96 protein-coding genes (1 of these 96 running past the window's edge) are annotated in these 115343 nt (G+C 68.5%); 46 read left to right on the top strand and 50 right to left on the bottom strand.

The features are described from left to right. From ABZS29_RS23745 to ABZS29_RS23695, 11 genes are all read right to left on the bottom strand, one after another. Nucleotides 1-919 carry the 5' portion of an ROK family transcriptional regulator gene (locus ABZS29_RS23745; protein WP_355464614.1) on the bottom strand. Its footprint begins 266 nt before the window's first position, so 919 of the gene's 1185 nt are visible here — the first part of the coding sequence; its start codon is at nucleotides 917-919; the stop codon falls past the left edge of the window. Between the two features lie 427 nt (nucleotides 920-1346). Beyond that, complete coding sequence (locus tag ABZS29_RS23740) at nucleotides 1347-2333, bottom strand: hypothetical protein (protein ID WP_355464612.1); 987 nt, start codon at nucleotides 2331-2333, stop codon at nucleotides 1347-1349. Between the two features lie 115 nt (nucleotides 2334-2448). Beyond that, the gene (locus ABZS29_RS23735; protein WP_355464610.1) at nucleotides 2449-3288 is read right to left on the bottom strand and encodes an adenosylcobinamide-GDP ribazoletransferase; all 840 of its coding nucleotides are present in this window, start codon (nucleotides 3286-3288) and stop codon (nucleotides 2449-2451) included. Continuing rightward, nucleotides 3285-3812: a bifunctional adenosylcobinamide kinase/adenosylcobinamide-phosphate guanylyltransferase gene (locus ABZS29_RS23730; protein WP_355464608.1), complete on the bottom strand. Its 528-nt coding sequence runs from the start codon at nucleotides 3810-3812 to the stop codon at nucleotides 3285-3287. The genes ABZS29_RS23735 and ABZS29_RS23730 overlap by 4 nt, the downstream gene beginning before the upstream one ends. After that, nucleotides 3805-4614: an ECF transporter S component gene (locus ABZS29_RS23725; RefSeq protein WP_355464607.1), complete on the bottom strand. Its 810-nt coding sequence runs from the start codon at nucleotides 4612-4614 to the stop codon at nucleotides 3805-3807. Before ABZS29_RS23725 ends, ABZS29_RS23730 begins: the two co-directional genes overlap by 8 nt. Next, the gene (locus ABZS29_RS23720) at nucleotides 4611-6221 is read right to left on the bottom strand and encodes an ATP-binding cassette domain-containing protein (protein ID WP_355464605.1); all 1611 of its coding nucleotides are present in this window, start codon (nucleotides 6219-6221) and stop codon (nucleotides 4611-4613) included. Before ABZS29_RS23720 ends, ABZS29_RS23725 begins: the two co-directional genes overlap by 4 nt. After that, the gene (locus ABZS29_RS23715; protein ID WP_355464603.1) at nucleotides 6218-7306 is read right to left on the bottom strand and encodes an energy-coupling factor transporter transmembrane component T; all 1089 of its coding nucleotides are present in this window, start codon (nucleotides 7304-7306) and stop codon (nucleotides 6218-6220) included. The genes ABZS29_RS23720 and ABZS29_RS23715 overlap by 4 nt, the downstream gene beginning before the upstream one ends. Then, nucleotides 7306-8013 carry an SCO2322 family protein gene (locus tag ABZS29_RS23710; RefSeq protein WP_355464601.1) on the bottom strand — a complete coding sequence of 236 codons (708 nt, stop codon included), beginning with the start codon at nucleotides 8011-8013 and terminating at the stop codon, nucleotides 7306-7308. Before ABZS29_RS23710 ends, ABZS29_RS23715 begins: the two co-directional genes overlap by 1 nt. Before the next feature lie 26 nt (nucleotides 8014-8039). After that, nucleotides 8040-8249, bottom strand: coding sequence for a hypothetical protein (locus tag ABZS29_RS23705; protein ID WP_355464599.1), 210 nt, complete (start codon nucleotides 8247-8249; stop codon nucleotides 8040-8042). After that, nucleotides 8246-9256 (bottom strand): aldo/keto reductase family protein, encoded by a 1011-nt coding sequence (locus ABZS29_RS23700; protein ID WP_355464598.1) that lies wholly within the window; start codon nucleotides 9254-9256, stop codon nucleotides 8246-8248. Before ABZS29_RS23700 ends, ABZS29_RS23705 begins: the two co-directional genes overlap by 4 nt. Nucleotides 9257-9284: 28 nt before the next feature. Beyond that, nucleotides 9285-9875, bottom strand: a complete 591-nt coding sequence (locus ABZS29_RS23695) for a DUF3043 domain-containing protein (protein WP_355464596.1) — start codon at nucleotides 9873-9875, stop codon at nucleotides 9285-9287. Between the two features lie 166 nt (nucleotides 9876-10041). On the opposite strand from ABZS29_RS23695, the gene ABZS29_RS23690 reads away from it, so the two are divergent. The 4 genes from ABZS29_RS23690 to ABZS29_RS23675 all read left to right on the top strand — a co-directional run bounded on the left by ABZS29_RS23690 (nucleotide 10042) and on the right by ABZS29_RS23675 (nucleotide 13534). After that, a complete protein-coding gene (locus ABZS29_RS23690) occupies nucleotides 10042-10848 on the top strand; it encodes a PspA/IM30 family protein (protein WP_355464594.1) in 807 nt (268 codons plus the stop codon). Then, nucleotides 10845-11120 (top strand): hypothetical protein, encoded by a 276-nt coding sequence (locus ABZS29_RS23685; protein WP_355464592.1) that lies wholly within the window; start codon nucleotides 10845-10847, stop codon nucleotides 11118-11120. Before ABZS29_RS23690 ends, ABZS29_RS23685 begins: the two co-directional genes overlap by 4 nt. Nucleotides 11121-11380: 260 nt before the next feature. Then, nucleotides 11381-12892 carry a sugar transferase gene (locus ABZS29_RS23680; RefSeq protein ID WP_355464590.1) on the top strand — a complete coding sequence of 504 codons (1512 nt, stop codon included), beginning with the start codon at nucleotides 11381-11383 and terminating at the stop codon, nucleotides 12890-12892. Between the two features lie 45 nt (nucleotides 12893-12937). Beyond that, on the top strand, nucleotides 12938-13534 hold the full coding sequence (locus ABZS29_RS23675; RefSeq protein ID WP_355464589.1) for a sigma-70 family RNA polymerase sigma factor: 597 nt from the start codon (nucleotides 12938-12940) through the stop codon (nucleotides 13532-13534). 46 nt (nucleotides 13535-13580) lie between these two features. On the opposite strand, the gene ABZS29_RS23670 is transcribed toward ABZS29_RS23675, so the two are convergent. From ABZS29_RS23670 to ABZS29_RS23620, 11 genes are all read right to left on the bottom strand, one after another. Then, the gene (locus ABZS29_RS23670) at nucleotides 13581-13946 is read right to left on the bottom strand and encodes a hypothetical protein (RefSeq protein ID WP_355464587.1); all 366 of its coding nucleotides are present in this window, start codon (nucleotides 13944-13946) and stop codon (nucleotides 13581-13583) included. Between the two features lie 7 nt (nucleotides 13947-13953). After that, nucleotides 13954-15540: a right-handed parallel beta-helix repeat-containing protein gene (locus tag ABZS29_RS23665; RefSeq protein WP_355464585.1), complete on the bottom strand. Its 1587-nt coding sequence runs from the start codon at nucleotides 15538-15540 to the stop codon at nucleotides 13954-13956. Between the two features lie 18 nt (nucleotides 15541-15558). Beyond that, nucleotides 15559-16758, bottom strand: a complete 1200-nt coding sequence (locus ABZS29_RS23660) for a glycosyltransferase (protein ID WP_355464583.1) — start codon at nucleotides 16756-16758, stop codon at nucleotides 15559-15561. Next, nucleotides 16758-17987 carry a hypothetical protein gene (locus ABZS29_RS23655; RefSeq protein WP_355464581.1) on the bottom strand — a complete coding sequence of 410 codons (1230 nt, stop codon included), beginning with the start codon at nucleotides 17985-17987 and terminating at the stop codon, nucleotides 16758-16760. Before ABZS29_RS23655 ends, ABZS29_RS23660 begins: the two co-directional genes overlap by 1 nt. After that, the gene (locus ABZS29_RS23650; protein ID WP_355464579.1) at nucleotides 17984-19609 is read right to left on the bottom strand and encodes a hypothetical protein; all 1626 of its coding nucleotides are present in this window, start codon (nucleotides 19607-19609) and stop codon (nucleotides 17984-17986) included. Before ABZS29_RS23650 ends, ABZS29_RS23655 begins: the two co-directional genes overlap by 4 nt. After that, complete coding sequence (locus ABZS29_RS23645; protein ID WP_355464577.1) at nucleotides 19606-20820, bottom strand: Wzz/FepE/Etk N-terminal domain-containing protein; 1215 nt, start codon at nucleotides 20818-20820, stop codon at nucleotides 19606-19608. Before ABZS29_RS23645 ends, ABZS29_RS23650 begins: the two co-directional genes overlap by 4 nt. A gap of 75 nt (nucleotides 20821-20895) precedes the next feature. Next, nucleotides 20896-22848: an alginate lyase family protein gene (locus ABZS29_RS23640; RefSeq protein ID WP_355464575.1), complete on the bottom strand. Its 1953-nt coding sequence runs from the start codon at nucleotides 22846-22848 to the stop codon at nucleotides 20896-20898. Beyond that, entirely contained in the window at nucleotides 22845-24995 is a 2151-nt protein-coding gene (locus ABZS29_RS23635; RefSeq protein WP_355464573.1) for a bi-domain-containing oxidoreductase, read from the bottom strand. Before ABZS29_RS23635 ends, ABZS29_RS23640 begins: the two co-directional genes overlap by 4 nt. Nucleotides 24996-25007: 12 nt before the next feature. Then, a complete protein-coding gene (gene asnB / locus ABZS29_RS23630; RefSeq protein WP_355464571.1) occupies nucleotides 25008-26924 on the bottom strand; it encodes an asparagine synthase (glutamine-hydrolyzing) in 1917 nt (638 codons plus the stop codon). 1 nt (nucleotide 26925) lies between these two features. Next, on the bottom strand, nucleotides 26926-28164 hold the full coding sequence (locus ABZS29_RS23625; RefSeq protein ID WP_355464569.1) for a glycosyltransferase family 4 protein: 1239 nt from the start codon (nucleotides 28162-28164) through the stop codon (nucleotides 26926-26928). Then, complete coding sequence (locus ABZS29_RS23620) at nucleotides 28161-29498, bottom strand: nucleotide sugar dehydrogenase (RefSeq protein WP_355464567.1); 1338 nt, start codon at nucleotides 29496-29498, stop codon at nucleotides 28161-28163. Before ABZS29_RS23620 ends, ABZS29_RS23625 begins: the two co-directional genes overlap by 4 nt. Before the next feature lie 156 nt (nucleotides 29499-29654). Between ABZS29_RS23620 and ABZS29_RS23615 the strand changes: the two genes are divergently transcribed. The 17 genes from ABZS29_RS23615 to ABZS29_RS23535 all read left to right on the top strand — a co-directional run bounded on the left by ABZS29_RS23615 (nucleotide 29655) and on the right by ABZS29_RS23535 (nucleotide 47688). After that, the gene (locus ABZS29_RS23615) at nucleotides 29655-30734 is read left to right on the top strand and encodes an SDR family oxidoreductase (RefSeq protein ID WP_355464565.1); all 1080 of its coding nucleotides are present in this window, start codon (nucleotides 29655-29657) and stop codon (nucleotides 30732-30734) included. Further along, nucleotides 30734-31963, top strand: coding sequence for a class I SAM-dependent methyltransferase (locus ABZS29_RS23610; protein ID WP_355464563.1), 1230 nt, complete (start codon nucleotides 30734-30736; stop codon nucleotides 31961-31963). Before ABZS29_RS23615 ends, ABZS29_RS23610 begins: the two co-directional genes overlap by 1 nt. Before the next feature lie 28 nt (nucleotides 31964-31991). Next, on the top strand, nucleotides 31992-32825 hold the full coding sequence (locus ABZS29_RS23605; protein ID WP_355464561.1) for a glucose-1-phosphate cytidylyltransferase: 834 nt from the start codon (nucleotides 31992-31994) through the stop codon (nucleotides 32823-32825). Further along, nucleotides 32825-33475, top strand: coding sequence for a PIG-L family deacetylase (locus tag ABZS29_RS23600; RefSeq protein ID WP_355464559.1), 651 nt, complete (start codon nucleotides 32825-32827; stop codon nucleotides 33473-33475). The genes ABZS29_RS23605 and ABZS29_RS23600 overlap by 1 nt, the downstream gene beginning before the upstream one ends. Further along, nucleotides 33472-34593 (top strand): methyltransferase C-terminal domain-containing protein, encoded by a 1122-nt coding sequence (locus ABZS29_RS23595; RefSeq protein ID WP_355464558.1) that lies wholly within the window; start codon nucleotides 33472-33474, stop codon nucleotides 34591-34593. The genes ABZS29_RS23600 and ABZS29_RS23595 overlap by 4 nt, the downstream gene beginning before the upstream one ends. 2 nt (nucleotides 34594-34595) lie before the next feature. Next, nucleotides 34596-35144: a dTDP-4-dehydrorhamnose 3,5-epimerase gene (gene rfbC, locus ABZS29_RS23590; protein WP_355465560.1), complete on the top strand. Its 549-nt coding sequence runs from the start codon at nucleotides 34596-34598 to the stop codon at nucleotides 35142-35144. Further along, the gene (locus ABZS29_RS23585; RefSeq protein WP_355464556.1) at nucleotides 35141-36457 is read left to right on the top strand and encodes a glutamate-1-semialdehyde 2,1-aminomutase; all 1317 of its coding nucleotides are present in this window, start codon (nucleotides 35141-35143) and stop codon (nucleotides 36455-36457) included. The genes rfbC and ABZS29_RS23585 overlap by 4 nt, the downstream gene beginning before the upstream one ends. Before the next feature lie 11 nt (nucleotides 36458-36468). Further along, nucleotides 36469-37113, top strand: a complete 645-nt coding sequence (locus ABZS29_RS23580; protein WP_355464554.1) for a phosphatase PAP2 family protein — start codon at nucleotides 36469-36471, stop codon at nucleotides 37111-37113. Further along, entirely contained in the window at nucleotides 37110-38075 is a 966-nt protein-coding gene (locus ABZS29_RS23575) for a glycosyltransferase family 2 protein (protein WP_355464552.1), read from the top strand. Before ABZS29_RS23580 ends, ABZS29_RS23575 begins: the two co-directional genes overlap by 4 nt. A 1-nt stretch (nucleotide 38076) precedes the next feature. After that, nucleotides 38077-39261, top strand: coding sequence for a polysaccharide pyruvyl transferase family protein (locus ABZS29_RS23570; protein WP_355464550.1), 1185 nt, complete (start codon nucleotides 38077-38079; stop codon nucleotides 39259-39261). Continuing rightward, nucleotides 39258-40535, top strand: coding sequence for a hypothetical protein (locus ABZS29_RS23565; protein WP_355464548.1), 1278 nt, complete (start codon nucleotides 39258-39260; stop codon nucleotides 40533-40535). The genes ABZS29_RS23570 and ABZS29_RS23565 overlap by 4 nt, the downstream gene beginning before the upstream one ends. Next, nucleotides 40532-41686: a glycosyltransferase family 4 protein gene (locus ABZS29_RS23560; RefSeq protein ID WP_355464546.1), complete on the top strand. Its 1155-nt coding sequence runs from the start codon at nucleotides 40532-40534 to the stop codon at nucleotides 41684-41686. Before ABZS29_RS23565 ends, ABZS29_RS23560 begins: the two co-directional genes overlap by 4 nt. A gap of 545 nt (nucleotides 41687-42231) precedes the next feature. Continuing rightward, nucleotides 42232-43722 carry a sugar transferase gene (locus ABZS29_RS23555; protein WP_355464544.1) on the top strand — a complete coding sequence of 497 codons (1491 nt, stop codon included), beginning with the start codon at nucleotides 42232-42234 and terminating at the stop codon, nucleotides 43720-43722. Continuing rightward, nucleotides 43722-44651, top strand: coding sequence for a GDP-L-fucose synthase (locus tag ABZS29_RS23550; protein WP_355464542.1), 930 nt, complete (start codon nucleotides 43722-43724; stop codon nucleotides 44649-44651). Before ABZS29_RS23555 ends, ABZS29_RS23550 begins: the two co-directional genes overlap by 1 nt. Next, on the top strand, nucleotides 44648-45637 hold the full coding sequence (gene gmd, locus ABZS29_RS23545) for a GDP-mannose 4,6-dehydratase (RefSeq protein ID WP_355464540.1): 990 nt from the start codon (nucleotides 44648-44650) through the stop codon (nucleotides 45635-45637). Before ABZS29_RS23550 ends, gmd begins: the two co-directional genes overlap by 4 nt. Beyond that, nucleotides 45634-46410 (top strand): WecB/TagA/CpsF family glycosyltransferase, encoded by a 777-nt coding sequence (locus tag ABZS29_RS23540; protein ID WP_355464538.1) that lies wholly within the window; start codon nucleotides 45634-45636, stop codon nucleotides 46408-46410. The genes gmd and ABZS29_RS23540 overlap by 4 nt, the downstream gene beginning before the upstream one ends. Before the next feature lie 9 nt (nucleotides 46411-46419). After that, complete coding sequence (locus ABZS29_RS23535) at nucleotides 46420-47688, top strand: hypothetical protein (RefSeq protein WP_355464537.1); 1269 nt, start codon at nucleotides 46420-46422, stop codon at nucleotides 47686-47688. 348 nt (nucleotides 47689-48036) lie between these two features. Here the strand turns inward: ABZS29_RS23535 and ABZS29_RS23530 are convergent, their stop codons facing one another. The 3 genes from ABZS29_RS23530 to ABZS29_RS23520 form a co-directional block, all read right to left on the bottom strand. Further along, nucleotides 48037-49560: a delta-60 repeat domain-containing protein gene (locus ABZS29_RS23530; RefSeq protein ID WP_355464535.1), complete on the bottom strand. Its 1524-nt coding sequence runs from the start codon at nucleotides 49558-49560 to the stop codon at nucleotides 48037-48039. A gap of 99 nt (nucleotides 49561-49659) precedes the next feature. Further along, nucleotides 49660-51180: a fibronectin type III domain-containing protein gene (locus ABZS29_RS23525; protein WP_355464533.1), complete on the bottom strand. Its 1521-nt coding sequence runs from the start codon at nucleotides 51178-51180 to the stop codon at nucleotides 49660-49662. Nucleotides 51181-51326: 146 nt separating this feature from the next. After that, nucleotides 51327-53528 carry a LamG-like jellyroll fold domain-containing protein gene (locus tag ABZS29_RS23520; protein WP_355464531.1) on the bottom strand — a complete coding sequence of 734 codons (2202 nt, stop codon included), beginning with the start codon at nucleotides 53526-53528 and terminating at the stop codon, nucleotides 51327-51329. Nucleotides 53529-53671: 143 nt separating this feature from the next. Between ABZS29_RS23520 and ABZS29_RS23515 the strand changes: the two genes are divergently transcribed. Together ABZS29_RS23515 and ABZS29_RS23510 are read left to right on the top strand one after the other, a co-directional pair. Continuing rightward, nucleotides 53672-55297: a Wzz/FepE/Etk N-terminal domain-containing protein gene (locus tag ABZS29_RS23515; protein WP_355464529.1), complete on the top strand. Its 1626-nt coding sequence runs from the start codon at nucleotides 53672-53674 to the stop codon at nucleotides 55295-55297. 7 nt (nucleotides 55298-55304) lie between these two features. Then, nucleotides 55305-56648, top strand: a complete 1344-nt coding sequence (locus ABZS29_RS23510; RefSeq protein ID WP_355464527.1) for a hypothetical protein — start codon at nucleotides 55305-55307, stop codon at nucleotides 56646-56648. Nucleotides 56649-56669: 21 nt separating this feature from the next. On the opposite strand, the gene ABZS29_RS23505 is transcribed toward ABZS29_RS23510, so the two are convergent. Together ABZS29_RS23505 and uxaC are read right to left on the bottom strand one after the other, a co-directional pair. Beyond that, complete coding sequence (locus ABZS29_RS23505; RefSeq protein ID WP_355464525.1) at nucleotides 56670-58217, bottom strand: right-handed parallel beta-helix repeat-containing protein; 1548 nt, start codon at nucleotides 58215-58217, stop codon at nucleotides 56670-56672. A gap of 46 nt (nucleotides 58218-58263) precedes the next feature. Beyond that, nucleotides 58264-59676 (bottom strand): glucuronate isomerase, encoded by a 1413-nt coding sequence (gene uxaC, locus ABZS29_RS23500; protein WP_355464523.1) that lies wholly within the window; start codon nucleotides 59674-59676, stop codon nucleotides 58264-58266. A gap of 149 nt (nucleotides 59677-59825) precedes the next feature. Here uxaC and ABZS29_RS23495 point away from each other — a divergent pair, with 149 nt between their 5' ends. Both ABZS29_RS23495 and ABZS29_RS23490 read left to right on the top strand, forming a co-directional pair. Further along, nucleotides 59826-60827: a LacI family DNA-binding transcriptional regulator gene (locus tag ABZS29_RS23495; protein ID WP_355464521.1), complete on the top strand. Its 1002-nt coding sequence runs from the start codon at nucleotides 59826-59828 to the stop codon at nucleotides 60825-60827. A gap of 14 nt (nucleotides 60828-60841) precedes the next feature. Then, nucleotides 60842-62221 carry a mannitol dehydrogenase family protein gene (locus ABZS29_RS23490; RefSeq protein WP_355464520.1) on the top strand — a complete coding sequence of 460 codons (1380 nt, stop codon included), beginning with the start codon at nucleotides 60842-60844 and terminating at the stop codon, nucleotides 62219-62221. Nucleotides 62222-62256: 35 nt separating this feature from the next. On the opposite strand, the gene ABZS29_RS23485 is transcribed toward ABZS29_RS23490, so the two are convergent. Then, nucleotides 62257-64521 (bottom strand): right-handed parallel beta-helix repeat-containing protein, encoded by a 2265-nt coding sequence (locus tag ABZS29_RS23485; protein WP_355464518.1) that lies wholly within the window; start codon nucleotides 64519-64521, stop codon nucleotides 62257-62259. A gap of 124 nt (nucleotides 64522-64645) precedes the next feature. Continuing rightward, on the bottom strand, nucleotides 64646-66349 hold the full coding sequence (locus ABZS29_RS23480; protein ID WP_355464516.1) for a right-handed parallel beta-helix repeat-containing protein: 1704 nt from the start codon (nucleotides 66347-66349) through the stop codon (nucleotides 64646-64648). Nucleotides 66350-66426: 77 nt separating this feature from the next. Between ABZS29_RS23480 and ABZS29_RS23475 the strand changes: the two genes are divergently transcribed. The 8 genes from ABZS29_RS23475 to ABZS29_RS23440 all read left to right on the top strand — a co-directional run bounded on the left by ABZS29_RS23475 (nucleotide 66427) and on the right by ABZS29_RS23440 (nucleotide 73372). Further along, nucleotides 66427-67608 (top strand): glycosyltransferase family 4 protein, encoded by a 1182-nt coding sequence (locus ABZS29_RS23475; protein WP_355464514.1) that lies wholly within the window; start codon nucleotides 66427-66429, stop codon nucleotides 67606-67608. Between the two features lie 116 nt (nucleotides 67609-67724). After that, complete coding sequence (locus tag ABZS29_RS23470; protein ID WP_355464512.1) at nucleotides 67725-68129, top strand: adenylyltransferase/cytidyltransferase family protein; 405 nt, start codon at nucleotides 67725-67727, stop codon at nucleotides 68127-68129. Next, nucleotides 68126-68860 carry a CDP-alcohol phosphatidyltransferase family protein gene (locus tag ABZS29_RS23465; RefSeq protein WP_355464511.1) on the top strand — a complete coding sequence of 245 codons (735 nt, stop codon included), beginning with the start codon at nucleotides 68126-68128 and terminating at the stop codon, nucleotides 68858-68860. Before ABZS29_RS23470 ends, ABZS29_RS23465 begins: the two co-directional genes overlap by 4 nt. Next, on the top strand, nucleotides 68860-69291 hold the full coding sequence (locus ABZS29_RS23460) for an adenylyltransferase/cytidyltransferase family protein (RefSeq protein ID WP_238176730.1): 432 nt from the start codon (nucleotides 68860-68862) through the stop codon (nucleotides 69289-69291). Before ABZS29_RS23465 ends, ABZS29_RS23460 begins: the two co-directional genes overlap by 1 nt. Next, nucleotides 69291-70478: a glycosyltransferase family 4 protein gene (locus tag ABZS29_RS23455; RefSeq protein ID WP_355464508.1), complete on the top strand. Its 1188-nt coding sequence runs from the start codon at nucleotides 69291-69293 to the stop codon at nucleotides 70476-70478. The genes ABZS29_RS23460 and ABZS29_RS23455 overlap by 1 nt, the downstream gene beginning before the upstream one ends. Before the next feature lie 57 nt (nucleotides 70479-70535). Then, a complete protein-coding gene (gene nadA, locus ABZS29_RS23450) occupies nucleotides 70536-71726 on the top strand; it encodes a quinolinate synthase NadA (RefSeq protein WP_355464506.1) in 1191 nt (396 codons plus the stop codon). An 88-nt stretch (nucleotides 71727-71814) separates the two neighbouring features. Continuing rightward, complete coding sequence (locus ABZS29_RS23445) at nucleotides 71815-72909, top strand: glycerate kinase (RefSeq protein WP_355464504.1); 1095 nt, start codon at nucleotides 71815-71817, stop codon at nucleotides 72907-72909. 106 nt (nucleotides 72910-73015) lie between these two features. Next, the gene (locus tag ABZS29_RS23440) at nucleotides 73016-73372 is read left to right on the top strand and encodes an iron-sulfur cluster assembly accessory protein (RefSeq protein WP_132406182.1); all 357 of its coding nucleotides are present in this window, start codon (nucleotides 73016-73018) and stop codon (nucleotides 73370-73372) included. A gap of 49 nt (nucleotides 73373-73421) precedes the next feature. Here the strand turns inward: ABZS29_RS23440 and ABZS29_RS23435 are convergent, their stop codons facing one another. Together ABZS29_RS23435 and ABZS29_RS23430 are read right to left on the bottom strand one after the other, a co-directional pair. Then, nucleotides 73422-73895, bottom strand: a complete 474-nt coding sequence (locus ABZS29_RS23435) for a hypothetical protein (RefSeq protein WP_355464502.1) — start codon at nucleotides 73893-73895, stop codon at nucleotides 73422-73424. Beyond that, entirely contained in the window at nucleotides 73892-74437 is a 546-nt protein-coding gene (locus ABZS29_RS23430) for a hypothetical protein (RefSeq protein WP_355464500.1), read from the bottom strand. Before ABZS29_RS23430 ends, ABZS29_RS23435 begins: the two co-directional genes overlap by 4 nt. Nucleotides 74438-74579: 142 nt before the next feature. On the opposite strand from ABZS29_RS23430, the gene ABZS29_RS23425 reads away from it, so the two are divergent. After that, complete coding sequence (locus ABZS29_RS23425) at nucleotides 74580-75104, top strand: SigE family RNA polymerase sigma factor (protein WP_355464498.1); 525 nt, start codon at nucleotides 74580-74582, stop codon at nucleotides 75102-75104. After that, nucleotides 75101-75721, top strand: coding sequence for a hypothetical protein (locus ABZS29_RS23420; RefSeq protein WP_355464496.1), 621 nt, complete (start codon nucleotides 75101-75103; stop codon nucleotides 75719-75721). Before ABZS29_RS23425 ends, ABZS29_RS23420 begins: the two co-directional genes overlap by 4 nt. Here ABZS29_RS23420 and ABZS29_RS23415 read toward each other — a convergent pair. Further along, entirely contained in the window at nucleotides 75718-77157 is a 1440-nt protein-coding gene (locus ABZS29_RS23415) for a DHA2 family efflux MFS transporter permease subunit (RefSeq protein WP_355464495.1), read from the bottom strand. The two genes, ABZS29_RS23420 and ABZS29_RS23415, sit on opposite strands and share 4 nt — an antisense overlap. A gap of 93 nt (nucleotides 77158-77250) precedes the next feature. On the opposite strand from ABZS29_RS23415, the gene ABZS29_RS23410 reads away from it, so the two are divergent. Beyond that, on the top strand, nucleotides 77251-77958 hold the full coding sequence (locus tag ABZS29_RS23410) for a TetR/AcrR family transcriptional regulator (protein ID WP_355464493.1): 708 nt from the start codon (nucleotides 77251-77253) through the stop codon (nucleotides 77956-77958). A 17-nt stretch (nucleotides 77959-77975) separates the two neighbouring features. Here the strand turns inward: ABZS29_RS23410 and ABZS29_RS23405 are convergent, their stop codons facing one another. Next, on the bottom strand, nucleotides 77976-79151 hold the full coding sequence (locus ABZS29_RS23405) for a M20 family metallopeptidase (RefSeq protein ID WP_355464491.1): 1176 nt from the start codon (nucleotides 79149-79151) through the stop codon (nucleotides 77976-77978). Continuing rightward, nucleotides 79148-80491 (bottom strand): serine hydrolase, encoded by a 1344-nt coding sequence (locus ABZS29_RS23400; RefSeq protein WP_355464489.1) that lies wholly within the window; start codon nucleotides 80489-80491, stop codon nucleotides 79148-79150. The genes ABZS29_RS23405 and ABZS29_RS23400 overlap by 4 nt, the downstream gene beginning before the upstream one ends. A 36-nt stretch (nucleotides 80492-80527) precedes the next feature. Here ABZS29_RS23400 and ABZS29_RS23395 point away from each other — a divergent pair, with 36 nt between their 5' ends. Beyond that, nucleotides 80528-81427 (top strand): diacylglycerol kinase family protein, encoded by a 900-nt coding sequence (locus tag ABZS29_RS23395; RefSeq protein ID WP_355464488.1) that lies wholly within the window; start codon nucleotides 80528-80530, stop codon nucleotides 81425-81427. On the opposite strand, the gene pulA is transcribed toward ABZS29_RS23395, so the two are convergent. Further along, the gene (gene pulA / locus ABZS29_RS23390) at nucleotides 81420-87062 is read right to left on the bottom strand and encodes a pullulanase-type alpha-1,6-glucosidase (RefSeq protein ID WP_355464486.1); all 5643 of its coding nucleotides are present in this window, start codon (nucleotides 87060-87062) and stop codon (nucleotides 81420-81422) included. The two genes, ABZS29_RS23395 and pulA, sit on opposite strands and share 8 nt — an antisense overlap. A gap of 164 nt (nucleotides 87063-87226) precedes the next feature. Between pulA and ABZS29_RS23385 the strand changes: the two genes are divergently transcribed. Beyond that, complete coding sequence (locus ABZS29_RS23385) at nucleotides 87227-90784, top strand: glycoside hydrolase domain-containing protein (protein ID WP_355464484.1); 3558 nt, start codon at nucleotides 87227-87229, stop codon at nucleotides 90782-90784. Further along, on the top strand, nucleotides 90781-93516 hold the full coding sequence (locus ABZS29_RS23380) for a beta-N-acetylglucosaminidase domain-containing protein (RefSeq protein WP_355464482.1): 2736 nt from the start codon (nucleotides 90781-90783) through the stop codon (nucleotides 93514-93516). The genes ABZS29_RS23385 and ABZS29_RS23380 overlap by 4 nt, the downstream gene beginning before the upstream one ends. Here the strand turns inward: ABZS29_RS23380 and ABZS29_RS23375 are convergent. From ABZS29_RS23375 to ABZS29_RS23360, 4 genes are read right to left on the bottom strand one after another with little or no spacing between them, the layout of a single operon-like run. Next, on the bottom strand, nucleotides 93509-94225 hold the full coding sequence (locus ABZS29_RS23375) for a Sir2 family NAD-dependent protein deacetylase (RefSeq protein ID WP_355464480.1): 717 nt from the start codon (nucleotides 94223-94225) through the stop codon (nucleotides 93509-93511). The two genes, ABZS29_RS23380 and ABZS29_RS23375, sit on opposite strands and share 8 nt — an antisense overlap. Further along, nucleotides 94222-94776, bottom strand: coding sequence for a GNAT family protein (locus tag ABZS29_RS23370; RefSeq protein WP_355464478.1), 555 nt, complete (start codon nucleotides 94774-94776; stop codon nucleotides 94222-94224). Before ABZS29_RS23370 ends, ABZS29_RS23375 begins: the two co-directional genes overlap by 4 nt. 13 nt (nucleotides 94777-94789) lie before the next feature. Further along, entirely contained in the window at nucleotides 94790-95002 is a 213-nt protein-coding gene (locus ABZS29_RS23365; RefSeq protein ID WP_355464477.1) for a sulfurtransferase TusA family protein, read from the bottom strand. Beyond that, complete coding sequence (locus ABZS29_RS23360; RefSeq protein WP_355464475.1) at nucleotides 94999-96123, bottom strand: aminotransferase class V-fold PLP-dependent enzyme; 1125 nt, start codon at nucleotides 96121-96123, stop codon at nucleotides 94999-95001. The genes ABZS29_RS23365 and ABZS29_RS23360 overlap by 4 nt, the downstream gene beginning before the upstream one ends. A gap of 132 nt (nucleotides 96124-96255) precedes the next feature. Here ABZS29_RS23360 and coxB point away from each other — a divergent pair, with 132 nt between their 5' ends. The 4 genes from coxB to ABZS29_RS23340 all read left to right on the top strand — a co-directional run bounded on the left by coxB (nucleotide 96256) and on the right by ABZS29_RS23340 (nucleotide 100618). Then, the gene (gene coxB / locus ABZS29_RS23355) at nucleotides 96256-97113 is read left to right on the top strand and encodes a cytochrome c oxidase subunit II (RefSeq protein ID WP_355464473.1); all 858 of its coding nucleotides are present in this window, start codon (nucleotides 96256-96258) and stop codon (nucleotides 97111-97113) included. Beyond that, entirely contained in the window at nucleotides 97110-98879 is a 1770-nt protein-coding gene (gene ctaD, locus ABZS29_RS23350) for a cytochrome c oxidase subunit I (protein WP_355464472.1), read from the top strand. The genes coxB and ctaD overlap by 4 nt, the downstream gene beginning before the upstream one ends. Beyond that, nucleotides 98876-99271 carry a cytochrome c oxidase subunit 4 gene (locus ABZS29_RS23345; protein ID WP_355464470.1) on the top strand — a complete coding sequence of 132 codons (396 nt, stop codon included), beginning with the start codon at nucleotides 98876-98878 and terminating at the stop codon, nucleotides 99269-99271. The genes ctaD and ABZS29_RS23345 overlap by 4 nt, the downstream gene beginning before the upstream one ends. Nucleotides 99272-99385: 114 nt before the next feature. Then, nucleotides 99386-100618: an Ig-like domain-containing protein gene (locus ABZS29_RS23340; RefSeq protein ID WP_355464468.1), complete on the top strand. Its 1233-nt coding sequence runs from the start codon at nucleotides 99386-99388 to the stop codon at nucleotides 100616-100618. 8 nt (nucleotides 100619-100626) lie between these two features. Here the strand turns inward: ABZS29_RS23340 and ABZS29_RS23335 are convergent, their stop codons facing one another. The 6 genes from ABZS29_RS23335 to ABZS29_RS23310 form a co-directional block, all read right to left on the bottom strand. After that, nucleotides 100627-100947: a hypothetical protein gene (locus ABZS29_RS23335; RefSeq protein WP_355464466.1), complete on the bottom strand. Its 321-nt coding sequence runs from the start codon at nucleotides 100945-100947 to the stop codon at nucleotides 100627-100629. Continuing rightward, nucleotides 100919-101089 (bottom strand): hypothetical protein, encoded by a 171-nt coding sequence (locus tag ABZS29_RS23330; protein WP_355464464.1) that lies wholly within the window; start codon nucleotides 101087-101089, stop codon nucleotides 100919-100921. Before ABZS29_RS23330 ends, ABZS29_RS23335 begins: the two co-directional genes overlap by 29 nt. A gap of 516 nt (nucleotides 101090-101605) precedes the next feature. Further along, the gene (locus ABZS29_RS23325; protein WP_355464463.1) at nucleotides 101606-103285 is read right to left on the bottom strand and encodes a cytochrome bc complex cytochrome b subunit; all 1680 of its coding nucleotides are present in this window, start codon (nucleotides 103283-103285) and stop codon (nucleotides 101606-101608) included. 5 nt (nucleotides 103286-103290) lie between these two features. After that, nucleotides 103291-104340: a Rieske 2Fe-2S domain-containing protein gene (locus tag ABZS29_RS23320; RefSeq protein WP_355464461.1), complete on the bottom strand. Its 1050-nt coding sequence runs from the start codon at nucleotides 104338-104340 to the stop codon at nucleotides 103291-103293. Beyond that, nucleotides 104337-105239, bottom strand: a complete 903-nt coding sequence (locus ABZS29_RS23315) for a cytochrome c (protein ID WP_355464459.1) — start codon at nucleotides 105237-105239, stop codon at nucleotides 104337-104339. The genes ABZS29_RS23320 and ABZS29_RS23315 overlap by 4 nt, the downstream gene beginning before the upstream one ends. Then, complete coding sequence (locus tag ABZS29_RS23310) at nucleotides 105236-105901, bottom strand: heme-copper oxidase subunit III (protein ID WP_355464457.1); 666 nt, start codon at nucleotides 105899-105901, stop codon at nucleotides 105236-105238. The genes ABZS29_RS23315 and ABZS29_RS23310 overlap by 4 nt, the downstream gene beginning before the upstream one ends. An 81-nt stretch (nucleotides 105902-105982) precedes the next feature. Here ABZS29_RS23310 and ABZS29_RS23305 point away from each other — a divergent pair, with 81 nt between their 5' ends. The 3 genes from ABZS29_RS23305 to trpD are packed head-to-tail and all read left to right on the top strand — an operon-like array spanning nucleotide 105983 to nucleotide 108425. Next, a complete protein-coding gene (locus ABZS29_RS23305) occupies nucleotides 105983-106900 on the top strand; it encodes a cytochrome c oxidase assembly protein (RefSeq protein ID WP_355464455.1) in 918 nt (305 codons plus the stop codon). Between the two features lie 44 nt (nucleotides 106901-106944). Then, nucleotides 106945-107361, top strand: coding sequence for a hypothetical protein (locus tag ABZS29_RS23300; protein WP_355464453.1), 417 nt, complete (start codon nucleotides 106945-106947; stop codon nucleotides 107359-107361). Nucleotides 107362-107369: 8 nt separating this feature from the next. Then, nucleotides 107370-108425: an anthranilate phosphoribosyltransferase gene (gene trpD / locus ABZS29_RS23295; RefSeq protein WP_355464451.1), complete on the top strand. Its 1056-nt coding sequence runs from the start codon at nucleotides 107370-107372 to the stop codon at nucleotides 108423-108425. A 67-nt stretch (nucleotides 108426-108492) separates the two neighbouring features. On the opposite strand, the gene ABZS29_RS23290 is transcribed toward trpD, so the two are convergent. The 5 genes from ABZS29_RS23290 to ABZS29_RS23270 all read right to left on the bottom strand — a co-directional run bounded on the left by ABZS29_RS23290 (nucleotide 108493) and on the right by ABZS29_RS23270 (nucleotide 115172). After that, on the bottom strand, nucleotides 108493-109227 hold the full coding sequence (locus ABZS29_RS23290) for a hypothetical protein (RefSeq protein WP_355464450.1): 735 nt from the start codon (nucleotides 109225-109227) through the stop codon (nucleotides 108493-108495). Between the two features lie 1910 nt (nucleotides 109228-111137). Beyond that, nucleotides 111138-111284, bottom strand: coding sequence for a hypothetical protein (locus ABZS29_RS23285; RefSeq protein WP_355464448.1), 147 nt, complete (start codon nucleotides 111282-111284; stop codon nucleotides 111138-111140). Nucleotides 111285-111551: 267 nt separating this feature from the next. Further along, nucleotides 111552-111740 carry a hypothetical protein gene (locus tag ABZS29_RS23280; protein WP_355464446.1) on the bottom strand — a complete coding sequence of 63 codons (189 nt, stop codon included), beginning with the start codon at nucleotides 111738-111740 and terminating at the stop codon, nucleotides 111552-111554. A 110-nt stretch (nucleotides 111741-111850) separates the two neighbouring features. Continuing rightward, the gene (locus tag ABZS29_RS23275) at nucleotides 111851-114835 is read right to left on the bottom strand and encodes a hypothetical protein (protein ID WP_355464444.1); all 2985 of its coding nucleotides are present in this window, start codon (nucleotides 114833-114835) and stop codon (nucleotides 111851-111853) included. A 49-nt stretch (nucleotides 114836-114884) separates the two neighbouring features. Then, nucleotides 114885-115172, bottom strand: coding sequence for an Lrp/AsnC ligand binding domain-containing protein (locus tag ABZS29_RS23270; protein WP_355464442.1), 288 nt, complete (start codon nucleotides 115170-115172; stop codon nucleotides 114885-114887). Between the last annotated feature and the right edge of the window lie 171 nt (nucleotides 115173-115343).

Genomic DNA, 115343 nt, shown 5'->3' with positions numbered 1-115343 from the left:
CGTCTTCGATCACGCGGCGGCAGCCCAGGTCGTCGGCCAGTGCGCGCTGCACGATGTCCTTGAGTCTCAGTGGTCCGTGCGAAGCGGAGAGGCTGCTGATCAGCGCTCGCGATCCGACGAACGTGTCCAGGCAGCCGCGGTTACCGCACCGGCAGATCGGGCCGTTCTCGTCGATCGTGACGTGTCCGATCTCGCCCGCCGTACCGGCTGAGCCGCGGAACACGTCGCCGTTGAGGACGATGCCGGCGCCGACGCCGTACGAGAATTTGAGGTAGCAGCCGTTCTGGACGCCTTGGAGCGCACCGCTGCGCAGCTCGCCAAGCGCTGCGAGGTTGGCCGTGTTGTCGAGGGCCACCGGTGCGCGGAGATAGCCGGTCATCGCCTCGGCGACGTTCACCCCGCGCCATCCCGGCAGTACGGCGTCGGAACCGGCCTGGTGACTGACCGAATCGACCGGCGTGGGCAGCCCGAACCCGATCGCGGCGATCTCTTCGACTCCTGAACTCACCGTCTCGGCCAGGTCGGCGAGCAGCCGCGCCACCCGCTCCATCCCGTCGTCGGCCGCGTGATCCGCCTGCAACGGCATCAGCTGCTGGGCGAGGATCTCGCGCGACGCGTCCGCGATCGCGACCCGGACATCTCGCTCCCCGAACGCCACCCCGGCCAGCAATCCGCCGCCGGACGCCAAGCTGACCAGCACGGCGCGCCGCCCGTTGCGGATGCTCCGCGACAGCCCGACCATGCCGGCTTGATCCAGCTCACGCACCATGTTCGACACGGTCGCGGCCGACAGCCCGGACGCGGCAGCGATCTCGACCTGCGTCAACGGGCCGTGCTGCCGAACCACCCCCAGAACGCGCGCACGGTTGGCTTCGCGCAGCGAAGTCTGCGAGCCAGGCGCGGAGCGGCTTGCGTTCATTACATAAACATAACGGATCGCGGCGTGGATGTATCCACACACCACCCGACAACCGCCGACATCGTCCTCCGCCTCACCTCAGCCCCCACAACCCCACCCCGAGACCCTAATGCACCCCACCGCTCCGCCCGCGCATCCCACCTTGAGCACCCATCAGTCGTCGCAAGGCCCAACTGATGGTCGACCGGTGCTCAAGGTGTGACCCCGCCACGACCTTGAGCACGGTTCAGTCATCCGCGGGGGCGGGACGTGGTTGATGGGTGCTCAAGGCGGGCCTGCGGGGGTGTCGGGCACCTTGTGCACCGATCAGTCACGGGGGTCGTGGATGTGTGGTTGGTGGGTGCTCAAGGTGGTGGGGGCGGCACTTTGGGCGCGGCTCGACCACTTTGGGGCGGTGAGCGTGGGTGGTGGGTGCTCAAGGTGTGGGTTAGGCGGTGGCGGTGGTGGGGAGGGCGGTGGGGGCTACTCGCCAGATTGGGGGGTCTCCGGGGCGGGACTGGCCGCGGTGGGCGGCGGAGCGGAGGCGAGCGATCAGGTCCGAGTGCGGTTGTACGACGTCCTCCCAGCCGAAGTGGACGAGTTCGATTCCGCGATCGCTGAGCCGCTGGTCACGGCGGTAGCTGCTGCGGATCCGGCGCCGGCGGTCCTCCGGCGTCGGGCCGTCGTACTTGAACAGGCCGTCCGCCTCGGCGACCAGCCGGAATCTCGGCCACCAGAAGTCGACGCGCTCGGGCATCCACTGGTATCCGTCGAAGAACTGCGCCTGAAGCACCGGGGGAGGGAATCCGGCGACCGCGCAGAACACCCGGCCGATCGACTCCAGCGCGGACTCCGACAAGGGATTCCCGAAGTTGATGGCGGTTCTTGCCTGCCTCGCACCCGGCCAGCGTTCCTGGCGGTCGAGAATCGTCAGTAGTTCAGTCCTGGTGGCGCCGGACCGCAGTACGTCGTCGACGGTCACGACGGCTTCGCGCAGCGGCAGCTCCCTGGCGAGGTCCACCGCGGTCCTCGCCGCCGAGGTTGTCAGCAGCCACTCGTGGAGTGCCAGATCGCCGGCGGCCAGCCCAGCACGTCGTACGACGATGTCCGGACGCAACTGATTGCGCCCCGCGGTGGGAGGGCGAGTCAGCCAGGTCGCGTCGTACGGCGGGGCCGGCCGGCGTGTTCGGTCGACCCAGGTACTGAGTCCGGCCAAGTGCGCAGCGCTGAAATGGCTAACGACAGAGCCCGGATAGGCGGCTTGCGCACAAGCGATGACTGCTTGATCGCGGACGACACTTCCGTCGAGGTAGTGCCCGTGATGGTGCTGAAGCACACCGCGCCGGACACACCTTCGGATGTCGGCGTCGCTCAACCCGAGGGCGATCAGAATCGCCCGCCGCCGCGGCCGCCGTACCAGCTCGAGGGGAACCATCGCAGCACCATCGCCCACGCAGCACGCCGACCGCCACCCGCATTCCCTGACCTGTGGATAACCACCTTGGGCACCGTTCGGCCGGATTTCGGTCAGTTCAGTGGGCGAGGGGTGCTCAAGGTGTGGCTAGGGCGAGGGTCAGCAAAGTCAGGGGGAGGGCTAGTTCGATGGCTGTGCCGAGGACGTCGCCGGTGGTGCCGCCTAGGGCGGTGCGGGCTCGGCGGGTGGTGGCCAGGGCGGTGAGGACGGCAACGAGTACGGCGAGCGCGGTTGCTGGCGTCAGCCCGGTCGTGAGCGAGGTCAGGGCGGTGACTCCGGCTGTGAGCCACGCTAGGGCGGTGGCGGCGGCCAGTACGGCGGTTGTGGTGAGGAAGGCGGTGAGGGGGGAGACGGTGGCGGCTACCACGGCGCCTAGGCCGTCGGGGCGGGCGGAGGGGATCGTGGTGCGGCAGGTCCACGGGAGGGTGAGGCGGCTGGCGGTGGTGGCGATCAGGATGGCTTGCCAGCCGTGGCCGTGCTGGATGCAGGTGGTGAGGGCGGCGACGTCGACGAGGAGGACGGCGACGATGCTGATGACGCCGAAGGGGCCGATGTCGCTCTGCTTCATGATGCGGAGCATGGTTTCGCGGTCGCGGCGGCTGCCGAGGGCGTCGGCGAAGTCGGCGAGGCCGTCGAGGTGCAGGGCGCCGGACAGACCGGCCACGACCAGTACGCCGAGTACGGCGGCGAGCAGGGCGGCGTCCGGGCGCAGCAGTTGCACGAGGGCGACCACGGCGGCCGCGATTCCGCCGAGGACTGCGCCCACCAGCGGGGCCAGGATCATGGCTCGCCGTCCCACCACCCGATCGACGCGGGAAGGCGTCCCCGCCGGGAGGACGCTGAGCAGCCCGAAGGCGAGGCGGACAGCATCCAGCCGCGAGGGGCAGGCCGCCGGCTGCCCGTTGGCGTCGATCATGTCAGCGGGAGCGTTCGGCCGGCGATCGTGTAGAAGGCCTGGTCGGAGGCCAATGAGATCGTGGTGTTGAGGCGGCCCATCAGGTCGCGGAAGAGCCGGGTGCCGGGATCGGCCGGGACCACGCCGGAGCCGATGTCGTTGCTGACGGCAACCACGCGACGCGAGGTCGCGGACCACGCGGCCGCGAGCGCAGCGATCCGGTCCTCAACCAGCGTTGCTCGCCGAAGGTCCGACCAGACCTCAACAGCGTCCATGGTGCGGGAGAGCCAGAGCGTCAGGCAGTCGATGAGCAACGGCGGTCCGGGCGACTCGAGGAGCGGGACGAGGTCGATCGTCTCGACCAGCCCCCACGACGCCGGTCGCCGGGCCTGGTGTTTCGCGACCCGCTCCGCCCATTCGGAGCTGCCCGAGTCGTCTCCGCCAGTGGCGACGTACAGGACATCCGGTACGTCGGCCAGCAGCCGCTCGGCCGCGACGGACTTGCCGGAGCGGGCGCCGCCGAGGATGAGAGTGCGGTCAGGCATGCGGACTCCTTGGCTCGAACAGGACCGGGGTGTCGAACGCCGCCTTGCGAGCCGTACGGCGGAACGCGTTCAGCACCGGCCGTCCGAGCACAAGCACCAGTACGGCGCACAGAATGCCCCGAGGGATGTCCCAACCGAGCGACGTCGCCACGACGAACAGCAGGTACCGGTGCAGGTTGTCGACCAGCGCATCACCGGGGATGAACGAGAAGTCACTCCCGAAGGTCGCGTACGGCCAGAACCACAGGTTCATCACCACGCCGTACAAGACACCAGCAACGAGCGAGTACGCCGCCAGCAGCAGCAGCTCGAGTCGCCCACCCAGCCGGGGGAGCAGGCCGGCCAGACAGCCCACCCACGCACACGCGAACATCTGGAACGGCATCCACGGCCCAACGCCACCACTGATCAGCGCACCGCCCAGCAGCGACACCGATCCCAGCACAAACCCGAAGCCGGCGCCGAACGCCCGCCCGGCGAGCACCAGCAGGAAGAACCCGGGCTCCAGACCAGCCGTCCCCGGCCCCAGCGCTCGCAACGCAGCCCCGACCGCCGCCAGCATCCCCAGCAGCGAGATCACCTTCGCGTCGATGCCGGACTCCGACAGCTCAGCCAGTACGACGGCCACCAGCAACGGAAGCAGCAGAACAAACAGCCACGGCGCATCGGTGGTGTGACCGATCGCAGACTGCCCTGCCTGGTCGGTCTGCCAGAACAGCGGCCATGCGAACGCCACCACCCCGATCAGCGACGCCAGCAGCAGAGTGCCCGCGCTGCGCGGCCGGAACCGGATCAGGTTCACGACGCGCGTCCCAAAGCCGTTGCGACCTCTCCAACGGTCAGAAACGGCAAGGGTGCCAGAATCTTCGCCACCTGCGGCGCAAAGGCAGGGGAGTCGGCCACGACCGTCGCAGTCTCGCCCTCACTCACCAGCTCACCATCAGCGAGCACCATCACCCGCGTGGCGACCTCGGCCACCATCTCGACGTCATGAGTGGACAGCACGACCGCATGCCCAGCTGCAGCCAGCTCACGCAGGATCTCCACCAGCCGCCGCTTGGCGCCGTAGTCCAGACCCCGAGTGGGCTCGTCAAGCAGCAACAGCGGCGGCGCACCGCACAGTACGACGGCCAGCGCCAAGCACAGCCGTTGTCCCTCGGACAGGTCCCGCGGATGCAGTTGGTCGTCCACATCTGGCGCCAGCCGCTCCAGCACCGCCCGGCAAGTCCCAGCAGGCACGCGGAAGTCGGAGTCCGCGCTGGCGCACTCCTCCGCGACTGTTGCCGCGTACAACAGATCAGCCGGCTCCTGCGGCACCAGTCCGACCGCCTTGACCAGCTTCGCCGGCCGAGTACGGCGTGGGTCCGCTCCAGCGGCAGCCACCGTGCCAGAGCGCGGCGGGACGATGCCGACCAGCGTGTTGAGCAGGGTGGACTTGCCAGCGCCGTTCCGGCCCATCAGTGCGACGATCTCACCAGCGCGGATGCTGACCGACACACCACGTAGGGCGGTCACAGCGCCATAGCCCACGATCAGATCGCTGCACCGCGCCAGCTCAGCACCAGTCTCAGTGGCTCGCCGCAGCGGCTGCACATCAGCCAGCTGCGTCCGCAACGCCACCGCGGCACGCCGCGCGTCCCGCACCGACAGGGGCAGGGGAGACCAGCCAGCCAGTCGACCAAGCTCCACCACCGGCGGTGCGACGGGTGCCGTCACCATCTGGTCAGCCGGCAGCCCAGTCGACACCGGCCCGATGCCACCCGGTACCTCGATCACGCGATCGGCGTACTGGACCACGCGCTCCAACCGGTGCTCAGCCATCACCACAGTGACACCCAGGTCGTGCACCAGCCGCTGCAACGCGGCCAGCACCTCCTCGGCCGCTTGTGGGTCGAGTGCGGAGGTCGGCTCGTCCAGCACGAGCACAGCGGGGTGTGAGGTCAGTGCCGCGCCAATGGCGGTTCGTTGCCGTTGGCCACCAGACAGTGAGGTCAGTGCGCGATCCCGTACGTCGGCCAGCCCCAGCAGGTCCAGTGTCTCCTCGACGCGGCGCCGCATCACGTCCGGCGCCGTACCGAGGGACTCCATGCTGTACGCGAGCTCGTCCTCGACGGTGTCGGTGACGAACCCGGTCATCGGGTCCTGCCCGACAAACCCGACCACATCGGCCAGATCACGCGGCCGGTACTCCCGAGTGTCTCGCCCGTTCACCAGCACCCGCCCCGCCAGCGTGCCGCCGGTGAAGTGCGGTACCAGTCCGTTGATCGCCCGCAGCAACGTCGACTTGCCGGAACCGGTCCGCCCGATCACCAGCGCCAACTCACCCTCGGGCACAGTGAAGCTCACATCCCGTACGGCGGGCGCCGCAGCGCCGTCGTACGTGACGGTGACGCGGTCAAACTCGATCACGCGGCAGCCCCCTGCCTAACAGGCGGTGCAGCCAGTGCCGGTGCCAGTCCGATCAGTACGCCGACCACCGGCAGCACCGGGATCGGAGGTACGACGAGTGGTCCCGCCAACAGCAGCCCGTGCACCCCACGCACCGCAGCGACCACCATGGAGGCTCCGGCGACCGCACCGGCCGCAGTCACCAGCCACTCGGGCAACGCCCACGGATCAGGCCGGTACCGCGTCCGTGTCACTCGCTGCCGACCGATGCCCAGCGCACCGACCGCCAGCAACAGCCCAACCGCCAACGCGCCCAGAGCGAACGGAAACGCCAGTGAATCCGTCAGGAGCGCGTAGACGCCGAGCAGAATGCCCAGCGGCCCCAGAAGCACACACAGCCCAGTGATCCGCCGTTGCCGCCGCGGGACCTGCGCAGTGCGCCCGTAGCCGCGGGAGTCCATCGCCGCGGCCAGTTCGACAGAGCGATCCAGTGCACCCTCCAGCACCGGCATCGCCGTAGTGCGGAAGGAGCCGCGAGTCCGGCCGCGGAGCCGCCGGGCCGCCCGGATCCGGCGCGCGTCGGTCACCAGCTGCGGTGCGAACGTCAGAGCGACCACACAGGCCACACCCATCTCGTAGAGGGCCCCCGGCAACGACTTCAGCAGTCGGCGCGGGCTGGCCAGCGCATTGGCCGCACCGATACAGCACAGCATCACCGCGAGCTGGCCACCGTCGTACAGGGCAGTGATGACGGCCTCCAAAGTCACCTGCCCACCCAGCTTCACCCCGGTAGCCCAGTCCGGCAAGGGGATCTGCGGCAGCGTGAACAGCACGGTGTTGCCCTGTGACCGGGTCGACAGCAGCGCCTGCAGGACGATCCGGATCCCGATCACCATCAGGCCGAGTTTGAGGAACGCCGTGAAGCTGTGCGCCCACGGTGCATCGGTACGGCGTGCGGCCACCACGAACCCGGTCACCGCGAGGATCAGCACCAGCAGCACCGGATTACGGGTCCGGCTCGCCGCGACCGCCATCCCGAGTGCCCAAAGCCACCAGGCCCCCGGATGCAGCGCCCGGGGGAGTGTCAGGCGGTGGACGGCACGCACTACGCTCTCGAGCGGCGGCGTACGAGCAGCACGCCACCCGCGATCAGACCAGCGATGATCACCACGACCACGACGTACGGCGTCCAGTTGGTGTCTTCCTCGACCTTGGTCGGGCCCTGGTAGTCGCCCGAGACCTGAGGCTTCGGCGCCGACGAGCCGACCGGGTCCTTGATCACCAGGAGCTTCGACGGGTCGCCGCCGTCCGGGAGCTTGATGTCCTTGACCGCGCCACCGCAGCCCGTGGCCGGGTAGCCGTTGATCCCGCAGGTCAGGCCCTTCTCGACCCGGGTCGGGCCGATCGCCGCCAGCACCTGCGCGCCGGTCGACTCCGGTTGCGTCACCACACACGTCCCGTAGGGCTCGGCGGGCTGGGCGCCGGCCGGCCCGTCGTCGGGCGTTCCCTGGTCGACCACGATCGCGACCCGCTTCTTGCCGGTCTCGGCCGGGACGTCACCGCAGATCGCCTCGAAGTCACCCTTGGCGCGCGGCGGCCGCGGCTTGACGCCGCCAACGGCGTACCGCCAGCCCTCCACCGAACCATCCGCCGGTACGACGGCGTCCGGGCCCTTCTGCGCGAAGGTCCACTGAGACGAAGACCATTGGTAGTAGCCCCAGAACCGGAACCCGTCCTCGGCATGTGCCTGAGTGGTGGCGGTCCCCGCGAGCAGGAGACCGGCCACCAGGCTGAGAAGCAGTCGCTTAATCACGCAGGCAGCGTAACGCCTGGCAACCCTTACTCCTGCGCCTCCAGGCTCATCGGGCCGTACACCTCACGTCCGTCCTCGAGCAGGAACACCTGCCCGACACCCTTCTCGACGAGCTCGCGCCAGATCTCGCCCAGCCAGCTCTCGGCGTCACCCTGGGCGGAGAACTCGGTCCCGCCGACCTCGCTCGGGTCGACGACGGCGCCGGTCGCGGTCTCGAACCGCCACACCCAGCTCATGAGCCCGGCCGGGTCTGCGGGGAGTTCTGCGCGGTCTTGGCCGGGTCGCGCTCGACGATCCCGCCGAGGACCTCGTCGATCCGCTTCAGCAGGCTCTCCTCGAGCTTCACCCCGGAGGCCTTGACGTTCTCGACGACCTGCTCGGGCCGGGAGGCCCCGACGATCGCGGACGAGACGTTGGGGTTCTGCAGCACCCAGGCGACGGCCAGCTGGCCGAGCGAGAGTCCGGCCTCGTCGGCGATCGGCTTCAGCTCCTGGACGCGGGTCAGGACGTCGTCGTTCAGGAACCGCTTGATCATGTTCGCGCCGTTGGCGTCGGTGGCCCGCGAACCCTCCGGCGGCTGCTGGCCCGGCAGGTACTTGCCGGTGAGCACGCCCTGCGCGATCGGCGAGAAGACGATCTGGCCGATCCCGAGCTCCTCCGAGGCCGGGATCACCTCGGCCTCGATGGTGCGCCAGAGCATGCTGTACTGCGGCTGGTTCGAGACGAACGGGATGCGCAGCTCGCGGGCCAGCCGGTGGCCTTCCTGCAGCTGCTCCGCGGTCCACTCGGAGACGCCGATGTAGAGCGCCTTGCCCTGCCGGACCACGTCGGCGAAGGCCTCCATGGTCTCCTCGAGCGGCGTCTCGGTGTCGAACCGGTGGGCCTGGTAGAGGTCGACGTAGTCGGTCTGCAGCCGCTTCAGCGACGCGTTCACCGACTCGTGGATGTGCTTGCGGGACAGACCGACGTCGTTCGGTCCACCCGGTCCGGTCGGCCAGTAGACCTTGGTGAAGATCTCCAGCGACTCACGCCGCTCACCTGCGAGCGCCTCGCCGAGGACCACCTCGGCCTTGGTGTTCGCGTAGGTGTCGGCCGTGTCGAACGTGGTGATGCCGGCGTCCAGCGCCGCCCGCACACACGCCTTGGCCTGATCGTTCTCCACCTGGGAACCGTGTGTGAGCCAGTTCCCGTACGAGATCTCGCTGACCTTCAAACCACTGTTGCCGAGATAGCGGAAGTCCATACCGAGACCCTACGTCAACGCGGAGAGATCAGGCGGGCTTCTCGCCGCGCTTGACCATCGGCTTCGGCAGCCGCCAGCGGCGCATCTGCATCGTCCGCCGGACCGCGTAGAACCCGAGACCCTTGACCGGCTCGTTCGGGAACTTCACCCCGACCGCCTTCTTCAGTCCCGCCGAGAGCAGGAACCAGTCGCCGGCGATGACGAGGACCATCACCAGGAAGAAGATGTTCACCAGCCCGGCCAGCCAGAGGAACTGCCGCGAGAACACGACGCCGATCAGCGAGACCACGAGCAGGATCGGCAGTGCGAACTCCATCACCGAGTAGCGCGCGTCCACGTAGTCGCGGGCGAACCGGCGGACCGGGCCCTTGTCCGCGGCCGGCAGGTAGCGGTCGTCGCCGGTCTGCATCGCCGACTGCATCTTGGCGCGCTCGGTGCGCATCTTCTCCCGGCGCAGCGCCGACGCCTCCTTGCGGTTGCGTGGCTTCTTGTACGCCGCCTTCCGGGCCGCCTCGGCCTCTTTGCGCGACGGGGTCGGGCGTCCCTTGCCGCCCGGCTTGGCCTGGGGCTCAGCGGGTACGGTGGCTGTAGTTGTATCGGACTTGGTACGACGGAACACGGGGTCTGAACCTCATTCGGCAGGACTGTCGCGACTCGGGGTGGTCCCCGGACCTGGATACCACTTTATCGGGGCCTGTCCTGATGGTGTGGTGACCCGTAGGGACATAGGGTGGTTGACACGCACGCCGGGTCGACGCTCCGGCACAGAAGGGGTACGGATATCGATGAGCATCTTCAAGCGGATGTCGACGATCTTCAAGGCCAAGGCGAACACCGCCCTGGACAAGGCCGAGGATCCTCGCGAAACCCTTGACTACTCGTACCAGAAGCAGCTCGAGCTGCTCCAGAAGGTACGCCGGGGAGTGGCCGACGTCGCCACCAGCCGGAAGCGGGTGGAGCTGCAGGCCTCGCAGCTGCAGGCGCAGTCGGCCAAGCTGCAGGACCAGGCGCAGAAGGCGCTCTCGATGGGCCGTGAGGACCTGGCCCGCGAGGCCCTGACCCGCAAGTCCGGGCTGCAGGGACAGATCGACGACCTGACCACCCAGCACGCCCAGCTGCAGGGTGAGGAGGAGAAGCTCACGCTCGCCTCCCAGCGGCTGCAGGCCAAGGTCGAGTCGTTCCGGACCCGCAAGGAGACGATCAAGGCCACCTACACCGCGGCCGAGGCGCAGACCCGGATCAACGAGGCCTTCTCCGGCATCTCCGAGGAGATGAGCGACGTCGGTCTGGCCGTGCAGCGGGCCGAGGACAAGACCCAGCAGATGCAGGCCCGGGCCGGTGCGATCGACGAGCTGCTGGCCTCCGGCGCGCTCGACGACGCCAGCGGCACGCAGAAGGACAGCATCACCCTCGAGCTGGAGCGGATGTCGTCCACCTCCGGTGTCGAGGACGAGCTGGCCGCGATGAAGGCCCAGCTCTCCGGGGGCAGCGCCCCCAAGCAGCTCTCCGGTGACAACACCCCCGGTGCAGCACAGCCGGCACAGCAGCCGGTGGCAGAGCCGGCACGACCACAGGACGGGGACGTTCGATGATCGTTCGCATCATGGGTGAGGGCCAGTGGCAGCTCGCCGACGACAAGCTCGACCAGCTGAACGCGGTCGACACCGACCTCGAGAAGGCCGTCGCGGCCGGTGACGAGGACGGTTTCCGGACCGCGTTCGGCGCGCTGCTGGACTTCGTCCGCTCCGGCGAGAAGGTGCCGGACGGCGACCTGCACGACTCCGACGCGATCCTGCCGCCGAGCGACAGCTCGCTGGCCGAGATGCGCGAGCTGATCAGCGGCGACGGCCTGATCGCGGGCTGACGAAGCACCCCCGCCGGACCCAGCGTCGGCAAGGCTCCCGGGCGACCGAGTTTTCGGTCCCCGGGAGTCTTCTTTTCCGAGGTTGATTGCGCACGGGTAAACACTCGCGGTCAATACTGTTCGGAGTCGCCGCGACGTAGTACTGTCTGGCTCACGCCGTTGTGGGGGCGGCGTTGGACGACTGTCCGTGACGGGGTGTGGGTTGGTCACGGGGGTCGCTGTTCACCTGTGGGGGGTGACTGTGCGTGACTGAGTTTGTCATGTCTGAAGGGTTGGCCGAGCCGGCCGATCTTCGGCCGGCGGCTTCGGGGGAACGTCGTCGGCCGGTGTGGGTTGTTCCGGACGAGGTGCAGGCGACTGTGCCGCGATCGGCGCGGTACACCGAGGCGCGCTGGGTGGCCAAGTACCGGCGGGCCGCGCTCGCCGGGGACCTGGCCGCGGCGCTGATCGGTGTCTCGTTCGCGCTGCTCGGCCGGTTCGGGGCGCAGATCAACCTGAGCTACCTGGTGATCGGGGCCGTGATCCCGGTCGCCTGGCTGGCCTGCGTGGCGTTGACCCGTGGCTACGAGAGCCGGTACTTCGGCACCGGGCCGGACGAGTTCCGGTCCATCATCAGGGCCGCGGTGGGACTGACCGCCGCGGTCGCGATCACGTCGTACGCGACCAAGAGCGAGGTCGCTCGTGGTTTCGTGCTGCTCGCGGTGCCGATGACGTGTCTGGCGGCCATGGTCGGCCGCTGGGTGCTGCACCGGCAGATCTCCTGGCGCCGGTTCGCCGGCCGGTGCATGCGCCGGGTGCTGGTGGTCGGCCGCAACGACCAGGTGGTCACACTGCACCGGCATCTGGAGGAGCGGCCCGCCGACGGGTACGTCGTCGTGGCCAGCTGCCTGCCGCGCGGTGACGCGTTCGAGGAGCCCGTGTCGGACCGGCTCGGCCGGACCGAGATGGACATCCTCGCGGCCGTCGACCAGTACGACGTCGACGTCGTGGCGGTGGCCTCCGATCCGGAACTGGCCGGGCACTCGCTGCGCAAGCTGTCGTGGGCGCTCGAACAGCGTGGCGTGGAGTTGATCGTCTCGCCGGGCATCGTCGAGGTCGCCGGTCCGCGGATCTCGATCCGGCCGGTGGCCGGACTGTCGCTGCTGCACCTGGAGCGGCCGTCGGTCAGTGGCGGTCCGCACCTGATGAAGGCGGTTTTCGACCGCGTCGTCGGGGTGCTGATGCTGCTCGCGGTGTCGCCGGTCCTGCTGGTCGCGGCGGTGCTGGTGAAGCTCACCAGCAAGGGCCCGGTGCTGTTCAAGCAGGTTCGGGTGGGCCGCGGCGGCGAGCAGTTCCCGATGTTCAAGTTCCGCACGATGGTTGTCGACGCGGAGGCGCGCAAGGCCGAGCTGGTCGCCCTGAACGAGGGCAACGGCATCTTGTTCAAGATGCGGGACGACCCGCGCATCACCAAGGTCGGCAAGTACCTGCGCCGCTTCTCGATCGACGAACTGCCGCAGCTGGTGAACGTTCTCCGGGGGGAGATGTCACTGGTGGGCCCGCGGCCACCGTTGCCGGCCGAGGTCGCGCTGTACGCGATCGACGACTCGCGCCGGATGCTCGTCAAGCCCGGACTGACCGGGTTGTGGCAGGTCAGCGGACGCAGCGATCTGACCTGGGAAGAGTCGATGCGGCTCGACCTGCGGTATGCCGACAACTGGTCGATCGCCCTCGATCTGCTGATTCTCTGGAAGACCGCCCGCGCCGTACTGGGGAGTGACGGCGCCTACTGATCCGCAGGACAACAAAAGAGCGGTGCATTCCCGAGGGGGGAATTCATGGTGCAACAACTCAGTGCCGAATCCGGTGCTGATTCCGCAACGACCGACGTACCGGTTCGGTCCGAGGCCGCGACCCTGGTGATCCAGGCCGCGTCCGGGGACCAGGGGTCGTGGAGCCGGCTGGTCGACCACTATGCGCGGCTCGTCTGGGCCGTGACCCGCAGTTTCCGGCTCAGTGACAGCGATGCCGCGGATGTTTCGCAGATGGTGTGGATGCGGTTGCTCGAGCACATCCACCGCGTCGACCCCGAGCGGGTCGGTGCCTGGCTGGTCGTCACCACCCGCCGCGAATGCCTGCGGGTGCTGGCTTTTCGCAAGCGCGTGCTGCTGACGTACGAGTCGACGGCGTTCGAGGAGCAGCCGGGCGACCAGCCCGAGCTCGACGCCGACCTGATCGCGCTGGAGCGGGCTGCCGATGTCCGCGAGGCGCTCGAGACGCTGCCGGATCGCTGGCAGCAGCTGCTCGGCATGCTGATGGCCGATCCGCCCGCGCCGTACGCGGAGATCTCGGCGAAGATCGGGATTCCGATCGGCAGCATCGGCCCGATCCGCGGCCGGTGCCTGGACAAACTCAGACTGCTGCTTGCCTCCTGAAACAGCAGTGAGTTAGCGACGGCGTCCGGTTCCGCAGCCGCCAGGATCAGAGCATGATCCAGGCGGTGCGGACCGGGCGCTGTGTGCTGTTCGGCCACTGCAGCAGGAAGCTCACCAGCCGGGTGTCGCCCGGGCCCTCGGCGCCCCGCGACTCGACCTGCACCGGCCCGTACGGCGTCACCCGCAGCTCGACCGACAGCTCCGCCCGACCCCGGACGTCGACGTCCAGCGTGATCCCGTGCCCGGCGAACCGCAGTCGCCGGCACTCGTCGTTGCCCGGAGCATCGACCAGGCTGTCGAAGACCACGTCGAGCACGTCCAGGTCCCGCTCGTGCCGCCCGAACGCGGCGTAACCCACAGAGCGCACCAGGGCGATCTGCGTGCACGCACGCTCGGGGGGCGGAAGTGTCATCGTGATCTCAGCGCTCCCCGGAGACCTTGATCACGGAGTCCTCGTCCTGACCGTACGGCGCGCCCTGCCAGGCCGCCCAGTTCACCGAGCTGCCCTGCTCGTGGACGATGAAGTTCCACGGGCCGCTGTAGGTGTTGGCGTAGAACTTGTTGGCCTGCTTGAAGGTGATCGCGTCCTCGATCGTCCGCGCCTGGTACGGCGACCAGTCCGGGAACGTGCCCCAGTTGGAGAAGATGCCGTTGTACCCGCAGCCGGAGTTCGAGGCGCACTTGGGCCCGAGCTTGCTGGGGTCGAGGTTGAAGGTGTTCTCGTGCACGCGGACGTTCTGGGTCTTCCAGCGGCAGTCGCCCAGGTAGGGCTGCTTGGCGATGTTCTGCGCGTTGCAGGTCTTGATCGTGGCAACCTTCGGGTTCACCAGCGTGCCCGAACCGGTGCTGGTGTTGGCCGGCGAGCCCGCGAACCGGTCGGCGTTCTCCCAGAGGATCACGCCGGACCAGTTGTCGGTGAAGACGTTGCCGGTGACCTCGAAGACCTCACCGAACTGCCCAGGCACCCGCTTGTCGGCGCCGGACTCGGAGATGTACAGCGCCGGTGCCGGGAAGCCCTCGTTGTCGGGGCCCTTGCCGAGCCCGTTGCGGATGAAGCTGTTCCGCCGGATCAGCGCGTTGTAGCTGGTCTCGTAGATCACGCCCTCGGCGAAGTTGCCCGAGATGTAGTTGTCCTCGATCGTGAAGGCCGTGTTGTTCGTGTCGGCCCAGAGCCCCGGCCCGTGGTTGTCGTGGATCCAGTTGCCGCGCACCCCGGCGCCGGTCACCGTCCAGAACTTGCCGCCACCGGTGCAGCCGCAGGCCGGGCGGAGGTTCTCCCAGTCGTCGGTGTTGTTGCCGGTGATCTCGTTGCGTTCGACGGTGATCCCGTTGACGCCGTCCTGGTGGTAGGCGTTGAAGCCGTACTGGCCGTTGTCGCGCAGGCAGTTGCCGCGAACGACGTTGCGGCTGCCGATCATCAGGCCGGCGCCCGCGTTGTTCGTGATCGTGTTGGCCTCGATGGTCCAGCCGGTGGCGGAGTTGTGGTTCACCACGCCTTCGTCGTTGTTGCTCTTGGCCGCGCCGAAGTTCTGGATCGTGAGATGGCTGATCTGTACGTTCGCTGCGTACCCGGTGAAGGCGTAGCGGTTCGACTTCCCGCCGTCCAGGATCGCGCCGGGAGCACCGATGTACCGGTTGCCGTCCTTCGGGATCACCTGCAGGAACTCCCCGCCGGCCAGGCGATGCGTGCCCGCGGCGAGATAGAACGTCGTACCGGCGGGGTGCTGGGCGGTCAGGTCCTGCAGGTTCTGGGTGATGCTGACCGGCACCGCTCCGCTCGGCGCGGTGGCCGGGCCGTTCAGGGCCTTGGCGTTGCCGCAGATGGCGACCGGCGGTTTGCCCGGTGCGGTCAGCGACTTGGCTGGTGCGGTCGCCGCACCGTCGCGGTCGCCGCGCCCGTTACCGCTCAGCAGGACGGCAGCAGACACCAGCCCGACCAGCGCCACCGCACTGCTCGCGACGACAAGCCGCCGCGACGTGTACCACGTGGTTCCGCGCTGTTTCATGACTCTTCCTTCGGGGGGCTAACGGCTCGGCACCGGGTTGGCGATCGCGAACTGGTACACGTCGAGCAACTGCTGGAGATTCGCCTGGGGGTCGTGGATGGTCTCGTACGTCGTCCGTGCGTTGCGGCCGAGATCGACGTACCGGTCGGGGCAGGCGTCCGCGTCGAGCAGGAGTTTGGCCAGCTCGTCCGGACGGGTCGGATCGAACAACGCCCCGTCGACACCGTCGGTTACGAGTTCGCGGAAGGAGCCGTGCCCGGAGGCGAGCAGCGGGACACCGACGGCCATCGCCTCGACCACCACCAGACCGAAGGTCTCCTCCCATTCCGAGGGCAGAACGACGGCCCGCGACTCGCTGATCAGGCGGAAGATGTCCGGCTTGGCGAGCATTCCGCGCAGCTGTACCGACGGCCGGTCGGCGGCCCATGCGGTCACCTCGTCGAGCATCGGGCCACCGCCCGCGATCGCCAGCTGCAACGCGTCGTCCCCCGCGACCGCGCGGTACGCGTCCCAGCCCTTCATCAGCAGCGGCGCGCCCTTGGCCGCGTCCAGCCGGCCGACGTACGTGACCTGTCGCTGCGGCGATCGAGCGGTGGGGCCGTCGTACGGGACGTAGTTGTAGCGGACGAAGCTCCGGTCGGCGTCGAAGTCCATCCCGGCCAGGAGTGTGCGCTGTGACTCGGAGATGAACAGGTACGCCGAGACCAGGTTGCGCCAGGTGCGTCGATGAGACCGGGTGTTGAGAACCGTGGTCGCCGTGGCCAGCTTCGAACCGCGGTAGCAGCTGTTGCGGACCGCCGGCAGCGGATTGCCGCCGGCGCAGTCGTGGCAGACCGAGCCCTCGCGGTAGAAGTCACCACTTGCGCAGAGCAACTTGTAGTTGTGCAAGGTGATCACAACCGGTACGCCGGCATCGCGGCAGGCGTAGAGGACCGACGGGCTGAGCACCGGGAACGTGTTGTGCACATGCACCACATCCGGCCGGAACTCCTGCAGCTCGGCCGCGAGATCGCGCTTGCTCTCCGGGTTCCAGATCACGCGCGCCGGCAGGGTGGCCTTCTTCCAGGCCGGCCAGTCCTCGATCTCGTCGCTCTGGCGCTCGAAGAGCCGGACGTCGTGGCCGAGGTCTGCGAGCGCCTCGCACTCCTGGTCGACGACTCTGTTCTCGCCGCTGGGCGCGGTCGACCGGTACCGGTTGTGGACCAGCAGGATCTTCATCAGATGCCTTCCCGGGACGGTCTCGGATACACCAGCGACGCGGCCAGCGTGAGCTCGAGGAAGTACGGCGACGCCTCGCTCAGTCCGGTCTCGGTGAACGACGCGACGACGCAGTACGCGACGATGAACAAGGCGATCGCCCGCCGGGGGCCCTGTGGTGTGAACCAGGCGGCGATGAAGACGAAGAGCAGCATCGCGATGTTGATCGCGGCGCCGAGCAGACCGACGTCGTAGTACGTGCCGAGCCAGTTGCTGTCGATCGGCAACCCGGTGAACGACTTGTTCGACAGGCCGAAACCGAACAGCGTCTCGAACGTCGAGCGCGGTTGCGCCAGGATCGCGTCCCACACCAGCTTGCGCCCGGTCAGGGCGGCGACCTGCTCGGTGTCCTGACCACGGGCCAGCCAGGTCGTCACAGCGGACCCTGCGGTCAGTGCGCCGACCGAGAACACGCCGATGGCGATCGCGAACGTGCGCCGCGCCCGCGACCGGGCCGTGAACAGACTGAGCCCGGCGACGATTCCCCCGACCAGCAACGCGATCAGCGCGGTCCGGGTGTGCGTGAGCAGGAGCACCGGAACCATGACCAGCACGCTGACCAGCGCGACCTCTCGGCGCAGTAGCCCCGCCATCCAGAGTACGGCGGTGAGGCCGGTCGCCATCGCCGCATAGTGACCGACCTGGGTGGCGGGGATCGGCCACAGGATTCCGGACAGCCGGTCGTCGATGAACGCGCCACCGGGGGAGGCGAGCAGCCCGGCGACAACGGTGCCGATGACGGCCCACAACATCATCAGATGAGTCCGGACGAGCAGCAGGTCGCGCCGCGTCCACCACGGCGACAGCAGCCACAGCACGACCACGAAGATCATCAGCCGGCTGGAGCGGTAGAGCGCACCGACCAGGAACTCCGCGCGGAGGCTGGAGATGACTGCCTCGGTGACCAGCAGCGTGGCGAGGAAGATGAAGACGCTCGGACGCAGCCGGAGCGGGCGGTTGACCGTCAGCACCAGCAGCAGGGCGAGCACCAGCGAACCCTGAGCGATCAGCCGGCCGAGCGCGCTCGGGATCGGCACCAGCAACCGTGACTCGGGGAAGAACGTGAGCACGTTCATCACCATCAGCACCCAGACCAGCTGGACGCGCCGGCGGCGGCGCCGCTCGGGTGGTACCGGTCGGAAGCCGGGCTTCGGCGTCAGCCGCGACCCGAGCGTGGCCAGAGCGCTCATCGCGAGAACATCTCGACGTTCGCCGAGACGGCAGCCGCCTCCGCCTCCGCCACGCCGACGCCTTCATCGGTCTTGTCGGCGTTCAGCACGATCGCCGAATCGATCTCGAGACCGGCCAGCCGCAACATGTCGCCGGTGGCCTTCAGCTTGGTCGCGGACGACCGTCCGGCGGTCACCACGACGGCGGCCCGGGACGCCCAGCTGCCGAGGTGATCGGCGCCGAGAGCCGGTGACAGCGTCGCCAGCACCAGCACCACGTCGGCGATCTCCCACGCCGCATCCAGCTGTACGTCGCCGTCGCCGGCCGGGCGGGTCGTGTCGCCGATCCGCAGATAGCAGCCCTCCGGCAGCAGCGCGTCCTTGTCCGGCAGGTGCACGGAGATCCGGCGCTCCGGACCGTTGAAGCTCGAGTCCTGCGTACCGGGCGTGGTGACACCCAGCTTGGCGGCCAAGGTCTGGTGCCCCGTCAGGTCGGCGACCAGAACGTGCTTGCCGTCGTCGGCCAGCGCCACCGCCAGCGATGCCACCGCCAGCGCACACGCCGGTACGTCGTCCACGCTGACCACGGCCAGCGCCGGCGCCGGACGCTCGGCCCAGCTGATCCGGCCGGCGAGGTGCTGTGACAGCAGCCGGATCCCACGGTGCTTCGACTGCCGTGGGCGCAGGAGTCGGCCGAGGGGGAGCAGCCGCCGCGGCGGCCGGCCAGTGCTCAGCCGCACCCGCGCGCCGACGGCGTGCGAGATGTCCTGCCGCTTCCACACCCGGTCCGAGATCAGCGCGCGGACGACGACGAAGCCGAGGCCGAGGAACAGCCCGGCGATCAGGCCGGTGCCGATCTTGAGCGCGAGCATCCGCTTCTGGGAGGTGAGCACCGGGGCCGGTGCGTCGAGCAGCCGGCTGCTGTTCATCTTCGAGGCGATCGTGGTCGAGTCGAGCAACTGCTGCTGGACGAACTTGACCTTGTCCTGCGCAGAGTTCAGCCGCGTCATCTCCGGACTGTTCGGGCGCTTGGGATCGGCCGGATCGTCACCGGCCGCCACCACTGCCTGCCGCGCCAGCGCCGCCTCGTTCTGCGCGGTCGTGAGATCGCGGCGCAACGGCGCGTCCTGCAAAGCGATCTGCTCGCGCCGGAACTTCAGGAAGGTCTGGGCGACGGTCGTGGCCAGGTTGGTCGCCTCGACGTCGGACTTCGCGCTGGCGTTGACCTCCAGCACCCGGCTGGTGATCGGCGCCACGGTGTAGCTGTCCAGCAGCTCGTCCGGCGTCATGGTGAGGTGCAGCGAGTCGATCACCCGGTTGGCCACCGTCCTGGTGGTGGCCAGGCTGACCTCGGTCGCCATCGCCTTCGCCGGGTCCTCGCCCTCGCGGGTCGTGACCAGGATCCGGGCCGTCGCGGTGTGCGGCGACGGCAGCACGACGTTCGACGCCAGACCGCCTGCGAGCCCGACCAGCGCGAGCAGCAGCCAGAGCCGGCGGTGCCGCACGATCGCGTCCCGCAGGAAGCGGAACGTGACCAGGCTGTCCGGCGGGTAGCCCGTCGAGCGCTCGGCGTCGAACAGGCCGTCCTGGTCGTCCCACGAGCCGGCCGACCTGGTCGGCTCGGAGAACTGCTGGTTCGTCATCGGGTCCGCCTTGCCGTACCGGTGAGCAGCGTCGGGAGCCGGGAACCGGACCGCCGCTGCGACTGCGCGACCCGGCCGATCGTCCGGTCGAACGGATCGGGATCGGTGACCACGATGCCGTCGATGGTGCGGTCGTCCCCGGTGATCGCGACGGCCAGCCGGGCCAGCTCCTCGGCGGTCACGGTGCCGGCCGAGAGCGCGATGATCGTGCGGGTGGTCCGCTCGCCCTCGAGCTGCGGGTCGGCGCGGTCGACCAGGGTCAGATAGATGTCCAGGGCAACGGATCCGCGCGGTTCCTCGTGGTGCTGGTCGATCACCAGCGAGCTCGTCACGCCGAACGTCGACGCGAACGCCGCCAGTTGCGGGCCGAGCGAACGGGCCTTCTCGTCGTCGGCGAACGAGATGACGGTCAGCGAGGTCGCCGGGCCGCCCTTCACGTCCAGCTCGAGATGGTGCAGGGTCTTGCGCAGACTCCACGCGTCGACCGCGGTCGGGTGGTAGTTCTGCAGCAGCTCGGCCCAGTCGGACGGATCCTGCGCCGGGTACGACGACACCGAGGCCAGCACCGGAAGACCGACCGCGTCGGCGATCTCGTCGCGCATCCGGAGCCGGCGGTCACCGCGGGCGCGGGCCAGCACGATGATCGCTGCGGCGATCGCGCCGAGCAGTCCGAAGAGGCCGCCGTACGTGCCGGCGTGCAGAAGCTTGCTGCCGCCGTGGGCCTCGGCCGCACCTTCCAGCAGCCGGGCGCCGGTGCGCTTGCCGAGGTCACCCGGCAGTTGCTTGTCGGTGGTGACGAAGACGAGGTAGACCTGCGCGACCGAGTTGGCGAGCTTGACCGCCTGGCGCGCCGACGTGCCCTTGGCCTCGATCCGGATCACGTCGTCGGTCACCGCCGAGGCCTTCACCCGTTCGCGCACCACCTCGGTGGACAGCGGCGGCTCCAGGTTCTGGCCGGCGCTGTGCAGGACCGGGCCGCTCTCGGCGATGTACCGCTGGGTGTCGATGCTCTGCGAGCCGGCCGTCGAGCCGCCGGCCACCACGGGCGGCGGCGGAAGTACCACCAGTGCGGCGGCCGAGTACATCGGCGGCCGCACGAAAGCGAAGGCCACACCGAGCAGCAGTCCCACGACCGCCCCGATGACGACCAGTAACCGGTGCCGCCGAATAGCCTGCCACGACTTCTTCACGTCGAGCTGCTGTGCGCTCACGCCCTGCCCCCTCCGAGCGAACGACTTGCGTGGTTCGCAGTAATAGAGGCGCTAGGACGTGACCTGATACACCCGTCAGCGGAAACGGAAGGTGCTGACCGCCGGCGCGTCCGGGCTGATCCGTCCGGCGCCGATCAGTGTGGTGATCGGGACCTTACGGCCGAATCGCGGTGAGTACCAACCAAGTAGCGGATCGTCACCACCGCGGTGCGCTGTCCACGTCAATCCCGCCGGCAGGTCGGCGACCGCCGTACCGTCTGGCCAGTGCAGGCGGGCGCTGGAGCCTTCGAGTTCCGCGGTCACGTCCGGGCCGAGGTGCCATGCGATCCGTACGTCGGCCGCCGTGTCGAGGTGGTCCTCGACACGCAGCGTCCCGCCGTCCAGTACGGCGTTGCGCCGGTGCGTGACCGGGCTGTCGCCGGCTCGGTAGCCATCGTGTTCGGCATCCCAGCGGCCGGTGGCGCCGTCGTACTGGCGGACCTGGCCGGTGGCGCCGCGCAGCCAGAGGAACGCGCCACCCCACAGCGACTGCTCGGCGCCGTTCACCTCGACGGTGTTGTGGCCGATCGTGGAGCGGAAGTAGTTCCGCCACTCCTCTTCACCGTGGTAGCAGTACGTGCCGGGGTCGGCGAGGATATCGACGCCGGCGGCCCGGACCTCGAGCGACAGCGCGTCGCAGTGCGCGTGCGCCGCGATGGACAGGAAGCCGTGCGGTCCGGCGTCGCCGCGGACCCAAATCTCCGGGCCATCGTCGGTACTGCGCAGGATCGTGACACCGGCGTCGTTGAAGTGGCCGGGGCGTTCAGATGGTCGGTCTGCTTGGGTGCCCTTAATCAGTGCGCCTACCAGTGTGGAGGTCGCGGTTGCCGGGACCTTCGGCCACCAGTCGGCGGATCCGACCGCAGCTGCGCTCAGGGCGACGTAGGCGGACCAGCTGTGGATGTTGGGTGGATCGAGGACCAGGACCATGCCTTCGTCGTCGTCACCTTGGCGCGGCGGACGCAGCGTGCTGTCCACGATCGCTGCGGAGACATCCGCCGTACGCGTGAGGAGAGCCCAGGTGGACGCACTCAACGGGTGTCCGGCCAAGTCTGCTTCCAGAGCGGCGTACAGGCCGAGCTCGGAGACGAAGCGGTGGTAGTCGGTGGCCAGCTCGCGGTTGACGCCGGAGGGGAAGGTGTTGGCGTCCAGCTCGCGTTCCAGCAGGGCAGCCGCATCGGTGCGCCATTTGGCGCTCTCGCGGAACCACGGGAACGCACTGGCACCGACAAGCTGGCCGGCTGCCTCGGCGATCACGTGGTTGTTGGCTGACGAGCCGTGGCTCTGGAACGCAGCCAGGTAGCGCTGGTGCCAGTAGAGCTGGTTCAGTGCGAGTTCGTTGTGCTCGAAGAGGTCGGTGATCTCCGGCCAGTCGTTGAGCAGCCGGCGGATCCAGGTCCAGCTGATCAGCCGGATGCCGAGCTCGATGCCGCTGGCCCAGTGCACGCCGGACAGGAACGGGTTGGTACGCCACCAGTCGTTCAGCTGCTCCGCGACTCGGTCGGCGTACTTGTCGTCGTGGGTCAGGTACCAGGCGGCGGCCAGCTGGGTGAGGTGGTGGTGCCGCGACAGCTCCCACACCTGCTTGATGTTGCCGACCAGGTCCTCGTTGCGGTGGTTCAGCTTGAACGTGTACTGCGTCGGGTCCGACCTGCGGCCGGTGATCGGGTCACGGAACCAGTCCGGCTTCGCAAGGTCCGTGCGGTCGGTGCCGAGCACCTCGAGGTTGCCCGCCATGATCGCGTCGGCGGTCTCGATCACCGCCTTGCGCGCATCGTCCGGTACGGCGCAGGCCACGTGCGGCGGAAGCGTCGTACCGAACGTCAGGTCCCTGAGCAATGTGCTTGGCGCGGCCGGGTCCTGCCCGGGCTTCACCTGCTGATAAGCCCAGGCAGTACGTCGTGCGTGGTCGGTACTGCGCCAGATCAGTTCGGCGGGCGACATCCGGCGCAACCGCCGGACGTACCAGCCCAGGGGCTGACGACTCATACCTTTTCCGGCGCGCCGGAGGCGAGGCTGCGGTCGACGGCGATGGTGGCGCGGGTGGTGGCGATGAGCGAGTCGAACGAGATCGGCATCGCGGTCCCGTTCTTGACCGCTCGCACGAAGGCCTCGAGTTCGGTGCGCTGGCCCTTGTCGGTGCCGCGCGCCTTCTTCGTGGCCGGCTTGCGGCCGGTCCAGACCGACGCGCTCGCGAAGTTGTCGAGGCGCGCGTTGCGGCCGCCGCCGGTGATGTCGAGCGTCTCCTTCGGGAACCTGCTGTTGCCGCCGCTGACGTAGTTGATGCTGCCGACGGATCCGTTCGCGAAGCGCAGGGTGATGACGACATCGCCCGCCTCCGGCCCCGGTACGGCGTACACCTCGGTCGGGGTGCTGTCGAGCCACCAGGCGAGGGTGTCGATGAAGTGCCCGCCCTCACCGGCGAACCGGCTGCCCTCCTTGCCCTGGTCGAGGTACCAGCTGGACGGATCCAGCTTGCCCGCGTTCACCAGGTACCGCACGGAGTGGTTCCCGCCGGGCTCGCCGAACCGGGTCTTGAGGTCGGTGAGCAGTGGCGCGAACCGGCGGTTGAAGCCGACCATCAGCCGGTCGTTGCCGGTGGCCTCGACCGTGGCCACGATCCGGTCGACCTCGTCGTACGTGAGCGCCAGCGGCTTCTCGACGAAGACCGCCTTGCCGGTCTCGAGCGCCCGGCAGGTGAGGTCGGCGTGCGAGCTGTGCCGGGTCACCACGAAGATCGCATCGAGGCTGTCGTCGGTCAGCACCTCGGCCGCGTCGGTCGAGATCTGCTCGAACCCGAACTTCTTCTGCGCGTTGGCCGCGGAGAGCGACTTGTTCGTCGCCACCCGGGCCAGCGTCGCCTCGGAGTTGTTCTGCAGGTGCGGCAGCAGCATGCTCGACGCGTAGTTGCCCGCACCGATGAACCCGAGCCGAGCGGCGCCCGTCGTACCGGACGACTGCTTGGCGACGCGCGGCACAACCGGCTTCGGCTCTTCGGTGGGCACATCTGGGTACTCGAAGAGGAAGCCGACGCCGGGAAGCGAGCCGGAGCTCAGCTTGGCGTAGGCGTCCGTCGCCTCCGCGATCGGGAACGTGCCGGCGATCAGTGACTGGATGTCGATCTGTTCGCGGGCGATCAGGTCGACGAAGCACTCGAGGTTGCGGCGCTCGGTCCAGCGGACGTAGCCGGCGGGGTAGTCGATGCCTTGGAGCTCGTAGCGGTCGTCGTACCGGCCGGGGCCGTAGGAGCGGGAGAAGCGAACGTCCAGCTCTTTGTCGTAGTAGGCGTTCCACGGCAGGTCGAGGCGGGTCTTGCCGATGTCGACGACGCGCGCGCGGTCGCGGGCGAGCCGGGCGGCGGTCTCGACGGGACCGTTGGAGTGGCCGCCGGCGGCGAGCAGGATGTGGTCGGCGCCGAGGCCATTGGATGCCTCCAGCAACGATCGCTCGAGGGAGGCGACACCGGCCTCGTCGGGGGAGGAGCAGGCGAGGGCGCCGGCCTTCTCCGCCATCCGGCAGCGGTCTTCGACGGTGTCGATCCCGAAGACCCGGACACCCGCGGCAACCAGCAACCGCACGCACAGCTGACCGACCAAGCCGAGCCCGATCACTACGGCGGTCTCGCCGAGCTGGACCTCCGCCTGGCGCACACCCTGCATGGCGATCGCGCCAACGGTGGAGAACGCGGCCTGCTCAGCCGGCACACCGTCCGGCACCGGCACGCACAGGTTCACCGGCACCCAGTTGTACTCCGCGTGCAGCGCGAACTCGTTGCCTGCGGCAGCGACCAACTGGCCGACGCTGAACTCCTCGGCACCAGCACCGACCTCAACAACCACACCACACAGCGAGTAGCCGAGCGGCGTGTAGGAGTCGAGCTTGTTCATCACCTTTTGGTAGGTGCTTCGCAAGCCCTGCTGTGCAACGGTGTCCAGCACCTTCTTGACCTGGTCCGGCCGTGCCTTCGCTTTGCCGACCAGCGAGAGCTTGGCCTCGCCGACCTTCATCAGCTCGGTACCGGTCGAGATCAGCGAGTACAGCGAGCGCACCAGCACCCCGCCGGGCTGGCACCCGGGCGGCGGTACGTCGAGCACCGCCAGCTCACCGGACTTGTAGTTCTGGGCGACCTGCTTCATATGTCTGAGTCCTTAAGAGGTGATGGTCACGCCGAGCGAACGCATGTTGCGCGTCCAGGTCTCGAGCGTCAGCAACTGCCAGATCTGCTTCGAGTAGTCCTCGCGCCCGGCCCGCTCGTCGTCCACCAGCCGCTGTACGGCGGCCTGCTGCAGGAAGCCACTGCCGACGAGCTCACCGCGGATCAGCGTGTCGTCGACGAGCTCGCGCAGATCGTTCCGGATCCAGGCCCGCAGCGGAGCGCTGAACGACGCCTTCGGCCGGTAGATGATCTCCTTGGGCAGCCAGGCTTCGGCTGCCTTCTTCAGCGCCAGCTTGCTGACCCGGCGATGGATCTTCTGACTGCCTGGGATCGAGAACGCGGCCCGCGCGACGATCGGGTCGACGAACGGCGTCCGCACCTCCGTCGACGCGGCCATGCTCGCCCGGTCGGTGTACGCCAGGTTCAGCCCCGGCAGGAACATCCGCGAGTCAGCGAGGCACATCCGGTTGACGTGATCGTCGAGCGTGGTGTCGTGGTAGAGATCGCTGTGCTCGGCCAGCAGCTTCCCGACGTACGGCTCCAGATCGGGGCTCAACAGCCCGGTCAGCTGGTCGCCGTCGTACATGGTGTAGCTGCGCCGGAACGCCTCTTCCTCGGGCAGGTTCGCGAACGTCTCGAACCGCTTGGCCCACCGCGCGTACCGCAGGCCGCGACCGCGCACGGTCACCGGCAGCCGCCGTACGGCCGGACCGATCAAGCCGTTGCGCAGTACGCCGGGGAGCTGCTGGTACTGCGCTCCCATCACACACGCGAGGTGTTTGCGGTAGCCGCCGAACAGCTCGTCGGCGCCCATCCCGGACAACAGCACCTTGACGCCGGCATCGCGGGCGGTGTCGCACATCAGCAGCGTGTTGATCGCGGCCGGGTCGCCGATCGGCTCGTCGAGGATGTCGACGATCCGCGGCAGCAGGTCGACGACGTCCGGGGCGATCTCGATCTCGTGCAGGTCGATCCCGAACTGCTGGGCCACCTTGCGCGCGTAGATCGCGTCGTCCGGCATCGCCTCGAGCTTCTGGTCCTGCGACCGGAAGGTGATCGTGTACGAGTCGACGGACGGATCCATCTGCTTCGCCAGCACCGTCACCAAACTGGAGTCGAGCCCACCACTGAGGAACGTCGACACCGGTACGTCGGCCACCATGTGCGCGGCGACCGATTCCTCGATCACCTGACGCAGATCGGCCGGCGGACCGGCCGCGGCCTCGGTCGCGACGTCGGTCACCCGCCAGTACGTGTCGTGCCGGCTACTACCGTCCGGCCGGAACTCCGCCCACGATCCCGGCGGCAGCTTCTCCACACCGTCGATCGAGCAGCGCTGCTCCGGCAGCCAGTAATAGAGCATCGAGGAGATCAGCGCACCGGGCTCGGTCCGGAGCTCCGGCCCGACCGCGGCGACCAGCGCCTTCAGCTCGGACGCGAAGACCACGCCACCCTGGCGGCGCAGGAAGAACAGCGGCTTGATGCCGAGCGGGTCGCGAGCCAGGAACAGGCTGCCGCTCTCCTCGTCGAGCATCGCGAACGCGAACATCCCGCGGAACCGCTGGAGGGCGTCCGGGCCCCAGCGACGCCACGCCTCCAGCACCACTTCGGTGTCCGAGCTGGTCCGGAACGAGACGCCGGACTTGGCCAGCTCCGCCCGCAGTTCCTTGTAGTTGTAGAGCTCGCCGTTGTAGCAAAGCGTCAGGCCACGCTTGCTGAACGGCTGGTCCGCACTGGAGGACAGGTCGATGATCGACAGCCGTCGATGCGCCAGTACGGCGGAGACGTCGTCCTCCTGGAATCGGTAGATCGCGGCAGCGTCCGGACCGCGGTGGGCGATCCGGTCGCTCATGGCCTCGGCCAGTGCCGAACCGTCGTGCTGCTGGTAGCAGCCGGCGATGCCGCACACGTCAGGACCCCGTGGCCCGGACGACGCTGATCGGCGTCACATGCCCGGTCAGTTGCCCGAACACGCCGAGGTACGCCTTTTGCTGGTGCTTCCACGCCAGGACCTGCTCGACCCGCTCGCGGCCGAACCGGCCCATCCGGCGCCGTGCGACCTCGTCGTCGAGCAGGTCGACGATCGCCTGGCCGTACTTCTCGACATCGTTCGGCTCGACGTACACGGCGGCCTCGGCGGCCGAGACCCTGGTCTCGATCAGGTCGAAGGCGACGACCGGCAGCTCGAAGGCCATGTACTCCATCGTCTTGTTCATCGTCGAGACGTCGTTCAGCGGGTTCTTCGGGTCCGGCGACAGGCCGAGGTCCGCGGTCGACATCACCGCGCGCACGGTCTCGTCCGGCACCCGGCCGGTGAACTCGATGTGCTCACCCAGTCCGAGCTCGTCGCGCAGTGCGACCACCTCGTCGTACGAGTCGCCGCCGCCCATCAGCGTGAACTTGATGTCGGTGCGGCCGAGCTGGTTGACGATGTGGTCGGCCGCGCGGACGACGATGTCGACGCCGTCCTGCGGGCCCATCACGCCGATGTAGGTGACGAGGTACTTGTGTCCGTCCCGGAGCGACTCGTCGGCCTGCACGCGCTGCAGCTTCTCCGGATCCGGTCCGGTGCGGACGACCGTCACGTCGTGGTTGGCCTTGCCGCTGCGCGTGATCGCGATCCGCCGGTACGAGTCGTTGGTCGACGTCACGTGGTCGGCGGTCCGGTGCGTCATCTTCTCCAGGAACCGCAGTCCCTTGTACGGAAGGGACGTCGTACCGCCGAAGCGGGACTGGAACAGCTCCGGGCACAGGTCGTGGTGGTCGAAGACGAACTTCGTCCGGTCCAGCTTGCGCAGCAGGATCGCGATCGGCCAGAAGATGTCCGGCGGGTTGCAGGCCTGCATCACCTGGAAGCGGCCGGCCTTGCGGGCGCGCAGCACCAGCAGCAGCGTCATCAGGAACGAGTACGCGTACTCGACGATGAAGCCGGCCTTGCTGCCGCCGGGTGCGTAGGCCTTGTACTGGTGGACGGCGACACCGTCGATCACCTGGTACGCCGGGTCACCCGGACCCTTCGGGCAGACCACGGTCACGTCGTACCCGGCGCCTTTCAGCGCCTTGCACTCCTCCCAGACCCGGCGGTCGAAAGGGACCCACAGGTTCTGGATGATGATCAGGACGCGCGGGCCGGTCACTCTTGACGTCACCACGCAACTCCTTCGTATCCGGGCAGCGCCTCGACGTCCTTGCCGAGCCGCCCGCTGAGGTCGATGGTTCGAGCCGGCGGGGTGGCCAGCAGCGCCTGGACGGCAGCCGTGTCAGTAGCGCTCACCAGCGCCACGTCGGCGCCGGCGAGGGCGGCGGTCGGGTCGTCGGTGAGTACCCGCTGTAGGTGCGGAAGCTTGGACTCGACGTGCCGCAGGTTCGCGCCGACCAGCCGGCTCGGGTTCACGATCGCGTCGTAGATGCGCAGGTTGTAGCCCTTGCCGATCAGCCGCTCGGCGAGCTCGACGTTCGGGCTCTCGCGCAGGTCGTCGGTGGAGACCTTGAAGCTCAGGCCGAGCAGCGCGACCTCGCGGCCGGGACCGGCGATGACCCGGTCGACCACGTCGCTGACCGCGCGCTCGTTCGTGGCCAGCGTGCCGGACAGCAGCGGCAGTTCGGTGTCGTTGACCCGGGCCAGGTGCAGTAGCGAGCGCAGGTCCTTCGGCAGGCAGGAGCCCCCGAACGCGAACCCGGGCTTCAGGTAGTACGGCGAGATGTTCAGGCTGGTGTCCTGGACGAACAGCCGCATCACCTCGCGCGAGTCCACGTCGTAGTGACGGAAGATCCGGCCCATCTCGTTCGCGAACGAGACCTTGGTCGCGTGGAACGCGTTGCAGGCGAACTTGAGCGCCTCCGCGGTCCGCACGTCGACCACCTGAACCTCCTGCCCGAGACTGCTGTTGACAAGGAAGGCGAGGAGCTGGGTCAGCTGCTTACCGACCATCGGGTACTGCGTCCCGACGACCACGAAGGGCGGCTCGTAGAAGTCCGCCAGCCCCGAGCCTTCCCGCAGGAACTCCGGACACATCGCCGTACCGAACGTCAGCCCGGCCGGCGGCGGCACGTCGGCCAGCACCTGCGCGACCACCTCGTCCACCGTCCCCGGCGGCACGGTCGACCGGATCACGATGCTGTGGAACCCCGACTCCGGCGGTACGACGACATGCGCGGCCTCCGCGATATCGCGGACCGCGCGCTTGATGTACGTCAGGTCGGTACTGCCCGCCGGAGTGGACGGCGTACCGACACAGATCAGCGAGACATCCGCCCGATCGACCGCCAGCCGTGGGTCCGTGGTGGCATGCAGCCGCCCCCCGGTCACCCCCTCGGCCACCAGATCGTCCAGCCCGGGCTCGACCACTGGACTGTGGCCCTCGGTGATCGGACCGACCTTGGCGGTGTCCACGTCGACACCCCACACGTCGTGCCCGGCCGCGGCCAGACACGCCGCAGTCACCGACCCCACATACCCAAGACCGAATACGGCAACCTTCATAACGCCCCCCACAGGCTCAGAACACGGCAGCGCACAGAAGAGCAGCGACCGTGTGCCCCTGATACATCCGAACCGAAATTCTTTGGATGTATCAGGACGGCTCGAGGGTGATCTGTATGAGGCGACAGGGGAGTGTCGGGGTGAGGGAGCGTACGGATGAGAGTGCTGGTCACGGGCGATCGGGGTTATATCGGGGCCGTCATGGTGCCGTTCCTCAAGGATGCCGGGCATGTGGTGGACGGTCTGGACACCGGGCTGTACGAGGGGTGTGACCTGCTGGGCGGGCCGGAGCCGATCGGCGACCGGAAGCCGCGGGACATGCGCGACGTCACGGCGAAGGAGCTCGAGGGGTACGACGCGGTGGTGTGTCTGGCCGCGCTGTCGAACGACCCGCTGGGCAACCTCGACAAGGAAGCGACGTACTCGGTCAACCTGCGCGGCACGCTGAACGTGGCCCAGGCGGCCAAGGACGCGGGGGTCGAGCGGTTCCTGTTCGCCTCCTCCTGCAGCCTGTACGGCGCGGCCGGGTCCGAGGCGGTCGGCGAGGACGCCGAGATGTTCCCGGTGACGGCGTACGGCGAGACCAAGGCGCTGGCCGAGCAGGAGCTGTCGAAGCTGGCCGACGACAACTTCAGCCCGACGTACCTGCGCAACGCCACGGCGTACGGCGCCTCGACCCGGCTCCGGCTGGACATCGTGGTGAACAACCTGACCGCGGTCGCGCTGACCACCGGCCAGGTCCGGCTGGAGAGCGACGGCACCCCGTGGCGGCCGCTCGTCCACATCGAGGACATCAGCCGGGCGTTCGCCGAGGTGCTCGAGTCGCCGCGCGACCTGATCCACGACGAGGCGTTCAACGTCGGCCGGTCCGAGGACGTCGTCCAGGTGCGCGACATCGCCGAGATGGTGCGCGAGGTCGTCCCGGGCTCGACGCTGTCGATCGCCGACGGCGCCGGCCCGGACCTGCGCAACTACAAGGTCGACTTCAGCAAGCTGAACGACACCTTCCCGGGCCTCAAGCTCGAGTGGACGGTCCGCAAGGGCGTCGAGGAGATGTACGCCGCCTACCAGCGGCACGGCCTCACGTACGACGACTTCACGTCGGCCCAGTTCGTCCGCCTGCGCCGGATCCAGCAGCTGCTCGACAAGAACCTCGTCGACAGCCAGCTCCGCCGCCAGACCGACGACCAGTTCCCTGGCCCGCTGGCTGACTTCTTTGCGCAGGAGACCAACTGATGGCCACCGTCGAGTGCCGCCTGTGCGGCGAGACCCTGAACCGCACCTTCGTCGATCTCGGTATGTCGCCGCCGTGCGAGAGCTTCCTGCGCGCCGACCAGATCGACGCGGGCGAGACCTTCTACCCGCTGAACGTGCGGATCTGCGACAACTGCCTGCTCGTCCAGCTTCCGGCGTACGTCGCGGCCGATGACGTGTTCAGCGACTACCTGTACTTCTCGTCGTACTCGACCAGCTGGGTGGAGCACGCCCGCCGGTTCGTCGTCGACATGCAGGAGCGGCTGAACCTCGGCCCGGAGAGCCTGATCGTGGAGGCCGCCAGCAACGACGGCTACCTCCTGCAGCATGCCGTTGCCCTCGGCATCCCGGTGCTCGGGATCGAGCCGGCCGGGAACATCGCCGAGATCGCGAACTCCAAGGGCATCCGGACCGAGAGCTACTTCCTCGGCGAGGAGACCGGCAAGGACGCGGCGGCCCGGCACGGCCAGGCCGATCTGGTTGCCGGGAACAACGTCTTCGCGCACGTGCCGGACATCGTCGACTTCGCCAAGGGTCTGCGCGCGCTGGTGAAGGACGACGGCCTGGTGTCGCTCGAGTTCCCGCACCTGCTGCGGCTGATCGAGCGTCGTCAGTACGACACGATCTACCACGAGCACTACTCGTACCTGTCGTTGAAGACCGCGGCGCTGGCGCTGGAGAAGGCCGGTCTGAAGGTCGTCGACGTCCAGGAGCTGGCCAGTCACGGCGGGTCGCTGCGCGTCTTCAGTACGCCGATCGAGACCGCCGGCGAGCCGACCGAGCTCGTCGGCAAGGTGCTGCAGGACGAGGCCGACGCCGGTCTGCACACCGTCGAAGGCCACGCCGGCTTCGCGAACGAGGTCTTCACGATCAAGGCCGAGCTGGTCGAGTTCCTGATTCAGGCGCAGCGCGACGGCAAGACCGTCGCCGGCTACGGGGCGCCGGGCAAGGGGAACACGCTGCTCAACCACTGCGGCATCCGCGAGGACCTGCTGCCGTACACGGTGGACCGCAGCCCGCACAAGCACGGACTGTTCCTGCCGGGGACACACATCCCGATCTTCGCTCCGGAGCACCTGGCCGAGACGCGCCCGGACTACATCCTGATCCTGCCGTGGAACCTGCGCGACGAGATCGTCCACCAGCTCGGCTACGCACGGGAGTGGGGCGCGAAGTTCGTCGTACCGATCCCGCGTCTCGAAGTGATCTAAGAAAAGCAGTGGGGGGAAGGGAACAGCGATGAAGGTCGTGATCTTTTGTGGAGGCTTCGGGCTGCGGATGCGCAGTGGCGTCGACTCCGCACCGAAACCGATGATGACGATCGGCGACCGGCCGGTCCTGTGGCACGTGATGCGGTACTACGCGCACTTCGGCCACACCGAGTTCATCCTGGCGCTGGGCTTCGGGGGCTCGGCGGTCAAGGAGTACTTCCTGCGCTACGAGGAGACGGTCTCCAACGACTTCGTGATGACCAAGGGCGGGCAGCGGATCGAGCTGCTCGACTCCGACATCAGCGAGTGGAAGATCACCTTCGTCGACACCGGCATCGACACCAGCATCGGTGAGCGCTTGCGCCGGGTCCGGCCGTACCTGGAGGACGACGACGTCTTCCTGGCCAACTACGGCGACGTGCTGACCGACGCGCCGATGGACAAGATCGTCGACCACGTGATCTCCAGCGACGTGACGGCGAGCCTGCTCGCGGTGCCGCCGCAGGCGTCCTTCCACGTCGTCGAGTTCGGCACCGACTCACGCGTCACCGGGCTGCGCTCGGCGGCCGATCTGAACGTCTGGATCAACGGCGGCTACTTCGTGATCAAGAAGGAGATCTTCGACGTCCTGAACGAGGGCGAGGATCTGGTCGGCGACGCGTTCCCGCGGCTGTCCGCGGTCGGCAAGCTGGAGGCGATCCCGCACCACGGGTTCTGGGCGCCGATGGACACCCTCAAGGAGCGCAGCCAGCTCGAGGAGCTGTACCGCTCAGGCAAGAAGCCGTGGGCGCTGTGGGCGCACGAGAACCGCCAGCAGCACCTGCTCCGCGGCGGCGGCGACCCGGTCGTGGTGGCGATCTGATGCTTCCGTTCCAGCTCGGCCTGATCGACGGGCCGGTCCACATCGTTGCCCTCGGCGCCCATCCGGACGACATCGAGATCGGCTGCGGCGGCACGCTGCTGAAGCTGGCCGAGTCGGTACCGGAGCTGACCGCCGAGTTCGTGATCGCGACCGGTACGCCGCTCCGGCTCGACGAGGCCCGCCGGGGCGCGGAGCTGTTCCTGCCCGAGTGCGAGGTGACGGTGACGTCTGCCGAGCTGCCGGACGGCCGGCTGCCCGCGCACTGGAACGAGACCAAGGAGTTGCTCGAGGCAACGGCCCGGAGCGACCGCAAGCCTGATCTCGTGCTCGCGCCGAGCCGGCACGACGCCCACCAGGACCACCGGCTGATCGCCGAGCTGGCGCCGACGGTCTGGCGCGACCACCTGGTGCTGCACTACGAGATCCCGAAGTGGGACGGCGACCTCGGCCGGCCCTGGCTGTACGTCGACCTGACCGAGGAGCAGATGCACGAGAAGGTCGTCCGGCTGCACAAGGCCTACCCGTCGCAGGTCCCGCACGACTGGTTCGACGAGGAGACATTCACCGGACTCGCCCGGCTGCGCGGGATGGAATGCCGGGCCCGGTACGCCGAGGCCTTCACGACCGGCAAGGGGATCTTGACGTGGTGAGCGTGAACTGCCGGGGGTGCGCCGGCACCGACGTCGTACCGGTCGTGGATCTGGGTGATCAGCCGACCGCTGACCTGTTCCCGACCGCTGACACTCCTGGTCCGGACCCGCGCCATCCGCTGTCGCTGTGGCTGTGCCGCGAATGCACGCTGGTTCAGCTCGGCCCGGTCGAGGCACAGATCGCCGAAGAGCCGCTGGCCGTCGAGTCGGCGACGAGCCTCGCGCACGCCGAGTCGTCGGTGAAGGAGATCCTGCGCGACTATCCAGAGCTTGCCGGCGGTGTGGTCTTCGAGTTCGGCAGCCCGCACGGCGGTTCCTGGCTCGACCACCTGTACGCCGCTGGCTCGCGCCTGGCCGGTGACGGTGAGAAGGCCGACCTGGTGATCGACGTCCACGGACTCGTGCACGAGCCGGACATGGGAGCGAGCTTCCGGCTGCGCGCCGAGCGGCTCGCGCCGGGCGGCCTGCTGGTGATGGAGTTCCACCACCTGCTTCCGTTGTTCATCGGCAACCAGTTCGACACGATCCGGCACGGGCACTGGGTCTACCAGTCGCTGCGGGCGGTGAGCTATATCGCCAACCTGCACGGCCTCGCGATCGAGTCGGTCAAGCACGTCGAGATGTTCGGCGGCAGCCTGATGGTGATGCTGCGGCACACCGCGGAGGCCAAGCCGGATGCCAGCGTCGACGTGGTCCTGGCCGACGAAGAGGCTGCCGGGATCGCGGACGAGATCCAGCTGGCCAGCCTGCAGGAAGCCGCGCAGCACGCGGCCGGCGCACTGCACGCGGAGCTGACCCGGCACAAGGCCGCCGGTCGCAAGGTCCTCGGGTACGGCGCTCCGTCGAAGGCGCCGGTCCTGCTCGACCTGAGCAACGTCGGCACCGACCTGCTGGAGTTCACCGTCGACAAGGCGCCGGGTAAGCACGGCCGCCGGATCCCCGGTGGCTGCATGGTCCCGATCCGTCCGGTCGAGGAGCTGAAGGCCGCCCGGCCCGACGTCGTACTGGTGCTGACGTGGGACATCGCCGAAGAGGTGATCGCGCAGCTTGAAGCCGACGGTGGCTGGGGTGCGACGTATCTGGTTCCGCTTCCCGAGCCACACGAGCTGAGGCGGTGACCATGCAGGTAGAACAGGTAGCGGGCATCGCTGGTGCGTTGATCTTCCGGCCGACGCCGCATGTCGACGAGCGTGGGTTCTTCTCGCGCACGTTCGATCGCGACGTACTGAAGCAGGCTGGGCTCGACCCGGACGCGTTCGTCCAGGACAGCATTTCGCGGTCGCGCCGGGGTGTTGTTCGGGGCATGCACATCCGGGCGGGCGCTGGTGAGGCCAAGCTGGTCCGGTGCTCGTACGGCGCCGTACTGGATGTGGTCGTCGACCTGCGGCCGGACTCACCGACGTACCGGCAGCGCGAGACGTTCGACCTGACCGGTGAGAACCAGGTGACGGTCTACGTGCCGGCGGGGTGTGCGCACGGGTTCCAGGCGCTGACCGAGCCGGCCGATGTCTCGTACCGGATCGACCGGGCGCACGACCCGTCCGAGGACGTCTCGATCCGCTGGGACGACCCGGATCTCGACATCCACTGGCCGCTGCCGGTCACGCTCATGTCCGAGCGGGACCTCGCGGCGCCGTCCCTGGCCGAAGCCATTGCGAGGCTGACATGAACAAGTCTTTCGAGAAGTCGATCGCTGCCAACGCCCGCCTGCATCAGGTGATCCCGGGCGGCGCGCACACCTACGCCAAGGGCGACGACCAGTACCCCGAGGACATGGCGCCGGTGATCGAGCGCGGCCTCGGCGCCCATGTCTGGGATGTCGACGGCAACGAGTACATCGAGTACGGCTCGGGCCTGCGCGCGGTCAGTCTCGGCCACGCGCACCCGCGCGTGCTGGAAGCGGTCCGCGGCCAGCTCGAGCGCGGCAGCAACTTCGTCCGGCCGAGCATCGTCGAGCTCGAAGCGGCTGAGCGGTTCCTGGCCTGTGTGCCGACCGCCGACATGGTGAAGTTCGCCAAGAACGGCTCGGACGCGACCACGGCCGCGGTCAAGCTGTCCCGCGCGATCACCGGCCGGTCCCGCGTCGCGATCTGCTCCGACCACGCGTTCTTCTCCACCGACGACTGGTTCATCACCCGGACTCCGATGGCAGCCGGGATCCCGGACGCGATCGGCGACCTGACCGTCGCCTTCCCGTACGGCGATCTGGCCGCGACCGAAGAGCTCCTGCGCCGGTACGACGGTGAGATCGCCTGCCTGATCCTGGAAGCAGCCACCCAGCAGGAGCCGCCGGCCGGGTACCTGGAAGGGCTGCGCGACCTCGTGCACTCGTACGGCGCGCTGCTGGTCTTCGACGAGATGATCACCGGCTTCCGGTTCTCCGAGGCCGGCGCTCAGGGCGTGTACGGCGTGACGCCGGACCTGTCGACGTTCGGCAAGGCGCTCGGCAACGGGTTCGCCGTCTCGGCACTGGCCGGTAAGCGTGAGTTCATGGAGCGCGGCGGTCTGCGCGACACGAATGAGCGCGTCTTCCTGCTGTCCACCACGCACGGCGCCGAGACGCACGCACTCGCCGCGGCGATGGCGGTCATGGACGTGTACGCCGAAGAGGGCATCCCCGCGCGGTTGCACGAGCGGGGCGAGAAGCTGGCCGCAGGTGTCCGCGAGGTCGCCCTGGCGGCCGGTGTTGAGGACCACGTCCTGGTCCGCGGCCGGGCGAGCAACCTCGTCTTCGCGACGCTCGACGAGAACTTCGCGCCGTCGCAGCCGTACCGGACGCTCTTCCTCCGCGAGCTGCTGCTCGGTGGCGTGATCGGCCCGTCGTTCGTGGTGAGCAGTGCGCTCACCGATGCGGACATCGAGCGCACCGTCGAGGTGGTGGCGCAAGCCTGCACCGTCTACCGCAAGGCGCTCGAGGCACAGGACGTCTCGGCCTTCCTGCCCGGTCGCCCGGTGCAGCCCGTCTTCCGCAAGTACGCATAGATAGGAGCAGTGTGAGTTCGAAGGTGTCAGTGGCGCACCGCTGGGCTGTGGTCAGTCTGGTGGTGTTCCTGGCCTTGGCTGTTTTCGTCACAGTCGAACCGACCGACAGCTTCGACCGGGCCGCACGGGAGGTGTTCCGCCCCGACGATGTCTGGGGACCGTGGCAACTGGTCTTCGGCAACGTGGTCGACGGAGCAGGTCCACCGGTAGCGCTCGCCGCCCTCGCGCTGGCTGGGCTGATCGCCGCCTACCGCCGCCGCCACCTCGCACCGCTGCTGTACGTCGCCGGGCTCGCGGCGGTGGCGATCGTCGTCACCCAGGTGAGCAAGGCGGTCCTCCAGCGCCCCGATCCGCACCAGGACGTGGGCTTCTTCAGTGGTTCCTACCCGTCCGGGCACATGGTGGTTCTGCTGTGCTGCCTGGGCGGAATCTTGTTCGTCTGGCGTCGCCGCCCGCCGTTGTGGGCCTGGTGGCTCGTGCTCGTGTGCGCGGTGACCATGGGCTTCTCGCTCTTGCTGCTGTCGATGCACTGGTTCACCGATGTCGTCGGTGGGTTCCTGCTGGCAGTCCCTGTTCTCGCGCTCGCCTCGTCGCAGCGCTTCCTCGACCCCGTGCACCGGGCCGCAGCCCGCGACTCAGTTGGGAGCCCGACATGACCGTTCACCCCAGACTCAGCATCGGCCTACCGGTCTACAACGGCGAGGAGTATCTCGCGCAGTCGCTGGACGCGGTGCTCGGCCAGACGTACACGGACTTCGAGCTGATCCTGTCCAGCAACGCGTCCACCGACGGCACGGACGACATCTGCCGCGAGTACGCCGCTCGCGACGAGCGGATCACGTTCTACCGGCAGGACCACAATGTCGGCGCCGCACCGCACCACGACTTCGTCTTCCAGAAGAGTCACGGCGAGCTGTTCAAGTGGGCGTCCGGCGACGACCTGTGGGGCCGGGAACTGGTTGCCAAGTGCATCGAGCTGCTGGACGCCAACCCGGACGCCGTACTGACGCACACCTACACCGCTGCGATCGACGGCGAGGACAACGTCATCCAGGCACTGGAGTACCCGCTGCACACCGATGCGCCCGAGGCCCCGGAGCGACTGCGGAGCCAGTTGCGGGACGCGGACCTGCCCGGTGCGATCCAGGCGGACGACTTCTACGGTGTGATCCGGTCCGACGTCCTGCGCAAGGTGAAGCCGCACGGCAGCTTCTACCACGCGGACCAGGTGTTCATGGCCGAGCTGGTACTGCACGGCCGCTTCCTTCAGGTGCCGGAGTGGCTGTACTTCCGGCGGCACCACGACGGCCGGGCGCTGCAGGCGAACCCGACCATCAGCAGCTGGTCGCGCAACCTGGACCCGAAGCGTTCGAACAAGCTCGTGCACCCGCCGATCCGGCTGGTCGCCGAATACATCCTCGGCTACTACGCCGCCGTACGGCGTGCTCCGCTGAGCCCGGCCGACAAGCGCGCGTGCAACCGCCACATCCGGGACTGGCTGACCAGTCGGGTGACTCGTCGGCTCCCGGGCGCCGAGCGGCCGGAGCCGATCCAGCACTTCGGCGCGATCGACGCGCTGTCGGTCCAGGCCGTCGTCGCCGGCTCCGAGGGGCGCTGACGTGCGCATTGGACTGTTCGGCCGGCTGGGCTCGGGGAACATCGGCAACGACGCGACCCTCGAGGCAGTCCTGGCCTATCTGAAGGCAGAGCGACCGGACGCCGACCTCGACAGCCTGTGCTCGGGACCGCAGCGCGTCACCGAACGGTACGGCGTACCGGCGGCACAGCTGGGCTGGTTGGACGGCGTAGGCCCGGTCCGCGGACCTAAGCCGGTCCGCCTGGCGATGACGCTCGGACGGATCGTGGCTGGTTCGCTGATCGACACCTGGCGCATCACCTCCTGGGTACGGCGTCATGACGTCGTCATCGTGCCCGGGATGGGTGTGCTGGAGTCGACGCTGCCGCAGCGGCCGTGGGAGCTGCCGTGGACGCAGTTCGTGATGTCGTTGGCCGGCAAGCTGTTCCGCGTCAAGGTCGCGTTCGTCAGTGTCGGGGCGAACGTGGTCAGCGAGCGCGTGACCGGCTGGCTGCTGGCTCGCTCCGCGGAGCTGGCGTACTACCGGTCGTTCCGCGACGAGCAGTCGCTGGGTGCGGCCCAGAAGATGCGGATGGCCGGGCCGTCCGATCATGTCTACCCGGACCTCGTCTTCGCGCTGCCGTCGCCGCCGATGACGCAAGGCGACGCGGTCGGCGTGGGCGTGATGGCGTATTCGGGAGGCACCGAGGACCGGGCCGATGCCGAGCGCATCCAGGAGCAGTACACGGCGACGATGACTCAGTTCGTCGAGCGTCTGCTGGCGTCGGGCCGCAGTGTGCGACTGCTGATCGGTGACGAGGCCGACGAGGCCGTCGCACTGGACGTGTTGTCGAGGGTCGGGTCGACCCGGGTGGTGTACGAATCGTTCACCTCCGCCGACGAGCTGATGAGCCAGCTCGGCACGGTCGACTCCGTGGTCGGGACCCGCTTCCACACCGTGCTGTTCGGCCTGAAGCTCGGCAAACCCACGATCGCGATCGGCTACGGCCGCAAGCACCTGGCGCTGATGGAGCAGTTGGGTGTCGAGCAGTGGTTCCAGGAGATCCGCGATCTCGACGCCGATCAGCTGTACACCCAGTTCGTGGCGTTGCAGGGTGAACGGGAGCAGGTGGTCCGCACCATCGAAGAACGGCGGCAGCTGGTTCGTGCGCGGCTGGACGAGCAGTTCGCCGAGCTGAGCGCCGTACTGTTCGGGGAGTCGTCATGAGCATCCGGCGGCAGGTCGCGGGCCGGCTGAGCTGGGGGATCGCCGACCAGGCGGTGTCGAGTCTGGGCAACTTCCTGCTCGGTGTGTTCGTAGCCCGGCTGATGGGTGCCGCGAGTCTGGGCGCGCTCGGCCTTGCGTTCGTTGCGTATGCGATCGCCCTGAACTGTTCACGCGCGCTGTCGACCGATGCGGTGATGGTGCGATTCAGTGCGACCGGCAAGGAGAACTGGCGCGACGCGGTGTCCGCCGCGAGCGGTGTGGCGTTGATGGTCGGTGCGGTCAGTGGTGTGGTCTGCATAGCGCTCGGAGTGGTGCTGAAGCAGTTGACGCCGGGCTCCGAGGCCGGGGCAGCCTTCATTGCCCTCGGCATCGTCCTCCCAGGGCTGATGTTCCAGGACAGTTGGCGGTCGGCGTTCTTCGCCGCGGGCCAGGGCGCCAAGACCTTCGCGAACGACACCGTCTGGACCGTACTGATGGTCGGCGTCCTCGCCGCCGGGTACGTCGCCGATTTCAAGGGCATCACCTTCGCCCTGCTCGCCTTCGGCGGTACGGCGTGGATCGCGGGACTATTCGGTATCTGGCAGTCGCGGATCCTGCCGCGGCCGGCGCTCGCGATCAGCTGGCTGCGCAAGCACCGCGACCTGGGACTGCGGTTCCTGGTGGAGAACGTCGTACTGGGTGCTGGTGGTCAGATCCGCTCGCTGGTCGTCGCCACGACCGGTGGGCTGGCGGCCGCCGGTGCGATACGGGGTGCGGAGATGGTGATCGGCCCGGTTGCTGCGCTCCTGATGGGCGTCGGTCAGGTCGCGGTACCGGAGGCAGCGCGAGCGCTGACGCGCGGCCGGCAAGCATTGCTCCGACTTGGTGCCGCACTGAGCGGTGGCCTGGCGGTTGTCGCGCTGGGCTGGGGACTCGCTGTGCTGGTCACCTTCCCGCTTGGGATCGGGCAGCTGGTGCTGGGTGACGTCTGGACCCAAGCACACCCGCTGGTCCTCGGCATTGTGGTGAGCTGTGCGGCGGGCTGCACCCACGTGGGTCCGTCGGCCGCGCTGCGCGCGCTGGGTCGCGCGGACCTGACCATGCAGTGCCAGATCGTCGTGACCACGCTCTTCGTCGGACTGGCCGCGGCCGGTGCGGTGTTCTGGGACGCGCAAGGCGCAGTGTGGGGGACAGCGGTCGCCTCGATCATCGGCGGCGGCATCTGGTGGAGCCGGTTGCAGAAGGCACAGCACGAGCACTTCGCGGCGGCAGACCTGGCCGGGGCACCCGCATGAGCGAGGTGGTCATCGCGACCCTGATGAGGCTGGAAGGTCCGTCCGGCCTGCAGAGCCATGTCCGGACCTTCGACACCTACCTTCGCGAACAGTCCGAACCGGTGAGCGTGGTGAGCCCGTTCTCGGCGCGGTCGCCGTTTGTGCTGCCGATCTTCGCCGCCCGGATCGTCGTCCGGCGGCTGAGCAGGCCCGCTGGGATCCGCTGGCACGAGTACTGGCACGCGCGGTACCTCGCCGCCGCGCTGCGCAAGCACCTCGCGAGTCGGCCGGACGCGGTGATCTACGCGCAGTGCCCGATCAGCGCCGGGGTCGCGCTCCGGGTGCGCACTACTCAACCGGTCGTGATGGTTGCGCACTTGAACATCTCCCAGGCCGACGAGTGGGCGGACAAGGGCGAGATCCCGCGGGACGGCGCGCTGTTCCGGTCGATCCGCGATCACGAGGCCGACGTACTGGGCCGGCTGGACGGGATCGTCTACGTCTCCGGTTTCAACAAGTCCCAGCTGGAAGCCCGGATTCCGGCATTGCACGAGGTGCCGAGCGCCGTCGTACCGAATCCGGTCCCGGACAGCCCGCGAACGGAGGTCTCCGTTGCGGCGGACCTGGTCACCGTCGGCGGGCTCGAGCCGCGGAAGAACCACAGTCACCTGCTCCGGATCCTCGGCGCGGCGGCCGATCGAGGTCATCGCTACACGCTGTCGATCGTGGGCGACGGCCCCGAGCGCGGCGCGCTGCAGAAGCTGGCCGCCGACCTCGGGATCACCGACCAGGTCCGCTTCCTCGGCTACCAGTCCGACCCCCGCCCGATCCTGCGGCAGCACCGCGTCTACTGCCACACCGCCACAATGGAGAGCTTCGGCATCGTCCTGGTCGAAGCGATGGCCGAGAGCCTCCCCGTCCTCACCGCTCCCGTCGGCGGCATCCCGGACGTCGTACAGCCGGGAGTCGAAGGCCTCTTCTGGCCCCTCGACGACGCCGAAGCGGCCGCCGACGTCCTGATCGGCCTGATGGAAGACCCCGCCACCCGCTCCCGGTACGCCGCTGCAGCCCGGCTCCGCTTCGAGCAAGCCTTCGCCGCGAACGTCGTCGGCCGCCAGCTGAACACCTTCCTCCAGCAAACACTCCACCCCCTCCACCGCCCAGTGCCGTAAACCGCTCCCGCGCAGCGACACTGCCCCGCCGAAGGTCAGCGCGCCCCCGGCCGGACCCGTCCCCAAACCGGTTATGGGAGGAACTCGGGCACCCACCGGTACCACCGTGCACTCGCCCACTGGCTTCACCGTGCTGTCGCCGGTTGAGTGGGGCGAGTGTGACGCTGGATTTCGATTTCCGGCCGCACGGTCCGTTCAGTCGATGAAAGGGGCTTCGGTGGGCGCGTTGAGTGGGTTCAGTGGGCGGCGCACGTTCATCATCTCGATCTGCGGAGTCGTACTGCCAACTAGCGGCAGTAATCCTCCGCAGTAGGGCATACCGCGCGGCCGAGGCCTCGCGCGGGGTCGTCACCCGGTAGGGTATGCAAGTTCTCTGCAACGGTTCCGCGTCGATGGTCGCTGTACACTGCGGCGCGTAGTAGCCTGCCGTGACTCGCCGTCAACATGCAGGTGAATTTTGTGACCCCAGGAAACGTGGATTCCACCGTCACTTAGTGCGGTGATCACCGTTTGACAGGTATGACGCGCAGACACGAGGAAGCGGAGTGAGCGGAGCTGAGGCGCCGGACGCGGTCGATGGCCGTCGTCCCCTCTGGGTGGTTCCGCACGAGGTCCCCGCGATCGTTCCCCGGCCGTCTCGCTCGACCGAGCCCCGCTGGGTCGGGGTCTACCGCTGGGCCGCCGTCGGTGGCGATCTGCTGGCCGCGATGCTCGGCGTCTTCGTGGCGCTGCTGGCCCGGTTCGGTTCGGGTGTCGGCAGCAGCTATCTGATCGTCAGCAGTCTGCTGCCGCTGGCCTGGGTGGCCGCGGTCGCGCTCTCCAAGGGCTACGACCCCCGGTACTTCGGCACCGGGCCGGACGAGTTCCGGTCGCTGCTGCGATCCGGGGTCGGCCTTACCGCGGCCGTCGCGATGGCGTCGTACGTGACGAAGACCGAGATCGCGCGCGGCTTCGTCGTACTGGCGATTCCGGTGATGTGCGCGTCCGCGCTGTTCCTGCGGTACGCGCTGCGCAAGGACCTGCACCGGCACCGCGTGCGGGGCCGTTGTATGCATCGGGTTCTGGTGGTCGGGCACAGTGGCCCGGCCGCAACTTTGTGTGAGCACCTCGAGAGCCGCCCGACCGACGGCTTCCGGGTGGTGGCGACCTGCCGCCCGCGGGACGAGGACGCTCCGGACGGCCCGATGCAGCCCGACGAGCTGGACGAGGCGGACATCGTGGCCGCTGCCGACCGGCACGCCGTCGACGTGGTGGCGATCTCGACCGATCCGGAGCTGGTCGGGCACTCGCTCCGCCGGCTGTCCTGGGCGCTGGAGCAGCGTGGGATCGAGCTGATCGTCTCGCCGGGCATCATCGAGGTGGCCGGTCCGCGAATCTCGGTCCGCCCGGTCGCGGGCCTCTCGCTGCTGCACCTGGAGCGCCCGTCCGTCAGCGGTGGGCCGCACCTGCTCAAGGCTGTCTTCGACCGCGTCCTCGCGCTCGGCATGATCGTCCTGTTCTCGCCGCTGCTGATCGGCCTGGCACTGGCTGTGCGGCTGTCCAGCCCGGGACCGGTGCTGTTCCGGCAGCAGCGGGTCGGCCGGGCCGGCGCCGAGTTCACCATGCTCAAGTTCCGCAGCATGTACGCCGATGCCGAGCAGCGGCTCGGTGACCTCTACGCGCTGAGCGATGGCAACGGCGTGATCTTCAAGATGCGCGACGACCCGCGGATGACCCCGCTGGGCCGCTGGATCCGGCGGTTCTCGCTGGACGAGCTGCCGCAGCTGTTCAACGTTCTCCGCGGCGAGATGTCGATGGTCGGCCCGCGCCCGCCGCTGTCCGAGGAGGTCGCGCTGTACGCCGCCGACGACTCCCGCCGGATGCTGGTCAAGCCGGGCATCACCGGCCTGTGGCAGGTCAGCGGCCGCAGCGACCTGTCCTGGGACGAGTCGGTCCGGCTCGACCTGCGGTACGTCGACAACTGGTCGATGACCCTTGATCTGCTGATTCTCTGGAAGACCGTGCGTGCGGTGATCTACGGCGCGGGAGCGTACTGATGGACCCTGAGGCAACCGTCTACGTGGCCGGCCATCGTGGCCTGGTCGGCTCCGCCATCTGGCGGCGGCTGGAGGCGGCCGGGCACACCCGGCTGATCGGTGCCTCGTCGTCCGAGCTCGACCTGCGGGATCGCGAGGCGACGTTCGCCTTCTTCGCCGAGCACAAGCCGGACGTGGTGATCGACGCCGCGGCCCGGGTCGGCGGCATCCTGGCCAACCGGGACCACCCGACCGAGTTCCTCAGCGACAACCTGCGCATCCAGGTGAACCTGATGGATGCGGCCCTCGACGTCCGGGTGCCGCGGTTGCTGTTCCTCGGCTCGTCCTGCATCTACCCGAAGTACGCCGAGCAGCCGATCCGCGAGTCGAGTCTGCTGACCGGCGAGCTCGAGCCGACCAACGACGCCTACGCGATCGCGAAGATCGCGGGGATCATGCAGGTCCAGGCAGTACGCCGGCAGTACGGATTGCACTGGATCTCGGCGATGCCGACCAACCTCTACGGGCCGAACGACAACTTCGACCTGACGTCGTCGCACGTGCTGCCGGCGTTGATCCGCCGGTTCCACGACGCCAAGGTGAGCGGGGCGCCGGAGGTCGTGCTGTGGGGGAGCGGCACGCCGCGCCGGGAGTTCCTGCACGTGGACGACCTGGCCGACGCATGCCTGCACCTGCTGACGGCGTACGACGAGCCGGAGCCGATCAACGTCGGTGTCGGCACTGATGTGACGATCCGCGAGCTGGCCGAGCTCGTGGCCCGCGTCGTCGGCTACGAAGGTGCCATTAGCAACGACTTGTCCAAGCCGGACGGGACGCCGCGCAAGCTGCTCGATGTGAGCCGGCTGCAGGCGTCGGGGTGGAAACCGACCATCGACCTCTCCGACGGAGTGGCCGCCACCTACGCCTGGTACCTGGAGCACGCTGCATGAAGAAAGCTTTCGTCACCGGGATCACGGGCCAGGACGGGTCCTACCTCGCTGAGCTTTTGCTTGCCAAGGGCTACGAGGTGCACGGCCTGATCCGGCGCGCGTCGACGTTCAACACCAAGCGCATCGATCACCTGTACGAGGACCCGCACCAGACCGGGAAGCGGCTGTTCCTGCACTACGGCGACCTGACCGACGGCTCGCGCCTCGTCACGTTGCTGGCGTCGATCCAGCCGGACGAGGTCTACCACCTGGCGGCGCAGTCGCACGTGCGGGTGTCGTTCGACGAGCCGGAGTACACCGGTGACACCACCGGGATGGGGACGACGCGGCTGCTCGAGGCGATCCGGATGATCGGTCTGGACTGCCGGTTCTACCAGGCGTCGTCGTCGGAGATGTTCGGTGCCACGCCACCGCCGCAGAACGAGTCGACCCCGTTCTACCCGCGGTCGCCGTACGGGGCGGCGAAGCTGTACGGCTACTGGATGACGCGGAACTACCGCGAGGCGTACGAGATGTTCGCGGTGAACGGGATCCTGTTCAACCACGAGTCTCCGCGGCGCGGTGAGACCTTCGTGACCCGCAAGATCACCCGGGCGGTGGCCGCGATCAAGCTCGGCAAGCAGGACCGGCTGTACCTGGGCAACCTGGACGCCTGCCGGGACTGGGGCTACGCCCCGGAGTACGTCGAGGGCATGTGGCGGATGCTGCAGCACGACACTCCGGCCGACTACGTGATCGCGACCGGTACGTCGTACTCGGTGCGAGACTTCGTGTCGCTGGCCTTCGACCACGTCGGGCTGGACTGGGAGAAGTACGTCGACCACGACTCCCGGTACGAGCGTCCGACCGAGGTCGACTCGCTGATCGGCGACGCGTCGAAGGCGAACACGGAGCTGGACTGGAAGGCCCAGACCCACGTGCCCGAACTGGTTCGCATCATGGTCGACGCGGATCTGGCCCTGCTGACCCCGGAGGACGACCGATGACCGATGTTGAGGCCCCTGCCACCGCAGCGGACCAGGTCGATGTGCTCGGCATCCATGTCAGCGTGACCAATCTCGACCACACGGTGGCGACGTTCGAGCGCTGGATCGCCGGCGGCGAGCGGCAGCTGGTCTGCGTCACCGACATGAACGCGCTGCTGCACGCGCGGGGGGACGAGCAGCTGACCGAGGTGTACAACACCGCGGGGCTCGTCGTACCGGACGGCATGCCGCTGGTCTGGGCGGGCAAGAAGGCCGGCTTCGAGCGGATGGACCGGGTGGCCGGGCCGGACCTGCTCGAGCGCGTAATGGCCGAGGCCGCCGAGCGCGGCTGGACGCAGTACTTCTACGGCGGCGCCGAGGGCGTTGCCGACGAGCTTCGGATGCGGTTCCAGGACAAGCACCCGGCGCTCAAGGTGCTCGGTGTCGAGTGCCCGCCGTACCGGGCGCTGACCGAGGCCGAGGACGCCGCGACGGTGGAGCGGATGAACTCGGCGCGGCCGGACATCATCTGGGTCGGTCTCGGGGCTCCGAAGCAGGAGCGCTGGATGGCTGCGCACCGCGACCGGCTGAACGCGCCGATCCTGATCGGCGTCGGCGCGGCGTTCGACTTCCACACCGGCCGGCTCGACCGTGCACCGCTGTGGATGCAGCGCGCCGGACTGGAGTGGAGCTATCGGCTCTACAAGGAGCCGCGGCGGCTGTGGAAGCGCTACCTGATCGGAATCCCGCGTTTCGGGTTCGGCGTGCTGCGTCGCCCGCCGCGCGCCTTGTAACGTGCTGGAGTGAGATTCCGGCCGCCCAAGTTACGTCGACTGGCCGGACCGGCTGGTCGCGCGGGCTGGGGTTTGGCAGACCAGGCACTGTCCAGCCTGAGCAATCTGGCTGTCGGAGTGGTCGTGGCGCGCTCCAGCTCGGTCGCCGACTTCGGTGTGTACGCGCTGGCCTTCGGTGGCTACACGATCGCCCTCAACGTCTCCCGCGCGGTCTCCACCGAGCCACTGGCTGTCCGGCACTCCACTGACGGCCGCACTCCGGCCTGGGAGCGCGCAGTGCGAGCCAGTACGGCGACCGCCCTGCTGGTCGGCTTTCTCGGGCTACTGGTGGGACTGGCGATCGCACTGTTCCCTGGCGTGCCATCGCGCGGGGTTCTGATCGCCTTCGCCGTCACACTGCCCGGCCTGCTGCTGCAGGACGCGTGGCGCTGGGCGTTCTTCGTGGTGGGCGACGGCTACAAGGCCTTCCTCAACGATCTGATCTGGCTGCTGGCCATGCTCGTGATCTTCGGTGGCCTGTATCTCACGGACACCGCATCGGCGTTCTCGCTCACCTTCGCCTGGGGGCTGGGTGCGGTGATCGCCGCCGTCGTCGGTCGCTTCCAGACCGGCCTGACGCCGCGCCGCCAGCTGATCCGCGAGTGGGTACGCCGGAACTGGGACCTGACCCCGAAGTACGTGGGGGAGATGCTGGCGATCTCGGGCACGATCCAGGTCTACATGCTGGGCATCACCGCCGCCGCCGGCCTGGCTGCCACCGCCGGTATCCGCGGCGCGCAAGTCCTGCTGGGCCCGGTGAACGTGCTCAACCAAGGCATCCGGATGATCTCCGTCCCCGAGGCCGGCCGTGCGTTGCGGCACTCCTACCGCCGCCTGTGGCTGGTCGGCCTGGCGATCTCGCTCGGCGTCGGCGCGGGTGCACTCGCCTGGGGAGCGGTCTTCTTGCTGCTCCCGCCGGTCGTCGGGCGCGAGTTGCTGGGTCCAGGAGTCTGGACGCAGGCACACGCCGTACTGGTTCCGGTAATCCTGCTCCAGGCCTTCGGAGCGTCGAACGCGGGCGCCTTCGCGATCCTGCGGGCCCTGGCAGCCGCTAACCGCGGGTTGGGCGTCCGGCTGGTCTCATCCGTCGTTCTGGTGGTCTGTGGCGTCGGTGGCGCCTTCCTAGGCGGTGCCAGCGGCGCAGCCTGGGGTCTCGCCAGCGCCTCGTTCTGCACGCTGCTGCTGTGGTGGCACCAAGCCAACCGCGCCATCGCCTCGCACCGCCGCGCCAACGCCTGACCTACCTGCGGTCGACCAACCCCGCGAGCTCTGTCGGCACATCCCCACAACGAAGCTGCGACGCAACAGTAAGCGTGAACGAAGCAGCAGTCGTCCACAACCGAGCCCCCGGCCGATGCAAGCTGACCAGCAGAGCAATCGCGAGCGCGGCTCCGGCCAGTGCTGTTCCCGCCAGCTGCAGCGTCCTCCGAGGTGTCATACCCACAGCATCCCGAAGACCAGTCCCGTGCGGCATCGCCCATCGGAACTCACTTCGCGCGCCGCCGTACGACTGAGGTATGACGCGGTTGTGGCCGGACAGACCGAACCCCCGGCCTGGTTGCGGCCGGGGGTTCGGGTGGAGCGGTACTACTTGACCGTGATGGTGGCGTAGCCGCCGCGGACGGTGTTCTTGCCGTCCGTCACCTCGATCCGGTACATCTGCGAACCGAGCGGCGCAGCCGGGTCGGTCAGCGTGACGCTGGGCCGGCTCCAGAACGTCGAGTTCGCGGTGGTGGTCGCCACGATGGTGTTCGTCGAGCCGCGAAGCAGGCGGTAGGTGAGCGTGACGTCGTCGTTGTCCAGTGACGTCTGCACGGTCGCCTTGACCTGCTTGGTCACCGCGTTGGACAGCGTCGGCAGCACCGGGCCGAGCGGTGCGGCGCCGTTCCCGAGGTTCGTGAATCGGGTCAGGCCCTGCTGAGCCGCGCCGTTGACCTTGGTGAAGTCGCCGCCGACCCAGAGGTCGGTGCCCCCGGTGGCCGAGACCAGCGGGCCGACCTGGGTCGGCGCCGCGGCGTTGGTGTTCGGGAACCAGGGCCCGAGCTTGCCGTCGGCCGGGTTCTGCAGCAGCAGGTAGTGGTTGCCCGTGCCCTCGCCGAACGCCGGACCGGCCGTGGCCGCGCTGCAGTCGTGCGCGTGCGAGCCCTTGAAGAGCCAGCCGCTCACCATCGTGATCGCCTCGGTGGCGCCCAGGCAGGTGTTCTTCCAGACCAGGTTGCCAGTGGCAACGTCGGCCGCCCAGGTGCCGTCGAAGCAGCCGGGGCCGTCACCGGCATTGGCGAAGTACACCTTGGTGCCGACCGTCTCGATGTCCTTGACCCGGCTCTTGCAGGTCGAGGTCGGACCCGGTACGGCGGACGCCGCGCTGAACGGCAGGATCGCGCCGGTCGAGTTGTTCACACTCGCCACGGCCCACCGGCTGGTGGTGCCGATCTTGGTGAACGTGCCGCCCAGGTAGACCTTGGTGTTGTCGTCGGCCGCGTCGATCGCGTACACGTCGGAGTCGGCGTTCGGGTTCCACGGCAGCAGGCTGCCGTCGACCGTGCTGATCGCCGCGGCGCGGTTGCGGGCCAGGCCGTTGACCAGTCCGAACGAACCACCGAAGTACAGGCTGTTGCCGCCGATCGCGAGCGCCTTGACCCGGTAGGAGACGCTGGGCTTGATGTTCGCGATCAGGGCGCCGGTGGTGGTGTCGAAGGCGGCCAGCCGGTTCCGGGTGACGCCGTCGACCTTGGTGAAGTCACCGCCGACATAGATCTTCGAGCCGTCCGGTGAGGCGACGATCGCCCAGACGATGCCGTTCAGCACGTGGTTGAACGACGTGTCGAGCGCACCGGTGGTCTGGTTGAACGCGGCCAGGTACGTCCGGCTGGTCTGGCTGGCGCCCGGTGCGGCGCCCGGCGGACGCACGTTCAGGAACCGGCCGCCGACGAAGGCCTTGCCCTTGGCAACGGCCAGGCCGAGCACACTCGCGTCGGTCTGCCAGGCGGAACCGGCCACCGCGGTGAGCGGACCGCCGGTGGTGACTGCTGTCTGAGCCGGCTGCAGGGCGACCAGGAGCCCGGCAACGCCGAGACCTGCCGCGCTGAGCGCAGCAATAAGTTTCCTCACTATGTATGAACCCCCCTCGGGTTCAACTGTAGAACGGACCGGCGGGCGGCCGGTGGGCGAAGTTCGAAGGGGCCGCCCTGTCAGGCAGCCCCCATGGTTCTACTGGACCTTGACGGTCGCTGTCGAGCTCTTGACGGTATTTCGGTCGTCGGTGACCTCGATCCGGTACCCGACCGTCTGGCCGGACTTCACTCCGGTGTCGGTCACCGTGTAGGACTTCCGCTTCTCCCAGTAGTAGGAGTTGTACTTGTAGGAGCCGATCCGGGTGCTCCCGCGGAAGACGTTGTAGGTCAGCGTGATGTTGTCGATGTCGTACACGTCGGTGAACCGGATCGTCACCTTGGCCTTGCCGGCGGTCAGCGCCGGCGCCTTCGGGACGGCGGGGAACGCGCCACCCGGTGCGCTGCTGAACCGGGTGAGACCCTGCTGTCCCTTGCCCGCGACGTGCAGGAAGTCGCCACCGGCCCACAGACCGGTGCTGTCACCGGCGAAGGCCAGCGGACCGACCTGCGTGCTGCTGTTCGGGTCGGCGTCGGTGTTCGGGAACCAGGGGCCGATCTTGCCGTTGACCACGCTCTGGGTCAGCAGGTAGTGCGTGCCGGTGCCGTCGCCGAACGATCCGTCCTGGCTGCAGTCGTGGGCGTGCGAGCCCTTGTAGAGCCAGCCGTCGATCGCCTTCAGGGCCTCGTTCGCGCCCAGGCAGTGGCTCTGCCAGAGCAGCTTCCCGGTGGTGGCGTCAGCCGCGATGATGCCGTCGTAACAGCCGGCGCCGTCACCGCCGTTGCCGATGAAGACGCGGTTGCCCAGGGTGTCGATGACCTTGACCCGGCTGGTGCAGTTCCAGCTCGGCTTCGGGATGGCGTCGGCGGCCGGCATCGACAGCGCGGCGCCCGTCGTACTGTTCACCATCGCCAGCGAGTAGTGGTCGCGGCTGTTGATCTGCTCGAACGGGCCGCCGATGAACACCCGGGTGCCGTTGTCGGAGGTGGCCACGGCGTACACGTCGTCGTCGGCGTTCGGGTTCCACTTCAGCAGCGCGCCGGTACTCAGCGTGACCGCGCCGACGCGGTTGCGGACCTGGCCGTCGATCTTGGTGAAGGCGCCCCCGAGGAAGACGCTGTTGCCGTAGACGGCCAAGGACCGCACCCGGGCCGCGACGACGGGATCCCAGTTCGCGACGAGCGCGCCGGTGGCCGCGTTGAACAGCGCGATCTTGCTGCGCTTGACGCCGTTCACCGTGGTGAAGTCGCCGCCGATCACCACCCACTTGCCGTCCGGACTGGCCGCGATGCTGTAGACCGCTCCGTTCAGCTTGGGGGCGAAGGTGGTCGGCGCGCCGGTGGTCTTGTTGAAGGCCGCGACGTAGGTGCGGACCGACTCGCGCTGGCCCTTCGCCGCGCCCGGCGGCCGGATCCTGGTGAAGAGGCCGCCGGCGTAGACCGTGTTGCCGGCGATCGCCAGCGCGTTCACGCTGCTGTTGGTCTGCCAGGCCAGTTGCCGTACCGCGGAGACCGCGGAGCCGAAGCCCTTCGAGGCGGCCTCGACCGGTGCATCGGACGGGATCAGCGCCGCGGCGACGACGGCCGCCACAGTGACGAGGGCCAGAACTAGCTTCTTCATCAAGTTCCTTCGACAGGGCGGGGGACTGAGGCCACGGCACGTGCCGCACAACGCACCAGCTGCGGACACTAGCGCCGTGGGCGGCCGGCTGGGAACCGACCCCCCACCACGTTATGACTTTGTGCTACAACTCCCCGACAGAATGCTTACCGCGCATCGTAGTGGTTCTGCACCTGCAGCGAGCTCAGGGCGTACGGGTAGACGGCCGCTTCGTCGATGCCGAGACCGGTCTGGGTGGCCCCGCCGCCCGTCCACGAGCTCGTGTTGTCGTACCCGATCCGCCACCAGCCGTAGTACAGCGACGCCGTACCGACGCTGGTGCTGCCGACGAGCGCCCCGTCGACGTACAGCTTGAGGATGCCGTTGTCGGAGGTGCCGACGACGTGGTGCCACTGGTTGTCGTTCTTGCCCGAGGCACTGGTCACGATCCGCTGGGAGCCGTCGTTGACGCCGAACGTGATCGCGCCGTTCGACCGCATGTAGAGCATCCGGTCGCCGCCGCCCGCGCTGTTACCGGTCTTCGAGTTGCCGAAGCCGAGAATGCGGCCGCCACGGAGAGACGTCTGCTTGACCCATGCCTCGACCGAGAACTGCTGCGGCATGCTGTACGCCTTCTCGCCGACCATCCGGCCGGTGCTCGAGCTGGTGGTGGCAGCGGTGTTCCCGGCCATCGCACCGCTCGCGCCCAGCGTCATACCGGTGAAGGTGCCGTTGTTGCTCTGACCGGACGAGTCGACCGAGGTCGTCGTACCGGAGGGCTCACCGAGCCGCCAGTACGCCTGCGGGCCGTCGGAACCGATGATCTGGTCGTACGCCGTCGACTCCGCACTGGCCACGGTCACCGGGTCGGAGTAGTTGCCGCGCAGCGTCGTCGCGCCGTCGGTCACCTCGACCCGGTAGTTCGTCGACTCACCGGGGGTGACGTTGGTGTCGGTGTAGTGCAGCCACGGGCGGTCCCACGGCGTCGACTTGGCGGTCCAGGTCGCGATGGTGGTGTTGCTGAAGCCCTTGAGCAGGCGGTAGGTCAGCGTGCTGTCGTCGTTGTCGACCACCGTCGGGAAGTGGATCTGCACGACACCGGGCTTGACGCTGTACGGCGTCAGCTTGGCCGGCTTCGCGGGAGCAGCCCCCGGGACCGCGTTGGTGAAGCGGGTCAGGCCCTGCTGGCCGACGCCGTTGGTCGTGGTGAAGTCGCCGCCGACCCACAGGTCGCTGCCGCCGGTCGCGAACGCCAGCGGGCCGACCTCGGTGGGCGGACCGGCGTTGGTGTTCGGGAACCACGGGCCGAGCGTGCCGTCGGTGAGCTTCTCGCTGAGCAGGAAGCGGTAGCCGAAGCCCTGCGGGAAGCCGCCGGCGCCCTGGTTCGCGCAGTCGTGAGCGTGTGAGCCCTTGTAGAGCCAGCCGTTCACGACCTTGACCGCTTCGGTCGCGCCGAGGCACTGGTTTTTCCACTTGAGCGTGTTGGTCGCGATGTCGACCGCCCAGGTGCCGTCGAAACAGCCGCCGCCGTCACCGCCGTTGCCGAAGTAGACCGTGTCGCCGCTGGCGTCGATCGACTTGACACGCGTGGTGCAGGAACCGTTCGGCGGCGGTACGGCGGACGCCCCGGGGAAGGGGAGGACCGCGCCGGTCGTCGGGTCGAGGCTGGTCACGGTGTTCTGGCTGGTGCCGTTGACCTGACTGAACTGGCCACCGGCGTACACCTTCGAGCCGTCGTCGGTGGCGTCCACGGCGTACACGTCACCGTTGACCGCGGGCGCGAACGGCAGCAGCGTGCCGGTGTCGGCGGTCACCGCGGCGAGGCGCGGCCGGTCCTGGCCGTTGACGAGGCCGAACGAACCGCCGAAGTACACGGTGTTGCCGGAGACCGCAATCGTCTTGACCCGGTAGGAGACGCTCGGCTTCCAGGTCGCGACCAGCGCGCCGGTGGCGGTGTCGAACGCCGCGATCCGGTTCCGGGTGACGCCGTTCACCGTGGTGAAGTCGCCGCCGACGAAGATCCGCGAACCGTCCGCGGTCGCGGCCACGGCGTACACCTGGTCGTTGAGAACCGGCGCGAACGAGCTGTCCAGCGCGCCGGTGCCCTGGTCGAACGCGGCCAGATAGGCCTGCGCGACCTCACCGGTCCCGAGGGCCGCACCCGGCGGCCGGACGCTGGTGAAGCGGCCGCCGGCCCATGCCTTGCCGGCCGCGACGGTCAGGCCCTGCACACTGGCGTTGGTCTGCCAGACCGGGCTGTCGGTGGCCGACAGCGAGGCCTCGATGCTCTGCGCCGACGGTGCGTACACCAGCGACCCTGCGATCAGCGCCCCGGCAGCTGCCACGGACGCAACGAACCATCTCTTCATGCTGCGATGTCCCCCCTTGGACATTGACGGTCTCCCACTCGCCCCCGCGACCTAGAGAAGAGAGTAGGGCACCGGACGGACCGACTCGCCACACCTAGCCGTCGTGGCTATCCTGAGGCGCTGATCGACGGAATGGGGTAGGGATGGAACCGGGCACCGTGGTCTGGCGGGAAACCGCTCAGTCACTGCTACGGCAGAAGTGGCTGATCATGGCCTGCATCGTGCTCGGTCTGATCGGGGCGTCGGTCTTCGCGCTGTCCCAGACCCAGCGCTGGACGGCCTCCAGCCAGCTCGTCATCGGCCCGGCGGTCCCGCCGGCGCTGGTCGGGAAGCTGCCGAGCAGTACCGACAAGACCGGCCCGCTCGGGATGGACCTGCCGGCCGAAACCCAGGCGCGCGTGATGGCCAGCCCGCGGTTGCTGCGCTCGGTCGCCGAGTCGCTGGGCCTGCCGACCTCCGACGAGACGATCCAGGACCTCGCCGCCGTGACCCGGGTGAAGGCGGTCACCGACAACGCCTACCTGGTGACGACCGACGGCCCGACCGCGGCTCAGGCTGTCCAGCGCGCGAACGCGATCGCGACGACGTACCTGAAGCAGCGCAACGACGCGGCCAAGGCGCTGCTCACCACGCTGGCCAGCCAGGCGCAGGACCGGGCGAAGACGGCGACGGTTCAGTCGCGGTCGCTGGTCAGCCAGATCGACGAAGCGGTTCAGCGCGGCGACACCCAGACCGCGAGCCAGCTGCGTGATCAGCGCGTCGGCCTCGCCACGGAAGCGCGGCAGGCCGCCGATGACGCAGCCGCCATGCGGAAGGCCCTCACCGGGGTCGGCGCGGGGAGCGAGCTGGTCACCCCGGCCACGACCGACACGGCCTCGTCGTCGCCGATGGTCGCACGCGACATTCTGGTCGGCGGCATCCTCGGCCTGGTGCTCGGCTTCGGACTGGCGTTGCTGCGCTCGCACCTGACGCCGTACATCTTGACTCGCGACCAGGCGGCCCGGGCCTCGAGCTCGCCGGTGATCGCGGCCTCCGAGGGCAACCGGCGGCGGATCTGGCACCGGTCGGCGCCCGAGCTCCCGCAGTACGAGATCACGGCGCTGGGAGCCGAAGCGAGCGGCGCGCTGGCTCGTCGTGAGCTGAACCCGCGCAGCTTCACCGGCGGGGGAGCCGGCGCGTTGCTGGTTGTCTCCGCGTCCACCAGCCCGAACGCAGCCGGGATCGCGCTCGCGATGGCCGAGGCGAACGCTCGCGACGGCCGCGAGACGCTCCTGGTCCTCGCCGACGTCGAAGGTACGCCGGTGCTCCCGCACGTGACCGGCCATGAGGGTCTGACCGACCTCGTCGTCGAGCCGGCCGCGACCCGCGCGGTCCGCGCTCGCAAGCTCTTCCGCCCCGGCACGGTCGCGGACCTCTATGTCCTGCCGCCCGGCATGAACAAGGAGGAGACCGCCTCCGCTGTGGGCCCGTCGCTCGTGCCCGGCATCATCGCTGATCTGCCGCCGGGCTACTCGGTCGTCATCCACGGCCCCGCCGCCGTCGGCCGGCATGGCATCTCGCCGCTCGCCGCCGCCGTCGAGGCCTCCGTGCTCGTGGTCCAGATCGGCCACGACAAGGAGATGGACGTCGCTCGCCTGACCGCGGCCCTGCACTACGCCGGGGCACCGGTGCTCGGTGTCGTCCTGATCGGCGCCTCCGACCACGACGAGACGCTCGGCATCCCGCTCAACTACACGCCGACCGAATCTCCCACCCCCCACATCCGCTGACCGCGCCATGCAATCAGGCGCAGAGCTGTTCCGGAGGGGTGCGGAGTATCGGGTAGGCCACGGCTGGGCCCCACGGCGGGACCGGCTGGCCCAGGCGGTCCCGGGGACCGTCGAGGCGCCGCTGGAGCGGCCGGCGTGGTTCTGGCTGATGCTGTGGTGCCTGTTCGTGCTCGGGGTGCAGCCGTGGTCGGCGCGGGTCGCCGCGCCGCAGGGGACGACCGGCTCGACCAACAGCGTGATGAAGGGCCTGCTGCTGGGTGCGATCTTCCTGATCGCTCTGGCCGCCACCAAGCCCGGCTTCCGGACCCGCGTCAATCCGACCGGGACCCTCTACGTCCTGTACGTCCTGTTCGCCACCGCGACGGCGTTCCTGCTGGCCGAACCGCTCGGGCCGCTGACCCGGCTGGCGCGCTTCCTGATCGGCCTGGTGCTGGTCTTCCTGCTCTGGCGGCCATTGGTTCAGGTGCCGGAGCGGTTGGTGCGTGCTCACCTCTGGGCGCACCTGCTGCTGGCGATCACCGTGGTCGCCAGCCTGGCCTACGCGCCGAGCCAGGCGTGGCGGCCCTTGAGTGCCTTCGGTACCGGCTATCGGCTGCAGGGCGTCATCATTCCGATGCTGCCGCCACGGGTCGGTGAGGTCGGCGCTGTTCTGCTCGGGTTGGCCTTGATCGGGTTCGTCTGCCGGAAGCTGTCGCTGATCCCGGCGGTCGCGCTGGTCGGTCTCGGCGGGATCCTGGTCGCCGCCAGCCGCACCCGTACGTCGGCCGCCGCGATCGCCTTCGGGTTGGTCCTCGCGCTGCTGCTCACGCGGAAGACGTGGTTCGGCCGGATCGCGACGCTCGGTGTACCGGCCTTGCTCGGCTTGGCGTTCCTCACGATCGGATCGCTGCACAACTGGCTGCTGCGCGGCCAGGGGACTCGGCAGATCAGTTCGCTGAGCGGGCGCACGACGAGTTGGCAGGCCGTGCTCGACGAGAAGGTCTCGATCCAGACCGCGATCATCGGTCACGGCCTCGGGAACAAGCGGGTGCTGCTGCGTCGCGGCGAAGGCGATATCGACGTGATGGCGATCGACAACAGCTGGCTCGGTCTCTATTGGGAGACCGGTCTGCTCGCGGTCATCATCGTCGCGCTGGCGGTCATCCTGGGGTGGATCGCCGTACTGCGGGCACCGACGCCGTACATCCGAGCGTGCGGTGCGTTGCTGATGGGCTATGTGAGTGCCGCCTCGCTGAACGAGAGCGGCCTGTCGGACTTGTCGTCGATGACCGTGCACCTGCTGGTCGCTGCCGCCATCTGTGACGCCGACCGGATCCGACATCGCGCCAGGCAGTTGGCCGTCAGCCGGTAGCGTCTTCAGCCGGTGTCGCTGTCAGCCGGCGACGGAATCTTGGTCGAAGCCGGCTTGCTGCCATTGCGGCCAGGTCAGCGACTTGCCTCGGTAGGCGAAGCGGGTACTGCCCGGGAGGCGGTAGCTGTTCCGGCGGAACGTGACGGCGCCGGACGTGGTGGGGGAGCCCTTGTTCTCGACAACTCCGGTGCTGGACGCGGCGTCGCTCAGGACGATCGTGTTGCCCTCGACGACGACGTTGCTGAGCACGTAGCGGCCGCGCGGGCCCTCGCCGCGGGTGCGGGACTGGATCGAAATCCCGTTCCGGTTGTCCTTCACCAGGTTGCCGCGCACCTGAACGTCGGCGGAGGTGTTCACGTTGATCCCACCGCCGTCCCACAGACTCCCGCCGGAGCCGCGGCCGGTGCCGAACCCGTTGCCCTCGACAACGTTCTGCTCGATCACCCCGGCGTAGCTGATCTCGTACCGGATCCCGTCCGCTGCGTTGTCGCGGATCCGGTTCGCGCTGATCCGGCGGTCGTACTCAGCGATGTCGCTCCACAGACCGACCCCGCGGTTGGCGACGATGTCGTTCCCGGAGACCTCGCCGGACGACCGCGTCGACTTGATCCCGCCGGACTCCCAGTCGGCGATCCAGAAGCCGTCGGTGTTGTTGCGGGTGACCAGGTTCGCGGTGATCCGCGCGTCGGCCGACTTGTACTGCCCGATGCCGAGCTGACCGTTGTCGGCGACCGTGTTCCGGCTGACCTGCGCGCCGTCCGCCTCGATCAGCATCACGCCGACCGCGTGGTTCCAGCGCACCTCGTTGCTCGTGATCCGCCAGCCGCGTCCAGCCTCCAGCGCTCCGCCCTGCGGACGGGACGCGAAGTGCTCGATCGTCAGTCCGGTCACGGTGACCCGCTCGCCGCTGCTCGTGAACGCGGCAGTCGTCCGCGAGAGCTCGACCGCGCGCCCAGTCGGATCGTCGGCCAGGTAGACGGCGTTGGCCGCATAGTCACCGAAGAACGTCCCCGGCTTCAGCTCCGCCAGACTCATCACCCGGTCCAGGTGTTTGCCGTCGACGAACACCTGCTCGCCGCGCTGACAAGGATTGGTCCGGTTGTCTTCGCACTGCCCCTTCAGCGGGTACGTCGCCGGCAGCACGTCACGCACCACCCAGTGGGCGCTGTCACCGTCACCGTCCCGCGCCCAGCCGGTCAGTGCCCGCGAGCCCGTGAGCACCACGCCCGGTCCACCACCGAAGGTGTCCCCGTCCCGCGGCTCGATCGGCTCGGCGATCCGGTGCACCCCCTTCGCGAAGCAGTACGTCGTACCGGCCGGGTGCTCGCCGATCACCTGCTGCGGATCCGCGCCGACTGCGATCGCGACTCCGCTGCACGCCTTCGCCGTACTCGGTCCGGTCGGCCCGAGCGCAGCAGCGGCCGCCGCCGGCGGTCCCGTCGGCACGGTCACCGTCGTGGTCGCCTGCCCGGCCTTCCCGGGACCATCGTCGCCGCTCGTACAACCACCGAGCAGCAACGCGAACACCGCCGCTGACGCGACGCCGCCCACGACCCCAGGACGCCTCATCCCACGTTCCTTCCCAGCCCACCCAGCCGTGCAGATCTGGTGGAGACTACCCGTTGGCCAGGTAGGTGTCCCGAGCCAGGTTGTAGGCCAGGTCCTTCGCCACCTCGAACGCGTCCTCCTCGTCCAGCCGATGCTGCGCGACCAGGTCCGCCAGATAGCCCGCGTCGATCCGCCGCGCGAGGTCATGCCGTGCCGGAATCGACAGGTACGCGCGGGTGTCGTCGACGAAGCCTGAGGTGTTGTAGAAGCCGGCCGTCTCGGTCACCAGCTCACGGAACCGCCGCATCCCACCGGGACTGTCCAGGAACCACCACGGCGCCCCGAGCCGGACCGCCGGATACACGCCGGCCAGCGGCGCGAGCTCTCGCGAGTACGTCGTCTCGTCGACAGTGAAGAGCACGATCCGGAAACCCTCCGCATGCCCGAACCGCTTGAGCAACGGCCGCAGCGAGCGCGTGAACTCGGTCGACACCGGGATGTCGTGCCCCTGGTCAGGCCCGTACGTCGCGTGGATCGCCGGATCGTGGTCGCGCAGCACGCCCGGGTGCAACTGCATGACCAGCCCGTCCTCCGCCGACATCACCGCCGACTGGAACAGCATGTGCCCGGCGAACGCCGCCGCGTCCTCGGTCGACACCTGGCCCTTGAGGGCGTCGGCGTAGATCCGCTCGGCCTCCGCATCGGACAGCGGTGTCGTATCCGCACTGAAGTGGCCGTGATCGGTCGCGCGGGCTCCCGCCTGCACGAACACCTGCCGCCGCTTCCGGATCGCCTCCAGATAGCCGCCGTACGTCGAGGTGTCGACATCAGCGAGTTGGCCAAGCTGCTCGGCCAGATGGCCCCAGCCCGGCCGGTCCAGGTGGACAACGGCATCCGGCCGGAAGGTCGGGATCACCCGGCCGGGAAGCTCCGCCTCCACCTGCGCGTGCTGGGCGAGGTCGTCGGTCGCGGCGTCCGTCGTCGAGAGCAGCTCGATGTTGAACCGGTCGAGCAACGCGCGGGGGCGGAAGTCCGGCTCGGCGATCCGTGCGGAGATCTGGTCGTACAGCTCGTCGGCTGTCTCGGCTGATGGGTGCACAGTCAGTCCGAGCACCTCGGCGAACTCATGCTCCAGCCAATACCGGCTCGGCGTCCCACGGAACAAGTGCCAGTGCGCGCAGAACTCGCGCCAGACCTCACGCGGCTCGGCCGTCCGTGCGCCGTTGCGGCGGGGGAGACCCAACCGGTCCGGCGAGACGCCCTGGGAGACGAGCATCCGGGTGACGTAGTGGTCGGGGATCACCAGCAGCTCGGCGGGATTGCCGAACGGCGCGTCGGCCGCGAACAACCCGATGTCGACATGCCCGTGCAGGCAGAGCAGTGGCAGATCCTTCGTCGACGCGTGGATCCGGCGCGCGAGGTCACGTGACTCCCCGGCAGGCAGAGCGCGATCGGGATGGGGCTGCAGGACCTTGGGCATGAGGGCCTCCGGGGCGATCGGTTGCGACGAATGCTGAAAAGGATTGCAGTCCAAGGCTGCCGAGGCAAATCGGCGTTTGGTCGTGTGGATTTGACACTCGCCTGCAACGGATTGCAGACTGACTCGACCCCGAGCCGGAGGAGGTGGCGATGCCCGCAACGATCCGTGACGTGGCCCGCCTTGCCGGCGTGTCACCGTCCACCGTGTCCCGCGCGCTCTCGTTGCCCGACATGGTGAACGCCGGCACCCGTGCCCGCGTGGCCGTTGCCGTCGAGCGGCTCCGCTACCAGCCGAACCGGGCCGCCCGCGGCCTGATCACCGGCCGCACGGGGAACGTCGGCCTCGTCGTCCCGGATCTGGCCAACCCGTTCTTCGCCAGCGTGGTCAAAGGTGTCCAGGCCCGCGCTCGCCGTGACGATGTCGCGGTCTTCGTCGCCGACACCGACGAGGAGCCCGCGGTCGAGGCGGGCCTGTTCCGCGCGCTGGCCAAACAGGTCGACGGCCTGATCCTGTGCTCACCCCGCTCGGACGCCGAGGACCTCGTCGAGATCGCCGACGAGACGAACGTCGTGCTGATCAACCGGTGGGTCGACGGCATCGAGAGCATCATCTTCAACGACGACGACGCGACCCGGCAGGCGATCGCGCACCTGACCGCGCTCGGGCATCGCCGGATCGCGTGGGTGGGCGGCCCGGAGGCATCATGGTCGACCCGGCACCGCCTTCTCGGTCTGCGCGCTGCCGCGACAGCGCGAGAAGTCGAGCTGATCGAGGTCGGAAGCTTCGCGCCCACCTACGAGGGCGGTGTCGCCGCGGCCGACCAGGTGGCCGCGACCGAAGCCACCGCCGTGGTCGCCTACAACGACCTGATGGCCATCGGTCTGCTGACCCGCCTGCACGCCCGCGGTATCTCGGTGCCGGACGACCTCAGCGTGCTCGGTGTCGACGACATCGAGATGTCCCGGATGACGATTCCGGCGCTCACCACGGTCCGGATGCCGAAGCAGCGAGCCGGCAAGCTCGCCGTCGAGACGCTGCTGAGCCTGATCACCATGCCCGAGGCTGTGCCGCCGATCCGTCGGGAGCGCGCGCTCCTCGGCGAGCTGATCGTCCGCAGCTCGACCGGTCCCGCCCCGTCCACCACAGGTTGAAAGAGGTCGTCCCCGTGAACAGGTTGAGTCTCGCCCACCTGCCCGTCGCACCAGCCGTCGACCCGCGCTCCCTGTCGGTCGGTGTCGTCCACCTCGGCCTCGGCGCTTTCCACCGCGCCCACCAAGCCGTCGTCACCGAGCGCGCGGCGGCCCTGACCGGAGACACCCGCTGGGGTATCAGTGGCGTCAGCCAGCGCTCAGCCACCGTCCGCGAGCAGTTGGCCCCCCAGGACGGCCTGTACGGCGTTCTCGAGCGTGGTAACGGTGATCCGACGATCCAGGTGATCGGAAGCATCCGCGAGGTGCTCACAGCCCCGGAGGACCCCGAAGCCGTCGTCGCGCGGATCGCCGATCCCGCCGTGTCTGTCGTGACGTTGACCGTGACCGAGAAGGGCTACCGCGCCAAGAACGGCCATCTCGATCTCGACGACCCGGAGATCCAAGGAGACCTCACCGGCCGCCCGCCGCGTACCGTCGTCGGCCAGCTCGCAGCCGCCCTGGCCCGCCGCGACGAACCGCTGACAATCGTCTCCTGCGACAACCTCGTGGCCAACGGCCCCTTCCTGCGTCAACTGGTCGCCGAGTACTTCGATGCACTCGGCAAGGTGCCCGACGTGTTCGAGGCGTCTCGATTCCCCGCCAGCATGGTCGACCGCATCGTGCCCGCCACCACGGACGCTGATCGCGACGAGGCTGCCCGACTGCTCGGCGTACGGGACGAAGCGGTCGTGGTCGCCGAACCCTTCCTGCAATGGGTGATCGAGGACGACTTCGCCGGGCCCCGCCCCGCGTGGGAGCAAGGCGGTGCTGTCCTCACCCACGACGTGGCGCCCTGGGAGCAGGCGAAGCTCCGCATTCTCAACGCCACCCACTCGATGCTCGCCTACCTCGGCGCTCTCCGCGGCTACGAAACGATCGCCGAAGCAGTCCGCGACGAAGAGCTGGCGGCCCTCGCTCAAACCCTGATCACCGACGACGTCATCCCCACCCTCACGCCGCCCGACGGCCTCGACCTCCCGTCGTACGGCGCCACCGTCCTCGACCGGTTCGCCAACCCAGCCCTTAAGCACCGCACCGCCCAGGTCGCCATGGACGGTTCCGTCAAACTCCCCGTCCGCCTCCTAGGCACAGTCCAGGACCGCCTCACCGCCGGCGCCGAACCGACCACCCTGGCTCTCGCCGTCGCCGCCTGGATGGTCTACGTCCACACCGCCCCCACCCTCGACGACCCCCAAGCCCCCCGCCTCACCGCAGCCCTCTCGGGCGCCACCACCCCCGCAGCCATCGTCGACAACCTCCTAGCCGTCGACACCATCTTCCCGCCCGCCCTCGCCACCTCCACCCCCTTCCGAGACCTCCTCATCACTCACGTCGCAGCCCTGACAAACCGTTAGCCCACCCGCTTCGCCGCTCTCGCACCACCGGTGGGCTAGCGGGGGGTGGGGAGGCGGTTCTGGAGGAAGGTGCTGGTGGTGTCGAGGCCTAGGTGTTGCCATTGGCGGGCGGTATACCAGCGGCCGGTTTTCTGGAAGCGGGTGGAGGTGAGGCTGTCCAGGCGGTAGGTGTTCTTGTCGAGGACCACCTCGCCGGCGGGGATGACGGCGCCGGAGTTCTGCACCATGCCGGTCGCGGTAGTGCCGCCCCGCATGGTGATCTGGTTGCCGGTGACGGTGATGTCGCGCAGGACGTTCACGCCCCAGGGGCCGGAGCCGCGGGTGCGGGACTGGATGGCGATGCCGTTGACGTTGTTCGCGACCACGTTGTTGCGGACGGCAACGTTCGACGACGTGTTGACGTTGATGCCGCCGCCGTCCCACAGGGAGGTGCCGGAGCCGCGGCCGGTGCCGCGACCGTTGCCAGTGACGACGTTGTTCTCGATCACGCCGTTGCGGCCGATCTCGAAGCGGATGCCGTCGGCGGCGTTGTTCTGGATCGTGTTGTCGCTGAACGTGCGGCGGTCGTCGTACGCGTCGCTCCACAGGCCGACGCCGCGGTTGGCCTTGATCAGGTTGCCGGTGACACTGCCGCCGGTCGACCAGGTGGTCTTGATGCCGCCGGACTCCCAGTCGGCGATCCAGAAACCATCGGTGTTGTTGGAGCGGACCTCGTTGTCGGCGATGGTGCCGTTGGTGGTGCTGTACTGGCCGACGCCGAGCTGGCCGTTGTGGTGAATGATGTTCTTCTCGAGGATCGCGCCGTCCGCGTTGACGAGCATGGCGCCGACGGCGTGGTTCCAGCGGATCTCGTTGGCGGTGACGTGCCACTTCGGGCCGAGCATCAGCGCGCCACCCTGTGGTGGGGTCGCGAAATGCTCGATCGTCAGCCCTTGCACGGTGACGCCGACGGCGCCGGAGCCGATCGCGGTGGCGGTCTTCGACATCTCCACCGACCGTTTGCGCGGATCGGCGCCCAGGTAGATGGCGTTCGCGGCGTAGTCGGCGTAGAAGGTGCCCGCGGCAACCTTGTCCCGGGAGGCGACGCGGGTCAGGTGTTTGCCGTCGAGGAAGACTTGCTCGCGGAGGTGGCAGATGTTCGCCACGTTGTCCTCGCACTGCCCGGTCCGTGCGTACGCCGGGGGGAGGGCACCGGTGGTCACCCAGTCGTCGCCGTTCGCCGCCCATCGGGTGAGGGGGACGGAGCCGGTGAGGATTGCGCCGGGTTCGCCGGTGAGCACCTGATTCGTGGTGGGTTTGATGGTTGCGCTGATCCGGTGCAGGCCCTTGGTGAAGCAGAACTTGGCTCCGGCCGGAGCGCCCGCTACCACCTTTGCCGCATCATCCCCAGGCGCGATCCGTACGCCGGGACACGCCGGAGGCGTGGGAGTCGGCGGGGTCGTCGGGTCCGGGGTGGGCGTGGGCGTGGTCGGGGGAGCCGTCGGTGTCGGCGTGCCGGGGGAAGGAGTCGGCGCCGGTGTGCCCGGCCTCGGGGTGCCGGCGGGGTCGTTGGCCGGTCCGATCGCAACCAGCACATCGTTGGAACCAAGCTCCGCGGAGTCGGAGCCGTTGTCAGGGTTGAACCGAGAGACGTCGCCCGGGTGGAGGCGCGCCCAGTCCAGAGCCGGGTTGACGTGTGCCGAGTCGTCGCCGCCGGAGCTGTCGCTGGGTTCAACCCACGAGGCGTCGCGCAGGTCGAGGTGTGCCGATTCCTCGGTCGAAGTGAATCGCGCCGAGTCGTCGCTCGGGTCGAGCCCAGCCGAGTCCCGCGGTGAGTCGGGTCGTGCCGAGTCCTGAGCGACGCTGAGCTGTGCTGAATCGCCGGTGGGGTGGGGCTGCACAGAGCGCGGGATGAGCCAACTCGAGTCCTGGGACGAGTCGTAGGTCTTGCTGAGTCGCGTGGAGTCCTCGCCGGGGCTGAGGCTCCGCGGCCGGTCGCCCGGGTTGGTGCGTGGCGAGTCGGAGTCTGAAGCGAGTGCGGTGTTGGGGTTGGCGCTGAGCAACTCAGCGGTGGGGCGTGGGTCGCCCTGGGCGGTGCCGTCGGGTAGGCGAATGCCAGCGGGCCCGAGCGCGGTTGAGGTGAGGGCGGTTGAGGTGTTGGGGTTCAACACCTGCGTGGTGGGCCCGGAGGCGCTGGCGGAGGGACCGTCGGGCAGGCGGATGCCGACGGGGCCGAGCGCGGCTTGGGCGTGGGGCGACAGCACGGCGGCTGTGAGGGTGCCGGTGGCAACTACTGCTAGAACGCTGAAGGGTGGTTTCACTGAGGAGCCTCCGGGGGGCAACGTAGTTCCTCGGCGCACCCCCCAAGGCGCGACTTCACGTCAGCAGAGTACTACTTCCCGTAGTCAATGCAACCCTCATTCTGTTGCTTTGTGCATCAAAATTTCAGTTCGCCAGGAAGGTGCTGACCGTGTCCAGGCCGGCGTTCTTCCAGCCGTCGGCGGTCAGCTTGGTGCCGAACTTGGCGAACCGCTTGGCGGCGAGAGCGTCCAGTACGTAGCGGTTGCCGGAGAAGACGACCTCGCCGGCGGGGACCGGGGAGGCGGTGTTCTGGACCATGCCGGTCGCCTGGGTGCCGCCGGTCATCGTGACGGTGTTGCCGGTGACCTCGACGTCGCGCAGCAGGTAGGCGCCCCAGGGGCCGGTGCCGCGGGTGCGGGACTGGATGGTGATGCCGTTGACGTTGCCGGACACCGAGTTGCCGCGGATCGTCACACCGCTCGACGTGTTGACGTTGATACCGCCGCCGTCCCACAGCGACGTACCGGAGCCGCGGCCGGTGCCGAAACCGTTGCCGGTGACGACGTTCTTCTCGATGACGCCGTTGCGGCTGATCTCGAACCGGATGCCGTCGGCAGCGTTGCCGGTGATCTTGTTGCCGGTGATCACGCGGCCGTCGTCCGCGACGTCGGCCCACATGCCGACGCCGCGGTTGGCCTTGATCACGTTGCCGCTGACGGTGCCGGACGAGCGGGTCGACTTGATGCCGCCGGACTCCCAGTCGGCGACCCAGAAGCCGTCGGTGTTGTTCTCGCTGATCACGTTGCGGGACACGGTCGCCGCGGCGGAGCTGTACTGGCCGAGGCCGAGCTGGCCGTTGTGGTGGATGAGGTTCTTCTCGACGAGCGTCTTGTTCGCCTTGACCAGCATCACGCCGACCGCATGGTTCCAGCGCACGTCGTTCGCGGTCACGGTCCACTCCGGCCCGGAGACGAGCGCGCCGGCCTGCGGGGCGCTCGCGAAGTGCTCGATGGTCAGCCCGCGGACGACCACGCCGGTCGCTCCGGACTCGATCGCGGTGGCCGTCTTCGACATCTCGACCTTGTGCCCGGTCGGGTCGGCGCCGACGTACACGGCGTCGGCTGCGTAGTCCGCGTAGAACGTGCCGGGCGCGACCGAGGCCAGGCTCGCGACGCGGGTCAGATGCGTGCCGTCGACGAAGACCTGCTCGCGCAGGTGGCAGATGTTGGCCTTGTTGTCCTCGCACTGCCCAGACTTGCCGTACGCCGACGGCAGAGCCCCGCGGACGACCCAGCGGTCGCCGTCCTTGGTCCAGCCGGTCAACGGCACCGACCCAGTCAGTACGGCGCCATCCGCGCTGGCGAGGACCTGGTCGGCCTTCGGGCGGATGGTCGTACCGATCCGGTGGACGCCGGCCGCGAAGCAGAACGTCGTACCGGCTGCGGCCGCGCTGACGATCTTCGCGGCGTCGTCGTCCGGCGTGATCGACACACCGTGACAGGGACCAGCCAGCGAGGGGCCCGCCGAGCCCTGGTCGACGACCGGGACCGTGGGAGGGGTGACCGTGGGAACCGGCACGGTGGGCTTGGTGACCGACGGCGAGGGGACCGGCTTCTTGGACGGCTTCGCCTCGGTGGTGCCCTTCGGAGTCCGGTGGTTCCCGGCGGGCTTCGACGCGTGGTGCGTCGGCAGCTTCTCGCCCGCGAACGACCGATCCGAATTCGTGCGTGACTTCACGGCACTTGTGGCGTTGTTCTCGTGTGCGATCACCGGGAGGGCGACCGTAACGACCGCGACGGCAGCAGCGATGAACGCTGCGAACCACGCCGTAGAGCGCTTACTGCTCAAGGAAACCCTCCGGGGTTGCGGTTCGACACCGGCCTGGACACACCAGGCGTAGCCACCGCGAGACTTAAGGTAGTGCCATGCGGGTCGCCATGTTGCACAACCGTTACCGGAGCGGTCAACCCAGTGGCGAGAACACTGTTGTCGCACAAACGGTTGATTTGCTGGGTAACTCCGGACATGAGATCGACTTTTACGCTCGGAACAGCGACGACATCGCCGAGATGGGCCGAAAAGATCGCGCATTGTTACCGTTCCGCTCCGTTTGGTCATTTTCGGCGGAACGCGATTTAACACAGCTATTGCAAGCGAATCGGCCCGATCTGGTCCACGTGCACAACACCTTCCCGCTGTTCAGCCCCTCGGTGCTGCGGGCGGCGTACCGGCTGGACCTGCCCGTGGTGGCGACGCTGCACAACTTCCGGCTGATGTGCGCGAACGCCGTGCTGCAGCGCGACGGCGGTCCGTGCGACTCGTGCGTTGGCAAGCTCCCGCTGGCCGGCGTGCGCCACAGTTGCTACCGCGAGTCCCGCGTGCAGACGTTGCCGCTGGCGACGAGCATCGGCATCCACAACACGCTGCACACCTGGCAGCGTTACGTCACCACGCTGATCGCGCCGTCGGAGTTCGTGCGCGAGCGGTACGTCGCTCATGGCTTCGACGCGGACCGCATCGTCGTGAAGCCGCACGCGGTGCCGCACGACGGCCGGGTGCGGACCGGTCCCGGGGATGCGGTCGTGTTCCTCGGGCGGCTGGTGGCGGACAAGGGGTTCGCGGATCTGTTGCGAGCCTGGGATTCCTCGCTCGGCAAGCTGGTGGTGATCGGCGACGGCCCGCTGCGTGCCGAGGCCGAGCGGCGGGCCCGGGAAGACCTGTCGATTCAGGTGCTCGGTCAACTACCGTGGGCCGATTGCATGGATGTGCTGCGTTCCGCGCGCGCCGTCGTCGTACCGGCGCGTTCGTATGAGACCTTCGGACTCGTGGTGGTGGAGGCGTTCGCGCACGGCGTTCCGGTGGTCGCGTCCCGGCTCGGCGCGCTGGCGGAGCTGGTCGACGACGGCGAGACCGGTGCACTGGCCGAGCCCGGCGACACCGAGGGATTGCGCAAGGCGATCGCTCTGGTGACGGACCCGGCAACCTCGGTGGCCTTCGGCCAGCGCGCGCGGCAGGTCTACCTGAACCGGTTCACTCCGGAGCATGATCTGGCTGCCACGGAAACGATCTACCACGACGCGATCGCCGCCCGGAGGGGACGCCGGTGATCCGGAATGGGCAGGCGATGACGCCTAGGTATAGGGTCACCGCAAACGGCCAGGTCCCGCAGAGGTCCGGCCGCGCGACAGAACGCTCCGTGGGGGAGCCGCAGGGGGAACACAGTTTGCCGCAGAACGGATTCTTGGCCGGAGTCTTCGACCTGTTCCACGTCGGGCATCTCGACGTGCTCGAGCGGGCCCGCCGGTCCTGTGACCGCCTGGTCGTCGGCGTGCTGACCGACGAGTGGGCGATGGACGCGTGGGGTGCGCGGCCGTTCGTGCCGCTGGTCGAGCGGGTCCAGATTCTGCAGCATCTCCGCGCGGTCGACGAGGTCATCGTCATCGACGACGTGGATGCGAACCTGCTGGCCGGCCGGCTGGTGTTCGCCGCCGACCTCGACGGCGTCCTCGGTGCCGACGACCTGGACGACGTACCGGGCCTGCGGGAGCTGCCCGCGGTGCGGACGTCGCGGAGCACGATCCTGCGAGCGGCGATCGACCAGCGCCAGTCCCGCAGCTCGGTGGCATGAGCGGACAAACACTGGGCGAGGTCGTCGCCCGGCTGTCCCAGGCGCAGAAGCCTTCGGCCGGTACGCCGGCCTACTCGCGGTTCGTGAATCGGCGAATCGGCCGGGTGATCGCGGCGGCGGCTTTCCTGGCCGGGCGGACGCCGAACCAGGTGAGCATCACCAGTGGGTTGTTCTCGCTGGCCGGGATCGTGCTGGTCGCGACCGTGCGGCCGTCGTTCGGGCTGGCGCTGGCGGTGACCGTGCTGCTCGTGCTCGGCTACGGGCTCGACTCCGCCGACGGTCAGCTGGCACGTCTCCGCGGCGGCGGTTCGCCGCTCGGTGAATGGCTCGACCACATGATCGACTCGGTCAAGATCGTGCTGCTGCACAGCGCCGTACTGATCTCGTTCTACCGATTCGATGCCTTCAGCAACGAGCTGGTCCTGCTGATCCCGCTGGCCTATCTCTGTCTGTCGTCGGTGCTGTTCTTCGGGCTGATCCTGATCGACCAGCTCCGGCGGGGCCACGGCGGCGCCCAGAAGCCCAACGTCCGTGGCGATTCCGTGCTGAAGTCGTTGCTGATCGCACCGACCGACTACGGCGTGCTCTGCCTGGTGTTCCTCGCCTTCGGCACCCCGTCGCTGTTCGCCGGCCTGTACGGCGCTCTGCTCGCGATCAACCTGCTCTTCCTGGCGGCCGCCGTCGCCAAGTGGTACCGGGAGATGGCCGCGTTGCAGCCGGTGCGCGGCTGATGGCCAATCTGATCATGGGCCGTGTTGGTTACGCGCCGGGTGTCTACGACATGTTCCACATCGGGCATCTGAACATCCTGCGCCGGGCCCGCGAGCACTGCGACCATCTGATCGCCGGTGTCGTCGAGGACGATGTGGTGACCCGGATCAAGGGCCGCCCGCCGGTCGTTCCGCACGACGAGCGGATGGAGGTCGTCCGCGCCCTCGGTCTGGTCGACGAGGTCGTCAGCGACTGGTCCAGCGACAAGTTCGAGATGTGGAAACAACTCCGGTACGACGTCCTGTTCAAGGGCGACGACTGGAAGGGCACCGAGAAGGGGACCCGGCTCGAGCGGCTGCTCGGCGAGGTCGGGGCGCAGGTGCACTACTTCCCCTACACGGCGTCCACCTCGAGTACGGATCTACGCCGCCTGCTGGAGGGCCTGAGCTGATGACGAGCCGTCCGAAGGTCCTGATCAGCGCGTACGCGTGCCGGCCGCAGGGCGGCTCCGAGCCCGGCGCGGGCTGGGCCTGGGCGAAGGCCGCGGCCCGCGACCACGACGTGTGGCTGCTGACCCGGGGCAAGTTCGCCCACGAGATCGCCGAGGAGCTCGCGATCCGGCCGGTCCCCGGACTGACCGTCGTACCGCTGGAGCTGCCGCGATGGGTGCTGAAGCTGCGCCGGCGGCCCGCGGACGTGTACTGGTACTACCCGCTGTGGCAGCGACTGGCCGGCAAGACCGCGCGCCGGTTGCACGCCGAACACTCGTACGACGTCATCCACCATCTGACGTTCGCCGTCGACTGGATGGCGGCGGGCGTGGTCCGGCCGTCGTCGGCGAAGGTGATCTGGGGGCCGGTCGGTGGTTCGACGACCGCGCCGTTGTCGATGGCGCACTGGCTGGGTCCGCGCGGTGTGATCGGGGAACTGGTGCGCCGCGGCTACACCGGGGTCCGCCGGCACCTGACCGGCCGCAAGGCCGCCCGGACCGCCGACCTGATGGTTGCCCAGAACAACGATGTGGCCGAGACCTTCCGCTCGTACGCCGGCGAGATCGTCGTCCAGCCGAATGTCGCGATCAGCCGGTTCACCGCCTCCGGGCCGTACGAGCCGTTCGGGCCGCCGGGCGTGAAGACGGCATTGTTCGTCGGCCGCCTGATCCCGTGGAAGGGCGTGCTGCTCGCGATCAGCGCGCTGGCCCGGCCCGAAGCCGCGAACTGGGTCCTCCGGATCATCGGCGACGGTCCGGACTGGGAGCGTGCCGAGCGGCTCGCGCTGCGGCTCGGGGTTCGTGATCGGGTCGAGTTCACCGGGCAGTTGCCGCGTGAGTCCGTGCTCGCGGCAATGTTCCGGGCGGACGCCGTACTGGCTCCGGCGCTGCGTGAGGCCGCCGGGTGGGCGGTCACCGAAGCGCTCGCCTCGGGCTGTCCGGTCGTCTGCCTCGACCGTGGCGGCCCGTCCGTCATCGTCGGCCCCGGTGAGGGCGTCGTCGTCGACTGGCGCGGTGACGTGGTCGGCGGTCTGGCCAAGGGCCTGGCATCGCTGCCGGGCCGCATCACTCCGGTCGACCGCTGGGGCCCCGACCGGCTACCGGACCTCTTGGCCGGCTGGTACGCCGGAGCACACGTCTCCCGCTGAATCCCAGGATCCGGGCAGTGCGGGGGCACGCATGCCGGGGACCGGAAACGTGACACGATGCTTGACGTGACGACGATTGCCGATGGGCCGAAGTCCCTGCCGCTGTTGTTCCTTGGCCAGAACACCGACCCGCACTCCGAGCGGGGCGTCGAGTGCCCCGGCGCGCTGCCGCCGGCCTCCGACCCGGACCTGGTCGAGCGGGCACTGAAGGCGAAGGCCGCGCTCGGTGACCAGGTGTTCGTGCTGGGTCACCACTACCAGCGCGACGAAGTGATCCAGTTCGCCGATGTCACCGGGGACTCGTTCAAGCTCGCCCGGGACGCCGCCAACCGGCCGGACGCGCCGTACATCGTGTTCTGTGGTGTGCACTTCATGGCCGAGTCGGCCGACATCCTCACCAACGAGAACCAGACGGTGATCCTGCCGGACCTGGCCGCCGGCTGCTCGATGGCCGACATGGCGCGCATCCAGCAGGTCGAGGCCGCCTGGGAGGCCCTCGCCGACGCCGGCGTGGCTGACGTGACCGTGCCGGTTACCTACATGAACTCCAGCGCCGACATCAAGGCGTTCTGCGGCCGCAACGGCGGCGCGGTCTGTACGTCGAGCAACGCCGACGTCGCGCTCGAGTGGGCGTTCTCGCAGGGCGAGAAGGTCCTCTTCCTGCCGGACCAGCACCTCGGGCGCAACACCGCCGTACTGCAGATGGGCATCTCGCTCGACGAGTGCGTCGTCTACGACCCGCACAAGCCCGGCGGTGGCCTGACCCGCGAGCAGCTGGCGGCGGCGAAGATGATCCTGTGGCGCGGGCACTGCTCGGTGCACGGCCGCTTCACGCCGGAGTCGGTCGACGACGTCCGCGCGCGGGTTCCTGGGGTGAACGTGATCGTCCACCCTGAGTGCCGCCACGAGGTGGTCACCAAGGCCGACTTCGTGGGCTCGACGGAGTACATCATCAATAAGCTGGCCAAGGCCGAGCCCGGTACGTCGTGGGCGGTGGCCACCGAGCTGAACCTGGTGCAGCGGCTGGCCAAGCAGAACCCGGACAAGAACATCGTCTTCCTCGACAAGACGGTCTGCTACTGCGCCACGATGAACCGGATCGACCTGCCGCACCTGGTCTGGACGCTGGAGAACCTGGTCGCCGGTCACGTCGTCAACCCGATCAAGGTCGACGCCGACACCGAGCACTACGCCAAGATCGCCCTCGACCGCATGCTCGCGCTCCCCGGCAAGTCAGCCCGCGACTAGTCCGGCCGCCACGGAGTTGGTGAGTGCTGGCGGTCCGCGAGATGACCGGTGGCGAGCGATCAGTGCCGGGGTGGGAGAGGATGTGCGCATGCGAGTGCTGATTGCGCCGGACAAGTTTGCCGGGACGTTGACCGCGGTGGAGGCGGCTGCGGCCATCGAGGAAGGGTGGCGGCGGCGGGATCCGGAGGCTGAGGTGCTGGTGGCGCCGATGGCCGACGGCGGGCCGGGGTTCATCGATGTGCTGTCGGCGGTGGTGGACGGCACGCTGCTGTCGGTGACGGTGCGGGGGCCGCTCGGCGAGGAGACTCCGGCGACCGTGCTCGTCGCGGGGGAGACGGCGTACATCGAGACGGCGCAGGCGTGTGGTCTGCACCTGGTGGAGCCGGAGGACCGGCGGCCTGAGGACGGTACGACGTACGGCGTGGGCCAGCTCATTGCCGCCGCCGTCGATGCCGGGGCGAAGCGGATCATCCTCGGCCTGGGTGGTTCCGGGACCAACGACGCCGGGGCCGGGCTGCTGGCCGCGCTCGGCGCGACCGCTGTCGACGGCGACCTGGCGGCCGGAGCGGCCGGCCTGGCCAAGCTGACGGCCGTGGATCTGGAGCCCGCGCTGACGCGGGTGGCCGGGATCGAGTTCGTCGCGGCGAGTGACGTCGAGAACCCGATGCTCGGGCTGCGCGGCGCGACCAACATCTTCGGCACCCAGAAGGGCATCACCGACGAGCGCAAGCCGGCCGTCGACGGCTATCTGACCAAGTTCGCCGAGCTGGCCGGGCGGAAGACCGCAGACCAGAAGGGCGCGGGCGCGGCCGGTGGTCTCGGTTACGCGCTGTTGCTGCTCGGCGCCGAGCGGGTCTCCGGGATCGACCTGGTCGCGGAGCTCACCGGGCTGAAGGAGAAGGCCGCCAGGGTCGACCTCGTGCTGAGCGGCGAGGGCGCCTTCGATTTCCAGTCCCGTGACGGCAAGGTGATCGCCGGTGTGGCCAAGGTCGCCAACGACGCGATGCGGCCGTGTGTGGTGCTGGCCGGCAAGGTGCTGATCGGATCCCGGGAAATGCGCACGATGGGCGTGGAATCGGCGTACTCGCTGGTCGACGCGGTCGGCGAGGAGCAGGCCTTCGCGGACCCGCACGGGTCCCTGGCCGCGGTCGCCGAGCGGGTCGCCAGGACCTGGGCCCGTTGAGATGATTCTTGATCCTCAAATTGAGTGTGCGACCATGGGAATGTTCGCGGACCGGTTGAGGTTGACCGGTGTTGACAGGATTTTTGCGAGATGACTGGAGTCAGGAATGACTGAAGCGCAGACCGAGCAGACCGTCGCCAGTGGTGTGCTCCTCACCGACGGGGCCGCAGCCAAGGTGAAGGCGCTGCTGGACCAGGAAGGCCGCGACGACCTCGCGCTCCGGGTCGCCGTACAGCCGGGTGGCTGCTCCGGGCTCCGGTACCAGCTGTTCTTCGACGAGCGCAACCTCGACGGTGACGTGGTCGCCGACTTCGACGGTGTGAGCGTCGTCACCGACCGGATGAGCGCGCCGTACCTCAAGGGTGCGTCGATCGACTTCGTGGACACGATCGAGAAGCAGGGCTTCACGATCGACAACCCGAACGCGACCGGCTCCTGCGCCTGCGGCGACTCGTTCAACTAAAGGCACCTCGAAGCCCCCGATCACTGCGGTGATCGGGGGCTTCGGTCTGTCAGCGGCCATGCCGGTAGAGCTCAGCTGCCCCGGCCGACACCGCCATCGACAGCAGCAGGAATCCGCCGTACGTCGTCAGTAGGCCGGCGCCGGACGGATCGCCGCGGCCGACCACCCACAGCAACAGGACGCCGCCCGCAATCCCCAGGGCGCCGATTAACCGTAACCAGGTCCGCCGCAGCCACAGCAGCCCGCCCAGCAGCAGGGCCGGGAGGAAGACCATCCCCGGTCCGGCAACGTCGGCCAGGCAGACCAGTGCGAGCAGTCGCCACCATCTTGACCGGCCCGCCCCGCGCAGGCCGTACAGGATGCCGAAGGCGAGGCCGCAGACCGCGGTGGATCCGAGGATGAACCCGGTACCGCTCCAGCTGAACTCGGGGTCGGTCGAGATCAGCCGCATCCAGACCCGGGCGGCCGCGCCCCACGCCAGGCCGAGCGCGAGGCCGGCGGCAGCGGCCCGCGGAATGGTCACCAGGACACGGGCAGACAGGCTTCGCGGGGGCCTGCGGCACCCTGCGGGTTGGTCGGCTCCTGGTGGATCACGATGGCGCGGTTTCCCGGCAGGGGCGTGAACGGCACCCTGGCGATCGCGAAGCCGGTTCCGGTCCGGGAGACGTCGAAGTCCAGCCACACCTCGGTGGTCGCGTCGACCCGCGGCGGGACATGCCCGGCGATCGTGTCAGCGTTGTAGTGCGGTCCCGCTGCGGCGCCGTCGCCGGTGACGCACGGACCGGTGTGCAGATGAGCTCCGAAGGATCGGCCGGCCACCGACCGGTCGATGCCCCGAACCTTCAGGATCACCACGCTGCGACCGTGCCGCTGGACCATCACCAGCTTGGCGCGGGCGTGGTCGAACGGTCCGGCCGTGCCAAGCTGCAGGTCGCGGAGGTGACCGCGAGCCCGTACGACGTCTGCCGAGCTGGTGCTCGTTCCGGCGTAGGCAGGCGCCGCGGTCAGAGTGGTTGCCGTCAGCAGCAACGCCGTGGTCGCTGCGAGATACCTCGGTACTGTCATGACTGCCCCTCTCGGGTCCATGCTGGGAGCAAGGATCACTTCTACAGACGGACCGCGGGATCGCCCGGGTGACACAGAAATCAATCCCGTCGTCCTGTCACCCGGTTGCTCGACTCACTCGTCCGTCACAGTGATGGGGGCCATGGATGAGACCGCGACACTGATCGGCGCCGGGCGATGGACCGACGCTGTCGTCGTCACGCTCTTCCGGGCCGAGGCCGCCCGGCTGACCCAGCTCGCGCGGTGGTTCGTCGACGACCGGACGGCGGCCGAAGACCTGGTGCAGGAGGCGTTCCTGCGGCTGGCCCGCAATCAGCACCGGATCAACGAGCCGGACCGTGCCGCGGCGTACCTGCGGTCGATCGTGATCAATCTGGCTCGCGATCACAACCGCCGCGGGCTGGTCTCGTTGCGGCACCGGCCGCCGGCCGAGGTGGACGACCGCTCCGCCGAGGACCTCGCGGCCGAGGACGAGCGGCGTCGCGAGGTGATCGCGGCGCTGCGCGGCCTGCCTCGCCGGCAGCGTGACTGCGTCGTTCTGCGGTACTACCTCGAGCTGCCGGTCAGCGAGATCGCCGGAACCCTCGGGTTGTCACCGAACTCCGTGAAGACCCATCTGCGCCGCGGGCTGCAATCACTCAAGATCCACCTGGAGGAGCCGGGATGACCACTGACCAGTCGCCCGCCGACCCGACGCCGGTCGAGCGGAGGTTGCTCGAGGCCCTCGAGCCCGCCCAGGAGCGGGGCGTCTCCCCGGACCTGTTCGACCGGGTGCTCGGCAGCATCGCCGACGACCGGATCCGGCGCCGGCGGATCCGGTCCGGCGTGCTGGCTGCCATCGCCGGCGCTTTGTTGCTCACAGCAATCGTCTTGCTGGTCACCCCGCGGAAGAACGGACATCTGCTGATGAACTGGTGGCTTCTCGAACTGTTCACGACGGCCGCGCTGATCGGGCTGGCGCTCTGGCTCGGCCCGTTCATCAAACGCTTCGGCCGGGCCTACGCCGCGGACGTGTTCCACGACAACCCGCAGACCGGCAAGAGCTACATCGTGCTGACCGACATCGTCTACTACCTGATCTTCGCCGCGTACATCCTGTTCACGGTCAGCTTCGAGCCGCGGGACGGATGGGGGCTGAACGTGCTGCCCAGCCAGGTCGCCTTCGAGGCGGCCCGGCTGGGTGGCATTCTGCTCATCATCGGGGTGCTGCACGGCCTGAACATCATCCTGATGCCCGTCCTCGGCCGGCTCTTCTCGCTGAACCGGCGGCTGCCCGGGCGCTAGTGGGCCGGCGCGCCGTCGCGGGCTCGTTTCGGGAGCAGCCAGGTGACGGCGAGGCTGACGATGAACAGGGCGATCGCGACCAGCACGGTGGTTTTGGTGGCGCCGAGGAAGGCGTGCTGGGGGAGGAGCTGGAAGAAGACGGTGCCGAGGACGGCGACGCCGATCGCGCCGCCGAACTGCTGCATGGCGGTCAGTACGCCGGAGGCCGAGCCCGCGGCCTCGTCGTCGATCGAGGCCAGGATGATGTCGAACAGTGGCGCGAACACCATGCCGGCGCCGATGCCGCAGGCGAGCATGGCCGGGACCAGGTTCCAGACGGTGGTGGCCTCGCCGTAGTGGTGGAGGGTGAACCACATGCCGCCCATCGCCAGCGTCATCACGGCGACGCCGAGTTGCAGCGCCGTACGGCCGAGCTTGGGGGCGAGCAGGCCGCCGGAGAGCGGGGCGCCGATCGCGATGCCGAGCGAGAACGGGACCATCGAGAGGCCGGCCTTGAGCGGGGTGTAGTGCAGGCCGAGCTGGGTGAAGAGCGTGAGCACGAGCGTGAAGCCGGACATCGCCAGGAAGAACGTGGTGATCACGGCGAGCCCGGCGACGTACCCGCGGCTGCGGAACAGTGAAGGGTCGATGACCGGGTTGCCCGACCGGCGCTCGCGCCGGCCGAACAGGGCGAAGACGGGGATCGCGGCGATCATCATCGCGATCGACCAGGCCGGCCAGCCGAGCTCGCGGCCCTGCACGAGCGGGTAGATCAGCAGTGCCGAGGCGAGGCTGACCAGGAACACGCCGGCCGCGTCGAGTCGCTGGGCGCCGGCGGTCTTCACTTCGGGCATGAAGCGGAGTGCGCCCAGGACGGCCAGCAGTCCGATCGGGACGTTGATGAAGAAGATCATCCGCCAGCCCTGGCCGAACCAGTCGGCGTCGATCAGGACACCGGCCAGGATCGGACCGGCGACCGCGGACAGGCCCATCACGGGACCGAACAGTGCGAAAGCCTTGCCGATCTCGGCCGGCGGGAAGACGGACTTCAGGATCGCGAAGCCCTGCGGGATCATCACCGCGCCGAGCAGACCCTGCGCGACGCGGCTGCCGATCAGCAGCTCGGGCGAGGTGGCCAGCCCGCAGATGACGGAGGCGACCGTGAAGCCGGCGGCGCCGATCAGGAAGAGCCGGCGGCGGCCGACCAGGTCACCGAGCCGGCCGAAGCTGATCAGGCCGATCGCGAAGGCGAGCGTGTAGCCGGCCAGCATCCACTGCATCGCGGACTCCGACCCGCCGAGCTCGGCCCGGATCGACGGCGCGGCGATGGTGACGATGGTGGCGTCGACGAGATCCATGATCTCGGCGATCAGCACGGTGGCGAGGACGATCCAGCGCCACCGGTACGCCGTGGGCGGGGTGGCCACGGATTCCGTGGCGAGGGTGGGGGTGCTCATCGATGGCTCCATATCGAACGATGTTCGTGAACGAACACTGTTCTACACGCGAACACTGTTCCGGTCAAGTACGGCGTTCGCTACAGTGAGGGCATGACCCAGTCGCCGTGGCAGCCGATCAGCCCGCCCAAACCTCCGCGTCCGGCCAAGGAGCCGCTGACCCGGGAGCGGATCGTGGACGCCGCGATGCGGTTGATCGTCGAGCACGGGTACGACGCGGTGTCGATGCGCAAGATCGCCCAGGAACTGGGCACCGGCCCGGCCTCGCTCTACGCGCACGTGGCGAACAAGGGCGAACTCGACCAGCTCCTGGTCGACCGGGCCGCGCAGCAGATGAAGCTGCCGGACGAGCCGGATCCGGAGCGCTGGCAGGAGCAGCTGAAGGACGCGATGCGCGAGATGCTGCGCGTGATGCGGGCGAACCCGGGCGTCGCGCGCGCGGCGATCGGCCAGGTTCCGCTCGGCGAGCAGGCACTGCTGATGACCGAGAAGATCCTCGCGATCCTGAAGGCCGGCAAGCTCCCCGACCAGGCCGCTGCCTGGGCGGCCGACCTGATCCCGCTCTACGTCACCGCGGTGTCGTTCGAGGAGATCGTCCAGAGCGCGGCGTCGTGGACCGTGGACGACATCGACAACTTCGTCACCGAGATGCGCGGGTACTTCGCTGCCTTGCCGGCCGACCGCTTCCCGTTCGTCGTGGCGCTGGCGACCCCGCTGACCGCGGGTGCCAAGGGTGACGAACGCTTCGAGTTCGGCATCGCGGTGATCACCGCCGGGCTGGCCGCCCTGGCGGAGAGGTAGCTCAGCCGAGAAGTAGTTCAGCCGAGCAGGCGGCAGGCGGCCAGGACGTAGGCGCGGGCGGCGATCGCCAGCTCTTCGATCGGGACGGACTCGTCAGCGCGGTGCGCCTGATGTGCGACCGACCCCGGGCCGAGGATGACGACCGGGATGCCGAGGTCACGGTCGACGTAACCGCCGTCGCAGGCCGCGCCCCAGCCGGCCAGCGGTACGTCGGGACCACCGGCGTCGCGGCGGGCGGCCTCGGTGATGCTGACCAGCTCGGCGTCGGCCGGGGTTTCGAAGGGTGGCATCGCCATCGGCATCTCGAGGTCGACCGAGAGCCCGCGAGCTTCTAGCTGCAGACCGGCGACGCGGTCACGGAGGTCGGCAAGGATGGCTTCAGGCGACTCGCCTGGCAGCAGGCGGCGGTCGGCGATCACGACGCACTCGGCCGGCACGATCGATCCGCCGGTCCCGCCGTTGATCTGGCCGACGCTCCAGGTCGCCGGACCGAGCAGTGGATGCGGGTCGGCGGCCAGCTCGTCGTGCAGCCGCTCGATCTCGGTGATGATCGCGGTCGCGCCGTAGATCGCGTTGGCGCCGTCCTTCGCGTTGCCGGCATGGACCGCACGTCCGTGCACGGCGACCCGCAGATAGGAATCGCCGCGCGCCGCGATGATGGTCTGCAGATCGGTCGGCTCCGCGGTGATGCAGCCTGCGTAAGCTCGTGCGTTGTCGCGCACGAAGGCTTGGATGCCCAGGCCCGTCTCCTCCTCGTCGACCACGGCGGCCAGCTCGACCGGGCCGCTCAGCTCGACGTCGCGCAGGACGGCGAGCGCGGCGACCGCGGCAGCGAGCCCGCCCTTCATGTCGGAGGCGCCGCGTCCGTAGATCCGCCCGTCGCGGATCTCAGCGCCGTACGGATCGGTGGTCCACCCAGCACCGACCGGTACGACGTCCGTGTGCCCGAGCAGGAGCAGTCCCGGCTCAGTGCCGGTCCCGACGCTCAGGCTGATGTTGTCGCGCCCCGGCTCAACTGTCGTGGTGGTGACCGTCAGCCCGAGCTCGCGACCGATCGCGTCGAGCACGGCGACCGTCGCGGCTTCCTCGCCGGGCGGGTTCTGGCCGGTCGCGCGGATCAGCGCCGTACAGACTCGGAGCAGTAGGTCCTCGTCGATCCGGGCGAGCAGGCGCTGCTCTTCGGCAGCGATCATGCGCGCGAGGTGATCGTGAACTTCAACGGGGAGAACGACACGTTCAGCTCGCCGTCCACCGTCAGCTGCCCGTCGCTGATCCGGCACCGGAACTCCGCGGCGTGCGGGGTGTCCACCCACCGGATCGTGCCGACGAACACGTCACCGTCGCCATGCGCTGCGGTGACCACCTGCGCACCGGCGTCGTGCCAGCCATTCGGCGTGTGCACAAACTCAACGGCGTCGTCGAACGTGAACAGCGCCGTGCCGTCGGCATCCCAGCGAACCGACCGGAGCGTGGCTGGATTCTGCTCGAAGGGATAAATCCGCCCGTCCCCGCCCTGAGGAGCCGGGCCGCTCGGCGGCAACAGTTCCAGACGCGAAGGCCGCGGCACGGCTGGCACCTCTTTGCCTTCGAGTGCCGGCAGCAGGTGATCCCAGACGAGGTTCAGCGTGGCCTGCATGTCGGTGCTCGCGCTGGTGATGATCAGTACGGCGTCATGGTCGGGAATGGCCAGGATGAACTGGCCGAACGCGCCGTCGGCCCGATAGGTGTTGTTGCGCCCGCGCCAGAACTGGAACCCGTAGCCCTGGTGCCAGTCGGGGTTGACCTCCCGGTCGTTGGAGACCTGCTTCGTAGTGGCAGCCTCGAACCACTCGGCCGGGACCAGTTGCCGGCCCTCCCAGAGCCCACGCTGCAGCACGAGCTGCCCGAACTTCGCCATCGACTCCGTGCTCAGGCTGAGCCCCCAACCGCCGAAGGTGATGCCCTCCTGCGAGGAGCCCCAGGTCGCTTCGGTGATCCCCAACGGCTCGAACAGCCGGGACTGCAGGTAGTCGAGCAGCGTCTCACCGCTCACCCGCTGCAGGATCGCGGACAGCAGGTAGGTCGCGCCGCTGTTGTAGACGAACGGCGCACCCGGCTCGTGCTCTACCTCGAGGCCGAGGAAGGTCCGCACCATCCGGTCGTCGCGGGTCATCCGCTGCACCGTGTCCTCGTCGTGCCCGGTGCTCATCGTGAGCAGGTGCCGGACCGTCATCGCGGCGAGGTTGTCGCTGACCGTCTCCGGCAGGTCTTCGGGGCCGAAGAACGACACCGCCTTGTCGTCGATCGACAGCAGTCCCGCGTCGACGGCGAGCCCGATCGCGGTCGAGGTGAAGCTCTTCGAGACCGAGTAGAGCAGGTGCCGATCGGTCAACCGGTACGGCGTCCACTCCGCCTCGAGCACGACGTGCCCGTGCCGGAGCAGCATGACGGTCTGGAACTCCTGCGCGGACGCATCCATCGCGGCGACGAACGCGTCGATCGCGGCGGTGGATAGTCCCTGGTCGTCCGGGGTACTCCGTGGAAGGCTGCTCACCTCAGACACGCTATCTTCCCGGACGGACAAATTCAGTTGAGTTCTTCGCACACGGCCGTGATCGTCAACCCGATCAAGCAGGTCGACCTCGATACGTTCCGCCGGACCGTCACCGACGCCCTCGAGGCACGAGGCGTCGAGAAGATCTCCTGGTTCGAGACCACCGCCGACGACGCCGGCGCCGCGATGGCGCAGGAGGCGATCGCGGCCGCTGTCGACCTCGTGGTGGTGGCCGGCGGTGACGGGACCGTCCGGGTGGTCTGCGCCGAGCTCGCCGGGAGCGAGATCCCGATCGCCGTCCTGCCGGCCGGCACCGGCAATCTGCTGGCCCGCAACCTCGGCATCTCGCTCGACCTCGAGACCGCGCTGGACGACGTACTGGATGGCACCGAGCAACGCATCGACAGTGTGCTGATCTCCGGCGACCTGCCCGACGACCGGTTCCTGGTGATGGCCGGGGTGGGGCTCGACGCGGCCATCATCGACGACGCCCCGGACGAACTGAAGAAGCGCGTCGGCTGGGCGGCGTACGTGATCTCGACCCTGAAGCACCTCAACCATCCGGTGATCCGGGTCCAGATCACGATCGACGACCGGCCACCGGTTCGGCGCCGGGCCCGCACGGTGGTGATCGGCAACGTCGGCACGCTGCAGGCCAACATCCCGTTGCTGCCCGACGCCCGTGCGGACGACGGGATCATCGACCTCGTCGTCCTGGCGCCGCGCCGGGTCAGCCACTGGCCGCGTCTGGTCCTCGGCCTGGTCGTGAAGCGTTGGCGCGAGCGCCACCTCGAGCGGTTCACCGGCCGCCGGATCCAGCTCAGGACAGACGAGACCGCCCGCCGGGAGCTCGACGGCGACACGATCGACCCCGGCCGTGTGCTGGTCGCCGAGGTCGATCCCGCTTCTGTCCTGGTTCGAGTTCCGGCTACCTGATCTCCAGTACGGCGACCGTCCGGGCCGGCACCTGCACTGTGCCGGTCGCGGCGGTCCACGTCGTTTGCTTCACCACTGGATCAGACCCGTTGGCCTGCACCGGCGACAGTGCTGCCGACTGCCCGGCCAGTCCGGGCACTGTCTGCGTCACAGCTGCACCTGTGGTGTTGAAGACGACCAAAACGCCCTTGAGCGTCGGGTCGATGTTCGGACCGACAGTGTCGTCGATGCGCATCGTCACCACGCCAGGTGTCGAACCACTCAGCGGATAGCTCAGTTTGGCGTTGATCAGCTCCGCCGAACCGAGCCGGAACAGCGGTGTGGAGAAGCGCAGCTTCAACAGATCCGCAGCGGCCGCCGACGCAGTCTGTACGTCGGTTGCGCTGGGCTTCAACGCCGCATTGCCGAGCAGCGGCTTCATGTACGGCCACTTCGCCTCGTTGTCCGTCTTCGGCGGCAGACCGTGCCCGAAGCCGTTGTCGGCGCCGGTCCAGTCGAGCGTGTTGAACCAGTCGCCGGAGTCGTACGAGTTCCGGTCCAGCGACTTGCTGCGCAACATGTCCGCGCCCGCATGCCAGAACGACGGTGTCTGCGCGAGCGCGGTGGTCGCCAGCGACAGCGTGTTCATCCGGACCCGGTCTGCCATCGGCATGCCGGTCGGCAGCTTGTACGTCAGCGTGTCCCAGAGCGTTTCGTTGTCGTGGGCATCGACGTACGTGACCACTTCGTCCGGCTGGTCGGCGTACCCGGCGGGGGAGCCGTTGTAGTCGACGCCGTCACCGCGCACCGTCGCGCCGCTCTCGGCGGAGCGGAAGCTGAACGACCGCAGGTTGCCGGCCAGACCCAGCTGGACCAGATCGGTGTCGTGCGCGAGCCGCTTGGCGCGGTCCGCCGCCGAACCGTTGATCGGGTCACCGTTCGGGTCGCTGGCTGCTCCGGAGCCGAAGCCCTGCACGCGCGGGTTGTCGTCGAACGGACCGCCGCCACGGACCGCGTCGCGGAGCCGGTCGGAGAAGGTGCCGATTCCGGTGCCGCCCAGATTGCCCTGGCGGGCCTGAACGAACAGGGCGTCGTTGGCGACCTCACCGAAGTTCCAGCCCTCGCCGTACAGGTAGATGCGCTTGCCGTCGACACCGTCCTTGGCCAGCGTCAGCTTGTCGAGCGCGGCCCGCACCTTGAGCAGGTTCGCCTTGGTGTGGTGCCCCATCAGGTCGTAGCGGAAGCCGTCGACGCGGTAGTTGCGTGCCCAGCTCACAGTGCCGTCCACCATGATCTTCTCGGCCATGGCGTGCTCGGTCGCGATGTTGCTGCAGCAGGTCGAGGTCTCGACCGCACCGCTCGCGTTCAGTCGCTGGTAGTACCCGGGCACGATCTTGTCCAGCACGGAGGTCGGAGCCTGCCCAGCCGAAGGTGTGTGGTTGAAGACCTGGTCCAGTACGACGCGCAGCCCGGACCGGTGCAGTCCACCGACCATGGTGCGGAACTCGGCGACTCTGGCGAGACCGTCCTTCTGAGTCGCGTAGGAACCCTCCGGTGCGAGCCAGTGCAGCGGGTCATAGCCCCAGTTGAAGCCGTCCTTCGCCGCCACTGCAGTCACACAGGCCTGCTGCTGCTCGGAGTCCGCCGGTAGCGACTTCAGATCGCACGCAGGCGTCTGCTGACCGGTCTCCGGGATCGAGGCGATGTCGAAGGTCGGCAGCAAGTGGACGGTGTTCAGCCCAGCCTCCGCAAGCCGCTTGAGGTGCTTGGTGCCGTTGCCGTTGTCCGCAAAGGCCAGATACGTCCCCCGATGGGCAGCCGGCACAGTCGGGTCGCTGATCGAGAAGTCCCGGACGTGGAGCTCGTAGATCGTCGAGTCGACCGGCTGCGCGAGCTTGGGTGCCGCAGTGTTCGACCACAGCGCAGGCTTGCCCGCAGGATCGTTCAGATCCACCGCGACCGAGTACGCCGAGTCGGTGGTCAGTGCGACCGAGTACGGGTCGGTGACGACGTTCGTCTCCACCTTGCCGGTGCTGGGCGCATATACCTTCACCTCGTACCGGTACGACGCGTTCTTCCACGACCGCGGCCCCCGGACCGACCACGAGCCGTCGTCAGCTCGCTGCATCGGCACACGCTGTGATCCGACCAGTAGCGCGACGCTCTGCGCAGTAGGCGCCCACAACCGGAACGTGGGCAGACCGGAGCGCCAGGTCACGCCGTAGGAGTTGCTGACGGCACTTGCGTACACATCGTCGAGCACACCAGGGATCTGTACGCCGGTTGCATCCAGCAACCGCCCGGCATCGTCGTACTGCGCCAGCCCGAGCTGTCCGGTCAAGATCTTCCGTACGTCGGCCGCGCCGAGGCGCAGCGTCGTGTAGCCCGGCCGTACCTCAACCGGGTCGTAGCGCAGCCCCACCGACGTACCGCCGATGTCGTCCGCGTCGACCTTCAGCCCACCGGTTGTCGACCAGTGCAGCCGCCAGCGAGACCGCTCCGGATGCGCCACCGCCGGTACGGCGAGGGTGTCGCGCGACAACCAGTAGGCCTTGGCCTGACTCAGGTCCGGCTGGGCGCCGGGCTTGGCGGTCGTCACCGTGAGCGTGTGGGTCGCGAGCACGTACGAGAACGTGACGACGAGTCCGTCACCCGGTACGACGATCGGAATGTTCTGTGCCGGGTAGCTCTCGTCCCACGACAGGTTGTGGGCGACCTTCGCCTCATAGCTGCCCGCTCCGATCTCACTCGTCGACCAGGTGTAGGTGCCGTCACCGTCGGCGTCCGTCAGCCAGGGTCGCATGCAGGACGGGTCCCAGTCGCCCGGGCATCCCAGCTCGGACTGGAACGAGCCGGGCACCGTGATGATCGGCCCCTCCGCGGTGGAGGTCACGAAGTGCCGGCCCTGCTCGTAGTAGAACGACATCGGCCCGGCCGGCGCGGTGTACGAGATGTTGCCGCCGTTCTGGTTGCCGCCGGCACCGTAGTTGACGTCCCAGTTCTTGTTCAGTGCCGCCTTGTACGCGTGCTCACCGGCCGGGATCGTGTAGGTGCCCTTCCACACCTTGTCCTTCGGGTCGAGCGTCAGCTGTGCCTGGTCGCAGTCCGGCGACCAGTCCGCCGCACAACCCATCTCACTGTTGTGATCACCAGGCACGCTCACATTGGCCGGCTGGACGACCGGTCCTGTGTCACCACCGCCTCCGGCCTTCGGTGCGTCGCCGACCACGCCGTACGAGCCGGACACCGAGTAGTGACCCGCCGAGTCACGCAGTACGGCGCGGTACTCGAGCAGCGTCCCCTTCGGCACACCGCTGACGTCCTGGAACACCCGGTACGGCGCGTTGTCGTCAGAGCCGAGTCGCTGCCAGGCCGACGTACCGACCGGGCGGTAGCCAAACGTCACAGTGACCGGAGTGTTGGCCGGAACGGCCGCACTGATCTCAGCACGACCACCGACCACGCCACCTGGCTCGGGTGAGCTCAGGTACACAGCCGGTGCCGTCGAAGGCGCCGGCACCCTGCTCAACGCTTCGTAGACAGTCACAGACAGAGGCGGCTGGCTAAGCAGCACTCGCCCTTCACGGTCGGTCCGGGCCAGCTTGGAGCCGCCATAGATCGGCCGCAGCCAGGTGTTCGGCCCGTACGTCGGAATCGTCGCGGACTTGGCCGTGGTCGCGTTGTTGGCGACGACCAGGTACTCGCGGTTGTCCGCACCGACCCGGCTGAACGCGTAGAGGCCTCCGGCGTTCGACGAGTACCGGTGCACCTGCCGTCCGTCCGCCAGAGCCGGGTACTGCGACCGGAGCTTCGCCAGTGCCGCGATGTGCTTGTACATGGGCGCACTGACGTCGTACCGGTCCTTGCTGCCAATCGTCGTCGTACCGGTGCCGTCGACCACCTCGTCGTCGGTGTAGTCCGCTGTCTTGGTAGCGAACATGTCCTGGCGCGCGTCCTTGTCGCCACCCGGACCGGTGAAGCCCTGCTCGTCGCCGTAGTACACAACCGGCTGGCCACGGGTCAGGTACATCAGCGAGTGCGCCAGCTTGTCGCGTGCCAGCAGCTCCGGCCCGTTAGCGCCGCCCTGCTTCAGGAACGTGCCCACACGCCCCATGTCGTGGTTGCCGAGGAACGTCGGCAGTTGGTACGCGTTGGAGTCCGGATCGGTGTAGTAGTCGTCATTCGCGTAGAAGTCGCGGAGCTTCGTGGCCGGGTCACCCTTGGCGAACGTCACCGCGTTCTGCTGGAACCCGAAGTCGAGCGTCGCCTGCAGCGCACCAGCCGTCGTGTACGTCGACATGAACTTCGGGTCCGCGTCGTAGACCTCGCCGAACATGAAGAACTTCTTGGATCCGGCATCGCGCGCCGCCTTCAGTACGGCCGGCGAGAACTTCTGCCAGAACTCGAGGTTGACGTGCTTGACCGTGTCGATCCGGAAGCCGTCGATGCCCAGCTCCGCCCACGTCTTGTAGACGTCGATCATGCCGTCCCGCACCCGGGGCTGCTCGGTGAACAGGTCGTCCAGGCCGACGAAGTCGCCGTACTCCGCGGATTCGCCGGCGAAGGTCGAGTCGCCGCGGTTGTGGTAGAGCGTCGGGTCGTTCAGCCAGGCCGGGACCTTCACGGTCTCGTCGGCCGGTGTCTTGAAGACCGGCACGTTCGGGAACGAGGTGTTGCGGTCCAGCGGCGGGAAGGTGTCACCACCGGCATAGGCCTTGTCGTCGAAGACGTTCCCGGCCGCGTCCTTGTACGGCGAGGTCGACTTCGGGATGTAGCCGTACTGACCGGACTGGTAGGCGATCACATCGGCGGTGTGGTTGGTGATGATGTCGAAGAAGACCTTCATCCCCTTGCCGTGCGCCTGGTCGATCAGCCGCTTCATGTCCGCGTTGGTGCCCAGGTGCGGGTCGATCTGGGTGAAGTCGGTGATCCAGTAGCCGTGGTAGCCCGCACTCACATCGGCGCCCGTACCTTGCACCGGCCGGTTCTTGAACGACGGCGTGAGCCAGATGGACGTCGTACCGAGCGCCTTGATGTAGTCCAGCTTCTGGATCACGCCGGTGAGGTCACCACCGTGGTAGAAGCCCTTGTCGGTCGGGTCCAGGCCGGTCTGCAGCCGGTCGCCGGTCAGACCGCCGGAGTCGTTGCTCTTGTCGCCGTTGGCGAACCGGTCCGCCATCAGGAAGTAGAACCGCTCCTTGGTGAGGTCCTGCCGCAGACTCGGTGACGCCAGCGCCTTGTCGGCCGCTGTCACCGCGGTCCCGGCCAGGTCCACGGGTCGCACCGACACCACATGCGTCTTGTCGTCGTAGCTGAACGACAGCTTCGCGGGGCCTTCGATCCGCAGTGGGATGTTCGGTCCGTTCAGCACGCCGCCCGCGCCGTAGTTCTCGTCCCAGCCGCCGTTGACGGTCACCTTGTACTCGTACGACCCGGCGGGTACGTCGAACACCTTCGTGTACGGCGCCGCCGTACCGAGGCTGCTCGCCGTACAGGCTGGGTCCCAATCGCCCGGACAGCCCAGCTCACTCTGCAGTGAGCCGGCCAGTGTGATCACTCGCTCCGCAGTCACCTGTGCTTGTGCGGGAGCCCCCAGCCCCGTCGCCACCATCGCCGCCGCGGCGAACCCCGCCGCCCATCGCCTCAACCCACGCATCGCAGTCCCCTCCAGTGCCGGTCTCCGGGACGCTAGCCCGCGGTCCTGAGGTGGGGAAGGCTTCGAACGTCACAAAACCGACAGCCCTGATCGAAAGGTTTGCGGTTGGGTCTATACCGGTATTTCCTGGTCGCATCCCCGCCCGCCCTGAAAGGGATGTCCCCATGAAGTTGCGCTGGATACTGGTCGCTGCGCTCGGTGCGAGCCTGCTCACGCCGACCGCTCAGACTCCAACTGCCCAGGCCGTCCGCCCCTCGGCCGGTGGCCTGTCGGTGTGGACGGAGTCGGCCTACACCTCGGTCTTCCGCGACAGTCGGCCGTCCGACGAGTCTGACCAGGAGTTGTTGCTGGACACCGCCCGGAACGACTACGAGGGCGCTCAGATCGTGGTACGCCGGTCCCAGGCGTTCACGATCACCGGTGTCGGCTTCAGCGTACTCAGCGGCCCGGCCGGGTCGATCGACGCGGCGAACCTCAGCTACAACTTCGTCGACTACGAGTCGCTGAACTACAACTCGCCCGTCACCCCGCTGCTGCGGACCGGGGCCGGCCTGTTCCCGGACCGGCTGCGGAACGATCCGACGATCGCGGTCGAGCCCAACAGCACCCAGTCGATCTGGATCCGCGCCTACATCCCGGCCGCGGCCGCCGGTGGGCTGTACACCGGCACTGTCACCGTCCGGACCACGGTCGGCGATATCCAGGTGCCGATCACGGCGAACGTGCGGGATGTCCTGATCCCGCCGACGAAGGACAGCGAGTTCACGAACGTCCTGTGGCACAACATGCTCGGCCCGTCGTCGTGGGACCACGGCGCGGGCGACACCGTCGAGATGTACTACAACGTCAAGCGGTACGACGACCGCTGGTGGCAGATCGTCGACAACTACGCCGCCATGCAGGCCAAGTACCGCGGCAACAGCCTGCAGCTGCCCGTCATCCACCTGCTCCGCGAGGGCGGCAGCGTGGTCGACAGTGCGGGGAACTACCAGTTCAACTGGACGCGCTTCGACCAGGTGGTCGAGCGGATCATGCGGGCCGGGCACATCAAGCGCCTCGAAGGCTTCACGATGAACGGGCCGCACGACGACCCCAGGTCGCCCTGGTACGACCCCAACCGGCCCAAGGGCAAGTTCTTGACCGAGGTGCTCGGGAAGACCGACGCGGGGACGCAGCAGGCCTCTTTCAGCTGGGTGGACTGGGACTCCGCGCCGGCCACGAAGTGGAACGACCAGTTCTTCCCCGCACTGCGCGCGCACTTGATCAGCAAGGGCTGGGACAAGATGTGGTGGCACCACGTCTCCGACGAGTCCGGCAGCCCGACGTGGTTCACCATCGAGCGCATCATCCGCGCTCGCTGGCCTGAGGTGAAGATCGGCGACGCCTTCCTCTGGATGGGCGTGGATCAGGCCAAGGAAGCCGACGTGATGATCCCCATCCTCGACGAGTACGACCGGCACCGCGACGTGTACGACAAGGAACGGGACGACAAGGGCAAGCAGCTCTGGCTGTACAACTGCATCGGTCCGGCCGGGAACTTCCTGAACAGGTTCGTCGACCAGCCGCAATGGCACCAGCGGATGACCATGTGGTACGCCTACTCGCGCGGTGTCACCGGCTACCTGCACTGGGCCTGGATGAACTGGCAGTACAAGATGAACGACCAGGGCGGTAAGGGAGACGGCTACATCGTCCGGCCGGATCCGGCCCGGCTGACCTTCGAGTCCTCGCCCCGCTACGAGTCACTGCGCGACGGCATCGAGGACTGGGAAGTCCTGAACATCCTGGGCAAGCGCAACGCCGGCCTGGCCAAGGAACTCGCGACGAGCATGGCGCAGCGCGGTGACAAGTACGTCATGGACACCACCTTCCAGCAGCGCATCCGGCGGATGGCACTGGACGCGGCGGCGGGGCTCCCGGTGATCGCGCAGGACCACGCACGCGACAAAGCCGCGACCAGCTCGTCGTCTGCAGGCACCGGGTTCGAAGCGAGCAAGGCGGTCGACGGAAACGACGCCACCGGCTGGCGGCCGGAGGTCGGGACGCAGTGGCTCCAGGTGGACCTGCGGAACCAGAGCCGGCTGGACGGTGTCCACCTCAAGTGGTCCGCCGCTGCCGCCGGCAACTACCGCCTGAAGACGTCGTACGACGGCACCAACTGGGTGGATGCCTATTCGACGACCACTGGTGACGGCGGTGACGACTTCATCGGGTTCGTCGGCAAAGCGCGGTACCTGCGACTCGAGGTGACCGGCGGAAGCTCGGCGTACCAGCTGAACTCCCTGGAGGTCTCCGGGCACCGGCTGGGCCAGGCGAACCTGGCGGCCGGCAAGACGTACGGGCTGGTGCCCGCTCCGGACGACCAGCCGGACGAGGGCGGTCGCCAGCTCACCGACGGCCAGATCGGCGACGACTGGTCGGACAAGCGCGGTGTCGGGTGGAAGACGATCAAGAACAGCAACCGCTACACCGACATGACCATCGACCTCGGCTCGGTGCAGCGGGTCGCCGAGGCGAAGGTGCACGCCTACGAGGAGTACCAGCACTACCGCCCGGACGAGCTGAGTGTGCTGACCAGTACGGACGGGACCAACTACACCGTTCGCAAGACGGTCACCGGTATCGACCCGGCCGGGCAGTCGAAGGTCTGGTACGACCTGGCGTTCCCCGCGGTCCAGGCGCGCTGGGTGCGGATCTCGTTCAATCACCGGGGCACGGATCCCGGCACGGTGACCTTGATGGACGAGCTGGAGGTGTACGGCGCCGGCTCGGCCGTCGGACCGGAGGAGCCGCCGGGCTCCGGGGCGTTCGTATGGAAGCACCAGAACCACGTGTTCACACCGGACTTCCAGCACCGGTGGTACTCCCCGGGGATCGGTGTCGAACGGGATGTGTGGCCGGGCGGCCCGGTCGAGGGCAAACCGGTCGGCATCGCCTTCGACAACCAGCAGCACGTCTTCGCGCGCAGCAAGACCAACACCTTGATCAACTCGTCCTGGACCGAAGGACAGACCGCGGTCCAGACAGCTGACCTCGGTGGCGAGGCCTACTCCGATCCGGCACCGGTGGTCTGGGGTAACCAGCGCCACGTGTTCGCTCGCTCGGCGGACGGTGGTCTGACGCACTGGTCGTGGGACGCCGCGAGTGGTCAGCAGCTCAACAGTTGGCCCAAAGCACCCGTACCGATTGCAGGTAAGCCGTCTGCCTTCGCAGCTCGGGACGAGCTGCATGTGGTGGCGCGGGGCACCGACAACCGCTTGTACCACTGGTGGTGGAAGGCCGACGCGCCCGCGCCGCAGGTCGAGGCCTGGGGTGGCGAGGCGTACTCCGACCCGACCACCTTCACCTACGACGGTCAGTTGCATGCGTTCGCCAAGGCAGCCGACGGACAACTGTTCCACTGGTTCGCAGACCCTGGCGACGGGCTCCACACCGACAAGTGGACCGGTGCACCTGCGGGTTTCCAGGGCACTCCGGCCGGCTATCGCTACGGCAACCAGCAGCACGTGGTCGCCAGAGGCGCCGACGGCACCTTGTACCACTGGTGGTGGGACCAGCCGACCGACAAGATCCAGTTCGCGAACTGGGGTGGCAAGGTCCTCTCCGACCCGCTTGCCTCGGTCTACAACAACCAGCAGCACGTCTTCGCCCAGTCGGCCACCGACACCCTGACCCACTGGCAGGCGGACGCAACCGGCGTACCGGTCGTGGACCAGTGGTGAAGCTCCGGCTGCTGCTGGTTGGCGCGTTCGTAGCAAGCCTGTTCACGACAGCTACTCCGGCCACCGCGGCCGGAGAGCTGCCCACCATCACTCCGACACCACAGTCGATCCGGCGGCTCGGAGACGACGTACCGGCCGCTGGGCTCGCCGTACTCAAAGAGACCGGTACGCCGAGTGCGCGCGCCGCCGGGGCGTTGGCCGCCTGGTCGATGCCGACCGCCGCCGGGCTGAAGTCCGGCGGCTATGTCCTGGGCATCGGTACCTACCAGGGGGAGAGGCTGGCGGTCCTGGTCGGCGCAGATCCCGCTGGGACGTTCTATGGTGCGCAGACGCTCGCGCAGCTGACCGCCTCTGCCGCAGTGCCCAGCGTCGCTGTGGTCGACGAGCCGGCGTTCGCGCTGCGCGGCGGCATGGAGTCGTTCTACGGTCAGCCGTGGAAGCAGGCCGACCTGTTGCGGCATCTCGACTTCATGGGCCGCCATCGGTTGAACGCCTTCCAGTACACGGTCAGCGGCGATCCCCACACCGCCGGTGCGGCCTGGCGCCAGCTCTACACCGGTGCGGACGTGGACCGGATCCGGGAGGCGATCGAACGGGCCAAGGCGAACCACGTGGAGTTCATCTACCGGGTCAACCCCGAGGCGAACGTCAAGGAGGAGTACGGCATCTGCCACGTGCGCCAGGTCGACAAGGACGCACTGATCGCCCGCTACCAGCAGCTGTGGGACCTGGGTGAGCGCGTCTTCTCGGTCGGCTGGGATGACGTCGGCGGCAAGTTCCGCTGCCTCGAGGACGCACGTACCTTCATGAGCGATCCCAGTCCGCTGGCGGCGGCGCAGGCACATGTCGTCAACGATGTGTACAACCGGTTCGTCAAGACACACCCCGGCGCCCGGCTCGTCACGGTTCCGACCGACTACTGGGGCAACGCGTCCCAGAAGCCGCCGTACCGGAGCCGGTTCGCGGAGCTGATCCCGACCGACGTGGACATCTTCTGGACGGGGTCGGAGGTGGTCGCACCGAAGATCACCACCGAGGATGCGGCCGCGGCGTCGGCCTCATTCGGCGGCCGGAAGCTGCTGATCTTCGACAACTATCCGGTGAACGACTACGCCCCGATGACGCAACACCTCGGCCCCCTGGTCGGGCGGGACGCCGGACTGACGCAGTACGCGACCGGACTGCTGATCAACGAGATGCAGGAGGCGGAGCCGTCACTGATCGCTCTCGGTACGGCTGGCGAGTTCGCCTGGAACCCCACCGCCTACGACCCGCAAGCAGCCTGGACGCGGATGCTGACCGAACTCGGCGGACCTGTGGCGGACGCCCTCCGCCGGTACGCCGAGGTCAACACGGGCTCCGCCCTGACCAGTGATCCGTCCGCACGACTCAGTCCGCTCGTGCGCGCCTTCATCGACGCCTACCGCGCCGGTCGGGACCTCACCGCGCCAGCGGCGGCGTTGACGGCGTACCTGGATCGTTTGGCAGCCGCCCCGGCGGAGCTGCGAGCGAGCCTCGGCAATGTGTCGTTCGTCTCCGACTCCGAGCCATGGCTGGCCCGGACCGAACGCAGGAGTCGCGCCGGCATCGCCGCGGTTCGAGCGCTCCAGGCCAAGGCCGCCGGTGACATCGGCGGCTACCGGGCTCGGCGCGAGGAGATGCAAGCCGGGCTGAACGAGGCGAACACGTCGTTCCGGCTCGCAGTCCTGGGCAGTCTGGATGACCTGCTCGACCTGGCGGGCGTGGCCCGGGGGAGTGACGTGGTCCGGCGCGACAATGGCGCACTGTCCGTGTTCCAGCGCGCCGGCAACGGTCTGATCAAGAGCGCATCGCAGCGCACAGCGGGCGGCAGCTGGGACCCGCTCGTCAACCTGTGGCCGGTGGACGCAGCAGGCGAGCCAGAGGTGGTCGTACGGCGTGATGGCGGGCTCACTGCGTTCGTGCGCGGAACCGACGGCCGGATCCGGACCAGCCGCCAGACCGCTCCCGGTGGTGACTGGGGCGCCTGGGAGATCGTGGTCGACCTCGTCGTCGGCGGTGACCCGGCTGCGGTGGTTGCGGACGACGGTCTGATCAGTCTGTTCGTCCGCGGCACCGATGGCGTGCCGCTGACCATCTGGCAGCGGGAAGGCAGTTGGCTGGTCGACCGGATCAGTGGAGTCACGATGGTCGGCAAGCCGGCGGTCGACGTCAACCTGGACGGTCTGTTGGTCATGGTGGTGCGGGACACCAACAACAAGCTGCAGAACAGCTGGCAGTGGAGCGTCGGCAGCACCTGGCGCCCATGGGTCCAGCTGCCGGGCTCCATCGCCTCCGACCCGGAGCTGGTGATGGGCTACGCCGGCACGTTCAGTGCGATCTACCGCGGACCGGACGACGCCGTCTATACGAGCTGGCAGCGCACTCGCGGCGCAGAGTTCACCGGACCGGTCCGGCTGGGCGAGATCACGGCCAAGGGCAACCCGCGCGCGCACCTGGACAACACCGGCGGTCTCACACTGACGGTGCGCGGCTCCGACGACCGCGGCTGGACCATGTGGCAGACGGCTCCGGGCGGCGACTGGAAGAACGCTTGGCTGACCGATCAGGTGCGCGTGTACTCCGACGTCCGGATCGTCGACGGTGTGACCGGAGCTGGGACGGCCTTCACGACTGATGCCGACGGCAACCTTGCCACCGCGCACCAGTCCGCGTTCGGAACCGCCTGGACCGGGTGGGACGTGATCAGCTGAACAGCGCAGGCAGCGTCGTCTCGATCGGCGTCCGCAGCACTGTAGTCGCCTCCTCGTCGTACGGCGTCTCCTGCGCGTTGAGGATGATGAGCGGCTTGCCGGCCTTGAGAGCGATGTCACACAGGCCGGCGGCCGGATAGACCTGCAGCGAGGTGCCGATCGCGATGAACACGTCAGCCGCCTCCGTGGCAGCGACTGCGGCCTCCAGCACGGCCACATCGAGCGACTGACCGAACGAGACCGTGGCGGACTTCAGAATGCCGCCACAGACCTCACACGCCGGGTCCTCGTCACCTGCCTCCAGCCGGGGGAGTACGTCGGCCATCGGGATCCGCCGCTCGCATTGCAGGCAGTCGACGAACCAGACCGTGCCGTGCAGCTCGTGAACCAGCTCCGGCGACGACCCGGCCTTTTGATGCAGCCCGTCGATGTTCTGCGTGACCAGACCGGTCAGCCGGCCCTGACGCTCCAGCTCGACCAGTGCGTGGTGACCGGCGTTCGGCTCGGCCGTCCACGCCGGTGCGGCGAGCCGGAACTTCCACGCCTCCACCCGCACCGCCCGGCTGGCGACGTACTCGTCGATGTCGAACATCGCCTGCGCCGCGGGGTTCTTCGTCCACACGCCCTGCGGCCCGCGGAAGTCCGGGATGCCCGAGGCCGTGGAGATGCCTGCGCCCGTCAGTACGGCGATATGTTCGGCGTCGATCACGCTTTGGACTGTAGCCAGTCCGTCGCCAGGACCGACATCACCACCTCGTCGATCCACTCGCCGTCCCACCGCAACGCGTCCCGAAGTACACCCTCGACGACGAACCCGGCCTTCTCGTAGGCCCGCTGCGCGCGCGGGTTGAACGCGTACACGCCGAGGCTGATCCGGTGCAGGCCGAGCTCCTCGATCCCGTAGCCGACGATCAGCCGGGTGGCCTCAGTGCCGAGCCCGCGACCCTGACCCTCCGGCCCGATCAGGATCCGGAAGTTGCAGCACTCGTTGTCGGGGTCCCAGTCGTTGAGCACCGCCTCGCCGACGACCCGCCCCGACGCTTTGTCGACGATCGCCAGGTCCAGCCGGTCGGGCTGGTCCTGCCGCGTCCGGTACCACTCGCGCGCCTTCTCCTCGCCGATCTCGCCGTGACTGCCGGTGAGCCGAGCCACATCCGGGTCATCCATCGCCACCGCGAGTGCGGGGTAGTCGTCCTCGGTCACCGGCCGCAGTACGACGAGCTCACCGGTCAGTGTCGGCTTGAACGAGAAGTCATTCACCCGGCGGAGTCTGTCAGCTCACCCGCCGGACCACATACGCATTTTCGGCCGCCGACACCAGCTCCTGCGACCGCATCCGGCACCAGGCCGGGATATCCGTCGCAGCGGCCGGATCGTCGGCCAGCACAGTGACTGTGTCCCCAACGGCGACCGTGGGTAGCACCTTGGCCAGTTTGATCACCGGGAGTGGGCAGAGCAGCCCACGGCAGTCCAGTTCGATGCTCACATGCCCACCTCCGCCCGGATCCGCTGCACGATCCCCGGCAGCACCCTGCAGAACCGGTCGATCTCGCCGTACGTCGTCGTCCGGGCCAGCGACACCCGGACGTTGCCATGGGTCAGTACGCCCATCGCTGCCAGCACATGTGACGGTCGCAACGTACTCGACGTACAGGCGGAGCCGCTGGAGACCGAGAAGCCCTCAGCGTCCAGTGCGGTCACCAGAGCCTCGCCGTCCACGTAGAGACAGGAGAACGTGAGCACGTGCGGCAGGCGGTCCTCCGGATCACCGACCACCTCGACATCGGCCACGCCCGCGGCCACCCGCTGCCGGATCTCCTCGATCCACGCCCGGTGCTGCCGGTCGAGCTCTGCAGCCTCTGTCAGCCGAGCCTGCAGCGCAGCCGCCGCAGCCAGCAGGTTCGGAACGTCAGGGAACCCGGGGGAGAGGCCGTCCTCCCGCTCGTCCATCGGCCAGGCCGGAGTGATCCGAGTGCCCTTCCGAACCGCCAGCAGCCCGACACCAGCCGGACCGCCCCACTTGTGAGCGCTTGCCGTCAGCACCGACCAGCCATCGTCTAAAGCCTCGCGCCCAACCGATGCAGCGGCGTCAACCAAAAGCGGCACTGAGCCGCACGCCTCAGCCGCCGCCCCAATCGGCTGCCGCGTGCCCACTTCGTGATTGGCCGACTGCAGGACCGCCACCGCCACTCCGGGCTGCCGCACCGCCTCTGCGAACGCCTCCAGGTCCACCCGGCCCAGCATGTCCACACCGATCTCCACTCCGGCCTCACCGGCCGTGTGCAGTACGGCGGAGTGCTCCACTGCACTGTGGACCACAGTCGGCCCGATGCGTCGCCGCGCCGCCAGTACGGCGCTCAGTCCGGTGCGGATGGCCGCCGTACCGGAGGTGGTCAGGTACAGCTCGTCGGGACGCACTCCGACGCCCTCGGCAAGCACCGCGCGGGCGTTGTCCAGCAGCAGCCGGGCCGTCCTTCCCTCGTGGTGCAGGCGGACCGGATCGGCCCACCCGGAATCCACTGCCGAGAGCAACATTTCCCGCGCGGCCGGATGCAAAGGCTCCGCCGAGGCGGCGTCGAGGTACGCACGCTCATTCACTGTGGACATCACAGGGAAACGCTAAGGGCTACCTGTGCGCAAGAAGGCGAAAGCTGTCCAGTAGTGTTTGGTCGTCAGTCTCACTTGGGAAGGGAAAGGCGCCCCGTGGGTTCGAACGGCACGTCCGGAGTGGAGGAGCGCATGGCAGGTCCTGCCCGCGCCACACGTCCGGCGAAACGACGGCTGCTGGCCGCGGCGGCAACGGTGCTCGGCACCGTGCTGCTGACCGGTTGTTCGTCGGAGACCACTGAGCAGTGGAAACGACTCGGTCTCCCGGAGGCTGCCTCCGACCGGACCGAGGCCGTGCGAAGCCTCTGGATCGGCGCGTGGATCGCCGCGCTGATCGTCGGCGTCGCGGTGTGGGCCCTGATCCTGTACGTCGTGGTGCGCTATCGCAAGCGCAATGACGACGCACCCAAGCAGGTGCGGTACAACCTGCCGCTGGAGGTGCTCTACACGCTGGCCCCGTTCGCGATCATCGGGGTGCTGTTCTTCTACACCGTCGAGCACGGCAACCAGATCACCAAGATGTCGGGCTCGCCCCAGCACACGGTGAACGTGGTCGGCCAGCAGTGGCAGTGGACCTTCAACTACAAGGACCAGGTCAACGGGCAGGACGGCGTCTGGGAGACCGGCACGCTCGACAAGCCCGCGGAGCTGTGGCTGCCGGTGAACGAGTCGGTGCACTTCGACCTGACCTCGCCGGACGTCATCCACTCCTTCTGGGTGCCGGCCTTCTACTTCAAGCTCGACGTGATCCCGGGCCGGACCAACAAGTTCGAGGTCACGCCCACCAAGACCGGGACGTTCGCCGGCAAGTGCGCGGAGCTCTGCGGGCTCTACCACAGCCGGATGGTCTTCACCGTCAAGGTGGTCACCCGCGCGGAGTACGACCAGCACCTCAAGGAGCTGGCCGACCGCGGCCAGACCGGTGCCGCCGTCGGCGGCAAGGACGCCACCACCATCCCCGGTCACGGTGAGCAGGAGGGCGGGAAATGACCGACTTCGCCGAGCGTACCGGCGCCATCGGGACCACTGCAGCGCTGCCGCGGCGGCGTAGCAAGGGCCAGATCGCCGTCAAGTGGCTGACCACGACCGACCACAAGCTGATCGGTCATCTGTACCTGATGACGTCGTTCGTCTTCTTTCTGATCGGCGGCGTGATGGCGCTGCTGATCCGGGCCGAGCTGGCCAAGCCCGGTCTGCAGATCGTGAACGAAGAGGTCTACAACCAGCTGTTCACGATGCACGGCACGATCATGCTGCTGCTCTTCGCGACGCCGCTGTTCGTCGGCTTCGCGAACGTGATCATGCCGGTCCAGATCGGCGCCCCCGACGTCGCGTTCCCGCGGCTCAACATGTTCAGCTACTGGCTGTTCCTGTTCGGCGGCACGATCACGATCAGCGGCTTCTTCACCCCGGGCGGCGCGGCCGACTTCGGCTGGTTCGCCTACGCCCCGCTGTCGAACGCGGTCCGGTCGCCCGGTGTCGGCGGTGACCTGTGGATCATGGGTCTGTACCTCGCCGGTCTGGGCACGATCCTGGGTGCGGTCAACTTCGTGACGACGATCATCACGATGCGCGCCCCCGGTATGACGATGTTCCGGATGCCGATGTTCACCTGGAACATCCTGGTGACGTCGATCCTGGTGCTGATCGCGTTCCCGATCCTGGCCGGCGCGCTGCTGATGCTGGAGGCGGACCGAACACTCGGAGCTCATGTCTTCGACGCCGGAAACGGCGGTCCACTGCTGTGGCAGCACCTGTTCTGGTTCTTCGGGCACCCCGAGGTCTACATCATCGCGCTGCCGTTCTTCGGCATCATCACCGAGATCCTCCCGGTCTTCAGCCGCAAGCCGCTGTTCGGCTACATCGGCCTGGTCTCCGCGACGCTCGGTATCGCCGTCCTGTCGGTCGCCGTCTGGGCGCACCACATGTTCGTCACCGGAGCGGTGAACCTGCCGTTCTTCTCGTTCATGACGTTCCTGATCGCGGTCCCGACCGGCGTGAAGTTCTTCAACTGGATCGGCACGATCTGGGGCGGCTCGGTCTCCTTCGAGACCCCGATGCTCTGGTCGATCGGCTTCCTGACGACCTTCCTGTTCGGCGGCCTGACCGGCATCATCCTGGCCTCGCCGGCGCTGGACTACCAGCTGTCCGACTCGTACTTCGTGGTCGCGCACTTCCACTACGTCGTCTTCGGCACGGTGGTGTTCGCGATGTTCGCCGGGTTCTACTTCTGGTGGCCGAAGATGACCGGCCGGATGCTCGACGAGCGGCTCGGCAAGCTCCACTTCTGGCTGCTGTTCATCGGCTTCCACACGACGTTCCTGGTGCAGCACTGGCTCGGCGTCGAGGGCATGCCGCGGCGCTACGCGTCGTACGGGGCGAACGAGGGCTTCACCACGCTGAACGAGGTCTCCAGCGTCGGCGCCTTCATCCTCGGCCTGTCGATGCTGCCGTTCTTCTACAACGTCTACAAGTCCCGCAAGTCGCCGCTGGTCAAGGTCGACGACCCGTGGGGCTGGGGCCGGTCGCTGGAGTGGGCGACCAGCTCGCCGCCGCCGCGGCACAACTTCGACAAGCTGCCGCGGATCCGGTCCGAGAGCCCCGCGTTCGACCTGCACCACCCGGAGCTGGCGCTCGCGGAGTACCCGGCCAACCGGGCCGGAGCGGACAACCTGCTGGACGCCGGTGAGGACCAGGGCCGGGTCGCCCTGCTCGAGGAGAACGCAGCGGAGAACGAAGGGAAGGACGAGGCGTGAAGGTCGAAGCCTGGGTCTTCGGGATCCTGAGCGTGTTCGTGCTGGTCGTCACGCCGATCTACTGGCTGATGTCGGAGGACCCGACCGGGACCACCGCGCTGGTGATGACGTTCTTCCTGGCCCTGCTGATCGCGTTCTACCTCAGCGTCAGCGCCCGCCGGATGGACGCCCGCCCGGAGGACCGCAAGGAAGCCGAGATCGTGGAGGGCGCCGGCGAGCTCGGCTTCTTCCCGCCGCACTCGTGGTGGCCGCTGTTCACCGCCGCGACGCTGGCCGTGGCCGCGCTCGGAATCGTCTTCGGCTGGTGGCTGTTCATCGCCGGCTGCGCGATCGGCATCATCACGCTCTCGGGATTCATCTTCGAGTACTACCGTGGTGACCACGCTCACTAGTTGAACGCAGTACGAAAAAGCGCCGTCCGGTCCAACCGGACGGCGCTTTCGTGCGTCTGATGAACGACGGGTTACTCTGGGCGGCGGTTGACGGATACAGGGGAGAACTGGGGAATGGTGAGCAGGAAACACGGCCTGGCCGTGCTGGGAATCGCGACGATGCTGCTGGTCGGCACCGCGTGCAGCGACACCGAGGGCGGCGGCAAGGCCGCTCCAGGTGCCACGCAGAGCAACGGTACGGCGGGCGCTTCGACGACCCCCGATCCGTCCACGAAACCGTCGGACAACCCGGCCTCGGCCACTGTCGCGGTGGTCCCGGCCAAGGGCGCCAAGGGCGTCGAGCCGGACAAGCCGGTGACCGTGACCACCTCGGTCGGCACGATCAAGTCGGTCACGCTCAAGGACGACGACGGTGACACCGTCGACGGCACCCTGAACGCCGACAAGACGGTGTGGACCGCCGGCCCCGGCGTGAAGCCCGGCGCGACGTACACGGTGAGCGGCACCGCCGAGGGCACCGACGGCGCCAGCGTGCCGATCTCGTCGACCTTCAGCACGCTGAAGGCGACCCGGAACCTGAAGGCTTCCGTCGTCCCGCTGAACGGTGAGACCGTCGGCGTCGCGCTCCCGATCCAGATCTACTGGAACAACCCGGTCACCGACCGGGCCGCGGTCGAGAAGCGGCTCGAGGTCAAGACGTCGGTGCCGGTCGAGGGCAGCTGGCACTGGGTGAACAACAAGCAGGTCAACTACCGCCCGAAGGCGTACTGGCCGGCCGGTACCAAGGTCACGGTCGACATCCGGACCGCCGGGGTGAACGCCGGCAACGGCACCTGGGGCGCTTCCAGCCGCGAGATCAAGTTCGCGATCGGCAAGTCGGTGGTCAGCAAGGTCGACGTCCAGAAGCACACGATGACGGTCACGATCAACGGCAAGCTCGCCCGCACCATCCCGATCACCGCTGGCAAGGACGGGTTCACCACCCGCAGCGGCGTGAAGGTGATCATGGAGAAGTTCGCCACCAAGCGGATGGACGCCCGCACCGTCGGCATCAAGCCCGGTGACCCGGAGTACTACGACATCCACGACGTGAAGTGGGCCCAGCGGGTCACCAGCTCCGGCGAGTTCATCCACGGCGCCCCGTGGTCGAGCGGCAGCCAGGGCAGCGCCAACGTCAGCCACGGCTGCGTCGGCATGAGCCTGGCCAACGGCCAGTGGTTCTTCAACCAGACCCTCCGCGGCGACCCCGTCGTCGTCACCGGCACCAAGCGCTACATGACCGAAGGCAACGGCTGGACCGACTGGAACCTGCCCTACGAGAAGTACAAGCAGGGCTCCGCGCTCTAAGGGGCGCTCTAGAGGGCCATCAGGCTCGCGTCCTGCCAGCCGCCGCCGGCGGAGTAGCGGGTCAAGGTCCACGGATTACTGTCAGTGGCGCCGTTGTGGGGATACACCCACACGGCGCCACTGCTGTCTCGGACAGTCATGTCCAGCCGCCCGTCGCCGGTCACGTCCTGCAGCAGCATCACGTTGGCCAGCCCCCAGCCGCTCCCAGCGCCGATCTGAGCGCCTGTGGCGGTCACGTGGATGGTCAGGTTCCCCGAGCCGTCCCGGGCCACCAGATCGGCGCGTCCGTCCCCTGTCACGTCACCGACAAGCAGGGCGGTGGCCGTCATTGTGGCCGAGGAGATCCAGGAACATGTGGCTGACCATCGAGGTCGGCGTACTCCACAACATGTCGTAGCCGTAGGAGCCGGACAAGAACGTGTGCTTGCCGGTGTCCGGGCTCCTCTCACCGATGATCTCGGCCAGCTGCACGCTGCGACGGAAGAACTCGTTGACGTAGGGCTCCGGCGTGCTGATGGTCGCCGCGGTGGCCGGCTTCTTCGCCCAATACGTCTCGGCCTGCGCGAGAGCACCGGCGTACCCGAGGGCGAGCTCGGCGTCGATCTCGGCCCGCGGCTAGGGGAGCATCGGGACCAGTACGTCGACGTACGCGCCGCGTCCACGCGTAGATCGGCTCCAGCGCGGTCTGTACGTCGGGAGCGCCCCGAAGATGCGCGAACACCGACTGACGCAGTACGACGCCCTCCTGGCGCCCGTGCTCCGTCCGCAGCACGGGGGTGTTCTTGTCCTGCTGCCAGCCCTGGATACCGACGCCGAAGTCACCCTTGCACAGGTAGTAGGACCCGGTCGGCATCGGCGGGCGGTGCCCACCACCGCAGCGCCTCCTGCACATTCGGTGGTTCGGCAGACCGAGGACGCTCGCAACCAGTTAGACCACAACGAAAAACGCCCCTGCCGAAGCAGAGGCGTTTCTCGGTGGTACTGCGATCAGTGCGTGTCCGGGGTGACCTCGCGGAAGGTGTCGGTCTCGGACAGTTCGTGGACGTCGTCCTCGTGACCGTGCGAGTGCGCGTCCTCGATCTCCGCCGCGGTCGGCTTCTGCACCGCGTCCGCGTAGTAGAACCGGCTCAGCTTGGCGCGGGCCTTGTTGAGCGCCCGGCGCGGGGCGCGGACCCCGTTGTCGTCGGTCTCCGGGCCCACCTCGTACGGAACGAGCCGGTCGTGCGCGGTGAGCTCGTACGCCTCGTGGATCGAGATCGGCGTGTGCCGCTCGGAGTAGCCGCCGTCGGGGGAGCGGACGATGATGCCCGACTCCAGGCCGTGCAGCAGGCGCTCCTGGTCGGCGCGCTGCAGCGAGATCGCGATCCGCCGGGTCACCCAGAAGGCGAGCACCGGACCGAGGAACACCGCGAACCGCAGGAACCAGGTGACGTTGTTGAGCGAGACCCCGAAGTGGGTCGCGATCAGGTCGTTACCGCCACCGATCCAGAGCAGGCCGTAGAAGGTGATGAACGCGGCGCCGATACCGGTCCGGGTCGGCACGTTGCGCGGCCGGTCCAGCAGGTGGTGCTCCCGCTTGTCACCGGTGATCCAGCTCTCGATGAACGGGTACAGCGCGACCAGCGTCACGAAGGCCGGTGGGATCAGCAGCGCCGGTATCAGCAGGTTCCAGCTGAGGGTGACGCCCCAGAAGTGCGACTCGAAGCCCGGCATGATGCGGACCGAGCCTTCCAGCCAGCCCATGTACCAGTCCGGCTGCGAACCGGCCGTTACCTCGGCCGGGTTGTACGGACCGTAGAGCCAGACCGGGTTGATCTGCAGCAGCGCACCCATCAGCGCGGTGATGCCGAAGACGACGAAGAAGAAGCCGCCGGCCTTGGCCATGTAGACCGGCATCAGCGGGTAGCCGACGACGTTCTTCTCGGTCCGGCCGGGACCGGCGAACTGAGTGTGCTTGTGGTACACGACCAGGAACAGGTGCGCCGTGACGAGGGCCAGGATCAGGCCCGGAATCAGCAGCACGTGCACGGTGAAGAAGCGGGAGACGAAGTCGTCACCCGGGAACTCGCCACCGAAGATGAAGAAGCTCAGGTACGTACCGATCACCGGCGAGGCCTGGATCATGCCCTGGGTGATCCGCAGGCCGGTTCCGGAGAGCAGGTCGTCGGGCAGGCCGTAGCCGATGAAGCCCTCGATGATGCCCAGGAACAGCATCCCGAAGCCGATCACCCAGTTCAGCTCCCGCGGCTTGCGGAACGCGCCGGTGAAGAAGATGCGGAGCAGGTGCACCATCATCGCGGCGATGAACAGCACGGCCGCCCAGTGGTGGATCTGCCGCATCAGCAGACCGCCGCGGATGTCGAACGAGATGTCCAGTGTCGAGGAGTAGGCCTCCGACATGTGCAGACCCTTGAGCAGGCTGTACGAGCCCTGGTACTCGACCTCGGCCATCGACGGCTTGAACCACAGCGTCAGGAAGATGCCGGTCAGGATCAGAATGATGAAGCTGTACAGCGCGATCTCGCCGAGCATGAACGACCAGTGGTCCGGGAAGACCTTGCGCAGGTTCTTGCGCCCGATCTTGCCGATCCCGAGGCGGTCGTCGACCCACTTGACCGGCGGCGGAAATTCTGCCGTCGCGGCGGGTTTTTCTTTCGTGTCAGACACTGGTGTCACCCTCGTTCCCAGAAGCTCGGGCCGACCGGCTCGGTGAAGCCGCTCTGCGCGACCAGGTAGCCCTCTGCGTCCACTGCCAACGGTAGCTGAGGCAGCGGCCGGGCAGCAGGCCCGAAGACCACCTTGGCGCCGTCGGCCAGGTCGAACGTCGACTGGTGGCACGGGCAGAGCACGTGGTGCGTGGTCTGCTCGTACAGGGAGATCGGGCAGCCCACGTGGGTGCAGATCTTGGAGTAGCACAGGATGCCGTCGATACCCCAGTTCTCCCGGCCGGGCTTGGTGCGGATCTTGTTCGGCTCGATCCGGACCACGATCACCGCGGCCTTGGCCTTGGCGTTCTGGTACTCGACCGCGCTCTCCTCCTGGATCGGAGTGAGGTTCGCCGGCTGGGCGTTGACCAGCTGGCCGACCTGCAGGTCGGACGGCTTGATCGGGCGGTCGGTGACGTCGTTGACGACCCGGATGCCCTTGGCCCAGATGGTGTTGTAGAGGCTGCGGCCCGGCAGCGGACCGAGGTCGCGCAGCAGGACGATGGCCGGCAGGCCGAGCAGGCCCATCGCACCGAGCAGCGAGCGGCGGATCAGCTTGCGCCGGCCGAAGCCGGACTCGGCCGCACCCTCGTTGAAGCCCTCGATGATGTCGGCCTTCTGCTCCGGCGACGAGTTGGCGTCGTGCCGCAGCTCGACGATCTCGGTGTCGACCATGAGCTGCTTGGCCCACTGGATCGCACCGGCGCCGATCAGGAACAGCCCCAGGCCCAGGCACAGGCCCAGCGTCATGTTGTTCGCGTTACCGGACAGCGGGCCGAACTCGAGGATCGCGTCCCGCGGGATCGCGAAGTACGCGACGCAGGAGCCGAGAGCCAGCAGGCCGGCCAGCGTGAACATCGTGGCGACCTGACGCTCCGCGCGGTCCGCGGCCTTCGGGTCGACATCGGTGATCCGGTACTCGTGCGGCTCCAGACCCGGGTCCGCAATCGGCTCGGCCACCTCGACCGCGCCGTGCTCCTCGTCGGAGGCCTTCACCGGCAGATTCTTCTCGCTCATTCCGCCTTCGCTCCCTCGGCCTTGGGTCCCTTGGCGCCGCTGTGCGCGCCGGTGGCCTTGACTCCCTTGGCGCCGATCCAGACGGCGACCGCGACCAGCAGGCCGATGCCGACCAGCCAGCCCCACAGACCCTCCGACACCGGGCCGAGCCGGCCGAGGCCGAAGCCGCCCGGGTCCTTCTGCTCCTGCAGCGCGTGCAGGTAGGCGATGATGTCGCGCTTGTCCTCCGGCTGCATCACCTGGTCGGAGAAGACCGGCATCTGCTGCGGACCGGTGAGCATCGCCTCGTAGATGTGCTTGGGGTCGACGTTCATCAGTGACGGGGCGTACTTGCCGCCCGGCAGGGCCCCACCGCGGCCGGCGAAGTTGTGGCACGCCGTGCAGTTGGTCCGGAACAGCTCGCCACCACGGGTGACCTGCTCGTCGGTGGCCTTGCTGATGTCGTACGCGTCCGTGGCCGGAACCGCCGGGCCCGGGGCGAGCGAGGCGACGTACGCGGCCAGGGCCTCGATCTCCTCCGGCGTGTAGGCGGGAGTCTTGCGCGGGATCTGGGCGCCCGGCTGCATCGCGGGCATGCGGCCGGTGCCGACCTGGAAGTCGACGGCGGCCGCGCCGACGCCGATCAGCGACGGGCCGGCCAGCTTGCCTTCACCGTTCCCGCTGCCCTCGGCGTTCAGGCCGTGGCAACTGGAGCAGCCGACCGCGAAGAGCTTCTTGCCCTCTTCGATCTGCTGGGTCTTGGCGGAGTTGTCGGCCACCGCGCTGTCAGGGGCGAACGCGGCGTACGCCGAGCCCACTGCCAGAAGGCCGAACAGGAGCACGACGAGGCCGGCGGACCGGTGCCGTCGTCGCGCGGAGAGAAAGCGCGCCGGTGACAAGGAGGTTCTCTTCTCACTCATTTGAGCAGGTAGATGGTCGCGAACAGGGCGATCCAGACCACGTCGACGAAGTGCCAGTAGTACGACACGACGATCGCCGAGACGGCCTGTTCGTGGGTGAACTTGCGGGCCATGTAGGTCCTGGCCAGGACGAACACGAAGGCGATCAGGCCGCCGGTCACGTGCAGGCCGTGGAAGCCGGTGGTCAGGTAGAACACCGACCCGTACGGCGAGGACGAGATCGTGATGCCCTCGTGGATCAGCGTGGCGTACTCCGTCACCTGGCCGGCGATGAAGACCGCGCCCATCAGGTACGTGAGGATGAACCACTCACGCATCCCCCACTTGAGGAAGTTCGCCGCCGATCCGATCCGGCCGACCCGGCCGTGCTCGGCCGCGAAGACGCCGAACTGGCACGTCACCGAGGAGAGCACCAGGATCAGCGTGTTGGTCAGCGCGAACGGGATGTTGAGCATCTCCGTCGACGCGTCCCACAGCGACTCGGTCCCGGCTGTCGCCGCGGTCGCGGTCGTCACCGACCGGATCGTGAAGTACGCCGCGAACAGGGCGGCGAAGAACATCAGTTCGCTCGCTAGCCAGACGATCGTGCCGACACTGACCATGCTGGGACGGTCGTGGTGTCCGTGTTCACGAGACGCTGGGAGCGCAGTTGCAGTGGCCACGCCGTCATTATGTCGGTCCATCCACGAAGTACTACGACCACCCCCATGCATGTCGCCGAACGGTGCTTCTACTGTGGACTGGTGCTTCCCCTCCACGCCGGTCCTGGTGACCAGATCGCGCCGTTCACGCCGCTGCGTCTGCTGACGGCCTGGACCTTCGAGCCGGTGTTACTCGCCGTGACCGTCGCCGTCGGCGCGCTCTATCTGTACGGCGTCCACAAGCTGCACAAACGCGGTGACAAATGGCCCGTCGGGCGCACGATCGCCTTCGTCGGGCTGGGTCTGGGCAGCGCCGTGATCGCGACCCAATCGGCGCTGGGCACCTATGACACGGTGCTGCTGAGCGTGCATATGGCCCAGCACATGATCCTGTCGATGCTGACGCCGCTGATGCTGGCGCTCGGCGCTCCGGTCACGCTGGCGCTCCGGACGCTGCCGAAGCGGCCGCGGAAATGGTTGCTCTCCGTATTGCATTCGCGGTTCGCGAAGGTGCTCTGCTTCCCGCTGATCGGCTTCACGCTCTTCGTGCTGAGCCCCTGGGTGCTCTATTTCAGCGGCATCTACGACGCGACGCTGCGCTCGACCGCGTTGCACGATCTGCTGCACGTCCACTTCATCGCGGTCGGATCGTTGTTCTTCTGGCCGCTGCTGGGCCTCGACCCGGTGCCCGGCCGGGTGATCTACCCGTTCCGGCTCATCATGACGTTCCTCACGTTGCCGTTCCACGCGTTCCTCGGGATCACGATCATGTCCGCGAACACGCTGATCGCCGAGGACTGGTACACGAGTTTCGGGCGCTCGTGGCCGCCCTCGCCGCTGCACGACCAGTACATCGCCGGCGGCCTGCTGTGGGGGTCCGGCGACATCGTCGGGCTGGTGTTCTTCGGTGTCCTGTTCGTCCAATGGGTGCGCGACTCGCAGCGTGAGGCGCGCCGTGAGGACCGTCGCCTGGACCGGTTGGAGGAGCAGGCGCGCCGGTCCGGACAGGCACCCCGGTAGCATTCAGCTGTCCAGTCGCCTTTTTCACAGCTTGGGATGAATCGATGAGCTCAGAGCGTCCGCTGAAGGTTCTCGTCTACAGCGACGACCGTACGACGCGGGAGTCCGTCCGGCTGGCGCTGGGCAAGCGCCCGGCCGCCGATCTGCCCACCCTCGAGTACGTCGAGTGTGCGACCGAGCCGGCCGTGATCAAGGCGATGGACAAGGGCGGTATCGACCTGGCCATCCTGGACGGCGAAGCGGTTCCGGCCGGCGGGATGGGGATCGCCCGGCAGCTCAAGGACGAGATCTTCAACTGCCCGCCGGTCCTGGTGATCACCGGCCGTCCGCAGGACGCCTGGCTGGCCACCTGGTCGCGCGCCGAGGCCGCGGTCTCGCACCCGATCGACCCGGTCCGGCTCGCCGAGGTGACCGCGGAGCTGCTTCGCGCCGTGGTCGCCAAGCTGCCCGCCACCACCTGATCCCGGGGATGGCCGCCTACACAGCTGCTCTTACTTGGCCGCAGATCCTCAACCCGCTGCTGCGGGGCGAGGACCTGGAGGCCGCCGCCACCGCGTGGGCGATGGAGCAGATCCTGTCCGGCGCCGCGTCCCCGGCCCAGCTGGCCGGATTCGTGATCGCGCTGCGCGCCAAGGGCGAAACGGTCACCGAGGTCGAGGGCCTGGTCGCGACCATGCGCACCTTCGCGACCCGGATCACCGTCCCCGGCCGCACCCTGGACGTCGTCGGTACCGGCGGCGATCAGGCGCACACGGTCAACATCAGCACGATGTCCGCGATCGTTGCCGCAGGCGCCGGCGCGAAGGTGGTCAAGCACGGCAACCGTGCCGCCTCATCGGCGTGCGGGGCGGCCGACGTACTGGAGGAGCTGGGGATTCCCCTCGACCTCACCTCGGCGCAGGTCGCCGACGTGGGGGAGCGGGCCGGAATCACCTTCTGCTTCGCGCCCGCGTTCCACCCCGCGTTGCGGCATGCCGCCGTACCGCGGCGTGAGCTCGGCGTACCGACGACGTTCAACTTCCTCGGCCCGCTCGCGAACCCCGGTGATCCGTCCGCGCAAGCGGTCGGCGTCGGCGATGCCCGCGTCGCCGGTCTGATGGCCGGCGTACTGGCTCGGCGTGGCATCGACGCGCTGGTGTTCCACGGCGACGACGGGCTGGACGAGCTCACCACCCGTACGACGTCGCAGGTGTGGAACGTCGGCGGGGGAGAGGTCGAAGGCCCGTTCACTGTGGACCCGCGCGACCTCGGCATCGAGCCGGTGTCGGCGGATGCGCTCAAGGGCGCGGACGCGCCGTACAACGCGAAGGTCGTCCGGTCGCTGCTCGAGGGCGAGACCGGCGCAGTGCGCGACGTCGTACTGCTGAACGCCGGTGCCGCGCTCGCGGCGTACAAGCCGGTCGAGGGTCCGATCACCGCGCGGATCCGGGCCGGGATGGATCTGGCCGCCGAAGCGATCGACTCCGGTGCTGCGAAGGACGTCCTGGATCGCTGGATCGCTGCCTGCGCTGTGGTGCGCGGCTAGCTCGTACTGCGTTTGCCTGGTTTGGCTTGGTGCCGGCGGGAGGGTATCCCGCCGGCACTGCTGCTGCTCAGCGGTTGATCTTGATCCCGCTGACCTTCGTGCGCCAGACCTCGATCCAGGTCGGCGTTGAGCCCGCGATGTCACCGATCGACACCGCCGCCGTCCCGTCACCGCGGTCGATCACCGCGACCAGGATCGTGGAGTAGGTCTCCTTCAGCTTGGGAGCACTCACCGCGACCCGCGCCGTGATCTCGTGCCCCTTGTGCCCGTCCACGGTGATCGCCCGATGCGTCACGTTGGTGATCGTCGACTTCTCGCCGTACAGACCGGAGATCGCGCGCGCCCCCGCCTGCGTGGCCGCCGCCTTCAACCCGGCCGGCGTACTGGCCACCTTGACCGTCGGCGTCAGCTGCCCGAACGAGACGAAGTTCCCCCAGTCGGCCTCGGCGTTGTAGTTCTCGTGCACGGTCAACCAGATCGCGGCCCCACCGAACTGCCCCGACCGCTCACCGGTAGTGGTCCACGCCGACCCCATGATCGGCATCGTGTCCTTGTTGGCGGCAACGATCTGCGCCCCCAGCACCTTGCCCCGCGGCGGCGGCGTCTCCGAAGGCTTCACCGACGGACTGACCGTCGGCAACCCCGAATTCCCCGTCGGCAAGCTGACCGGCATGACCGCGTCGGCCTTCGTCCAGATCCAGCCCACGCTCAGCGCAGTAACCGTCAACGCGGCCACCACCAGCACGAGCGCCCCGATCAGCCGCGCCCGCCCGTTCGCATCCCCAGCCGGCCGCAAAACCACCCCATACCCCTCAGCCTCAGGCACAACCTGCTTAGAACCCCGCCGACCTACGCCATTTGTGCTACTCGCGGACCCGCTCGAGCCCTCGCCAGGTCCAGGCCCGCTCGGGCCTTCGCTCGACCAACTGGGCGTATCCGGTCCGACGCCACGCGCATTGTCGAGCACGCTCGGTCCACTCAGCGCATCGCCGGGCCCATCGGCTCGACCACCGCCCGCGCTTTGCGGCAAGTACGACGGTTGCCCGCCAGGCGCAGCCCAAGCGCCGGACGGCGGTCCGTATCCACCGGTCGGTCCGGACTGCGGACCGCTGGCCGGTCCAACCGCCGGCTGAGGCCCTGGCTGGCCGGCTTGCACACCAGCGACCGGAGCCTGCCCAGGTCCGTACCCCGGCTGCCCCGAAGCACCCGGCCGCGGTCCATGCGAACCACCAGTCGGAGGCATCCCTCGCGATGGTGTCCCGGCCTGAGGCCCACCAGTCTGGGCGGCCCCAGCCGGGAAGTCGTCAACCTGAGGTCCACCCGCTTGGGGTGCACCAGTCGGAGGCATCCCGCGCGGCGGTGTCCCGGCCTGAGGCCCACCAGTTTGGGCGGCCCCAGCCGAGAAGCCAACAGCCTGGGAACCACCGGCTTGAGGTCCACCCGTGGGCGGCATCCCGCGCGGCGGTGTCTCGGCCTGAGGCCCACGGGCTGCTCCAGCCAGGAAGCCATCAGCCTGGGTGGCCCCAGCCGGGAAACCATCAGCCTGGGGTCTACCCGCTTGAGGTCCACCAGCCGGCGGCATCTCCTGCGGCGGCCTCCCAGCCTGCGGCCCGACCACTTGAGGCTCATTAACTCGGAGCACACCCGCGCCGGGCCCACCCGCTTGAGGTCCACCAGCCGGCGGCATCCCTCGCGATGGCGTCCCTGCCTGACTCCCAACCACTTGAGGCCCAGCAACTGGGGCCACACCGGCGCCCGGCCCGCCTGCTTGAGGCGCAGCAGCCGGCGGCATTCCCTGCGATGCCCTCCCACCCTGTGGCCCACCCAATTGAGCAGCACCAGCCTGGGGCCTACCTACCTGCGGACCACCATTCCCGAGACCGCCAGCCTGCGGACCACCGTTCCCGGGAACGCCAGCCTGCGGGACATCCGCCGCCGGCCCACCCGTCTGGGGGCCGCCAACCTGCGAAACACCCGCCGCTCGCCCACCCGGCTGAGGACCACTAGCCCCAGCTTGTGGACCTCCAGCTTGTGGACCAGCAACCTGCGCCACACCAGCCCGCGGAGCACCACCTTGCAGCCCACCAGGCTGCTGACTACCGACGCTGGACATCTGCGCCGGACCGGGCCCGTACGCCGCCCCCTGCCCGGTCTGCTGCGCCAACGGGTGCCCGCTTTGCAGCGCACCGGGCTGCCCACCCTGCGGTGCACCGGTCCACGGACCAGCACCGTGCGGCCCGCCAACCAGCGCACCTCCAGTCCGCGGACCAGTTGCCTGCGGCCCATTAGCCAGGGCACGGGCTTGCGGCTCAGCCGACTGCGGCCCATCAGCCACGGCGCCGCCAGCTCGCAGCTCTGTCACGTGCGGAGCAGCAGCTTGCGGACCACCAGAACGGGGAGTACCACCGTGCGGACCGCTCACCTGCGGAACACCGGGCCGTGGAGCGCCATCCGACGGACCACCCGACTGCGGACCACCAGTGTGTGGTGCCTGCGCCGGATCAGGCACGGACGCCGTTCCCTGCCCAGGCGGCTGCGCCAGCGGGTGCACATTCTGCAGCGCGCCCGGCTGCCCACCCTGCGGCGCACCAGTCCATGAACCAGCCGTCCGCGGCTCGCCAACCAGCGCACCGCCAGCTTGGGGATCAGTTGCTCGCGGCTCACCAGGCAGTGCGCCGCCAGGTCGTGGATCGGTTGCGTGCGGCTCACCGGTCAGTGCGCCGCCAGTTCGTGGATCAGCTGCGTGCGGCTCACCAGCCAGCACACCGCCCGCTTGGGGATCGGTCGCACGCGGCTCACCGGCCAGCGCACCACCTGGACCTGCGAGATCAGCTTGCGGACCACCAGAACCGGCTGCACTACCTTGCGGACCGCTCCACTGCGGCCCGCCGGGAAGGGGACCCTGGCCCGGACCAGCGCCGTACGCAGGCGCCTGCCCAGGCTGCTGTGCAATCGGCTGCCCGCCCTGCGGTCCCACCGGCGGTCCCTGATAAGGGCTCGGCTGCCCACTCTGCGTGCCGACCGACTGCCCTGGCTGCGGTGGATACCCCACCGGCGGCACCGACCCCTGCTGCCCCTGGTAGCGCGGCGGAGGAGGCGGCGGCGCGGGCGCAGGCGACTGCCCCATCAACACGTCATCAGACCCACCACCAGAGACCGGGGGAGCACCCACACCACCCAACCCCGGCGGCGGCCCAACCGGCCCGCCCGGCCCAACCGGCGTACCAGCAGCCCCGGAACCCGGCGTACCAGCAGCCCGAGAGCCCGGCGTACCAGCAGCCCCAGAGTCCGCAGCACCAGCGTCCGCAGCACCATCATCCGCAGGCAACCCAGGAGGCGCCGGCGGACGGCGGACGGGCGGTACCGGCGGTGGAGGGGGAGCGCTGTGCCGGCCGGAACGCGGGGGCGGAGTGTGGTTCTCGTTGTCAGCCAACGTTGATTCCCTTGTAGGCCTGGCTTTCGGCCGCCTTCAGGTCCGGCCGGTTGGTGGGGATGTCGCTGATGTAGGCGACAGCGGTCCCGTCCCCGAGGTCGAAGACGGCCACGGTCAGCGTAAGCACCCGGGCGGTCAGCTTGGGCGATTTCGCGGTGATCGTCTGCTGGACGTACCAGCCCGCCTTGTCCGACCGCTTCACCGCGCCGTTCAGGCCGGCCTTGCGCGTGATCGGGATGCCGCCGTACAGCGACGCCGGTACCTCGTTCGCCAGCGCCAGCGCGGTCGCCTTCGGATCGCCGCCGTACCCGGCTTGGTTGCCTAGGGCACCGACAAAGATGTTCGCGTACCAGTTGTTGGTCCCGTCGAACTTCTCCTGCAGCAGGATGTACTGCCCGCTTGACTCGAGCAACTGCGGTACCAGCCGCTTGCGATCGGACCACAGCCCGGTACGCCGCGGGAACGAGATCGCGGTCGACGCGATCCGCTCGCCCTCGTGCAGCTTGGGGTTCTTCGACTGGCCCTTACCGGTACCTGTGGGCTGATTCGTCGGCTGGTTGGTGGGCTGAACTGGCGGAGTCGTCGGGTCGGGACCCGCCTTCTTGTCGCCCGGGTTCACGATCAGGAACACCGCAGCGACCACCAGCATCACCAGCGCGATCCCGCCACCGATAAGCAGCGGCAGCTTCGCACCCGAGGGCCCACCACCCCCACCAGACGACTTCTTCTTGGTGCTACCGCCGCTCTTCTTAGGCTTGCCACCGCCCCGACCAGGACCACCAGTACCCGGTCCGGCACCCCAACCACCGGCCTGCTGCCCGGCACCCCAAGGCCCGCCCTCAGCCGGCGCTGTAGTCGCACCACCGCTTTGTCCGGCGCCCCAAGCCACCGGTGTCGGCTCAGGTCCCGTGCTCTGCTCAGCACCCCAGGCAGTCTCCGGCTGATTCCCCCAGGGGCCGGCGTCACCCTGACCAGCGCCCCAACCGTTGGCCCCGGCCTGCTGGCCACCATTGCTCGCAGCCCACGGATCACTAGTCGCACCCTGCTGGGCCTCCGCGCCGCTGTCCGAACCCCAGAGCTGAGTCTTCTCCTCCGAAGCCGCAGTGCCACTCTGCGCACCAGCCGCAACGCCCCAACTCTGCTGCCCCGGCCCCTGCGCCAAGTCCGGATCCACGCCCCAACCGGACGGCCCTTGCTGGGCGCCGCTGCCAGCCTGCGCTTGGTCAGCCCCGTCGCCCGGCTGTGCGCCCCAGGCCGGCTGGACCTGGGTCGCCTCATCGCCTGACCGTGTGTCCCAGGTCGGCTGCGTGTGGTCGGGATCGCCCGGCTGCGCACCCCAAGTCGGTTGCGCCTGTTCGGATCCCTGATCCGGCTGCGCGCCCCAGGTCTGATGCGCTTGCGCAGCGCCTTCATCAGGCTGTGCGCCCCAAGTGGGCTGCGACTGTGTAGCTCCGTCGCCCGGTTGTCCGCCCCAGGTCTGCTGTGCTTGGGATGCTCCGTCCGCTGGCTGTGCGCCCCACGCTGGCTGTGCTTGGTCAGGCCCGTTGCCCGGCTGTGCGCCCCAAGCTGGCTGTACCGACGTGGTCCCGTCGCTCGGCTGCTCGCCCCACGTCGGCCGCCCGCGGTCGGCCCCATCGCCCGGCTGTGCACCCCAGGTCTGCTGCTGGGTAGCGTCGTCACCCGGCTCGGCGCCCCACACCGGTTGCGCCTGACTGGCCCCTGCGCCTGGCTGCTCGCCCGACGCCGGCTCGCCTGACTGTCCACCCCAGCTCGGCTGCACCTGCGCGCTCTGATCACCCGTCTGGCTGCCCCAGGTGGGTTGCGCCTGCGCAGCAGCGGGCTGTTCACCCCAGGTCGGCTGCACCTGGGTAGCTTCCTCACCCGGCTGCCCACCTGCTGCGGGCTGCACCTGCGTAGTCTCGCCATCCGGGCCCGCGGCCTGAGCGTCACCGGTTTCGCCCACAGCACTCGACTCGCGCGGCTTCCGCACGACGCTAGGCGCCTGAGTCCAACTCACATCGGACCAGCCCTGCCCACCGTCGGTCGTATCCCCAGCACCAGCCGCTGCGGCCGCACCATCACTACCGACAGTTCCCCAAGCCCCCGACGTACCAGCCTGTGCATCCCCGGCCGCCTCAGCGCCCCACCCGCCAGCCGCAGCTGATGTCTCCGGCTCAACGCCCCAGCCACCAGCCGAGCCCTCGACCTCAACAGGCTTCTCGCCCTCAGTACCCCAGCCACCAGCAGCACTGATGCCAGCCTGCAGATCGGGCTCGCCCTCGACACCAAACTCACCACCGGCAGCATCCCATCCGCTGCCCGCGGCGGCCGACGTACCAGCCTCCGCCTGTACGTCGGTTTCAGGCGTATCAGCCAACCGCAGCGTCCACCCGTTTGGAGCCGCCTGCTCGTCGCCCTGCGACGCACCCTCCGGCGCAGTTTCGACCTCATCCGGAATCGGCTGCTGCGTCCAGTGCTCCGGCGGCGCCGGCGCGATCTCCGGTGCGTTCCAGGTGGCCCGCGCGCGCTCAAACGGCGTCAGCCCGTCACCACCACTCGCCCCCGCAGCTTCGCCAGCATCCACCGGCGCCACTGCGGTCAACCGCGGCGTACCCGACCCCTCAGACTCATCCGGATTAGGCCACCAGCCACCCTGCTGCGGCGGTGACGTCGTATCCCACCCCGTCTGCGCAGAACCCCACGCCGGACCACCCGCACTCGGGCCCTCATGCACAGAAGCTGTAGCTCCCCACCCCTGCTGAGGCTGGGCGGGCTCGGGGGACGCCGTCGTACCAGCAGACGCCGGTACGTCGTCCTCTGCCGCACCCGTATCCACGGGATCAGGCGCAGCGGACTCCGCCTCACCAGCAACCGGTTCCTTCTCGGTCCGGTTGGTCCACTGCTTCCCGTTCCACCAGCGGATGGTGTCGGGCTGCCCGGTCGGATCCGGGTACCAGCCTGCGGGAGGGTTGCTCATACGTTCACCGTAACTTCAGCGCGTGTCAGAAGGGGCGTGATTCCGGGCCTCAGACACCGTCCTCCTGGCCCAGGCTGAAGGCGGCTTCCAGGTCGTGCGACGAGTACGCCCGGAACGCGATGTGCGTCTCCGTGCTCAGTACGCCGGGAACCCGGTTGAGGTGGTCCGGAATCACAGTTGCCAACTCGTCGTGATGAGCGACCCGGATCATCGCGATCAGGTCGAGCCCGCCGGTCACGGAGTACACCTCGCTGACTCCCGCGATCGCCGCCACCTGCTCGGCGACCTCCGGAATCCGCGCGACATCGGCCTTGATGAACACGATCGCGGTGACCATGTCGTCCTCTCCTCGAAGCACACCTCGGACGTGCCGAAGCATAGTGGCGACCGGCCCCACGGCCACCGTGAACCCGTGTTATGTCTCAGGACATCGGTGACAGTTCTACATTGAGACATCGGTGACGCTTTCGTTGGTGTTGGTGGTGACACTTCGGTGAGTCGGCGGGGT

Origin of the sequence: Kribbella sp. NPDC005582 (genome assembly GCF_040605415.1) — a bacterium.
GTDB lineage: Bacteria > Actinomycetota > Actinomycetes > Propionibacteriales > Kribbellaceae > Kribbella.
Note: the sequence above shows the minus strand (reverse complement) of the source record. Positions and strands in the feature narration are given on the sequence as shown.

Excerpts from the sequence above, each read along its gene's own strand:
- ABZS29_RS23740 (WP_355464612.1), bottom strand. The coding sequence starts at position 2,333 with ATGGTTCCCCTCGAGCTGGTACGGCGGCCGCGGCGGCGGGCGATTCTG.
- ABZS29_RS23735 (WP_355464610.1), bottom strand. The coding sequence starts at position 3,288 with ATGATCGACGCCAACGGGCAGCCGGCGGCCTGCCCCTCGCGGCTGGAT.
- ABZS29_RS23730 (WP_355464608.1), bottom strand. The coding sequence starts at position 3,812 with ATGCCTGACCGCACTCTCATCCTCGGCGGCGCCCGCTCCGGCAAGTCC.
- ABZS29_RS23705 (WP_355464599.1), bottom strand. The coding sequence starts at position 8,249 with ATGAGCTGGGTGTGGCGGTTCGAGACCGCGACCGGCGCCGTCGTCGAC.
- ABZS29_RS23700 (WP_355464598.1), bottom strand. The coding sequence starts at position 9,256 with ATGGACTTCCGCTATCTCGGCAACAGTGGTTTGAAGGTCAGCGAGATC.
- ABZS29_RS23690 (WP_355464594.1), top strand. The coding sequence starts at position 10,042 with ATGAGCATCTTCAAGCGGATGTCGACGATCTTCAAGGCCAAGGCGAAC.
- ABZS29_RS23685 (WP_355464592.1), top strand. The coding sequence starts at position 10,845 with ATGATCGTTCGCATCATGGGTGAGGGCCAGTGGCAGCTCGCCGACGAC.
- ABZS29_RS23680 (WP_355464590.1), top strand. The coding sequence starts at position 11,381 with ATGTCTGAAGGGTTGGCCGAGCCGGCCGATCTTCGGCCGGCGGCTTCG.
- ABZS29_RS23675 (WP_355464589.1), top strand. The coding sequence starts at position 12,938 with ATGGTGCAACAACTCAGTGCCGAATCCGGTGCTGATTCCGCAACGACC.
- ABZS29_RS23670 (WP_355464587.1), bottom strand. The coding sequence starts at position 13,946 with ATGACACTTCCGCCCCCCGAGCGTGCGTGCACGCAGATCGCCCTGGTG.
- ABZS29_RS23665 (WP_355464585.1), bottom strand. The coding sequence starts at position 15,540 with ATGAAACAGCGCGGAACCACGTGGTACACGTCGCGGCGGCTTGTCGTC.
- ABZS29_RS23660 (WP_355464583.1), bottom strand. The coding sequence starts at position 16,758 with ATGAAGATCCTGCTGGTCCACAACCGGTACCGGTCGACCGCGCCCAGC.
- ABZS29_RS23655 (WP_355464581.1), bottom strand. The coding sequence starts at position 17,987 with ATGAGCGCTCTGGCCACGCTCGGGTCGCGGCTGACGCCGAAGCCCGGC.
- ABZS29_RS23650 (WP_355464579.1), bottom strand. The coding sequence starts at position 19,609 with ATGACGAACCAGCAGTTCTCCGAGCCGACCAGGTCGGCCGGCTCGTGG.
- ABZS29_RS23640 (WP_355464575.1), bottom strand. The coding sequence starts at position 22,848 with ATGAGTCGTCAGCCCCTGGGCTGGTACGTCCGGCGGTTGCGCCGGATG.
- ABZS29_RS23635 (WP_355464573.1), bottom strand. The coding sequence starts at position 24,995 with ATGAAGCAGGTCGCCCAGAACTACAAGTCCGGTGAGCTGGCGGTGCTC.
- ABZS29_RS23620 (WP_355464567.1), bottom strand. The coding sequence starts at position 29,498 with ATGAAGGTTGCCGTATTCGGTCTTGGGTATGTGGGGTCGGTGACTGCG.
- ABZS29_RS23615 (WP_355464565.1), top strand. The coding sequence starts at position 29,655 with ATGAGAGTGCTGGTCACGGGCGATCGGGGTTATATCGGGGCCGTCATG.
- ABZS29_RS23610 (WP_355464563.1), top strand. The coding sequence starts at position 30,734 with ATGGCCACCGTCGAGTGCCGCCTGTGCGGCGAGACCCTGAACCGCACC.
- ABZS29_RS23605 (WP_355464561.1), top strand. The coding sequence starts at position 31,992 with ATGAAGGTCGTGATCTTTTGTGGAGGCTTCGGGCTGCGGATGCGCAGT.
- ABZS29_RS23600 (WP_355464559.1), top strand. The coding sequence starts at position 32,825 with ATGCTTCCGTTCCAGCTCGGCCTGATCGACGGGCCGGTCCACATCGTT.
- rfbC (WP_355465560.1), top strand. The coding sequence starts at position 34,596 with ATGCAGGTAGAACAGGTAGCGGGCATCGCTGGTGCGTTGATCTTCCGG.
- ABZS29_RS23585 (WP_355464556.1), top strand. The coding sequence starts at position 35,141 with ATGAACAAGTCTTTCGAGAAGTCGATCGCTGCCAACGCCCGCCTGCAT.
- ABZS29_RS23575 (WP_355464552.1), top strand. The coding sequence starts at position 37,110 with ATGACCGTTCACCCCAGACTCAGCATCGGCCTACCGGTCTACAACGGC.
- ABZS29_RS23565 (WP_355464548.1), top strand. The coding sequence starts at position 39,258 with ATGAGCATCCGGCGGCAGGTCGCGGGCCGGCTGAGCTGGGGGATCGCC.
- ABZS29_RS23560 (WP_355464546.1), top strand. The coding sequence starts at position 40,532 with ATGAGCGAGGTGGTCATCGCGACCCTGATGAGGCTGGAAGGTCCGTCC.
- ABZS29_RS23550 (WP_355464542.1), top strand. The coding sequence starts at position 43,722 with ATGGACCCTGAGGCAACCGTCTACGTGGCCGGCCATCGTGGCCTGGTC.
- gmd (WP_355464540.1), top strand. The coding sequence starts at position 44,648 with ATGAAGAAAGCTTTCGTCACCGGGATCACGGGCCAGGACGGGTCCTAC.
- ABZS29_RS23540 (WP_355464538.1), top strand. The coding sequence starts at position 45,634 with ATGACCGATGTTGAGGCCCCTGCCACCGCAGCGGACCAGGTCGATGTG.
- ABZS29_RS23525 (WP_355464533.1), bottom strand. The coding sequence starts at position 51,180 with ATGAAGAAGCTAGTTCTGGCCCTCGTCACTGTGGCGGCCGTCGTCGCC.
- ABZS29_RS23520 (WP_355464531.1), bottom strand. The coding sequence starts at position 53,528 with ATGAAGAGATGGTTCGTTGCGTCCGTGGCAGCTGCCGGGGCGCTGATC.
- ABZS29_RS23515 (WP_355464529.1), top strand. The coding sequence starts at position 53,672 with ATGGAACCGGGCACCGTGGTCTGGCGGGAAACCGCTCAGTCACTGCTA.
- ABZS29_RS23510 (WP_355464527.1), top strand. The coding sequence starts at position 55,305 with ATGCAATCAGGCGCAGAGCTGTTCCGGAGGGGTGCGGAGTATCGGGTA.
- ABZS29_RS23505 (WP_355464525.1), bottom strand. The coding sequence starts at position 58,217 with ATGAGGCGTCCTGGGGTCGTGGGCGGCGTCGCGTCAGCGGCGGTGTTC.
- uxaC (WP_355464523.1), bottom strand. The coding sequence starts at position 59,676 with ATGCCCAAGGTCCTGCAGCCCCATCCCGATCGCGCTCTGCCTGCCGGG.
- ABZS29_RS23495 (WP_355464521.1), top strand. The coding sequence starts at position 59,826 with ATGCCCGCAACGATCCGTGACGTGGCCCGCCTTGCCGGCGTGTCACCG.
- ABZS29_RS23475 (WP_355464514.1), top strand. The coding sequence starts at position 66,427 with ATGCGGGTCGCCATGTTGCACAACCGTTACCGGAGCGGTCAACCCAGT.
- ABZS29_RS23465 (WP_355464511.1), top strand. The coding sequence starts at position 68,126 with ATGAGCGGACAAACACTGGGCGAGGTCGTCGCCCGGCTGTCCCAGGCG.
- ABZS29_RS23460 (WP_238176730.1), top strand. The coding sequence starts at position 68,860 with ATGGCCAATCTGATCATGGGCCGTGTTGGTTACGCGCCGGGTGTCTAC.
- ABZS29_RS23455 (WP_355464508.1), top strand. The coding sequence starts at position 69,291 with ATGACGAGCCGTCCGAAGGTCCTGATCAGCGCGTACGCGTGCCGGCCG.
- nadA (WP_355464506.1), top strand. The coding sequence starts at position 70,536 with ATGCTTGACGTGACGACGATTGCCGATGGGCCGAAGTCCCTGCCGCTG.
- ABZS29_RS23445 (WP_355464504.1), top strand. The coding sequence starts at position 71,815 with ATGCGAGTGCTGATTGCGCCGGACAAGTTTGCCGGGACGTTGACCGCG.
- ABZS29_RS23440 (WP_132406182.1), top strand. The coding sequence starts at position 73,016 with ATGACTGAAGCGCAGACCGAGCAGACCGTCGCCAGTGGTGTGCTCCTC.
- ABZS29_RS23430 (WP_355464500.1), bottom strand. The coding sequence starts at position 74,437 with ATGACAGTACCGAGGTATCTCGCAGCGACCACGGCGTTGCTGCTGACG.
- ABZS29_RS23425 (WP_355464498.1), top strand. The coding sequence starts at position 74,580 with ATGGATGAGACCGCGACACTGATCGGCGCCGGGCGATGGACCGACGCT.
- ABZS29_RS23420 (WP_355464496.1), top strand. The coding sequence starts at position 75,101 with ATGACCACTGACCAGTCGCCCGCCGACCCGACGCCGGTCGAGCGGAGG.
- ABZS29_RS23415 (WP_355464495.1), bottom strand. The coding sequence starts at position 77,157 with ATGAGCACCCCCACCCTCGCCACGGAATCCGTGGCCACCCCGCCCACG.
- ABZS29_RS23410 (WP_355464493.1), top strand. The coding sequence starts at position 77,251 with ATGACCCAGTCGCCGTGGCAGCCGATCAGCCCGCCCAAACCTCCGCGT.
- ABZS29_RS23405 (WP_355464491.1), bottom strand. The coding sequence starts at position 79,151 with ATGATCGCTGCCGAAGAGCAGCGCCTGCTCGCCCGGATCGACGAGGAC.
- pulA (WP_355464486.1), bottom strand. The coding sequence starts at position 87,062 with ATGCGTGGGTTGAGGCGATGGGCGGCGGGGTTCGCCGCGGCGGCGATG.
- ABZS29_RS23385 (WP_355464484.1), top strand. The coding sequence starts at position 87,227 with ATGAAGTTGCGCTGGATACTGGTCGCTGCGCTCGGTGCGAGCCTGCTC.
- ABZS29_RS23360 (WP_355464475.1), bottom strand. The coding sequence starts at position 96,123 with ATGTCCACAGTGAATGAGCGTGCGTACCTCGACGCCGCCTCGGCGGAG.
- coxB (WP_355464473.1), top strand. The coding sequence starts at position 96,256 with ATGGCAGGTCCTGCCCGCGCCACACGTCCGGCGAAACGACGGCTGCTG.
- ctaD (WP_355464472.1), top strand. The coding sequence starts at position 97,110 with ATGACCGACTTCGCCGAGCGTACCGGCGCCATCGGGACCACTGCAGCG.
- ABZS29_RS23340 (WP_355464468.1), top strand. The coding sequence starts at position 99,386 with ATGGTGAGCAGGAAACACGGCCTGGCCGTGCTGGGAATCGCGACGATG.
- ABZS29_RS23335 (WP_355464466.1), bottom strand. The coding sequence starts at position 100,947 with ATGACGGCCACCGCCCTGCTTGTCGGTGACGTGACAGGGGACGGACGC.
- ABZS29_RS23320 (WP_355464461.1), bottom strand. The coding sequence starts at position 104,340 with ATGAGCGAGAAGAATCTGCCGGTGAAGGCCTCCGACGAGGAGCACGGC.
- ABZS29_RS23315 (WP_355464459.1), bottom strand. The coding sequence starts at position 105,239 with ATGAGTGAGAAGAGAACCTCCTTGTCACCGGCGCGCTTTCTCTCCGCG.
- ABZS29_RS23300 (WP_355464453.1), top strand. The coding sequence starts at position 106,945 with ATGAGCTCAGAGCGTCCGCTGAAGGTTCTCGTCTACAGCGACGACCGT.
- trpD (WP_355464451.1), top strand. The coding sequence starts at position 107,370 with ATGGCCGCCTACACAGCTGCTCTTACTTGGCCGCAGATCCTCAACCCG.
- ABZS29_RS23280 (WP_355464446.1), bottom strand. The coding sequence starts at position 111,740 with ATGGTGCTGCGGACGCTGGTGCTGCGGACTCTGGGGCTGCTGGTACGC.
- ABZS29_RS23275 (WP_355464444.1), bottom strand. The coding sequence starts at position 114,835 with ATGAGCAACCCTCCCGCAGGCTGGTACCCGGATCCGACCGGGCAGCCC.
- ABZS29_RS23270 (WP_355464442.1), bottom strand. The coding sequence starts at position 115,172 with ATGGTCACCGCGATCGTGTTCATCAAGGCCGATGTCGCGCGGATTCCG.